Source organism: Kosakonia sp. CFBP8986, assembly GCF_034044935.1.
GTDB classification, from domain to species: Bacteria; Pseudomonadota; Gammaproteobacteria; order Enterobacterales; family Enterobacteriaceae; genus Kosakonia; species Kosakonia cowanii.
In genome coordinates, this window is the sequence record NZ_JAXCXB010000010.1 from 1 (window position 1) to 115,343 (window position 115,343).

The following is a 115,343-nucleotide window of genomic DNA, read 5'->3' on the forward strand; positions in this document are numbered from 1 at the left end:
TGTAGTAACCCCGTGGTGGGGTTCCCGAGCGGCCAAAGGGAGCAGACTGTAAATCTGCCGTCATCGACTTCGAAGGTTCGAATCCTTCCCCCACCACCATCTTCTAAATAACTCCCCAATCAAATCACCTGTTCCATTACCTCATATTCTCCATTCGGGGAAGGCTGAGAAGCTTCGACTAAGGTTCGACTCGAGCATCGCGAGAGAGCGTTGCCGCAGGCAACGACCCGAAGGGCGAGGAGCGCAGCGACGAGTAATTCTTCCCCCCAGCTTATTCCGCAACCCTTCTTTTATATTTACCAGTTCTGCAACCTCACCATTGCCTGATGGCGCTTCGCTTATCAGGCCTACGAAATCAGCGCCCAATGTTGAATCGTGCAAAATGCCCGGTTCTGCATCGTGCCACCCCGTAGGCCGGATAAGGCGCAGCCGCCATCCGGCACGCAAACCGCACCGCGCCGAAAACAAAAAACCCTGCCGAAGCAGGGTTTATCATCGTCAACCATCGTTATCAGCGGCGGGCGCGGACAATCTGGTATTTACGCGTTAAATACTCTACCGGCGCGCTCCAGATATGCACCAGACGTGAGAACGGGAAGAGCACAAACAGCGTCATGCCGAGCACCAGATGCACGCGGTAAATAAAGGCAACGCCATCAAGATGCGCGGAGGCACCGGTATTGAAGGTCACCACAGACTGCGCCCAGGCCACCAGCTTCATCATTTCGCTGCCGTCCATATGCTGCGCGGAGAACGGAATGGTCAGCAGGCCGAGCGTACACTGCACCATCAGCAGGGTCATGATCAGAATATCTGCCGCCGTCGACGTGGCACGAATACGCGGGTTAAAGAGACGGCGTTTGAGCAGCATCAGGCCGCCGACCAGGCACAGCACGCCGCTGGCACCGCCACCGATCATCGCCATCTTCTGCTTCACTTCAATCGGCAGGAAGGATTCGTACATCCAGTGCGGCGTCAGCATGCCAAGGAAGTGACCGGCAAAAATCCCGAGGATGCCTAAATGAAACAGGTTCGACGCGATGTTCATCCCTTTACGGTCGAGCATCTGGCTCGAGCCCGCGCGCCAGCTGTACTGTCCATAGTCATACCGCAGCCAGCTGCCAATCAGGAAGATTGCGCCCGCCATATAGGGATAGATGTCAAAGAAGAACATATTAAGGAAGTGCATTAGCGCTCTCCTCCTGTTGAGATATTCAGATATTGCGGCGCAACGGCACCGGCAAAACGACGCTGGTGCGCAGTAATGTCAGAATCGCCACAGCCCTGTTCAGCAAAGAACTTCACCTGCTCCTCTTCCCACACTGCGTCCAGCGCCTGCGGCGTATCGTCACGCGCTTCGCCGGCAATTTTTTCAGCCACCTGCGCGTTATCCACCTCGGTTTTCGTCAGCGTCAACAGCGCGTCAAACAGCGAGGCATAGTGACTTTCACGCTGCTGTAAGCGCGCCTGTAACAGTGCCAGAATCGGCGCGATATCCTGTAAACCGCCAATCGCTTCAGCGGCTGGTAACTGCGCCAGATACTCCAGGTAGAGCGGCAGATGGTCTGGCAGCTCGCGGCTGTCGAGCTGCAGCCCGTGGCGCTCATACTGCGCCAGCAGGTCCACCATCGCCTGGCCACGATCGCGCGATTCACCGTGCACATGTTCAAACAGCAGCAGCGAGGTGGCGCGACCGCGATCGAACAGCTCGCTGTAGGTGGCCTGGGCATCGAGCAGATCCTGCGACGTCAGGTCACGTAAAAAGATACCAACCTGCTGGGCATCCGCTTTCGACAGATTGTCGCCAGAGGCCAGCGCGTCAAACAGCTCCTGCTGATGCTGCCACAGGGCAGCATCCGGGTACTCAAGCAGGCGGGAGATAACCACCAGTTCAATCATGCGTGCGGCTCCGTTTTCACTGTCACATTCACCGCATCGATGCGGCGGCTGTTGAACAGGTTGAATTTGTTATCTGAACCATGACACCCATCGCCGAAGCTAAAGCCACACCCGCTCTTCTCCGGGAAGGCTTCACGCGCCAGTTCACGATGGCTGGACGGCACCACAAAACGATCTTCGTAGTTGGCGATGGCGAGATAGCGGTACATCTCCTGCGCCTGCGCTTCCGTCAGACCCACCTCTTCCAGCGCACGGGTATCAATCACGCCGTCGACGGTTTCAGCCCGTTTAAAGTGACGCATCGCCAGCATACGTTTCAGCGCCAGCAGCACCGGCTGGGTATCCCCGGCAGTCAGCAGGTTCGCCAGGTACTGCACCGGAATGCGCAGGCTCTCGACGTCCGGCAGAATGCCGTTGCTGCCCATCTCGCCCGCATCGGCAGCGGACTGAATCGGTGACAGAGGCGGCACATACCAGACCATCGGCAGCGTGCGGTATTCCGGGTGCAGCGGTAGCGCCAGCTTCCAGTCCATCGCCATTTTGTAGACCGGCGATTTCTGTGCCGCATCGATTACGCTCTGCGGTACGCCATCTTCCAGTGCCTGAGCGATCACCGCCGGATCGTGCGGATCGAGGAAGACATCCAGCTGACGCTGATAGAGGTCTTTCTCATTTTCGGTGCTGGCCGCGTTCTCAATCGCATCCGCGTCATACAGCAGTACGCCGAGGTAACGAATACGCCCTACGCAGGTTTCAGAGCAGACCGTCGGCATGCCCGCTTCGATACGCGGATAGCAGAAGATGCACTTCTCAGACTTGCCGCTCTTCCAGTTGAAGTAGATTTTTTTGTACGGGCAGCCGGTAACGCACATGCGCCAGCCGCGGCATTTATCCTGATCGATCAGCACAATGCCATCTTCTTCACGTTTATAGATGGCACCGCTCGGGCAGGTGGCGACACAGGCCGGGTTCAGACAGTGTTCGCACAGGCGCGGCAGATACATCATGAAGGTGTTTTCGAACTGGCCGTACATCGCCTTCTGCATGTTTTCGAAGTTCTGATCGCGGCTCAGCTTCTCGAATTCGCCGCCGAGATCGTCTTCCCAGTTCGGGCCGGCACTGATTTTGTTCATGCGCTGGCCGGTGATCAGCGAGCGCGGACGCGCAATCGGCTGATGCTTGCTTTCCGGCGCGTTATGCAGGTTCTGATAGTCAAAATCAAACGGCTCGTAGTAGTCATCGATGCCCGGCAGATGCGGGTTAGCGAAGATTTTACCCAGCAGCATCGCGCGGCCCCCCATACGCGGCTGCAGCTTTCCGTTGATTTTACGGATCCAGCCGCCCTTCCACTTCTCCTGGTTTTCCCAGTCGGTCGGGAAGCCGGTGCCCGGTTTGGTTTCGACGTTGTTAAACCACGCGTACTCCATCCCTTCGCGGCTGGTCCAGACGTTTTTACAGGTGACTGAACAGGTATGACAGCCGATGCACTTATCGAGATTCAGCACCATGCCGACTTGTGAACGAATTTTCATTTTGCGCTCTCCTGTACCTGGTCATTGCCTTCGCCATCCAACCAGTTAATGTTTTTCATCTTACGTACCACCACAAACTCATCGCGGTTGGACCCGACCGTGCCGTAATAGTTAAAGCCGTAGGCCAGCTGCGCGTAGCCGCCAATCATGTGCGTCGGTTTCGGCGTAATACGCGTGACCGAGTTGTGAATGCCGCCGCGCTGACCGGTGATCTCCGAACCTGGCAGGTTCACAATGCGCTCCTGGGCGTGGTACATCATCGTCATACCGGACGGTACGCGCTGGCTGACCACCGCACGGGCGGTGAGTGCGCCATTGCTGTTAAAGACTTCGATCCAGTCGTTATCAGCAATGCCCATCTCTTTGGCGTCGGTTTCACTCAGCCAGACAATCGGGCCGCCGCGACCAAGCGTCAGCATCAGCAAGTTGTCGCTATAAGTGGAGTGGATCCCCCACTTCTGATGCGGCGTCAGGAAGTTAAGCGCTTTTTCCGGGTAGCCGTTGCCTTTCACGCCCAGCATCTCTTTTACCGAACGGGTATTGATTGGCGGGCGGTAGACCAGCAGGCTTTCGCCAAAGTCACGCATCCACTGGTGATCCTGATAGAGCTGCTGACGGCCAGAGAGCGTACGCCATGGAATCAGCTCATGAACGTTGGTATAACCGGCGTTGTAAGAGACATGCTCATCTTCCAGGCCAGACCATGTTGGGCTGGAGATAATTTTGCGCGGCTGCGCCTGAATATCGCGGAAGCGGATCTTCTCATCTTCTTTATTCAGCGCCAGATGCGTATGGTCGCGACCGGTAAATTCACTCAGCGCCGCCCAGGCTTTCACCGCTACGTTGCCGTTGGTTTCCGGGGCAAGGGTGAGTATCATCTCTGCCGCGTCGATGGCGCTGTTAAGCATCGGCTGGCCTTTCGCCGGGCCATCCGCTTTCACGTAGTTGAGCTTGCGCAGCAGATCCATTTCGCTCTGGGTATTCCACGCGATGCCTTTCCCACCGTTACCGATTTTCTCCATCAGCGGGCCGATAGAGGTAAAGCGCTCGTAGGTTGCCGGGTAATCGCGTTCAACCGGAATAATGTGCGGTGCAGTTTTACCCGGGATAAGATCGCACTCGCCTTTTTTCCAGTCCTTCACGCCCAGCGGCTGCGCCAGCTCGGCGGCGGAGTCATGCTGAATCGGCAGCGTCACGACGTCGGTCTCTTTGCCTAAATGTCCGACGCAGAGCGCAGAGAAGGATTTGGCGATGCCTTTATAAATTTCCCAGTCGCTTTTTGATTCCCACGCCGGGTCGACGGCGGCAGAGAGCGGATGAATAAACGGATGCATATCCGAGGTATTCATATCGTCTTTCTCATACCAGGTCGCGGTCGGTAGCACAATGTCAGAGTAGAGACAGGTGCTGGAGAGACGGAAGTCGAGGGTCACCACCAGGTCGAGTTTGCCGTCGAGGCCGTTATCCTGCCACTCCACCTCTTCCGGCTTCACGCCGCCCTGTTTGCCCAGATCCTGGCCCTGGATACCGTGCTCGGTGCCGAGCAGATATTTCAGCATGTACTCATGCCCTTTCCCGGAGGAGCCAAGCAGGTTGGAGCGCCAGATAAAGAGGTTGCGCGGATGGTTTTTGCCGTTTTCCGGCTGCTCAGCGGCGAAACGCAGCGAACCCTCTTTCAGGGATTTGACGGTGTAGTCCACCGCTGACATGCCAGCTTTTTCCGCTTCGGCGGCAATGCGCAGTGGGTTAGTACCCAACTGCGGTGCAGAAGGCAGCCAGCCCATACGCTCGGCGCGGACGTTAAAGTCAATCAGATGGCCGCTGTAGCGGGATTTATCCGCCATCGGCGAGAGGAACTCTTGCGCCGTCACCGTTTCATAGCGCCACTGGCTGGAGTGGTTATAGAAGTAGGAGGTGCTGTTCATATGGCGCGCCGGGCGCTGCCAGTCGAGGGCAAAGGCCAGCGGCTGCCAGCCGGTCTGCGGACGCAGTTTTTCCTGGCCAACATAGTGCGCCCAACCGCCGCCGCTCTGACCGACGCAGCCACAGAAGACCAGCATGTTAATCAGCCCGCGATAGTTCATATCGAGGTGATACCAGTGGTTCATCCCGGCACCGACGATGATCATCGAGCGACCGTGGGTTTTATCGGCGTTCTCGGCAAACTCGCGGGCAACGCGGATAATCTGCGCCTGCGGCACACCGGTCACTTTTTCCGCCCAGGCCGGTGTATAAGCTTTGATTTCGTCATAACGGCTGGCGCAGTTTTCATCACCCAGGCCGCGATCCAGACCGTAGTTGGCCATATTCAGGTCATAAACGGTGGTCACCAGCGCGCTGCTGCCATCCGCCAGTTGCAGGCGTTTGACCGGCAGTTTGTGCAGCAGGATGTTATCCAGCGTGACGCCCTGGAAGTGCTCGGTGTTGTCACCACCAAAGTAGGGGAAGCCAACCTGTGCAACGTCATCGTGTTTGCCCAGCAGGCTGAGGGTCAGCTCAACGTCCGCGCCGTTGCCGCCATCGCGCTGCTCGAGGTTCCACTTCCCTTTTTCGCCCCAGCGGAAACCAATCGAGCCGTTCGGCGCGATCATATTGCCTTCGCTATCCAGCGCGACGGTTTTCCACTCCGGATTGTTCTGCTGGCCCAGTGCATCCACCAGATCGGCGGCGCGCAGCATGCGGCCCGCGGCGTAGTAGCCATCACGCTCTTCCAGCATCACCAGCATCGGCATGTCGGTGTAGCGACGGACATAATCGGTGAAGTACTGGCTCGGCTTATCAAGGTGGAATTCACGCAGCATCACGTGCCCCATCGCCAGCGCCATTGCCGCATCGGTGCCCTGCTTCGGCGCCAGCCACAAATCGCACAGCTTGGCGATTTCCGCGTAGTCCGGAGTAATCGCGACGGTTTTAGTTCCTTTGTAGCGAACTTCGGTAAAGAAGTGCGCATCCGGGGTACGGGTCTGCGGCACGTTAGAGCCCCAGGCGAGAATATAGCTGGAGTTGTACCAGTCAGCGGATTCCGGCACGTCGGTCTGCTCGCCCCAGGTCTGCGGTGAGGCAGGCGGCAAGTCGCAGTACCAGTCGTAGAAGCTCAGGCAGGTGCCGCCAATCAGCGACAGATAGCGTGCGCCGGAGGCGTAAGAGACCATCGACATTGCCGGGATCGGTGAGAAGCCAGCCACGCGGTCCGGGCCGTAGGTTTTCACGGTGTAGACGTTAGAGGCGGCAATCAGTTCATTTACCTCCTGCCAGGAGGAGCGCACAAAGCCACCGCGTCCGCGCGCCTGTTTAAAGCTCTTCGCTTTATCCGCATCTTCAATGATAGAAGCCCAGGCATTCACCGGATCGCTGTGCTGCGTTTTCGCTTCACGCCAGAGTTTGATCAGGCGTTTACGCATCAGGGGGTATTTCAGGCGGTTGGCGCTGTAAAGATACCAGGAGTAGCTCGCCCCGCGCGGACAGCCGCGTGGTTCGTGGTTCGGCATATCAGGACGGGTACGCGGGTAGTCGGTTTGCTGGGTTTCCCAGGTGACCAGGCCGTTCTTGACGAAAATCTGCCAGCTGCACGAGCCGGTGCAGTTTACGCCATGGGTAGAGCGCACGATTTTGTCGTGCTGCCAGCGGCTGCGGTATCCATCCTCCCAGTCCCGGTTGGTGTTTACGAGCTGGCCGTGCCCATCGGCAAAGGTTTCGCCTTTCTGTTTAAAGTAGCGAAACCGGTCCAGGAATTTACTCATCGGGGGTTCTCCTGTTGGAGCCTGTGCGGCTCTCTGGCTAAATCGACATTGCTGCATTTGCCGCGAAGGTAACCCCCGCAAAGACAACGAGAATTGATGATGATCAAGCCGCCATAGCGCGCCATTTATGCGCTGACAACGGAGTACTCCCAAAGAGTTATCGATGATTTTCACGTAACTAACTGATTCACATAAATATATTATATTTAGTTACTGAATTATTCAGATTTATCCCGGTATCCAGGTATTAAGGGGTAGACGCCGCTGCGATGCGATAGCGGTCACAGTGCCGGCCGAAGCAGGCACTGTAAAATCATCAGTATGTTGTAACTATGGAGAGGGCAAAAAAATGCGCGACCGAAGCCGCGCAATGATAATCAACACACTACATTTATTATTGTTTTTTACGCCCGTATATCGCCCAGGTGATCACCACACAGGCGATATAGAACACAAGGAACACTTTCATCGCACCCGCCGGTGAGCCGGTCAGCGCCAGCGAGGTACCAAACGCTTTCGGGATAAAGAAGCCACCAATCGCGCCAATCGCCGAGATAAAGCCCAGCGCGGCCGCCGTTTCCGTCGCAGCTTCACGCATCGCGTCGCTCTCGCTACCGCCCGCGTTCTTCACCCGCTCCATGGTCATCTTACGGAAGATAACGGAGATCATCTGGAAGGTGGAGCCGCTGCCCAGCCCGGCGGTGAGGAACAGCACCAGGAAGACGCAGAAGAAGGCAGTGAAGTTGCCGCCCTCGCCGTTCGACGGCAGCGTCAGGAACAGCAAGGCGCTGAAGATCGCCATCACCACAAAGTTCACCAGCGTCACGCGCGTTCCGCCAAGACGGTCGGAAATCGCGCCGCCTGCGGAACGTGCCAGCGCGCCAACCAGCGGCCCGAAGAAGGCAAAGTGCAGGATCTGCACCTCCGGGAACTGGGTTTTTGACAGCATCGCAAAGCCAGCGGAGAAGCCGATAAACGAGCCGAAAGTCGCCAGGTAGAGGAAGCTCATGATCCACAAATGCGAGCGCTTCAGCACCGGCAATTGCGCGCTGAGGGAGGCTTTCGAGGTCGCCAGTTCGTTCATGCCGAACCATGCCGCCAGGGTAAACACCGCCAGGAACGGCACCCAAATCCACGCTGCGTTTTGCAGGTAGAGCATGGTGCCATCAGGCTGGGTTACGCCACCGCCGCCAAAGGCAGCAAAGATGGAGAACGAGACCGCCAGCGGCGCAATCAACTGCATCACGCTGACACCAAGGTTGCCGAAGCCGCCATTGATGCCAAGCGCCCCGCCCTGCTTCTCTTTCGGGAAGAAGAAGCTGATGTTCGCCATGCTGGAGGCAAAGTTCGCCCCGGCAAAACCGCACAGCAGGGAGATAATGATAAATGTGGTGAATGGCGTGGAGATATCCTGCACCGCAAAACCGAGCCAGACGCAGGGGATAATCAGAATGCCGGTGCTGAATGCCGTCCAGCGACGACCGCCAAACACCGGTACCATAAAGGAGTACGGTACACGCAGCAGCGCGCCGGAGACCGACGGCAGCGCCGTCAGCATAAACAGCTGGTCTGTGGTGAACTGAAAGCCCACTTTGGGGAGATTTACCGCCACTGCGCTAAACAGCATCCAGACGCAGAACGCTAAAAGCAGGCAGGGCACGGAGATCCACAGATTGCGGCTGGCAATCTGCTGCCCCTGCTGCTGCCAAAAAGCCGGATCTTCGGGACGCCACTCGGAAATAACCCGTGATGACGAACGCGAATCCGGAACGGATGTTTGATGCATAGACACCTCTGATGTGCAGTTTGATGCCTGCCACATTAATTTCTGTGGCGCGCGTTAAGTTGATATAAATCAAAGGAAAAGCTGGCGTTATAAAGCGCAAAAAAACATCATGCTCATTTATGAGTAGCGTTTAACGCTAAAAAAGGTGTGGTTTTTCACAGCGCTGACCGCTGCCGGGTCGTTTGCCCCTCCAAATGTAACCACGCTGGCAATAAAGGAGTAACTCTTTGTGGGTATGGGTATACTCCAGGCGATAGCTGACAATAACGCCACCCGCACCTTTCGCGGCCAAGGAGTCTCATTTCCCCATGCTTAAACGCCTCTTTTCACCGATGTCGCTGGTCAGCCAACTGGCCGTACTGATGCTGTTATCCACGCTGATTGGCGTGACCGGTATGGCGGTCTCAGGCTGGCTGGTGCAGGGCGTTCAGGGCAGCGCGCACGCCATCAACAAAGCGGGTTCGCTGCGTATGCAGAGCTACCGGCTGATGTCGGCCATCCCGCTGCAGGAAAGCGAGCAATATCTGTTAGATGAGATGGAGCACACCGCTTTCAGCCCCGAACTGGCGCTGGCGGCAAAACGCGATGGCCAGCAGGCACAGCTTGCTGATTTGCAAACCTACTGGCACAACGTGGTGATCCCGGCGATTAAAGATGCCCGGCAGCCGGCGCAGGTCGCGGAGATTATCGCCGTCTTCGTTGGGCGCATCGATAAACTGGTCTCCGCTTTCGACAGCAATACCGAGCACCGCATCGCCGAAGTGGTGGTGCTGCACCGGGTGATGGCGATTCTGATGGGCTTGCTGATCCTGATTGCGCTGGTGTGGCTGCGGGCGCGTCTGCTCCGTCCGTGGCAGCAGCTGCTGCATATGGCGCGCGCCGTCAGCCAGCGAGATTTTACCCAGCGCGCCCATATCAGCGGTGGCAACGAGATGGCAACGCTTGGCGAGGCGCTTAACAATATGTCTGCGGAGCTGGGCGAGAGCTACGCGGTGCTTGAGCGGCGCGTACAGGAGAAGACCGCCGGGCTTGAGCAGAAAAACGAAATCCTCTCCTTCTTATGGCAGGCCAACCACCGCCTGCATTCACGCATTCCGATGTGTGAGCGCCTCTCGCCGGTGCTCAACGGCTTACAGAATCTGACCCTGCTGCACGATATTGAACTGCGGGTTTATGACCTGGAAGATGAAGAGAATCACCAGGAGTTTACCTGCCAGTCGACGGCCAGTTGCGACGTGAAAGGCTGCCACCTCTGCCCGCGCGACGGTAAGCTGATTGAATCGACCGGTATTGGCTCAACGCTCAAATGGCGGCTGGCGGATGCCCATATGCAGTACGGTTTGCTGCTGGCAAAGCTGCCGCCGGGCCGCCATTTAAGCCATGACCAGCAGCAGCTGGTTGATACTCTGGTTGAACAGCTTACCGCCACGCTGGCGCTGGATCGCCATCAGGATCGCCAGCAGCAATTAATGGTGATGGAGGAGCGCGCGACCATTGCCCGCGAGCTGCATGACTCCATCGCTCAGTCCCTCTCCTGTATGAAGATGCAGGTCAGCTGTTTGCAGATGCAGGGCGACGAAATCCCCGAGAGCAGCCGCCAGTTGCTGAGCCAGATCCGCAACGAACTCAATACCTCATGGGCGCAGCTGCGTGAGCTGCTGACCACTTTCCGCTTACAGCTCACCGAGCCGGGTCTGCGCCCGGCGCTGGAGTCCAGCTGTCAGGAGTACAGCGCCCATTTTGGCTTCGACGTGCGGCTTGATTACCAGCTTCCGCCGCGCGTTGTCCCGGCGCATCAGGCCATTCATCTGTTGCAGATCGCCCGCGAGGCGCTGAGCAATGCGTTAAAACACTCCGGCGCTACCGCGGTCAGCGTCGCCGTGCAACAACAGGAAAACCGGGTGGTATTACGCATCAGCGATAACGGGTGCGGGATCCCGGACAATGCGGAACGGACCAACCACTACGGATTAATTATTATGCGTGACCGCGCGCAAAGCCTGCGCGGCGACTGCCAGGTGCGTCCCGGAGCCTCCGGGGGGACTGACGTTGTCGTGACGTTTATACCCGAAACGTTTCTCTCATCCATGCAAGGAGATAACCATGAGTAATCAGGATCCGGCAACTATCCTGCTGATCGACGACCATCCGATGCTGCGTACCGGTGTGAAGCAGTTAATTAGCATGGCCCATGACATCAGCGTCGTTGGCGAGGCGAGCAACGGGGAGCAAGGCATTGAACTGGCGGAGTCGCTGGACCCGGACCTGATCCTGCTCGATCTCAATATGCCGGGCATGAACGGGCTGGAAACCCTCGACAAGCTGCGGGAAAAAACCCTTTCCGGGCGCATCGTGGTGTTCAGCGTCTCCAATCATGAAGAGGATGTGGTCACCGCCCTCAAGCGCGGCGCCGATGGCTACCTGCTGAAAGATATGGAGCCGGAAGATTTGCTGAAGGCGTTACAGCAGGCGGCGGCAGGCGAAATGGTGCTGAGCGAGGCGCTGACCCCGGTGCTGGCGGCCAGCTTGCGCGCTAACCGCGCGACCACCGATCGTGATATCTCCCAGTTAACGCCGCGCGAGCGCGACATCCTGAAACTGATCGCCCAGGGGCTGCCGAACAAGATGATTGCCCGCCGCCTGGATATCACCGAGAGCACGGTGAAAGTGCACGTCAAACATATGCTGAAAAAGATGAAGCTTAAATCCCGCGTCGAAGCGGCGGTCTGGGTACACCAGGAGCGGGTTTTCTGATCACGGCGCGGCTGGTAGCGACCAGTCCGTACCGCCTTCCGTTGCCGGTGGGATCACCGGCTCGGTCAGTTTCAGCACAATGGTGTTGGACTCCACTTTTTGCCCCTTCTCATCCTCCACCAGCACCGACAGCGTCCAGCTGTTGCTCGCCCCTTCGCTGCTGTCCCAGCGCGGCATAATCAACGTCCAGCCATCGCCGCTGCGCGCATTCACCGGCGGCGTCAGGCTCAGCGCCTGGGTATCGCCCTGCCAGGTCAGGCTGCGAATACCATGCGTGCTGTGAATTTGCAGCTTAAGCGCCACCGTCTCACCCGGCTGTAGATCCCAGGGCGGCGTCGCCAGGAAGACGGAGAGGGTCTTGCGCTGGCGGTATTCAAACACCGGCAGATTGTTGCGCGTCGGGCTATCGTAGCGGCTGCCGCGCAGCGAGCGGCTGACGGCGACTTCAGATGGCGAGAGTTGTTTATGCAGCGGCACGCCAAAGCGGTAGTTGAGTTTTAACCCCAGATCGTTCTGGCTTACCCCGCTCTCCCCCTGGCGATGCTCGGCGGTGATGGTCACCAGCGGCACCGGAGTGTAATTGACCCCCAGTTTAACGGCGACCGGATTGTGATTACCGGTGCCGCTATCAAACAGATCGACACTGTCGCCAAAGTACTGCTCCACGCTGACGCTGGTGTTGACGTACTGGTAGAACGGTAGCCGTGCCTGTGCCGTCACATCATAGCCGCGCGCCATGCGCTGCTGCTGCGTCGCCGTGTCATAACGCCAGTGGCTCACCGGCTGGTAGTAGTTGGCCGACAGACGCAGGTATTCGCCCCACGCTTCCGCGCCAAACCCGGCGCGGCCGGTATTCTCTTCCAGTTGGGTGTCGTAAAAGGTGTTGTAGCCGAGCAGCCAGTCGCCGGCGACCCAGCGCTGCCCGAGACCCACGTTACCTATTAGCCCGCTATCCTGCTGCGTGAGGCCCAGCTGGCTCCAGCTCAGATAGCGGTTATTGTCCTGCAACGGCACAAACCAGTTGCCGTGACTGCCGTTAAACTGCCCTTCGTTATCCACTTTCATATCGACGGTGGCGTTGCCCCACGGCGAAAGCCAGGACTCCACCTGCTGATTGACCTCGCCGCTCACCACATCGCGCAGTTGGCCAAAGGCAAACTGGCGCGCCTGTTGGCCGGCGCTGAGATCGCTATCGGTCATGCTCGCTTCGCCAAACGCTTTCGCCACCTCGGCAAAGTGTTTCTCTTGCGCATCCGTTTCGGGTGCCATGCTGAGATCCGGCAGGCCGTCGCCATTGTTATCGAACGGGTTTTCCGCCTGCTGCACATATTTGCTCTGCAGCGCATGGGCATCGCCTCCCGCCACTAAACAGGCAAGAAGGGAGAGAAGTGGAGAGGTAAAGGAGCGGCGCATCACGACGTTTACGGGGTTCCTGGGCTAAATTTGTGAAGTAAGTCACTTAGTCTAGCGGTTTTAGCGGGCGATTACAGCCGCTGGCGATATATCAGGAAAATCCCTAATCGACGCGCCTCGCTGCGGCTACAGTTAATGCATCCTTGTCACGAGAGACGCGTCATGAAAACAAAAATAACTCTGCTGTGCGGCTGGATGCTGCTCTGCGGCGCGCAGGCTAGCGCCACTCCCCTCTTCGCACTGCAATCCCCGGCCTTTGCCGATAACGCGATGATGGAGAAAAAATTCGCCGGTAACGCCAGCAACAACCCCAACTGCACCGGCGAAAACCTCTCGCCAGCGCTGGTGTGGAGTAACGCGCCGACTAACACGCAGAGTTTTGCGCTGATCGTGCACGATCCGGAGGGCGCACGCGGGCTGGGTGTAACGCATCTTGTGGCCTATAACATCTCGCCCTCCACTGCGGGCTTTGCGCAAAACGCGCTGCGCGATGGCAAAGGCTTTACCGGCGGGAAAAACACGCCCGGCAATTTCCGCTGGCATGGCCCCTGCCCGCCGCCTGGCAGCGGCGCGCATCACTACACCTTCACCCTTATTGCCACCTCACTGCCACCGACCTTAGAGGAGGGGCTGACCCGCGAGGAGCTTTTCAGCAAGCTTAAAGGCAACGCCCTTGCCGCCGCCGGGCTGATTGGCCGCTTCGGGCAGTGATTTTACCTTTGCGCCGCCCGCGCGACGCAGTAGCATAGCCCTTTTCGCTACGGTTAATCGAAGGAGTGACAATGCAAAACGTTGTGATCATCGCCAATGGTGCGGCCTATGGAAGTGAATCGCTGTTTAACAGCCTGCGGCTGGCAATTGCGCTGCGCGAACAGGAGGAGCCTGTCGAGCTGAAGCTGTTTTTAATGTCCGATGCGGTGACCGCCGGGCTGCGCGGCCAGAAGCCCGCTGAGGGCTATAACATTCAGCAGATGCTGGAGATCCTTACCGCCCAGGGCGTGCCGGTGAAACTGTGCAAGACCTGCGCCGACGGACGTGGCGTCAGCGCCCTGCCGCTGGTCGAAGGCGTGGAGATCGGTACCCTTGTCGAGCTGGCGCAGTGGACGCTGGCGGCAGACAAAGTATTAACTTTCTAATGGAACGGCGAGTTTAATACAATTTACTTATGGATGGCGTCGAGTCATCAAGTTTGCCTGCTGTGTTGCCGATAGCCACTTAAGACAAACACAGCAGGTACAATAAAAATGTTCACATCGATCAAGGCCCGTATTATGGCGGCGACGGCAGGTTGTCTTACTGTCGCCTTACTGCTTAACACCATCATCAACTACCAGGTTACACGCCAGCACAACCAGCAAACCCAGCAGGATATTCTCTCCAGTACCCGTGACAGCCATGGCATTGCCATTGCCGACTGGGTCGCCAGCAAAACCGCGATGATCGCCTCTCTGCAAAGCGTCGCCTTAACGGACGATCCAGTACCGGTATTTGCCCAAATTGCCCGCGCCGGCGGGTTTATCAACGTCTACGTTGGCTACGCCAGCAAAATCGCCAAGTTCTCCGATCCCGGCGGCGTCCCGGCGGATTACGATCCGACCATTCGCCCGTGGTATCAGCAGGCTGTGAAAGCCGATGCGCCGGTCGTCACCGCCCCCTATGTTGATGCCAGCACCGGTCAACTGGTGGTGACGTTTGCCGTGCCGGTAAAAGAGAACGGCACGCTGAAGGGCGTGGTCGCCGGGGATGTCTCGATGACCAGCGTGGTGGCTAACGTGCGCGGCATCAGCCCGACGCCGCACAGCAACGGTATGCTGCTTGCCAGCAATGGCTCAGTGATTGCCGCCGCTGACGAAAAGCTGACGATGAAGCCCTTCTCTGACGCCATTCATGGCGTCTCCTTTGCTGAGCTGAGCAGCGGGAAAACCGTCTCTGGCGAGTATGCCGGGAATGAGAAGTCGCTGTTAGCCAGCCGGGTAAAAGGAACCGACTGGCTGCTGGTGGTCGCCCTCGATGGGGATGACGCCACCGCCGGTCTGCGCGCCCAGTTAAAAGCCTCCGCCGTGTCGCTTATTGTGCTGGTAATTATTGCCGGGGCATTGATGCAGTGGATGGTCGCAGCGCTGCTTAAACGCCTGGTGGTGATCCGCGATGCGATGAACGCCATCAGCAGCGGCACCAACGACCTCTCCCAGCGCCTGCCGGAGAGCGGTAACGATGAAGTGGCGCAAATCGCCCACGCCTTTAACGCCTTCAGCGATAAGCTGGCGGTGGTGATGGTGAAACTGCGCGACTCCACCCACTCGGTGCAGCTGGCGGCGCAGGAGATTGCCGCCGGGAACCAGGATCTCTCGGGGCGCACGGAGCAGGCGGCCTCCAGCCTGCGTGAAACCGCCAGCGCCGTAGAGCAGATCACCGCGTCGGTCGCGCAATCCACCGATGCCGCAGCGCAGGCGAATACCCAGGCGCATGTCGCATCAGAAGCCGCTTCGCGCGGCGGTCAGGTGGTGACGCAGGCCATTAACACCATGCAGTCGATTGAAGTCGCCTCGGCGAAGATTGGCGATATTACCAGCGTTATTGATGCCATCGCCTTCCAGACCAATATCCTCGCGCTTAACGCCTCGGTGGAAGCGGCGCGCGCCGGTGAACAGGGTCGTGGCTTTGCGGTAGTGGCCGGCGAAGTGCGTAATCTCGCCAGCCGCAGCGCGCAGGCAGCGAAGGAGATTAAAACGCTGATTGACTCCACCACCGACAGCGTTGCCACCGGCTCGCGCTATGTGCGGCTGGCGGGCGACAGCATGACGGATATCGTCACCAGCATCGACAGCGTATCGGTGATCATGCGCGAAATCACCGTCGCCACCAGCGAGCAGATGAAAGGTATTCAGGAGATTAATCATGCGGTGATAAATCTTGACCGTATGGTGCAGCAGAACGCCGAGCTGGTCGTCGAGTCAACCGCCGCTGCCGGGGCGCTGCGCGCGCAAGCGGGTGAACTTGCCGACACCGCCGGACATTTCCGCATTTAATCTTTTACCGGCGCGTGAAGACTACGATTTCGCGCGCCGGATCTCCCCCCTCGCCGCAGATTGTTATTTTTGTTTAATCCTTACGTCATTTGTTGATCAAAATCAGCATCTGGCTAACGGTCGTTTGGTGTGATGCACGGAGTGTTTTGTGAACAACATCACGCAGGGATGGCGTTATTCAAATGACGGGGTTAAAAAAATGGCGGTAGTAAAAGCAAGTTTAAAACTGTTTGGCGGGGATACGGTGGTGGTTCGCTGTTCTGAAAATTGCCATATCCATCTGATGTGTGAGAAGAGCCGCAGGCCGAATGCGCAGGCGGATATTCTGAGTGTCCAGAACCGCGCCAGCGCCTATCTTTCGGTGCCTTACAGCGGCATCTGGAGCGTGCTGATCGACAGCCACAGCCAGTCGCTGGAGCACTCGATCAGCTATGTTGCGGCGTAAACGTCATCCTTAGCAGGCAAAACCAGGCACCATTTCCGGGCCTGGTTTGTCCCCCTCCAGCAGCATACGCACTCGTCCCACCAGTTCATTCAGGCAGTCATCGTGCATGCCGAGCTTAATCAGCTCCTGCTCAAGGGAGAAGAGGTACTGGGCATTGGTGCCAAGCGGGCCGCTGGCGGCCGCGATCAGTGGCGCGATGGTTTGCGCGCGGGTATCTGACTCATAGAGCGGGTGGCGCGGATCCATAATAAACACCAGCGCGTTGACTACGCGGCCATCGTCGAGCGAAAGTTTGCACCAGCTCGGCAGATAGCAGCCGGTGATCATCTCCCGTTTCCACAGCAGCGTCAGATCGTCGTGCAGGCTCTCTTCCGACAGCCGGTAAGCCACGCCAGTGGTGCGCCCGCCCTCTTTCAGTGCAAGCATGCGCCCTGGCTGACACGCGGTACCTCGCCCGGCAGTGAGGCGCAAACAGAAAGCGCGATGCCAGCCGACCAGCGTTCCCGGGCAGGATTCATCGAACTCCATTGCCGGGTTCCACATCAGCGAACCGTAGCCAAAAAGCCACACCGGGCCATCATCCGGCCGACAGGCCAGCGTCGCCGCCAGCGAGGACGCCCGCTGCTCAGCCGACCACAACAACGACTCTTCTATGTCGCCAAACGCCGTTTTGCAATCGGCCGTTCGCAAGAAATCACGCGTTAACATCTTTTACCTCCGCCACTGCCTGCGTCCTTGCGACTGCTTTACTGCTGCCCTCCCGACATACGCCGTCGTTTCAACGCAGCGCCATATGACGATATGCAATTCACGCGCCGCATGCAACAGCATCAATCCATCGAATAAAGCTATAAATGGCGAAGGTGGCGCTGCTACGCGCTATTTCTTCTTATGCCACTTGTCGTCATCTCCCTTCTCATACTCATTTTTGACCGCCGCCCAGGCGACGCGGTGCGCCGTCTCCTCCCGGCTGGCATCGCCGCGGCGGTCATCTTTATCTTTGTATTGATCCCAGGCGCTGTTAAAGGCCTCTTTATAGATCTCCTGCGCGTGGGCAGGAAGCACATGTTGCACGCTGTCGGGCAGCTCGGATTTTGCTTTATATGGCACTTTTCTGCTCCTTCTTGGGCTAAAAGGTTAAGTCTGGTCGACAACCTGCCTGAGCGCCAGGCATGGACCATAAATGACTTTTTAATTTAACTATCATTATGTTTATATTTCATTATTTCCACAAAACAGCAATTTTCGAGGCTTTAAAACAGAAAAAATTTTACTGCCGTAAAAATAGGTAAAAATGACCACGTAAATGCGACTTTTTTGCTATTTTAATCACCTTGCATTCTTTATCTATACTTCAACAACACTGCCCTCTGAGGAGAATCATAATGACAACAACCCACGAGGCGGTTAAAACCCGCCACAAGGAGACCACGCTCATTTTCCCGGTGCTGGCGCTGGCCGTGCTGCTCTTCTGGGGAAGCTCGCAGTCACTGCCGGCGATAGTCGGAATCAATGTGCTGGCGCTGGTCGGGATTTTAGCCAGCGCCTTTAGCGTGGTGCGCCACGCTGACGTTCTTGCCCACCGTCTGGGCGAACCTTTCGGCTCGTTAATTCTGAGCCTCTCCGTCGTTATCCTCGAAGTGAGCCTCATCTCGGCGCTGATGGCGACCGGCGATGCCGCGCCAACACTGATGCGCGATACGCTCTACTCTATCATTATGATTGTCACCGGCGGGCTGGTGGGTTTCTCGCTGCTGCTGGGCGGGCGTAAGTTTGCCACGCAGTACGTCAATCTGTTTGGCATCAAGCAGTATCTGATCGCCCTCTTTCCGCTGGCGATTATCGTGCTGGTCTTTCCGATGGCGCTGCCGGAAGCGAACTTCACCACCGGCCAGGCACTGCTGGTGGCGCTCATCTCGGCGGCGATGTATGGCGTGTTTTTGCTGATCCAGACCAAAACCCATCAGAGCCTGTTTGTCTATGAGCATGAAGATGACGGCGACGATCCGCACCACGGTAAGCCGTCGGCGCACGGTAATTTCTGGCACACCGCATGGCTGATTGTGCATCTGATTGCGGTAATTGCGGTGACCAAGATGAACGCGCAGCCGCTGGAAGCGCTGCTGACGGAAGTGAATGCCCCGGTGGCCTTTACCGGCTTCCTCGTCGCGCTGCTGATCCTCTCGCCGGAAGGGCTGGGCGCGTTAAAAGCGGTGCTGAACAACCAGGTGCAGCGCGCGATGAATCTCTTCTTCGGTTCGGTGCTGGCAACCATCTCGCTGACCGTACCGGTGGTGACGCTGATTGCCTGGTTCACCGGCAATGATCTGGTGTTCGGCCTCGATGCGCCGGAGATGATTGTGATGGTGGCATCACTGATGCTGTGCCAGATCTCCTTCTCGACCGGGCGCACCAATGTGCTTAACGGCGCGGCGCATCTGGCACTGTTTGCCGCCTACCTGATGACCATCTTCGCCTGAGTTATTCGGATACAAAAAACCCCGCTTTCGCGGGGTTTTTCTTTTACGCTTCGGTGTTGAGCTCGTCGAAGTTCTTCACCAGATCGTCAATCGCTTTGATCTGCTGCAGGAACGGCTCCAGCTTCGCCAGCGGCAGTGCCGACGGGCCATCGCACTTGGCGTTATCCGGATCCGGGTGCGCTTCAATAAACAGACCGGCAAGACCGGTTGCCATGCCCGCGCGCGCCAGCTCGGCGACCTGACCACGACGGCCGCCGGAAGCGGCGCCAAACGGGTCGCGGCACTGCAGCGCGTGGGTCACATCAAAGATCACCGGCGAGTTGTTGGAGACTTTTTTCATCACGCTGAAGCCGAGCATGTCGACCACCAGGTTGTCATAACCGAAGTTCGCGCCGCGATCGCAGAGGATAACTTTGTCGTTACCGCCCTCGATAAATTTGTCGACGATATTGCCCATCTGGCCCGGGCTTACGAACTGCGGTTTTTTGACGTTAATCACCGCGCCGGTTTTCGCCATCGCTTCCACCAGATCGGTCTGGCGGGCAAGGAAGGCCGGAAGCTGGATCACATCCACCACTTCGGAGACCGGCTGGGCCTGGCTTGCTTCGTGCACGTCGGTGATCAGCTTGACGCCGAAGGTCTGCTTCAGCTCCTGGAAAATCTTCATCCCCTCTTCCAGACCCGGTCCACGATAGGACTTGATGGAAGAGCGGTTGGCTTTATCGAAAGAGGCTTTGAACACGTACGGAATGCCCAGCTTCTGGGTCACGGTGACGTAGTGCTCACAAATGCGCATGGCTAAATCGCGGGATTCCAGCACGTTCATGCCGCCGAACAGCACGAACGGCAGATCGTTCGCCACGTTGATGTCGCCAATGCTGACCACTTTTTGTTTCATAAAATCGCCTTATCGAGTGTGAATGCTTAATGCAGGGTAATCTGTTTATGGGAAATCGTGTTGATCTGCGCGCGGATCATTTCGCTGATTGGATCTTCCGGGCACTGCTCGACAAAATAGCTTAAGTCATGCAGCGCCACGTGGTCGCAGTCCAGCTGCGCATAAATCAGCCCGCGATCGCGGATCTCATACGGATCTTCCGGATTGAACTGCAGTAACGCTTCGCTGGCGCGCAGGGCCAGCTCCATCTGCTGCTCTTCCATCAACGCCGACTTCAGGGTATCCAGCAGTTTGCGGATCACTTCAGCGTTGTCTGCCTCATCAAGGTCTTCGTTAAACAGCTCGGCCACCGGGCTGATATTGCCCTTCAGCCAAACTTCGAGCGTATGTTCGTCCAGCGTGTCGCCATTAAACGGGTTAATCAGCCACATTTCGCCATCCAGCCACTCTCCGCGCAGAATCAGCTGCGTCGGGAAAATAACCGGAGTCAGCGGAATATTGAGCCGCCCGGCGACCCACAGCAGAATCGCCCCCAGCGACACGGCGCTGCCCTGGCGGTTCTGCAACACTTTATCCAGCCACAGCGCATCGGAGAGACGGTAGACGCCGCGGGTATCTTTGAAGCCCCATTCGCCGTAAAACAGCGCGAGGAGCTCCTCCAGTTGATGCTCCTGAGGCTTTGCCTGACTGATCTCTTCACGGGCAAGCGCGAGCAGATGCTCCAGTTCGTCTTGTACGTATTGTGAAGGAAAATCATCGCGTATCAGCTCGGAAACAAGGATCATCCCGTCGCATAATGGCGCTTTGTTAAATTCGAAATCAGCTAACGACCTCATGTCTTACCCCAGTATCGGTACTTTTGTGGCGGCGAGTTTAATGATGATGTACAGCACCACCAGCCCCAGCATAAAGGCGATAAAACCTGCCTGCTGGCCGCGCGGACGATGTCGCCCGAGCGCAATAAAACCCAAAACGATATAGATGATAACGCCAAACAGCTTTTCAGTCAGCCATGCGCCTTTAACAGTAAAAGGCAAATAGCCGGTCAGAGCTATCAACCCCACGCCGCTGAGCAGCAAAACGCTGTCGACAATATGCGGTAATACCCGCACCCAACGCGCCTGAAAGCGGGGATTGTTGCTCCAGCGCCACCAGTAACGCAGGGTGAACAGGCTAATGGTCAGCGCCACCGACGTCAAATGTAACGTAATCAGGATGTTAAAGAGGCACATTCCCTGTTGCTCCCGTTACGGCCGCCGTCCCAGCGTCAGGCGTTCGTTATCACCATAATCCCGGCAGGTTTCTACCTGCTGCCAGCCGTAGCGGGCAAAAATCTCGCGCACCGCCGCACCCTGCTGCCAGCCATGCTCAAGCAACAGCCAGCCCTGCGGCAGTAAGTAGCGCGGTGCATCTTTAATCAATGTATGCAGATCAGCAAGGCCATTATCCGCCGCCACCAATGCGCTGAGCGGTTCAAAGCGCACATCGCCCTGCGCCAGATGGGGATCCTGCGCATCAATATAGGGGGGGTTGCTGACGATAAGCGAAAATTGCTGCCCCTCAAGGGCGCTAAACCAGCGGCTCTGCACAATCTCGATATTGCGGATACCGAGATGATCGGCGTTACGCTGCGCCAGCGCGACCGCGTCAGGGATGAGATCGACAGCGGTGACCTGGCAATCTGGCCGCTCGCTGGCCAGCGCCAGCGCAATCGCACCGGTGCCGGTACCCAAATCAAGGATGCGGCACGGCGCGGCGGGAAGCCGGGCGAGCGCCTGCTCGACCAGACACTCGGTATCGGGACGCGGGATCAGCGTCGCGGGCGAGACAAACAGCGGCAGCGACCAGAACTCGCGCTCGCCAATCAGATGCGCCACCGGCTCGCCGCGCACGCGCCGGGCCAGTAACCCAGCAAGCTGCTCCTGCTGCTCGTCCGTAAGAGGCGTTTCACCGAAGGCGAGAATAAAGGTGCGCGCTTTGCCGGTGACAAAGCCGAGCAGGATCTCGGCATCGCGCCGCGGGCTTTCACTGGCCTGCAGCTGGCTGACTGCCTCGCGCAACCACTGTTGATACTCCATCAATCCTGCTCGGAGAGCGCCGCCAGCTGGTCGGCCTGGTACTCCTGCACGATCGGCTCGATCAGTGCATCAAGCTTGCCTTCCATTACCTCATCCAGACGGTAGAGCGTCAGGTTGATGCGGTGATCGGTCACACGCCCCTGCGGGAAGTTATAGGTGCGGTTGCGGTCGCTGCGATCGCCGCTGCCGAGCAGGTTACGGCGCGTGGAAGCCTCCGTCTGCTGGCGTTTTGCCACTTCAGCCGCGCGAATGCGCGCGCCCAGCACCGAGAGCGCTTTGGCTTTGTTTTTGTGCTGCGAACGCTCATCCTGGCACTCGACAACAATGCCGGTCGGCAAGTGGGTAATACGGATCGCCGAGTCGGTGGTGTTAACGTGCTGGCCGCCCGCGCCGGAGGAGCGGAAGGTATCGATACGCAGATCCGCCGGGTTGATATCCGGCAGCTCCGCTTCCGGCAGCTCCGGCATCACCGCAACGGTACAGGCGGAGGTGTGAATACGCCCCTGCGATTCGGTGGCCGGGACGCGCTGCACGCGGTGCCCGCCCGATTCAAACTTCAGTCGACCATAGACGCCGTCGCCGCTGATTTTGGCAATCACCTCTTTATAGCCGCCATGCTCGCCTTCGTTGGCGCTCATGATCTCAACGCGCCAGCGGCGAGCCTCGGCATAACGGCTGTACATGCGGAACAGATCGCCGGCAAACAGCGCGGCTTCATCCCCGCCGGTACCGGCGCGGACTTCGACAAACGCGTTGCGCTCATCATCGGGATCTTGCGGCAGCAGCAGCACCTGTAAATGCTGCTCAAGCTGCTCGCTTTTCTCTTTCGCGTCGCGTAACTCCTCCTGCGCCATTTCGCGCATTTCGGGGTCCTCGAGCATCATCTGCGCGGTCTCGATATCGTCCTGCGTCTGTCGCCAGTCGGTAAAACAGCGGGAAACGTCGCTCAGCTGCGCATATTCGCGCGACAGGGCGCGGAAGCGATCCTGATCGGCAATGGTTTGCGCGTCGCCCAGCAGCGCCTGAACTTCTTCATGGCGTTCATGCAGGGCTTCCAGTTTGGCAACGATAGAAGGCTTCATAGGCGTAAAGGCACCTTTTAGTAATTATCAGGAGTGTGGTGTGCTAATCCAGCCCGAGGCTGTTGCGCAGAATATGCAGGCGATCGTCATCCCCGTCACGGGCGGCCTGCTGAAGAGATTTGGTTGGGGCGTGGATCAAACGGTTGGTCAGCTTCCACGCCAGGTCCTGCATAATGGTCTGCGGATCGCCGCCCTGCTCCAGCGCAGCGAGCGCTTTTGCCGTCAGCTCATCGCGAACCTGTTCTGACTGGCTGCGATAGTCGCGAATCGTCTCGCTGGCGCTTTGCGCGCGCAGCCAGGCCATAAACTCGCTGGTCTCCTGGGCGACGATAGTTTCCGCCTGCACCGCCGCGGCTTTGCGCTGCGCCAGGTTGTGCTGAATGATGCTTTGCAGATCGTCGACGCTGTAGAGATAGGCGTTGGCAATTTCACCCACTTCCGGCTCAACGTCGCGCGGAACGGCGATATCCACCAGCAGCATCGGCTTATTGCGACGCGCCTTCATCGCCCGCTCGACCATCCCTTTGCCAATAATCGGCAGCGGGCTGGCGGTCGAACTGATGACGATATCAGCATCTTTCAGGCGCTCATCGATTTCGCTCAGGTCGATCACTTCCGCCCCGACCTCATTCGCCAGCAGCTCCGCGCGCTCGCGGGTGCGGTTGGCGATGATCATATTTTGTACTTTGTGCTCGCGCAGATGGCGAGCTACCAGTTCAATGGTCTCGCCCGCGCCGACCAGCAGCACGGTAACCGTCGACAGGGATTCAAAGATCTGCCGCGCCAGGGTACAGGCAGCAAAAGCGACCGACACGGCGCTGGCGCCGATATCGGTTTCCGTGCGCACGCGCTTGGCGACAGAGAAGGATTTCTGGAACATGCGCTCCAGCTCGCTGGCATTCCCGTGTCCGCGATGGGAGTCGGCATAGGCTTTTTTCACCTGACCGAGGATCTGCGGCTCACCGAGCACCAGCGAATCAAGCCCGCTCGCCACGCGCATTAAATGGCTGACGGCGTCGTTATCTTCGTGCCAGTAGAGGCTCTGACGAACCTCATCTTCACGTAAATGGTGATAATCGCAGAGCCAGCGCACCAGCGCTTCCTGTAAGTTCTCCCGCTCTTCGACGCTCAGATAGAGCTCGGTGCGGTTACAGGTTGAGAGCACCACGCCCCCCTGCACCATCGGTTGCGCCAACAGGCTTTCCAGCGCCTGGTCAAGCGTTTCCGGCGAAAACGCAATACGTTCTCGCAACGCAACAGGTGCTGTTTTGTGGTTGATGCCGAGTGCTAAAAGGGTCATGGGCGCGGGAATAGTACCAACGTTGATAAGGTTAGACTGCACGCATCATACAGGATGAGCCCAGTCAATAAAAGGGAGACTATCCTTTCGGAGTAATTGGTCTTTTTATGATTTAAGACAACGTGAACGTAGACGCTCTTTCTGTGCGGCGCTAGCATTAAGCTTCTGTCTGTAAACTGTTACAAGGATTTGTCATCGTTATGATTCTGTCGGATTTCCGCCTCATTCGCCTGCTACCGCTGGCAAGCCTCGTGCTCACCGCCTGTACCCTGACCGCGCCGAAAGGGCCGGGAAAAAGCCCCGATGCGCCGCAGTGGCGTCAGCATCAGCAGCAGGTGCGCGATTTACACCAGTACCAGACGCGCGGCGCGTTTGCTTATCTCTCGGATGAGCAAAAAGTCTATGCCCGCTTCTTCTGGCAGCAAACCGGCCAGGATCGCTACCGCTTACTGCTCACCAACCCGCTGGGCAGCACCGAGCTTGAACTGAAGGCGCAGCCGGGCAATGTTGAGCTGGTGGATAATAAAGGTAAGCACTACACCGCTGACGATGCGGAAGAGATGATTGGCAAGCTGACCGGCATGCCGATTCCGCTTAATAGCCTGCGCCAGTGGATCCTCGGCCTGCCGGGCGACGCCACCGATTACAAACTCGACGACCAGTATCGCCTGAGCCAGGTCAACTACAGCCAGGACGGTAAGAGCTGGAAAGTGGTGTATGGCGGCTATGACAGCAAAACCCAGCCGGCCCTGCCTTCCAATATGGAGCTGAGCGACGGCAAGCAGCGCATCAAGTTAAAGATGGATAACTGGATCGTTAAATGATGACCTGGCCTGCTCCGGCAAAACTTAACCTCTTTTTATACATCACCGGCCAGCGTGAGGATGGTTACCACACCCTGCAAACGCTGTTTCAGTTTCTCGATTATGGCGATACGTTGACCATCGAGCCGCGCAAGGATGGCAAAATCTGCCTGCTGACGCCGGTCGAGGGCGTGCCCGACGAGGAGAACCTGATCGTGCGCGCGGCGCGCTTGTTGATGAAACGCGCCGCCGAGACCGAGCGCCTGACCCCAGGCTGTGGTGCGGACATCGCCATTGAAAAACGTCTGCCGATGGGCGGCGGGCTTGGCGGCGGCTCGTCGAATGCGGCGACGGTGCTGGTGGCGCTTAACCATCTTTGGCAGTGCGGGCTGAGTGTTGATGAGCTGGCGCAGCTGGGCTTAACGCTTGGTGCCGATGTGCCGGTGTTTGTGCGTGGCCATGCGGCGTTTGCTGAAGGGGTCGGCGAGCTGCTTACGCCGGTCGATCCGCCGGAAAAATGGTACCTGGTCGCCCACCCTGGCGTCAGCATTCCGACGCCGCTTATCTTTGGCGATCCGGCGCTCCCGCGCAATACACCCGTCAGGTCAATCAATACGTTACTGAATTGTGAATTCGGCAACGATTGCGAGGTTATCGCAAGAAAACGTTTTCGTGAGGTTGATGCGGCGCTTTCCTGGCTGTTAGAATACGCGCCGTCGCGCCTGACTGGCACAGGAGCCTGTGTCTTTGCCGAATTTGACACCGAATCCTCCGCTCGTCAGGTGCTTGAGCAAGCCCCGGAATGGCTGAACGGTTTTGTCGCGCGAGGCGTTAACCTCTCGCCGCTAGCACAAACCATCGCCGGGCAAGCTGAGTCACGGTGACAACGTCACTTGTTCCAGACGTTGCATCGCGCTCTTTAATACACCGCATGGATAGTTTTTCGCCCTGACCGCACATTTTGGCGTATCCTATCCACCACTGGACGCATGCCTGAGGTTCTTCTCGTGCCTGATATGAAGCTTTTTGCTGGTAACGCCACCCCGGAACTAGCACAACGTATTGCCAACCGCCTGTACACTTCTCTCGGCGACGCCGCCGTAGGTCGCTTTAGCGACGGCGAAGTCAGCGTACAAATCAATGAAAACGTACGCGGTGGTGATATTTTCATCATCCAGTCCACTTGTGCTCCTACTAACGACAACCTGATGGAATTGGTTGTGATGGTCGATGCCCTGCGCCGTGCTTCCGCAGGCCGTATCACCGCCGTTATCCCCTACTTTGGTTACGCCCGTCAGGATCGCCGCGTCCGCTCCGCTCGCGTACCGATTACCGCAAAAGTCGTTGCCGATTTCCTCTCAAGCGTTGGCGTTGACCGCGTCCTCACCGTAGACCTGCATGCTGAACAGATTCAGGGCTTCTTTGATGTACCGGTTGATAACGTGTTCGGCAGCCCGATTCTGCTCGAAGATATGCTGCAGCTGAACCTCGACAACCCGATTGTGGTTTCACCGGATATCGGCGGCGTGGTTCGCGCACGCGCCATCGCCAAACTGCTGAACGATACCGACATGGCGATCATCGATAAGCGCCGCCCGCGCGCCAACGTCTCACAGGTGATGCACATCATCGGTGACGTGGCGAACCGCGACTGCGTGCTGGTTGACGATATGATCGACACCGGCGGTACGCTGTGCAAAGCAGCAGAAGCCCTGAAAGAGCGCGGCGCCAAACGCGTCTTCGCTTACGCCACGCACCCGATTTTCTCCGGTAATGCGGTGAATAACCTGCGCAACTCTGTGATTGACGAAGTGGTGGTCTGCGACACCATTCCGCTAAGCGAAGAGATCAAAGCGCTGCCGAACGTACGTACGCTGACGCTCTCTGGCATGCTGGCCGAAGCTATCCGTCGTATCAGCAATGAAGAATCGATCTCTGCGATGTTCGAACATTAATCGATGCTTCATATCAAACCCGCTCCGGCGGGTTTTTTTAACCCTCTTTTTTATTTGTATGATTTATTAATTAGTTAGACTACGCTTCGCAAAAGAGTGACTCCTGTGAAAACGTTACTTTCTCCCCACATCATGCCTTTCCGCGCGCTGATTGATGCCTGCTGGAAAGAAAAATATACCGCTGCCCGCTTTACCCGCGATCTGATCGCCGGGGTCACGGTGGGCATTATCGCCATTCCGCTGGCGATGGCGCTGGCGATTGGCAGCGGCGTTGCGCCGCAATACGGTTTATACACCGCTGCCGTCGCGGGCATCGTGATTGCGCTCAGTGGCGGGTCGCGCTACAGCGTCTCCGGCCCGACCGCGGCGTTTGTAGTCATCCTCTACCCAGTTTCGCAACAGTTTGGCCTTGGTGGCCTGCTGGTGGCGACGCTGATGTCCGGGGTATTCCTGATCCTTTTTGGTCTGGCGCGTTTTGGCCGCCTGATTGAGTACATCCCGCTCTCCGTGACCCTCGGGTTTACCTCCGGGATCGGCATTACCATCGGCACCATGCAGATCAAAGATTTTCTCGGCCTGCAAATGGCCCATGTGCCGGAACATTACCTGCAAAAAGTGGGCGCGCTGGTAATGGCGCTGCCGACCATTAACCCGGGCGATGCCGCCATCGGCGTGGTGACGCTCGGCACGCTGATCCTCTGGCCGCGCCTGCGTTTACGCGTGCCGGGGCATCTGCCGGCGCTGCTGGCCGGTTGTGCGGTGATGGGAGTGGTCAACCTGCTTGGCGGCCATGTCGCCACCATTGGTTCGCAGTTTCACTATCTGCTGGCTGACGGCAGCCAGGGCAACGGCATTCCGCAGCTGCTGCCGCAACTGGTGCTGCCGTGGGATCTGCCTGGCTCAACCTTTACCTTAAGCTGGGACTCCCTGCGCGCCCTGTTGCCCGCGGCGTTTTCCATGGCGATGCTTGGCGCGATTGAATCCCTGCTCTGCGCGGTAGTGCTCGACGGCATGACCGGCACCAAGCATAAAGCCAACAGTGAACTGATTGGTCAGGGGCTGGGCAATATTGTCGCGCCCTTCTTTGGCGGCATTACGGCTACCGCAGCGATTGCCCGCTCGGCGGCAAACGTGCGCGCCGGTGCCACGTCGCCCATTTCGGCGGTGATCCACTCCCTGCTGGTGATTATGGCGCTGCTGGTGCTGGCTCCCCTGCTCTCCTGGCTGCCGCTCTCGGCGATGGCCGCGCTGCTGCTGATGGTGGCGTGGAATATGAGCGAAGCGCATAAGGTGGTCGATCTGCTGCGCCGCGCGCCAGCCGATGACATTGTGGTGATGCTGATCTGTATGTCGCTGACGGTGCTGTTCGATATGGTGATTGCCATCAGCGTCGGCATTGTCCTCGCCTCGCTGCTGTTTATGCGCCGCATCGCGCGCATGACGCGTCTTGCGGCGGTGAATGTCAGCGTACCGGATGATGTGCTGGTGCTGAGAGTGATCGGCCCGCTCTTTTTCGCGGCGGCAGAGGGGCTGTTCAGCGATCTGGAGACGCGTATCGCCGGAAAACGCATCGTGGTGCTGAAGTGGGACGCGGTTCCGGTGCTCGACGCCGGTGGGCTTGATGCCTTCCGCCGTTTCGTCAGCCGCCTGCCGGAGGGCGTGGAGCTTCGTGTCAGCAACCTGGAGTTCCAGCCGCTGCGCACCTTTGCCCGCGCCGGTATTCAACCCATCCCCGGCAGGCTGGCCTTCTTCCCGAACCGCGACGCGGCGTTAGCCGATCTCTGATCCCGGCGCGCCGTAACGGGCGCGCATCATCACTTCAATTGCCCGCTGGAGCCACTGCAGCACCGCGGGCGTCATCCACGTCCCCTTCATCAGGTGCGGCTCCTGCTCCATCGCCGTGCGAAACTTCTGCTGCGTCTGCGGATCGCGCCCGGCATAAGACTGAAATAGCTCCAGCCAGTTTTCCGCCAGCGCCTGCGCCTCATCGCTGTGTGGATCAAGCTCGCGGCGGCTGGCATCGTGCAGTTTTGCCACCAGCGCAGGCCACTCCATCATGCGGTCGAAGTAGTGCGCGCGGGTAAAGGCCATCTCCTGCGGCGTTAAGTAGCGCTGCCAGATAGCCAGCTTACTCTCGGCGAAACTGCGGGTGATGTACTCGGTCATCGCCGGCGTAATGCCAGTCTGCTCGCGCATCTGCGGTTCAGCGCTGTGCATCTCATTAAGCCGCGTTAAAAACTCCGGCTTGTTGGCGGTATCCTGCTCAAGGCGCGTCATCCAGCGGGTTGCCAGATCCATCGCCTGCGCATCATCCGGCGCCACGCTGTTTGCCATCAGCGTTTCTGCTTCAGCCACCAGCATCGCCCAGACGCGGTCACGCGCTTCATCCCGGGCGGCAAACGGTAACTCGTCTAACTCTTGCGGCGTAAACCAACGATCGTACATTTTCATCAACTCCAGTGTCTGTAGCCAGGACTCAAGGTCGGGCTCCGCGCCGCGGGCAAGACCATCCCGGAGATCGACAAGGCGATCGCGCAGGGTCACGATATCGCGCACCTGCCTGTCGAGCCGGGTAATCTGGTCATTTAACAATTCAGCCAGCGGGCGCGTTTCCCGCGCCAGGTAGTCACCAATTGCCGCCAGTTCCATCCCCGATTTTGCCAGCGCCTGGATCATCTGCAGGCGCTTCACATCCGCGAGGTTATAGAGCCGGTAACCGGCGGCGCTTCGGGCAGAAGGCAGCAGCAGGCCAATGTGCTCATAATGATGAAGGGTGCGAACGCTAATGCCCGCGCGCCGCGCCAGCTCACCTACCTGAATTAACATAACTGCTCCTTTCGTGCTCCACAGACGCCACTTTCGTGCCTCACGTTACGTGAGGGTCAAGTAAAAGACCAAAAAAAACGGCTCCCGCAGGAGCCGTTATCGAAATCAGTGCTGGTTAGCCGTGGTTTTGCCGGTCGCGACGGCAGCGTTTGTCATAGTGACGCACCCACCAGTATTTGTCGCACACCTCTTCATGGCCGCTGACGCGCGCGCCTGCCAGCCAAAGCACCGCGCCAAGGAAGATGCTGAGCACCGCGCCATGGGCGAAAAACTGTGGCAGGTTAATCTGCGGAAGCTGGTTGAGAACCGAATAACCGACGCCGACAACCATCACGATTAACCCCAACCCCATGAGCGCATTGCCGAGTAACGACGCGTTTCTACGTTTCATGTGTCACCTCCGAACAGTGGGTTGGATGGGATATCCCCAATCCTTGTGTGCAAAGTATAGACAGCGCACTTTTTAGCGGTTGCGGGCAGGATCACAATTACACATATCCGCCTAACATAAATTTACACATAACCCCATGAACTAGTTGAAATTCGAATGATTGAGGTGAGCAATTATTTCCCCTTAACGGCTCATTAGTTGTGAGAATTTTGTCATCGCGCGCCGCTCGACGTAAACTACGCGCCGGACATTGACCTGGTCAGGAAGAGAAAGTGACGATTAAACTGATTGTCGGGCTGGCAAACCCCGGCGCGGAGTATGCCGCGACACGCCATAACGCTGGCGCATGGTATGTGGATTTACTGGCGGAGCGCGCCCGCGCGCCGTTACGCGACGAGCCGAAGTTCTTTGGTTTCACCTCGCGCATTCAGCTGGCGGGCGAAGATGTGCGCCTGCTGGTGCCCACGACATTTATGAACCTGAGCGGTAAAGCCGTGGCGGCGATGGCGACCTTTTACCGTATCAATCCCGACGAGATCCTCGTGGCGCACGATGAACTCGATTTGCCGCCAGGGGTGGCAAAATTTAAGCTTGGCGGCGGTCACGGCGGCCATAACGGCCTGAAAGATATCATCAGCAAACTGGGCAATAACCCCAATTTTCACCGCTTACGCATCGGAATGGGCCATCCGGGCGATAAAAACAAAGTTGTCGGTTTTGTGCTGGGTAAACCGCCGGTGTCAGAACAGACGCTGATCGACGATGCGGTAGACGAAGCGGCGCGTTGTACCGAAGTGTGGCTGAAAGAGGGGCTGACCAAAGCCACTAATCGCCTGCACGCTTTTAAAGCGCAGTAAGCGCGCCCAGCGCCTTTTTTGCCGCGCATAACATTGGTTATGTGTATACTAGGCGCAGTTTTTCACTTTTCAACAATCCGTTTTTAATAACGGGTTGATTATCAAGAGATTAAGGTAATTACATCATGGGATTCAAATGCGGTATCGTTGGTCTGCCTAACGTAGGTAAATCCACCCTGTTCAACGCGCTCACCAAAGCGGGTATCGAAGCGGCGAACTTCCCCTTCTGTACCATTGAGCCGAACACCGGTGTCGTACCGATGCCCGATCCGCGTCTCGATAAGCTGGCGGAAATTGTTAAACCGCAGCGCGTCCTGCCGACCACCATGGAGTTTGTTGATATCGCCGGTCTGGTAAAAGGCGCGTCCAAAGGTGAAGGCCTGGGTAACCAGTTCCTGACCAACATCCGTGAAACCGAAGCCATCGGCCACGTGGTGCGCTGCTTCGAGAATGACAACATCATTCACGTTAACAACAAGGTCGATCCGGCTGACGATATTGACGTTATCAATACCGAGCTGGCGCTGGCTGACCTGGATACCTGCGAACGCGCAATCCACCGCGTGCAGAAGAAAGCCAAAGGCGGCGACAAAGATGCAAAAGCTGAGCTGTCTGCGCTGGAAAAATGCCTGCCGCAGCTGGAAAACGCCGGTATGCTGCGCTCGCTGGACCTCTCTGCTGAAGAGAAAGCGGCTATTCGCTACCTGAGCTTCCTGACCCTGAAACCGACCATGTACATTGCCAACGTCAATGAAGATGGCTTCGAGAACAACCCGTACCTCGACACCGTGCGCGACATCGCCGCGAAAGAGGGTTCCGTGGTGGTTGCCGTTTGCGCCGCCGTTGAGTCCGACATCGCCGAGCTGGACGATGCCGACCGCGACGAATTTATGGCTGAGCTGGGTCTGGAAGAGCCGGGCCTGAACCGCGTCATCCGTGCCGGTTATGAACTGCTGAACCTGCAAACCTACTTCACCGCTGGCGTGAAAGAGGTACGCGCATGGACCATTCCTGTCGGCGCAACCGCTCCGCAGGCGGCCGGTAAAATCCACACCGACTTTGAGAAAGGCTTTATCCGCGCCCAGACCATCGCCTATGAAGATTTCATCGCTTATAAAGGCGAGCAAGGCGCGAAAGAAGCCGGCAAGATGCGTTCGGAAGGGAAAGAGTACATCGTTAAAGATGGCGACGTGATGAACTTCCTGTTCAACGTCTAATTAAAATGTGTTGTCTTATGGGGTTTCGCTAAATCTCATATCAACGGAGAAACCATATAAAATCCACGCAATTGCGTGGATTTTTCATTTCACAATGTCTCAATTCATCTCATAACAACGCTGTCAAAAATGAGTACATGGATAAGTACAATATTCTTTCATCTTCATTTTAAGTGAGTACAATAACGGTATAATAAATAAACAAGGCCCCGTTATGCTCACCGATACGCAATGCCGCACTGCTAAGCCGAAAGAAAAACTCTATCGACTCAATGACTTCAATGGCCTCTACCTCGAAGTAAAACCCAACGGCAAAAAGGCCTGGCGCTATCGGTTTAAACTCAACGGCAAATCCAGCATGTTCGCGTTGGGTGAGTACCCGACGGTCAAACTTGCCGAAGCTCGCGAGAAATGTGAGCAAGCGCGTAAACAAGTCGCAGATGGAGTTAGCCCGACACAGGCTCGCCAGTTAGATAAGATCCGCAAGGTCAACGACGCATCCAACACCTTTGAGCTGATTGCCAAAGAGTGGTTGCAGCTGAAAGACTGGGCCGAAATCACCAAAACGCGGCGACTGGATATGCTTGAGCGTGTAGTTTTCCCCGCCATCGGCAAACTTCCTATCAGAGAAATCACTCCGCACCACATTCTTAAAATTCTTCAGGAAACGGCTAAGCGCGGCGCTCCGACCGTTGCCGCTGAAGCCCGTCGCACCATTTCATCAGTTTTTGAGTTGGCAGTCGCGACGCTTAGAGCTGATAGCGATCCTGTATGGCCTGTGCGCAAGGCCCTTCCGGCTAATAAGACACAGCACAAACAGGCACTAAATCCTCAGCAAATCGGAAAGTTACTAAGCTGTTTTGACAATAGTCGTGGCTCGTATCAGGTTAACTATTGCATGTGGCTTATGTGGTGGACATTGGCGCGTCCTGCGGAAGCCACCGAAGCAGAATGGACAGAATTCGATCTTGATAACGCCCTATGGACCATTCCGGCAGCGCGAATGAAAGCCCGCAGAGAACACGTTATTCCCCTACCCTTCCAAGCTGTCAAAATGCTCAGAACACTACAGGGGTTAACCGGGCATCGGCAGCACCTTTTCCCGGGCAGAGATAATCCGCTAGGGCCAATGACATCGCACTCGCTGCGCCAGCTACTTAAAAGCCTCGGATGGAGTGGCATTTATAGTCCCCATGCTACCCGAACTACAGGAAGTACGCGTTTAAACGAAATGGGCTATCGACCTGATGCTATTGAGGCCCAACTTGCACACGCTGATACCAACAATGTTCGTCGCACATACAACCATGCAACTTATCTTGATGAGCGAAAGGTTATGATGCAGGAATGGGCAGATATGTTGGACAAATGGGTAGCAGAATTCGAGTAGAACTTACTGCACTTAGTGAACCACGAGGATAGAACTCATTCTTCAGGGTCCACTTTGTGCCAGAAGCGGATATTGCTAAGATAAGTTTAAGCCCATCAACGAAGTGCAGATCAGTGAATAACATTAAACTTGGCTGTCTGTGATTGGAAGATCGATTGACAGCCAGTTTTTCCACATTTAGGTGTTTAGATTAATCATCCTTTCCAACATTTAGATCACTGATGACCCGTTCAGCTTCGTGGTCATAGCTATCCGCTAAAACTCTTAAGGTAACGGCGAATCGCTGAAAACCAGCGTTTTCTACTTCCTCTGCTTTTGCTCGGAACTGGTCCGCCAGCTCTCTCTCAGGTTTTCCAGTTGGGTCAACCCAATGAGCACCACGTGAGTTGTAGGTTCCTATTCTGTAGCCTTCACGCATACTCTCAGCATTGCGATCGTTCAGAGCAACTGCGACCTCTCTGTTTATCCACAAGCCATTCGAGTCGGAGGGGGTAGAAATTAAGACTTCACCAACTTTGCTGAGTGCAACGTCCAAGTGACCTGACGCCGTAGAAATTTCCTTAACTTTCTGAAGCCATTCAGTAAAGCGTTCTCCGTTGAACGTTCCGTCTGATTGGCTTCCTGGCGGTGTCTCCCAATTGCGCAAAAGAGTCCATGCATTTGTTGCGATGGATTTCAATTCATCTGTTGGTTCACTCGCCGTTTGGTCTTCTTTGTCAGAACGGTAAATGAGTCGGATTACCTCGCAGAAAAATTCTGGGTCATTAGCTATCCTATTTTCAAGGAGCTTGGGCTCAGCACCTTGGCGACCATCGAGCAATGGAAGGTAAGCCCACTCGATCTGAAATAGATCATCCGGATTCACTTTGGGTTCAGTCTGAAGAAATTGGATAAGAGTAGTTATGTTGTAACCATCCATGTTGGAGCTAGATTCGTCAGTTGAAAGGGCAGCAATCAAAGCGCGGATACACTGTTCAGTATCGATTGGTTGCTCCGCCTGTTGCATCCTGTACAGACAGTTGATTGCCGCATGTGGTCTGCCATGTTCAATCAGTTTATCGATGGCATGAGTAAGATCACCTTCACCCTGGTAAGGATTTGCATCGGTGCGGGCCCAGTATTCGTTCTCGGAAGCTTGAAGATAATGAGAGACTCGGGTCCAGGTTTCCTTGTTAAAAGGAAGATAAGCCAAGAATTGGCCTAACTGTTCAGGAGTCCAGTCAGTTTTATCCAGATTGTCGTACCACTCCCAACCTTTGAGAGAGAAACGTTTCCAAATAAAAGCGCCTACCAATGCCTTATACTTATTTTCTGTTGTATTCAGGAAATGGGGCAAAAGGATTTTTTCGAACACATCATCGTTAATAGTGCCGAGTACACTTCCTATTTGATGGGTTGCAGAAACGTGTTCAGCAAACCGCATAACGCCTTCTGCACCATCTTGCTTAAGGATTTCTGAAATTGCTGATTCGCGCCTTGCTTCGAGTTTTTTTCTCTGTTCTTCCCAATCGCCATTTTCTTCGTAAAGATCAAAATCTCGATTTGAAAAAAGGTGTTGATATAAGTTGAATGGATTGGCAGGAGCTAGTTGCTCTGTAACATTTTCGATTTGGGTTAGCAGATCATCAGATAAAGCCCAATTAGCATCAGAGAATCGCCGATGTTTATTTGAGAATCGATTAAGATGATCCCAAATTAAAACTCGCTGCTCTTCATTAAGCCCAGTAGTTCTTTTCGAAGAGAGGATCTCAAGAAGGTTTTCGAAGGCAGGAGATGGCAGACTATCAAAATGATCAATCAACAAAGTAAGGCGTTCAGTATCTTCTCCGGCGCTTTCGACGGCAAGCTCAGCATAAAAAGATGTCTGCGACCAGTAATCCTGATTAGTCACGCCGTTTTCCCAGCCATCTGGGATTATTCGGCGCCAGGAGGGTTTGTGTGATCCAGAAGAGGTTTGATGGTGACCGGGTAGAAGCTGTACGAGTAAATTCCAAGCTATATTAGGCCATTCTTTAGAAATGACTTTGACTGCAACTTTTCGTTTTTCTATGGATGCTAGCGTTTGCGGCAACCACGGTAATAATATAGTGGCAAGCGAATTAGATGGCCGATTAGCCCACTTGCCCCCAGGGTCGTGGCTGGCAAGTTCAGCCAGTACAACACAGACGCGTACAAGATATTGCTCATCCCAGGCTAGTCCCTCTAGGGCCCATAGCAGTCCAGTCAGATAATTACCACCAGTGATACCATTTCCTTCCTGAGAAAATAGCTCATCAAATGCACAAGGCGTTTGACGCATTGCATTCTCAACTGCATCAAGAAATTTTGCGGGAGCGGCTTCAGCCAAAGTTGGTAGCAAACCGTTCAGGCTACCCCATAAAACCCAGTTCGCATCAGTCAAAATTGTGTGTATTGCGATGTTAACGGAAGTTTCGGCATTCCCTTGAGAGCAGTTAACGCAAACCTCTGGTCGGCTCCCGATTATGGCTAAACCCTCGGCTATGCCTTGTCGCAGCATGGGGGAAAAATTCAGCACCTTACCATGAATACTAGCAGCGTAACGCTGCTCAGCAGGTAATTCGAAAGCAGGGTCTGGCTCTTTGAGTAAGGAAATCGCGAAAGACTTAAACAATTCGAGATTCTGATCAAAAATTCGGGATCCCAGAAGCCTCCAGAGCTCCATTCGATTAGTTACTTTCCAAATGCCGTTTTTAAGAGACAAAGGACTGTCTGGGCTATGTAAAATCTCTCGTGCCTTCCTTAGCCATTCGTCATAACTGATACCAAGCAATTGGGTTAGTATATTTAGATCACACTCATTTTTCTCATTCCATCTCCCAATCAACACTGTTAGGGCTAGATAGGAGGCATCGGGATGGTGAGTCCAGTCGGTTTTGACTATCTGTTGTACTAACCTTAACTTTTCAGGAATCTCAGCAACAACCCTTTGTTTGAAAACATCTAAAAGATCTTCTGGTATCTTACTTGAAATGATAGTGCCAGCATCTTTATTCCAAGTTTGTACGATATCAACTATCCGCGACCAAACCCACTGAGGATACTGTTGGTGGAATTGCGCTATGTGGGAGTGCAGCAAAGAAAGGACGACGCCTGATTCATTACCCAGGTCGTACCCTAGTAAATGAAAATGGTTCAAAAAGTCATAAAGCTCATCGTTTGTTAAATCGTTCCCACTATTTGCTACCTTCAGATGATACTGGATGACCTCCAGCTTCTCGGTACTTTTAGCTGGGCTGAACTTGCCCTGCTGTACATTTCTCAAAAATTCATCAACTGTTTTTGTATGCCTAGCTTGGTTCAATAACCATTGCACATTGTGTGTATCGGTAGAACTGAGCGGACCGGTGATCAGTCCAATAACATCCTTTTTCTTGGTAAACACGTCAGGATTGTTGAAATCGTTCCAAGCAGCCTGTATCACTTCCCCAAATGTCGCATTACCTTGCGTAAATGAAATAGAATGCTTGATTTGCCCTAAGAGCTTCCGTTTTTCATTGCTATTGACATTTTCAACAACAACTATCAAGTCGTCGGTATCAAAACCATCAATTTTGCCCTGGAGTTTGATGTCCACTATTGGCCAGCAAGGAAGACAAGGTGCATTACCGCCTGTTAGCATCAGGGCAACAAAAGACGCTTGGACATGCGCTTCAAAATGAACACCACCACCGCCTGTAGAAAAAGGATTGCTCAGTTTTTTTTTATTTGCCATTAACAATCACATCCACATTTTGATTCCGAATAGATTAAAAAGAAGAGCACTCATACTCCAGAACTTGTTCCACCAGTATCTTTTAATGACACGGTTATGCCCTGCATCTGCTTAGATTAGCTAGCCATGGTACGCAATGGCTATTGCTAAAATGAATAGTAAGGTTATATCCAGTATTTTGTGTTGAGGCAAGATGGTTCCCGGGCATGTCAAATTTTTGTAGGTCTGAGTCACCTCTTTCCATACGAGTGTGAATAGCCACGAGTTTATCAGACACCTGAGAGTCATTTTAGATGACTTAAAAGAGAGGTGGTCATGAGCGGTAAACGTTATCCCGAAGAGTTCAAAATTGAAGCGGTTAAACAGGTCGTTGATCGTGGTCATTCCATCGCAAGCGTCGCCACCCGGCTTGATATCACCACACACAGTCTTTATGCCTGGGTAAAAAAGTACGGTCCTGATTCATCAGCTACTAAAACGCAGTCTGATGCCCAGTCTGAGATCCGGCGGCTTCAGAAAGAGCTGAAGCGGGTTACCGACGAGAGAGACATACTAAAAAAAACCGCGGCGTACTTCGCAAAACTGTCCGACTGAGGTACGCCTTTATCCGCGACAACAGCTGTTGCTGGCCTGTTCGTTTGCTCTGTCGGGTTCTGGATGTCCATCCGGGTGGATTTTATTTTTGGATTCAGCAGCCATATTCACAGCGTCACCAGGCAGACCAGATGCTGACCGGGCAGATCAAACAGTTCTGGCTTGAGTCTGGCTGCGTCTATGGTTATCGCAAGATCCATCTCGATCTGCGTGATACCGGACAGCAGTGCGGAGTGAATCGGGTCTGGCGGCTGATGAAGCGTGCCGGAATAAAAGCTCATGTTGGGTACCGTAGCCCACGGGCACGTAAAGGCGAAGCCAGCATCGTGACACCCAACAGGCTCCAGCGGCAGTTCAATCCGGACTCACCGGATGAGCGTTGGGTGACGGACATAACCTACATCCAAACCCACGAAGGCTGGCTGTATCTGGCCGTGGTGGTTGACCTGTTCTCACGAAAAGTTATCGGCTGGTCAATGCAACCCCGCATGACAAAAGAGATTGTCCTGAACGCATTACTTATCGCGGTGTGGAGGCGTAATCCTCAAAAGCAGGTACTGGTTCACTCTGATCAGGGCAGTCAGTACACGAGCCATGAGTGGCAGTCGTTCCTGAAGTCACATGTTCTGGAAGGCAGCATGAGTCGTCGCGGTAACTGCCGCGACAACGCGGTTGCGGAAAGCTTTTTCCAGCTACTGAAACGCGAATGGATTAAGAAAAAGATCTACGGAACACGGGAAGAAGCCCGCAGCGATATTTTTGATTACATCGAAATGTTTTATAACTGTAGGCGTCGGCATGGTTCGAGCAATCAGATGCCACCGGCAGAATACGAAAACCAATATTATCAACGGCTCGGAAGTGTCTAGATTATCCGTGGCGATTCACATTTTGCGCAAAAATATCGGGATAGCTTCGGCTTTTGATCATATCTCTCTGGCAATCTCTGCATGCCTCCCTTACCCAAGAACAATTTCTAAGCCAAGTCATTATACTCATCATAAGAATATAGCATGTGAAATTCATTATCGGGCGTTCGAGAAAAATGAAGTAGAACTTTTTCTTTTTCAGGAAGAGAATTGTTCTCACTAAAAATATGCGAAAGCACGTTAGCAATGCGTAGTACAATATCAATTAGACGAGCATCATCGCTAGTATCACTACCATAGTAAGTAAATTTCACTTCAAAAATAGAAAAATCATCCGGTACTTCAATTTTATTCCCACCCACAGCTAATTCATTCAAAAGCATGAAACTCTCTACCTGAGCACCATACTTTTCAAGCAAATAATTTAGATCATGTAAAAAAGGCCTTGGAGAAGACAGAGCAACGTCAATGAAATCTTGATTTCTTGCTGCCACAATGTTCAAAGCCAGTCCTACAATAAGTTTAATTCCAATCCTTAACTTATAGATTTCCATGCATGCGCGCTCTAGCTCATCCTCAGAAAGCGTAGCAATTTTTATTATGTTTCTACCATAGCTTGCATTAATTTTCCCGCCAAAACACTTGTAACTCTTGTGCGCCGCGATATTTCGCCACTGATTAAGTGGAATATCGAATAAATTCTCATTAACAATAGCAAGATTACCTTCTTCACCCAAAAAAGATTTGCAACTACTCAACAAATCATTCAAAGAGATCACCTTCCTCACATCAGCTTTTTTGATTTGGTAAGCAGCAATCAGCCAACCCTCTCTTGCCACCATGAACTCCAAAATACTGTTGATTGTCTCAAATCGCTTATCAATATTTTCTTTAAAAGAATATTCATTGTTAGTTCTTGGGTCAGAATTAATCATTGACCAGAAGGAATCATTTGCCTCTCTGCAACCTTCATCCGCCTTAACAAAAACAGCTTTTGCAACCGACTTATCTAGCGAAGCAAACCATTCCAACAACATGTTGATTTTTTCCTCTAGAGGAGATAAATCCCCATCCCATGTCCTTGTCATTAAAAACAATTCAAAAGTACCTAAATAAGTAGCAAATACCTCAGGTTGGACCTCAAATCTTTCTGCTAATAACTCGGAAAAATATTCGAAATAATTTTTTATCAGCTTCGAATCTTTTCCAAACAAACTAGTATTCACAGGCGTGATCTTCATAGCTATCCTTGTACAATTTCAACCCAGTAACGAGAAATTTTCATTAAACCCTCACCATCATGAGTACTCCATCCGATGAGTTGATAACATCTAATTTTGCTAATTATGACAATATTATGACATCAAAAAACATCTACATCAAAGTGGAAAAGTAGACCCGAATAAAGGCCCGGAATGTTGGATGGCCACAGAATTAGCGTGTTAGTAACGCCCATTAATTGTACAAACAGCTTTGTACTTCCGCTTCTCGCTCAGAGCAGACGTTCCTTGTATCTGGCTATGTTGATCCTTGGGCAAAAGGTCATCACGCTGAGTTTATCCACCGGTGATGAGCCTCAGCTAACTGAATGGCCCTTTAATGTTTTTTCTCAATTAAAAGATATGGATGAGACCAGTCAGTAACCTCTTCATATGACACAAACCCATCGTGCTCCAGTGCGCAAACCCCCTTATGACTGGCAACGTAATCGTACACCGCCTGACTTTCCAGCCCCTGTAACATGTGCGACAACAGCTTGCGGCGCATAACATCCGACTTCCAACGTTTACGCGATGCCACATCTTTATAGGTAATGTTGAATGGTTGCCCTACCGCGTTAGTAACGCATTTGCCATAACGGTTGGTTTTAGCAGTGCCTTCGTAATGATCCAGCAGTAAAGCCAGATCTCGCCTCAGGGGTTTCAGAAGGTGCTTCCAGCGTTTCAGTACTCGCTCAGCCTCGACCTTGCCTAACTCACGGTTCAGCAAGCGTCGGGTACTGGATTTAAGCGATAGCGTAACGAACCCAGCGTTGAATACGCCGGAAAACCTGAATTGTTTCACCAGTTCTTCAGCAACACGTAATACCCGACAAATATATTGAGTTTCCAGCACTTCCAGCACTTCCAGCGACTTGGCCGAAATGCCAATACTCAACAACTCATGTCGTAGTATCTCAAGCTGGCATCCCTTGATGTCATAGTTCACACCACGTGCCAGACACGCCCACTTCATTTTAGACGGCAGACTTTGGAAGCCCGTACCAGCCTCAAAGGATCTTCCGCCAATGTACGCGGTTTTATATGATTGCCTGTAAGAAACCGTTAACGGCGATTCCTTCACCAGCTTCACGCCTGTTTCAGCCAGTCGCGACAGGAAGTTGAAAATGAAAATTTTGTTCTTCTTCGTGGGATACTCGTTATAGTAATCCAGCAGTGCATCCAGATTGATTTCAAGCGGCTCAAGGTTGTTCCAGACACTCACTACCAGCTCCCTGAAGGCAGCGTTAGGGATATCGCGTTTAGACTGCTGATGTTTAGCGTTCTGCCCACGGTCGATCGCAACTCCAATCAGATCATCAAATGAGTAGCTTTTACGCTTGGTGAAAATGTCAGTCAGATAATGGTAACGATCCTGGCGGCTAAGGTATGCCTCGCGGTCATTGCCAAACAACTTACGCAGAACACGTTGAGAAACAGCATATTCCCGGCATAAATGGTTAGTATTTGAATACCCGGTTAGTTTAATGATTCCCGCGCTTGCCAGTGCCTCCATTGCACGTTCATGCGTCGGTCCACTTTTCTTAAATACTCCGGGAAGTTTCTCCCTACCCAGCTCAAATGGTACTGGCACAGAATAAGACCATTTTTTATTCGCCTTAATCTTTGCTTTTCTCCTGTTCTTACGGCTACAGGTAGCAACACATATAACATGCTGGAGAAATACTGCAATATTACGATAAAATGGACGCTTTAAGCTTGGCGTACCATTATAAGGAACACTGAAAACAACTTCTTTGAAATAATCCAACGTTGAATCTGTCACAAGGATATTGTTATGCGTAATGTATGGTTTCATAATTCACCTGTATATATAGGCAGAGCACCATGCCCTGACCCCGTTTATTTACAACTGAATTACGCAAATCATATGTGAACCCAACAAGGTTCAGATGCTAGATAATGACCATATATATTGGAGGCTGGAGCCTCATGATAGCTGATACTTGATAATGGCTATAGTATGTAATGACATATATACAGTAATATAGAGATAGAGTGTATACAGAGTATAATAGATACTGCTATATACCTTGTAGAAGCAAATAGCGAATAAATATCAGCTTAGCCAGAATCGGATTAGCAGATATACAAAACGTTACCGGTTATTAAGCTGTGCAAATCCCTCCCGGTGATATTCAATAGCGGTTGTAGACACATGTTATTCTCTGGTTTTATTCTTTTGAAACCTCGAATTTGCTCAAAACCGCCGCTCCTTGCAACCATCAGAATAAGGGGAAACTATCGGCGGTTTCCCCCTACCATTGTACGAGATGCGAATCGGACACTAAACAGCAGCGGTAGTTCGCCGGTCTACTAGGTCAAAATCCGGCAACGTTGGGCGGTCTGGAGGGGTGTTTTTTTGCAGATCACGCATTTCAGTTCTGCCTGTTAGCCAATCAATCAGTGAAGTATTTGGCCTGTGAATCTACCTGACTGGTCGCCATACAACAGACTGATGACGACGCGGAATACAACCCCCTTGCTTATGGCCGAATTACTGGTGAAGAACCGCAACCCAGCCAGAGCTGAATGCAGAATTGCACTGCCTGAGACCAGGCTCGCCTACTAAGCCGCAATCACTAAATCACTTTTTTCAAAGCGCCAAATGTTTTCACCATGATTAGCCTGGCGGCGCAGAGTAGTGTTGATCATCCATTTACAGCAACTAGGCAAGTTAACGCATCTACATACCCTCCCGATATCCTCTTTTGCGAGATTTCAGCGAAAATCTCATCAACAAATCTATGTTGCGTGACAACTCTGTTATGGCAAGATGGTAAATAAAAATTACCTAAGGGAAGGAACAAAGTGGCAGCTAAAGAGCGTTACTGTTACCAAATCTTAAAGATCCACTCGGTGATTGTTGATTTTGATGGAAAACCGCATCTTTCCAAAGTTCCTGGGGTTGTTCAGGGAGAAACATTCAATCAGTGGAGGAGGAGAGTTCTCGGCCCAGAAGTGGATAACGTAGTTGTCTATTGCCCACAAGAGCCCAGCCCTCAAACTCGGATGCATAATCTGAGAGTAGCAAATTCTGCTAGACATGTTGAACGCATGTTCAGAGAATTTGGAAAAACTAAAGATAACAAAAAGCAGAAAGCCGTTGATGATGCTATTGCCGACACAACGGCCAAATTTTCCAATGTCCCTTGGGAAACGCTAGAAGATTTGCTGGCTGAAAAACAGCATAGTCTGGAACCTTCCATTCAAGATTTTTTTCAGAGAATTATCGAATCCAGCAGGAAAAGCGAAGAAGATATTAGCATCGAAAAACTATTAAATGAACTTATTGACAACTATAACAGTGCGGCCAGAATGTTCAGAGAAAAAGTTAATAAGAGCTGCGATTGCAAGCTTGAAGCTTAGCCAGCATAAACAACTCCCGGACATGTTGATGCAGCCGACGTATTGCCTTGTGTGAATAATGCAGCCCCCGCCCACTAAAGATGTTCTTATTCCACTCCCCAATTAGCAGATGGCGGTCATAGACCGCCATCACGCCAGTTCAATCCCGATGTTTACGCTTCGGGTGCGCCTGTTCGCGCCTTGTTAATCGCCGGGGATTACGCTTTTTACTCGGCTTCGACTCGATGAACTGGCTTACAGCCATCTCTTTCTTCGTTGCATTCACTGGCTTCAACTCTGCGATTATTGTACCCAGCGCAGCAACACAAGAATGCCAGTAAGCCCAAACTTCACTCTTGTTGAATAGCTCCGTTTCATGCGTTACCAGCGCCCTTTTTAACCTTCGCGACATACGGCTGTTTACATCACCCATGGCGTGCTTGGCCCAGGCTTTGGCGCTGTTACTCTTTGGCCGCGATGACTCAATGAAGTCATTAACAAGAACGGATTTAAGCTTTCCTTCATAAACCACAATGTGCCCGAACGGGTTTTTGAGCTCAGTGAGTTCCGCCAGGGTGACAGACCATGAACCAGAACGACGACCAGGCATAATACGAGCTTCTATGCGTAGAAATTTTTCAAACTCCTCCTGATTGATCTCAATGAACTGTTCCTGCCTAGCCTTGCCATCTTTTAATACAACCTCACTACATTGGTTAAAACCCAGCGAGTTCAGCACACCTGCATATACCTTCTCATAAAGGTTAAACCGTAGCTCGCTCTTCCCGCCTAAGTTCAGCCCAGGCAGCCCCTTAAAATTCACGTGGTCCTTGAAGACAGATATTCCCTTTAGATCCCAGACATAGTCATTGAGCTTGCAACCATACACATCCAGAGCGACATCAATACGAGTTACCCAGGATCTCGCTAACAGACGGTAGAAAATGGCACCGAGCCGATCGCTCAGCCATCCCAGCATGTGATCCATCGCTTTTGCATCCATGTGTTGCGGCCGGAACTCGAAGCGTATCCCACCTGTCTTGACGTGACGAGGTCCCCAGTTGATGTGCAGAAGCATGGGTGAGTCATCCCCCTTCCGGTACACTGACAGTCCATATTTATAGGGATGAGGCTTACCCGCTTTATTCTGCGTCGATTTACGTTCAATACGATACTGTTTCCAGCGCCTCCCAAGCACATACTCAAGCTTCTGCAAGAACTCCTCTTTCTCTTCTTCACTATGGAAGCGAGAAACTGATGTAATACCATCAGCTCGCATTGTCATTCGGTGTCCATAGCTACTACAGCAGATTTCATTTGATATGTTGAGCTCAATATTCTTCCTGTTAAGCCAGTTACTATTCTTAGTCATTGTTGTTCCTCTCAGGTATTAACCCAGTGGGGAACAGAGAGCAATAGCTTCCCGTACAGTTATTATTAGTAACTGCTCTTCACTGTAGGCTTTATTAACCCAGCGTCAGCCTTGACTGATATGTTCTCTGCTCATGCTTTTTAGTGCGCTAATAACGTGCTGTTAGACGTTCATGCACTTACTGAACACGCTGGCGGTCAGCCAGCCACTGGTTAACTTCATGCTCGTAGAAACCTACCGAACGAATACCTATACGGACCTGCCGCGGGAATTCATTACGCTGGAGCATTCTGTAGAGCGAAGCCCTGCTCATGGCACAACGCTCAAGAACTTCCGGGACTTTGATGATACGAATTGTGGTCATAACGCACCTGTTTAAGTTACGCATCGGCTGATGCGAACAGGCTTTTACAACCATCATTTCCACCCCTATTTGTGTCAAAAATGCCAAAAGTAACAGTTGCATAGTCGAGGAATCAAAATTGCAACAGTTGCTTTCATGAGTCAGTTCAGGCTTAATCGTTTCATGAAGCAACTGTTGCTCTTTCGAATCAGTTCAGGTTTTATACTTCCACGAAGCAACAGTTGCTTTTTCATGTGATGTTTGACTCCAACATTGGGGGCTTAATGAAAAAGCAGAAAACAAGTGATGCCGTGATCCGGGTTATAGCCAGCCGGGAAAAACTCGAAGAGGAGATTGGAAGTGCTTTCTCAATCAATATGAATGCACAGGTTAAGGCGAGGTTGCGGGAGTTATGCGTGTTCTATGGTCATGAGGGCATGCTTACAAGGAAATCAGGGACAGGTCGGCGTTTTAGCGAGGTACTGGCCACACTGATTGATGCTCATTACATTGTTTATGTATTCAATCCCCGAACTGCTCCAGCTAAGGAGCTGATTCGAGTTTTCAAACATGTTCATCGTTTGAAAATGAGAGGCAAGGATAACGAAACCATCAGGGAGACCATGATCAACAGAGGGTTTGACAGGCCTGGCGCTATTGCTGATGTCCTGACAGACAAAAAAATGGACCCTAAAGCATGGACAGAGAAGGACGTAGAAAAGATGCTAAACCCGGAGAAAGTACTAAAGCTTTTGATGAAAATCGAAAATAAACAAAATGGGTGAAATTGCTCGTAGCGACATACTCTCACCATACAAGTAAATGATACCGTCACCAGCATTTGAGCCGTCTGCTGGCACTGACTTTCATCCCCTCACCACGACAGTCATAGCGCGTCGTAGTGGATATGTCGCTGTGGCCTGCCAGCTGGCGGACGGTGTTGATATCCACGCTCTGCTCCAGCAACCGGGTGATGAAAGTACGGCGCATGTCATGTGGGGTAAAACGTGCTATGCCTGACGTTTGCTGTAATTCAGCCAGGATACCCGTTAACCCGGTTGTTGTCAGAGGCTGGCTGGCGACCTTACCATTGCGCTGGATACAGCTGAACAGTGCGCTTTCAGCCTCCTCTGCGCCAACTTTCAGCCACGCGCGGATAGCCTTATCCACTGCATCCGCCACGTGAATTTCGCGGTATTTACGCCCCTTCCCTTGCCTCACCGTCAGGATGCCGTTGTCATAGTCCCGGCGCTCAAGTTTAACCAGTTCCCCGGCCCGCAGGCCCGTTCCACAAAGCGTCAGCACAATAGCGGCATCACGGTAGCGCCTTACCGGTTGCGGATGCTGTTTTGCAGCCTGAATCAGTGCCCGGATTTCCGACTTTTCTAACGCCCTTCCCTTACGCTGGATATCGCCACTTACGCGCTTAACTGATCGGATACGTGCCAGCGTTTCGGCATCCATGCAATTGAGGTTAAAGACCGTCTGCGCTACGCCCCGGAGTGCTGACAGCGCCATGTTGACCGATGACACGGCGTAACCGTCATCCAGCAATGCCGCGCGCACTTTGGCTACGGCGGCGTAGTTAAGTTGTTCCCACGGATAGTCTGCTGCATCCGCACCGCGTTTAAGTATGCTGGCGCTGCGGTTTAACAAGCTGGTGATGCCCCGCCGTCCCGATGGTGCCAGACCGCTAATATACGCATCGAACACGGTTGTTTGTACCATAGGCACGACCTGACGTAACGCTGTCCTGCTCATGCGCCTAACCCGCAATAACGTACATTAAACCAGGTAACTTTCAGCATCACATCAGCCCCCGTTCAGCCATCGACACCGTTTCAGCCCCTGCCACGATAAAGTGATCAAGCAACCGCACATCCAGCATTTCGAGCAGTTCCTGAAGCTTTTTAGTCAACCTGATATCGCAACGGCTGGGCTCAGGCTCGCCGCTGGGGTGATTATGGACAAGGATGACGGCGGCGGAGTTATGTTTCAGCACACGTTTGATAACTTCGCGGGGGTGAACGCTGACCGAGTTTAACGTCCCCCTGAAGAGGATTTCGCGGTGCAGCAGCTGATTCTGATTATCGAGCAGGATGATGCCAAACTCTTCATGTTCAAGCGGTGCCAGCTCAACCATCACGCACCGTCGAACATCATCAGGGGAGCAGAGTTGAACCCCACGCTGATAGTACCGGCTTATGATGTCACGCGCCTGATCGAGGATACGGGTTTCACGCTGGGTAAACATGGTCATATCAGAACTCCCGTTCAATGAAGTAAATGGCTCCGGGAAACAGCTGGCGGCGGGTTACACCAGTACGCAGGGAGAAGGCTTTACGGGGCATGGTGGTTCGCCCGTTGCTGTCGAAGAAACAGAGCGTTTCCTCATCTATTTTGACCAGAAGGGACCAGTGAAACTGGTCGCTGAGCATAATCAAGCGGGAGTAGTCAGTGACGTCCAGAAACCGCTGCATTTCCCTGAAAAGCCGCCCATCTGTTAATCCCCGTTTCCCGGCAAAGGGTCTTGTGATTTGAACCGGGAACTGGCGGCTGTAATGTCCTTTCTGCAGCACCTGAGCTATCAGCCAGTCTAAACGGTCTTCTTCAATCCCTTCGGTCAGCCACTCATGCAAAGGCCAGCGCTGCTGATAAGGCTGAAAAAGTCGGTTCATTAACGGGCGTCGTTTCACTCTGCCGTCATACAGCCAGCTCAGCATGTTAACCATGCAATAAGCACCGCATAGACAGTCCAGTTCGCCCTGTTGAGACGCACGTATCCCTCTGTCAGTCGTCACAGATAATTCCCCATAAAGTAGTGATAATTAGTGTGGCGGGATTAACTTTCCCAGAGAACGGTAATGGTGTAGACGTTCATAGCGTGATACTGAATAAAGTTGGATTGCCAGAGTTCAAATAGCTCCCTTCCTGCGTTAACAGGCAGGTCACCAACATGAGCAAGAAAGACATATTTCTGACTCCAGCTGATATCGATTTCCTTTTCCAGTTCGGGGTATACCACTCCCATATAACTGAAGTCGGTAATGTAATCAAAATACCATTCGTCATTCCGTGAAATAAGCCGTATTTCTACGGGATGGTAACCGCCTGCTTCCGCGCTGTAATTCAGGTCTTTGAATAACAATGTCACAACATTTATTCGAGTTTTATGAGGCGGGGGATTTCCCGCTTCATTTAATATGATGTCAATTAACTCCTGACCAACGGGCATAGTCAGTCCTTCCTGATGTATTTTATTCATTTTAATTCCATGTATTGGTTGACGGATAGTTCATTAACTTCATTCAATGGAGTGTCAACTGAATCAAGTCTGTGCAGATCATACTTATATGCCCACTCATTGACTGCCTGATAAAGACGCACACAATCAGTCCAGTATCTTTTCATATAACTTGCCTCACAAAAGGCAGTGTCGTTAATGTCTATGCCATAATACTTAATAAAGAGTTTATTAACTAATCCCTGCCATTGTAATAATGAATACACAATATCCCCTGTCAGATACATTCAGACCTGTGTTCTTTAAATACAGTTACCCCTCCAGTGAAGGATTAACAAAAATGGACATTTTAAATAATGTGATGATTTAAATAGCTGGCTGCAATTAATAATACTATCCAGCAATGAAATTATACCAGAAATATAATTTCACCGCAAATAATAACAACGAGAAACTAATTTGGGACTTCAGGAATGAAATATAACTGACAACCGGTGTTTATTCATTAATAAGTAATGGCATACTTTTCATTCTGCCATGTCAGACTGGTCAGGGTTCCGGGGTGGTTCCTTCTGTCTGGCATGGCGGAAAACATACGCTATCACACCTTCCCGTTCAGCTTCTCAAAAAGGCGCTTACGCTCATCTTCGGGAAGCTTCATAATTTGCGCCGTCAGTTCAGAAACGTCAGGCCCCTGAGAGGTCAGATCTTCCTTAACCCGCTTCAAAGCCAGCTCCATCAGCAGTGACCGCGAAGCGGGTGACATATTGCGATACAGCTGCACCCAGAGGCTTAGCTGGCGATCACTGTCGTTGAGTGTAAATGCTTCGCCCTTAGCCCTGATTCTCTCATCATCAAGAGACATTGTGGCTGCGCTGATATGGTAAACAATGCCTTTCCCGGCAGTCCTTTTACGACGTATTTCCGGGTGCAGGGATGCCAGCTTTTCCAGGCGCATCCTAGCGCCCCGCGCAGTGCCCGGCATCCCCTCTATATGAGTGAATTCCTCTGCTGTCAGCCAGTCTTTAGCCTCTTCAACAGAAGCTTCAGGATGAGTAGGTATAGCCGAAACTGTTCTCTTACTGCTCATATAAATTTCACCAGATATCAATGCGTTAATATGAAAACCAATAAATAGATACCAAAAGAACTTGAAAGGTATCTTTTATTCGCATTTAATATCCATGTACTGATTCCATGGAGTTAATACTGTGCGTAACTCAATAGCATCGCAGAAAAAACAGAGCAAAGGAAGTTCAGGGAACTGGCATCGTGCCGATATTGTGGCAGCCCTTCACAAGCGAGGGTTAACGCTGGCGTCACTGTCACGCAGTCACGGCCTTGCGCCACGTACATTAAATAACGCCTTAGAGCGTCATTACCCCAGAGCTGAGCGCATTATTGCCGGGGCTCTGGATACGACACCGGAAACATTATGGCCGGAAAGGTATGCCCTTAAAAATGGACCTAATAGCAGGTAAAGGATGCAACCATGGCAACCACCATCACTGAAATAACGGAATGCTTTGAGTATTTTTTCAGTTCTCTTTATCGCAGGGAGTTCGTCAAAACCCTGCGTCTGAACGAATGTAGCGAGCGGGAATTACTGCCTCTGGTACGTTGCTATTTGCTGGGTTGGTTTGCAGTACGTAAACCAACTGCGGCACGTTCCAATGTCTCCGCGACCGTCAACAGTACAGAAGTAAAGAAATTGATGAAGCATGACAGCAAAGCCTTGCTTGTGCTGTTTGATTTCTCTGACACACCCTATTCAGAAGAACAGATTGAATCCTTCCGTAACTGGCCTTCACTTGGCCGGGGAAATCACCGCAAGTCAGCATTCAATGTCGTTTATTTCTTTGTGGAAAAACTTAGACCGCTGGCACTGGGGAAAATCACCAAAAACATCCGTATCACTTAGCAGGGAATTAAATAATGAACAGAAAACTGTTGGCCTTATTGATGGCAGCCATAACACTTCCAGCTGCGGCAGCGCAGTACGTAAAACCCGGAGCGGTTCTAACCCTGAATCCGGGAAAACACAACGCTGAATTCAACATTAATGCCTCAACGGGGGATGGTTCGGGCGTATGTAATATGGAGGGGACAGCACAGCAAATAGCTGCCGGAGAAAGCCAGAAGCGTCGCTGGGTCTGGAATGACAATACCAGCCAGTGTGTTGCAGTAATTGGTGAACTGAATAACGGTAAGGCCAGCGTTATGACTCGTGGTTGCGAGGGATACTGCGGGGCTTCTGCGGCAGGCGCAATGGATGGTCTATTTAAAAAGAAGTAAAAAGTATCGTTAATTAATGAAGGAACCCTAGATGAAAAGAAAAATGCTTCTGGTATTAATAGCCGCTGGTTTGCTGGCTGGTTGTGGCGAGAAAACACCAAAATGCAGTAGTGATGACGCTAAAAATCTGGTCGTGGATATTGCCAGAAAGACAATCGAGAAAGGGATGTCATTGGATAAGGATGTGCGGATTTCAGTTGAAAATGTCAGAACAATAAGCTATGAATCAGGCCTTGACGTTTATCAGTGCGCGGCTGATTTAACGTTCACAAAACCTGAACTGCAAAATTCTCTGCCAATCACCTACCGGATACAAAAAACAGATGAAGGCAAAGGGCAATTTTATATAAATGTATCTGGTTTATAACATAACACCTTAAAAACTCTAACCTCTTAGATTAAACTTCGTTTAAAAAATAATAATAACGCTCACATTCAATGAGCGTTATTATTATAATTTAAAGAGCAACTCCATTTAGAGGGTTAATATTTTTCTTTATCGCATAAATAACTGTTGATATACTTTTATTTTTGCATTCGGAAGGCTCAATATCAGATATAAATGTATCATTTCTTGATTGCAATATACTCGCAACAATACCACCTAATGCCTCATCAACAACAGACCTGATCATCTCTTTACACGTATCCATTGCTGCGAACCTATTCATATAAGTCGCAGAATCAATTGCAATATCTAAAGCCTTACCTTTATGCATATTACTTACAATGGTAGAGTCAAATAAAATTTTCATATTTGATGAAATAACCTCTGCGAATTCAAATGAATAATTATAACCATCCACCATACTTTGATATACTCGCAGGAAATCATGCATATAAAAATTAAAGTCATGAATAGAAAGTACTTTCATAAAATTAGATCTAATCGAGCTGCAAATTTTCTTTTGATCAGCGCCATCTATTGAAGATAAAATAGCTAAAAAATCAGATATCTGTTTTGGGTCAAATTTATTTTCAGATGTTAGCCTGCCGACAATAGCATCATACATTTGAAATGCTTCTGCCGTTTTTCCACCTCTGTTTAGAACAACGTCATAAGCCAAGGTCAATGCTTGTTTAAGTTCAGCTAAACTTTGAAAGCGCCTCTGAGGGTCCATTTCACAGCAACGATTAATAACATAAAACAATGACGGATGAACTACATTTTCTATTAGATAGCCAGGATCGCGACCGGTTAACAAATTATAAAAACTTTTCCCTAACATAAATATATCCGCAGGAACCGTTGCATGTTTGAATCCTTCATCGGAGAATTCAGGCGGAAGATAACCCCTAGTACCCCAAAACATACCTGAACTCGTAAACCTTGATATCGACTCAGGCTCCATTCCAAGCCCAAAGTCGGACACTATAACTTGCCCTTGATGATCAACCAAAAAATTTTGAGGTTTAATATCCCGATGAAGAATACTCTTATTATGTAATTCGGAGATAGCATCTATCATTGAGTAAAACACAAACTCCTGTATTCCATAATTTGATTTAATACTTTCCGAAAACTTCGTTAAATCTCCTCGCTCATAATAAGGCATAATAAAATAAGGTGGAACCGAATCCATATTCCCATATAATACCTGAATGACACGCCCATTATTTGGAAAAGAAGATAATAATCGTACCTCCCTCTTAAATCTTTTTATATACTCATCATCATCAACCTTACAATATTTTAATACAATAGGAGAATTAATAATATTCATGGTATCATTAACATGCAGAATACCTCCCATACCGCCACTATCACTACAAATCCCCGTAACAAAAAATCGGTTATCAATCAAGTCGCCACTGTTATATTGCATTTTATCCCCTTAGCCTAAAACGTCTTTGAAGTTTGATATCACATGTATTAACAATAGAAAATTCCATTTGTGCCTAAAATAATAACCAAGATCGTATTACAAAAAATGTAAGCACTAAATAGAAAAATAAAACAAAGATATCAATAAGTTATAAAATCACAATTCAATATCTAACAAGTAGTCTAAAGCAATCTATCTAAGTAATCCGCCCACACCTGCAACCACTTCCGGCACTCAGCATCATACTTATACAAGTTGTAGATCCCTTCAACACCGCCACGTGTATGCCCCAACACAGCCTCTGCAACCTCATTTGGACACTGTAAACGAGATAAGCCCGTTCGTACTGTACGACGCAGATCGTGCGGCGTCCAATGAGGTATATCAAGCATTTGACCACTTTCACGTAGACGCCATGAATTTTCAGTTAGATACTTCTGCTGGATTGGCTTCTTTGTGGCTTGCGAAGGGAATAGATATTTGTCAGAGGTAAGGCGTAGAACCTTGAGAAAGTCGATTGCCTGATCAGATAACTATACGTAGCGCTCTATCCCTGTTTTGGCTTCTCGCAGATGGTAAATGAATGATGCCTTTTTCAAAATCGAAGGCCTCCGGACTGACGCCGCCGAGATGACTGTGGCGCCGGGCCCGATTGTAGAGCACTTCAATGTAATCGAAGATAAGCATCTCACCGGGATCTGGATCTACGTCATGAGCGCAAGTTAATAGTTTTAGAAATCAAGCTAATTAGCATAATATCTCTTAACTGAAGGGATATGGAGCCGCATAAATAAATGAAGACACGGCAGTATGCGCAAAAATCAATCTTCGATCTGGAAGCAATCTTCGAACAGTCCCGCAACAATGTTAGTGAACTTGAACAGCTGTTGAGCGAGCTGACTTTTCGCAACACTGCCAGGGCGCGGACTCTGACGTCTAAAATCGAGCAATCTCTAACTGCAATTAGCGACCGCAGCGAGGTCTCCATGTCGGCTTCCAGCCCATCAACATGTAATCTCGATTCGGCGTCCATACAATTTTCTCAAGCAGTGCCCCACAATGCACCTGCAACTGTAGAGCAACTGCAACCGAAGGCTATCCCAGACACTGCCATGCGACAGCAATTCGACAAAGGCCAAATTGATCTAGGTCCACTCCCATCCTTCTCACCGTCAGATAAGGCGAATGATGCGCGAGCAATACTGGCAGCATGGACAGCCCTCGAAGCACTGTCGCCTCAAGGTTATAAACGCCCAGAGGATATGGCAACCGGCGACCGCTCCAGGGTTGCTCTATTGGAGCGAGGTGTTCCTTGGGGACCAAATGCCCGCAGCAAGCCTAGTTATAAGCTTTATTTCGAGGTCGTCCTCGGTTCCATCGCTCTCGACAAGGCGACGGACGAGCTGGTCAAGGTTTTTGGCGAGGATGAGGAGAGTTCACGCCCGGACGGTAAGAAAGCGGCCATCGGCTCGATCCTGATCGACAAGGAAGGTTATGTGCTTGAGGAAAAAGGAGTTGCCGTTTCCAGTTTTGCCTGGGCACTCAAGCCGGCTCTCGATCTGAAGCTTGGGAGCTTAGGGAATTGGCCAAATGTTGAGCCGCGCATTATCGAGCATCTGGATCGAATAGTTCGCCGCCACAACGAGGATGGAGAACCCATACCGATCGATTTGGATGTCGTTCTTAATGCTTATAAATGGCTTGTGTCTCAGTTCGGTGTACCCGAACATTTGGTTGAGCCACCCACATTCGCGATTAAGGTGTTTCATCATTTCAAGGCCAAGTCGCCGCCTGAACCTTCGTTACTGAATTCCTTCTATCTTGAAGATCTCGGTGAAGCAACCAAATTGCTCGAGACGGGCAAAGCCGGAACCGGTTTGCGCCGCTATATGGGAATTGGCAGGCCTGACCAAAAAATCGACGTGCTATCGCCCATTTCCGCAGTTGAGCCTTTCGTCGCGCCGTCGCTCATGCCGCAGGCTCGTTGGCCTTCGAGAGGCGGCCATCCATTGGTACTGCTTCAACAGGCTGCCGTGAATGCTGCGCGTGCAGAGCTGAATGATGCTCCAGGTATCATCGGTGTCAATGGGCCACCGGGTACTGGAAAGACCACTCTTCTGCGAGATATTGTCGTTGGGTGCATTCTTGATCGGGCCACAGCGATGTGCGACTTCAATAGACCGCAGGATGCCTTTTCCACAACAGGCGAGAAGCTGGCATTCGGTTCCAATGCATTCCTGCACTTCTACAAGTTACATGCGTCCTTGAGGGGCCATGAGATCGTCGTAGCCTCCTCCAATAACAAAGCAGTCGAAAACGTCAGTAAAGAGCTTCCTCTCAAGGAAGCCAATGGTCGCCATGAACAGATCGCCTACTTCCGGTCCATCAGCGACCTGATTGCGAATCCCAAACGCGCCGGCTATTTCGAAGCCGAGGCTGAGGGGGACATCCCCTCCGACCCTGTCGAAACCTGGGGATTGATCGCCGCGGCTCTCGGCAAGAGCAGCAACCGAGGCGCGTTCCAGCAAAGTTTCTGGTGGAATGAAGACGGTGGTTTCCTTACCTACCTGAAAGCAGCTCGCGGCTTAAACGTCTTGCGTGAGATCAAAGATGAACAAACTGGCGAAATCATCGATCGCGTGATGCCCAGCGTGGTCGTCAATGAGCGGCCCAGCACCAACGAAGCGGACGCTTTAGCGGCCTGGCGGAAAGCACGAACCGTTTTCCTTCAACTCAAGGAGACGGTAGACGCCGAAATCGCCAGCATCGAAGAGATGCGACGGGATATCCAGGCACTCAAGGGAGCGACTACTGAACAACAAAGGGTGGAACAGCGTCGTCCGAGTCTGATTGAAGCTGTCGAAGAGGCACATCAGACTGCTGAATCCTACCAATGGGAGCATGAGAAGGCAAAATCGCAGATCGAGCAGGACAAGATCATGCTCAACAGCCATCTTGCTTGCCGTCCAGGTTTCTTCTCCCGTTTGTTCGCAACTGCGGCCTGGAAGTCGTGGAGATCGACACTGCAGAAGCTCTCGGCGACCTTGCAGCAATCAGTCTTACGGGCGCAGGAGACAGACGGTGCCCTTGAGCTTGCAAGGACTAAGTGGAGCAATATTAAGTCCCAGTTACAGCAACTCGACCAGGAAATTTCCAGCAAATGTCAGGCTGTCTCGAAATTGAAGGCAACCGAGGCAGAGGCACGAAACCGCATGGGAGACAGGGTCGTTGATGAAAGATTCTTCGAGCGCGAGCACGAGGCTATCCACCTGACTGCGCCATGGCTTCCCGATGAGGTTCATCACCTGCGAGAGGATCTTTTCGCCGCTGCCCTGAATGTGCATAAAACGTTCATTGATGCTTCGGCCAGCCGCTTGCAACACAATCTTGGGCTGTTGATGTCGGGCATGGTTGCTGGCGCCTTCCAGTCTTCCGCTCACCGTGAACTTCTCCCCGACCTTTGGTCGAGCCTTTTCATGGTTGTGCCTACCGTGTCCACGACATTCGCCTCGGTTCGGACGATGTTCGGGGATCTGCCACCAGAGAGCATTGGCTGGCTTCTGGTAGATGAAGCGGGCCAGGCCGTTCCTCAGGCAGCAGTTGGAGCTATCATGCGGGCAAAGCGCTCCATCGTGGTAGGTGACCCGTTGCAAATCCCACCTGTAGTTTCACTTCCTGAAAAGCTGAACGCCGAAATCTGCAAGTTCTTTGACATTGACCAAGTCGAATGGTCTGCCCCCGCAGCATCTACGCAGACCCTTGCAGATCAGGCATCACGCTTCAAATCCACCTTCGTCATGGACGTAGGTGATCGAGAAGTCGGGCTGCCACTCCTCGTTCACAGGCGTTGTCAGAACCCAATGTTCGATGTTTCTAACTCCATCGCCTATGCTGGGCAGATGGTCCATGCTGTCGGGCCTAAAAGACCTGGATCTATCGGCTCGGCATTGGGGAGATCTCGCTGGGTGGATATCAATGGCGATGCTGAGACGAAGTGGTGTCCCGAGGAGGGCGAAGCGGTTGTACGAATGCTAAAAGAGCTGGCAGCTTCGGGCATTACAAATCCAGACGTATTTATCATTACACCATTCAAGATCGTAGAGCAGAACATGCGTCGGCGTCTCGACAGAGAAACCGACCTGCTGCGCACGTTCGGCGTAAAGTTGGATGAGTGGTGCCGTGATCGTGTAGGCACGATCCACACGTTCCAGGGCCGAGAGGCGGACACGGTCATCCTGTTGCTGGGTGCGCCGAAAGCGAGTCAGCAAAGGGCGCGTCAGTGGGCGGCAAGCCCGCCAAACATAATCAATGTAGCCGTCTCACGCGCCAAGCAAAACCTGTATGTGGTCGGCTCGGCTGCTGCATGGGCAGGGGCGGGAACTAGTCTGCAGGTCCTGCATCGGCAATTAGCGCAATCAGGCTGACAATCTCCGAGGTGGCCCTCATTGTTGAGGGCCCATCGCGAACAATCTGCAACCTACGTCAGTATCGGACTGGTCGCTAAATGTCAAACACTGACATTGCTCACATAATAGTCTAGTAGTCATTACCCACCGCCCATCCGAGCTTGATAATTCTTATAGCTCCACTTATACCCACACTGAGGAATAACCTCTGACAACGCTAAGGAGCACGATTATGGGGCTTAAACCTGGTCCAAAACCAATTGCAAAATCAACAGGAAAACCCGATCAACGCAGACGTGATAATAAGGATACACCCGGCAATACCCCAGGACTGAAACCAAGCAAATCAACTGGGAAGTAATCGTTCAAGGGTATGGAGAATTCATCTATACCCTTATCTCGTCAAATCTGTCAGATTTAGCTCGCTTAGTGCCATCAACTGACGTTGCTAACATAATATTGAATTAATACGAGGAATAGGTCAATAATTGTCGTTAACCTCCTTATTCATAAATTATTGGAGCTACAGTAGTGTATAATTCTGGTATGTTGCAAAGCAAAATGGTTGTCTTCTTATGAGATCTAAATTTTTATCACTTGGTAATACTAAGGCTTCACTAGAAACTTCGTTTAATGCAGATTTAATTTCAGAAACAGACATTTCAAATGCTTTGGCTAAAGACATTCCATAAGATTTACTCGGGCTATGAACCTTTATGTAATTCGAAAAATTATGCATCATTAATGCATTGTATCTATCAACTATAGTCCATGATGCAGCGATAACAGTGCTTTTCCTGTTTAGCAAAAATGCTTGTGGATACCCTAATAATTCGTGTGTTCTGAATAACTTAAAATAATTCCTGTTGACTAATGCACCACCGTAACAAGCGTTCAAAAGCACTAGTTTATAATTCATTTTATAAGAGTATGATTGTAAGTTCTCATAGCTAAGTGCACTCCTTTCTGCATGAGGACCAGCTAAATCAGCAAAAACAGGATCAGTGAACAGTGAGGCCGAAAAGCCATGTTGTGAAATAACGATCGAGTCATAAGCAGCAGCACGTTCAAAGAAATCCTTTTGTTCTGCTGGAGATATAATTTCACCATTGAGACCTGCGGTATTCATAAAGTGTTGTATTTCTGTTTTGTCGTACTCTAAGTTCGTGACAGACTCAACCATGCCAAGGCAAGAATGTATTTCATAACTCTCATCCTTTGGATGTAGGCATAAGCAAGACCTGATTTCAAAATCTCCTAAAAGAATTTTATTCCTTATTTTTTCATTGCCAATCAACAGCGTGTTCAATGGTAGGAAATCCATTTTAGATGGAAAGAATATTACGCCGCGGCTAGAGTTCTCGAGAATTGCTATGGAATTTGTCAGGTTGTAAATAAGAGTGGTTTGGTAGTTTATTAACGCCTGATTAAAATCCGCGCGATTATTGTTCCCTCCCCTGAATTTATTCAGTTCGAAGAAGAAATCCCGACCCTCTTTTTCTGGAATATTCTCCATAATGTAACAACCATCAGATATAGTAATCAATTTTGATTGTGATGCAGAGAAGTCAAATATAAGAGCATACCCTTCTTTAATTCTATCAAAAAGTAGCGTAGAAACGCACTCCATGGAGGTATAATGGTATGGAGAATTAATATTATATTTAAATCTTAACTCTTCAGCTTGAGAAATAAATGAATCCCATGGGTCATCATTATTCCCATAGAGAGCATTGTCATATTTTTCTGCAAATCCGTAAAGATGAGGAGCACCATAACTAGCTAATCTTTCGATAGTTTCTGACAACTTCATTAGTTCATCATGTGATACAATTGATGATATATCCTCTTTCCATTTTAATATACTTAGCCAGTCGCTTGACTGATTAACACGTGAAAGAGCCAATAATGGAATTATATCTTCAGCAGTTCCAGTTTCCGCAATACTAGCTATCAAATGTTCAAAGCGACCAACATACCTACTCCTAACTCCTCTTCTATAATGGATTTTAAATATATTCCTCAGAGTTTTATTCATTCTACAAGCAAAAGATGACAGACATTTCAGTAATGCAACCTGATCACCGTAAAATACGTTGTTTTTTGCATCTATTAGTTCAATCTCTAGCAAGAAATCATCATCAAATGAATCATCCCCTAACTCTTCAAGGATTTTTCTCGTATCACGCATATATTTCGAGGCAGTATTACGATCTCCCTTTTCTCTATAGCAGGCTGATATATTACTTGAGATTATCGCTTTTCTTTTAACTTCGAAATCCTCTCGAGATAAGATTTCTAAATATAATTTTATAGCATCATCAAATTCATCCAATTGCATTAGTAATGTGGCGTGATTTAATATCAAGGTGTCAGCTGGACTAATCCCAATCTCTTCACAACTCTCTAATAACTTGTTCCAGATTTCAATTGCTGATGCATAATCTTCGCTAACAATACATATACCATGCTTAACTGTAAGAATCTCAAGCTCAGCTTCGTTATCTAAGCTTTTATTTTCCTCGAGATATTCTAAAGCATCATTAAGAACATCAATTGCTGACTGATAAGAATCGTTATCAGAGAAGAAATATGCAGCCGAAATATAGCATTCGACAACCTCTCTTTCGAATTTATTTTCTTTTAAAAAATCAATTATAACATTCATTAAATATGGGTACTTATCTACCGCTATTTCACCAAGCAACCCCTGTTTAATATTTCTTATAACACTAACACAAGGGGTTATTGAGCCTGTATCGACACAATGTGAAATGAGATTTTTAAGGATGGTTATTACATCATCCACTTTCCCAAGAATACACTTGCACGCCAGTAAAGAATGTAGCGCCCATGAAAAAGAATAGCCATATATTTGAGGGTTAATTAGTGTAACTGCGATCTGGGCGCAGCATTCCACCTCTCTAACCTTATCCATATCAGGTGAATCACTAATTAAGTTAATAAGGTAGTCATCAATTTCTTCAAGACGATACTCTACATCATCTCCCAGTAAAACCCCATTGAGAAATTCATAAAAATCGTGTGGTTTTAAGCTAATCTCGTTCATTGCTTTTCCTTAAGGTTCTTAATCATTGCCTCTTGCTCCAAGAGGAATTTAAGATACAACCTAACAAAAATTTAAATAAAACCCAGCCATAGATGCCAATTCAAAACTAAGCATATTACAGTTTAACCAACTGATGTTCCATAAGCATCCCTGATGCTTACTCATTTTTCGTAAACTGCTTTAAATATTTAGAAAATTTTATTTACCACTATCCATGTGTCATTATATTACAACCTACAGGTCCATAATGAAGCCCTACTTGGTCAGCGGACCTGAATTGAATCCTTGTGTATTTGAGAAGGCGAAAAAATAATTAGTATCTGATTTATTTTTACGATGATTTTATGAATCCCAAGACTTTGGTTGGAAAATATGAGCGCTTATTGTGATCTGTACTCTGATAATTAACAAACGGCAATACCGATAATACCATAACTAGCAGAGAGAATATTTTTGAAAGTTACGTTTTCGCTCAAAGCAGACCTTATGACCTCGACTTCTGGCAGATCCGAGCCAAGAGCGAACATTGAAATCATAAATCGGCCTAAATCTTAGGGGGAGCCCCCATCATTATGTAACCAGTTTACTGAAGGTGTTGTTTTAACCAAATACGAGTACCTTCAATGTCATATGCTTTTTGCCCAAATCCCTTAGCAAGCAGGGATTCAGGTAAATACTCGTCATATTTATCCAAGTACTTTTCTGGAACATCTGTAGCAAGATCAAATGCAGATGGCAAGCCTGACAACAGTATTTCTTTAAGCGCGTGCTGAACGGAAGCTACACTTGAATTATCGATTTCTATAACACCAGCAAACGAATTTGCTTTAAAACCACAGCGTAGGAGCAAGGCTGTAATCGTATTCACAACTTTATCCCCCATCCAAGGAATTACGTAACAGTGTTGCCCGCTCGTAATAAAATATTCATTTTGCAGGTCATAACGCCGAAAGTTACTACAGCCTTCAGCAAATAGATTTCTGGCGGCAGAATCGGCATAATCTACTCTCTTGCTACCTATCGCTATGCGGTAATCACTTTCCCTATAGATAGCGAGCATTTCCTGACGTACGGCATCATGAACAGACATTCCTCCCCCACTAAATTGTGGTGGCTGACCGCCTTTGGTTGCCTCTACATAGATAACTTTTTTCTCTGTATCGATCTCTGTCACTTTCCAGCGCCGCCCACCGAAGATGATATGTTGGTCTGGTAGCAGTGGGGAGTCCACAGGCACTGTTCCAAGGGTTCTGTTTCCGGTGACAATGCGGAACTCTTCCGGTGTATTGAACACGGCATAAAACGTGTAATGGTTAGTCAGTTTCTCACCCTCTGCCCCAACAACCATTTCGCCGCTAGCAAGTTGAGTGAGCAGACCACATGCCCCCATATGTTTAAGCAGGCTTTTGAAATCGCCTAAATCCACATTACGGAACGGGCCTGTTTGACATAGCTGTGACCAGAGCTGATCGGCACGAACTCCGCCCCATTGCGCGGTAATAGCAAGAATCTGGTGTAGCAGCGTGGAGTAATGCATCTGCCGGGAATCGGCAGGCTCAAACCATTGTTTAGAGATCATCAACCTGATCATTGCCATCGACTGCACCAACTGAAGTCGTAGGTGATCAACGATACTGCTATTCACAGTAAGCTCATTTTCTGTAATTAGCATTCTGAGTACTGATGGGGAATCGCGTCGCCCAGAACGCCCCATACGCTGGCGCAAACTGGAAACAGAATGCGGAGGAATAACTTGGATAACCGACTTAACCTTACCGATATCAATTCCCAACTCGAGCGTCATTGTACAAACAGCTGTTGTGGGCAAATTTCCTTTCTGAAGACGAGATTCAAGCGCCTCACGTAATTCCTTGGCAAGGGAACCATGGTGGGGGAAAAATTCATTCGGAACAATTTGCTCCTCACACATGTCGCTCAGCGTTGCCGCAATGCTTTCAGTGCGCTTTCGGCTGTTTGCAAAGACCAAATGAGAATCGCCACGACAAAGTCTAAAAATGTCAGCGCAAACGTCATGTTCAGCTGAACTCTGAAGTTCTTCCTCTTTTTGGATCACTCGCTCCAGGTACCCTTTGACCTGTACCTGAAGAGTAGCAGTGCTATTACTATCTGTAACAATTACGCAGGGGAGTCGTTTGTCCGGGCGCAACAGTTCGGGCACTTTCTCCAGTTCCCCCAGCGTGGCACTCAACGCAACGCGGGGAATTGGATTTACCTGGCGTCCTAGCACATGGTCAATTCTATTGAGCAGAGAAAGTAGCTGTACACCACGCTCTGAGCCAATAAAAGCATGAAACTCATCAATGACGATGTATGCGACTGAAGAAAATGCCTGTTTGAGCCAGCCCATTGAGTTTATGAGCAAAGACTCAAGCGACTCAGGTGTAATCAGTAAAATGCCAGCAGGGTTCGTCCGAGCCTTCTTCTTTTTGCTTTGTGGTACATCCCCGTGCCAGGGAGTCACTGGCATTTCCAATGCATCTCCAAGGCTCTCAAGACGACGGTGCTGATCGTTAATCAACGCCTTCAACGGACTGATATAGACGATGCCAAATCCATTAGTGAGATCTGCAACTGCCGAACAGGCAGGAAGAAAGAAAGCCTCTGTTTTACCCGCTGCTGTACCTGCACTGATTAGCACGTCTCGATCACGGGCTAAAATTGCCGGGATAGAACTCTCCTGCAAGGGCCTTAATGTAGACCAACCCTGCTTGTAAACCCACTTACGGACGCGGGGATCGAGGCTATCGTAGGCACTGCTCATAGTTTGAAGTTCACCAGTCCGTCGTCGTCATCGCTTTCCTCCGTAGTGGCGTCATCCATATCGCTGGGCCTGTCCTCTTCAATCACCACACCCTCGATTAGAGTTTGCCAGTTCATCGTTCTGTTTTGTTCCAGCACGGCCAGCATGTCCAGGAAACCTTTTATGGTATTACGGGGGGTACGGAAGTAAGCGTCTCCAATGGTTTTACTACAGTGATGCAGAAATCCAGTCAGTGCATCATCTGGTACCAGATAATTCTCTGGATCTCCGCCTGCATAAACATGGCGAAGATTTCTCAGCAAAATATACAGTTCCTCAGGGGTCAGGCTGGCAAGATGCAAAGTAGGGGATGAGTAGTCAATCACTCCTGCTTTTTGCGCGAACCGGTTTTCCGCAAGACGCGACTGGAGAGCCTCATAGCTGTAAAGACCTTTACGCGGATCGAAAAGAAACTCTGGCGTCCCCCCGAGGATAAAACCAATGTTCTCGGCTGAGCCTTGCAGGCAGTCATTCAGAATCCGCAAAATCTGTTCGTAGTTCGCTGTTCTTGCTTGCGTATTATTCAGCTTAAAGAGGTTCACCATTTCGTCGAGGCTGACCAAAAGACCGGCATAGCCTGCCTGGCGGACAAAAAGGCTCATCAACTTTAAAGAATCATAGAATGAAGCGTCTGAGATAATAGTCCGAACGTCGAGATCGTTACGGGCATCAGTTTTGGTGGTGTACTCTCCCCGCAACCAGCGAATGGCATTGGATTTTAGCGTTTCATTATCCTGTTCGTGCCCCCGCCAGAATGCATCAATGACCTTCGCAAAGTCATATCCGCCCACCATATCTGACAGGGCAGCCAGGCGCTTATGAATAACTGATGAAACCTCGGAGCCGTCCGTGTCAGCTTCCTTCCTTGCCTCCGTAACGAATCTTTCAACAACGCTAAGTAACGCATTACCATCCGGCTTGTTTCTGGTGGACATGTTTTTCATAAGCTCAGAATAGAGATTACGAGCCTGACCTCCCGATGAGTGAATGCGTCTGTCAGGAGAAAGGTCTGCACTGACTGACACCAGCTTCTTCTCTAGCGCAATAGAGCGCACAACACTCAGAAAGAACGTTTTACCAGAACCATATTCACCGATGATAAGTCTGAAGCTTGCACCACCGTCAGCAATCCTCTCAATATCTTGGTGGAGAGCGGTGATCTCGTTCACGCGGCCAACCTGGATATGCTGAATGCCTATCCTTGGCGTTACACCTGACTTAAGTGACTGAATAATAGCGTCACGTTCTTTCACTCTTATACGTGTTACAGACATTCACTATCCCTCTAATTCTTTGGCAATTTCCAAGTCAACCCAGATATCATCATCGGCATCGTCCAGTACTGGAGCATCAACCACCGCATAGGACCAGTCATTGATCACCTCAAGCGCACCGCCGAGCATCAAATTCAAATTTCCGCACAATTCTGTCGCCTCTTTTCGGGACCACTGTTCTTTCTCCAGCAAACTGCGATAAAGCTGGCTATGTGCGGAGTCAAGCCCCCCCGCCTCCGTTGATGAGGCTGGAGCGCTTTCTGGCTCTTCCGGTTCTTCTTCGGTGAAAATTGTGTTCAGCAATTTACGAACATCATCCGTGGCAGATTCGTGGCGGGCAAGTACATTAGCATCCAGTGTGAACCCTGCTGCTGTCTGATCAGTTGCTACAGACGAGACGAGATCATGTTCAGTTGCGGAATGCTGATGGATATTGCTCGAGACAGATGAGGGATCCAGCCCCAAACTTGAATAAATCTTCTCAAGCTGTTTGATTTCAGCAGGCGCTATCGTCCCATCCGAACAGGCAACACTAACGATAACCTTACCCACAGCAGCTTTTTCCGCGGCCCCCATCAACTCAATCCTGCTTTTCATTCCTGTCATATTGGCTGGGGTATGAAGTTGCCACGTTAAATACGCATGTAGAGAGCGTTTTTCATAATCGGTGAAGCCAGGATTGTTGTTGATGGCATTCTCAAGCACTTTCTGTTCAGCTTGATCAAGAGAATCGTCAATCAAGGCGACCATCGCCCCTAATCTGAGCGTCATTACGGCTGAGATAAATTCAGGAGAAGGTGAGAAGCGTCCATCTTCGGCGGCATGGAATAGAACAAGTGTCCCATCAACATCCGCCTTCACATGGTGATAATACGGGTCAGGTGCCACACCGTAACTCATCTTCAGAGCAAAGGCCTGCATCAAATCGGCCTCTTTTTTATTGATCTTATTGGGGCAACTGGCATTCATATGTGCCCAAAAGTCAGCAACTGAGACTAACCCCTCCTTGACGAGGATCGCCTCATCAGCCCAGCGTTTGAATGAGCTTAATATTTTTTCTGCACTTTCATTAACGATCTCTGAAGGGAGCAACATAATTGCAGCCGTATCATTGACTGACGTACCTTTCCTACCAAGGTAGCGACTATAAGCATCAAGTTCATCCGTACATATGTCGGCAAGAGCCATAATTTTCTGGACAGGGCTCTTCAACGCACTTGGATCAGGCAGGTCGGGAACAGGAAGTCGAACACCTCGCAAACTAGGACTTGCTGGTGTGTAATCTAACCTTAGGCGCGTTTTATTCGCCTTAACGACCATCCCTTCACCATATTTGAGGGTGTAACGCCGTTTGAAAAGCGCAGCAAACTCTTTAGCACAGCGGCGAGCCGGGGTACGCAGCGAATAATCGGTGTGGTTTATTACCCAGTTCAACGCCAGTTCAGCTGATACAGGAACTCCTTCATGTACAGTTTTTGCCAGAGCCAGCTTAAATTGCATGCTGTTGCTGAAACCTGAATTGCTATCGAGCTCAGTGGCTAAGCCCATGTTCGGGCACAGAATAGACATGGCTTCGAGTAATTGGGTCGAATATCCACGGAAGGAGCGGTTCTCAATGAATACCGATCTTAACCGAGCGACTTCATTGAACAGATTACGGAACTCAGCATCAGGGAATTTTGGGTCAGTGGAATCTACGAGCGCTTTTCTTTCCAGGCCGTAGAGGTAGATAAAAACATAGCCGATAGGACACGATGGATCAGACCTATCGCTGGCAAGCCAACTGACATACGCACCGCGTGCTTCTGGGGAAAGAGAGGAAAAACTGGGCCAGTATCCTAATGAACTGTCCTCGTAAAGATAAGCAGTAGGTTTTATCTTACATGTGTCATCAATTAATGATGCCTCACTTCCATCGTCATAATAGCCGCCTGATTCCTGACCGGAGGGCTTCATGCGTTGCCCCACGTAAATGTGGCCACCGCTAATTGCTACACCAGCCACAGTTATCATCTCACCCGGAAGTACCCATCGAGCTAGTGCACCTGCTGACTTTGAGGTGTTCCGGTAATGATTGGTTGTCAGCCGAAGTTCAACACCCCGGCCACCGCTCAATGTAAAAGTTGCAAGATTATCGTCTTCACTATCATCGTTTCGCACAACCGCCTCTTTTTTCTTGATGTCAGCGAGCCATTCTTTTGGCGGTGCTTTCACGGGGCTTGAAGCATAAGACTTTGGAGATTTACGTTTTTTCTTTCTAAAAAACAACAAGTAAATGACTAAAATCGCCGCCAGAATCTTCAATAACTCCATGATATATAACCTTAAAATCATTCCTCACGCACACTCATAAGCAGCAATGAAGGTTGAGCAAGTGGATTAATCTCAAAATAATACGTCTAAATCGCAAGGGTTCAAACCAAAATGCAATCAAAATTAATTTATTGATTTAAAGGAAAATAATTATTGATTAAGCATGCTTTTCAAGCAGAAATTTTGAAGGTATGCGAATGCTTGTGAGTCATTCGCATCAGAATGAAGTTGAATTGGTTCTGCATAAACATACGAGTAGCTGTTACATGGATGCAGAGCTGGCGGCAATTATCCTTATCTATTTGCTCTCAGAACTGACTCTGCTAACGGGAAATGAGTTCACCGACGGCGAACCGTGCAGAATGCATTTCATACTCTAGTGACACGAACAAACCACACAGCAAGTTTCTGTATAAAATTCCTACGCTGGTGACGTTCAACTTCTTGAGCACGGATTTCCTCCTGTTCCTTTTGTTTCTGATTGGTTAGCAGCGTCGGATCTCTCTGCAAAAATCCTCGGTAGGCTGATTCGGCAATGAGGGCATCGGGCTAGTTTCTCTTCTCTCTTCGCTACATTGGGGCAATCCCAACAGCAATGCCCCTTTTAGCCTCTTCACGTTTACTACGAGCATCAGCCAAAGTCACGTCGGGATAAACCCCAAGAGCAAGCAACTTCTCCTTGCCTACAACACGGTACTTAAGCCGCCAATAATCAAAAGGTAAAGTCCCCCACCATCAGAGAGTTTGTAAGGTTCATCTTTTGGCTTTGCGGTATCAACCTGACGGGCGTTAAGTTTCATTGGGGGTATATCCATAAGACCGAACAGCACATACCCCAAATGTACCCCCATATGCATGTATATTTTGGGGGGTGTCAGTAGACGTCAGAATGCAAGCGAGAGCTGGAAGATGCTGATTATAATGGTTTTCAGTGAACTGGAGTAGACTTTGAGAGATACTTGATTGGTGCGATAATAGGAGTAGAACCTATGAGCTTCGCCTTACGAAAGCAAGCCAACTCCAAAATGAGTACAAGAATGAGTATTCTAAAGACTAATTTTTAAATAAAACATAAATATCAATAAAATATAATTAAAATCACGGTTTAACGTCTAATTAAAATGTGTTGTCTTATGGGGTTTCGCTAAATCTCATACGCATCGCAAAAACGATAAAATCCACGCAACTGCGTGGATTTTTGTTTTAATCGGTAAGCTCCCTATCAGAAAGATCATCCCCCGACATCGTCGTAGCCGTATTACCAGCTGCTGCCGTCAGCAAAACATTTAAGAGTCTGGTTTACTGTTGATTTTTACCAGAATACAGCCCGAAGTATCAATGTGGGACATGGTATTATCCCTGGATATTGCTTATCATAAATAATGATATCTACAATCTATAATTGAAAAACAATGGATAAAATAACCACCTCTTTAACTTCAACAAATGAAATTAGAGCATATTATACGGATGATTTTATTCGACTTTATCAGGCGTTTTCCGATGAAATAGCAGAAAGCGCTCTTGAGAACAAAACCTTCGTATCTCCACCGTTCAGTATGAGCAGAATGACATGGATTAAGCCTTCTTTTTTATGGATGATGTACCGTTCAGGATGGGCAAAAAAAGACTCAAGACAAAAAAGAATTCTAGCAATAGATATAAGCTACACAGGATTCCGTGAAATACTAAAAAGCGGAGTACTTAGCAGTCATGGCGAGTCTCTTCATAATAGCTTAGACAGCTGGCGCACCGATATAAAAAAATCAGATGTAATAATACAATGGGATCCAGAAAGGGACTTATATCTAAATAGACTAAACTATCGCACCATACAAATAGGATTACGTAATCAAGCCGTTGAAGATTATTGCAAAAAATGGATTACCAACATTTCAGATGTAACCAGCCTTGTCGAAAAGATAAAAGGGTACATAGATGCTGGGGACATACATTTAGCAATTTCGCTTCTCCCTCAAGAACGGCCTTATAAAATTCAAGCCGGAAACCGGCTTAAATGAAAATTTATTTTTTAATCTAAAACACCGTAAGATTTTCCAACCTGCACTGCTTTGTTCTTTATTTCAGAGATGGAATTTCTTGACAATACTTTTAATTTCTCAACAGCGTATTTTGAACCTATTCTTACTAAAGCGTATATACAGTTCCATGCCAACATGTAATTATCATCCTCTCTGTCATCAGCCAAGTAATCATATTCAGACAAAGCACAGTTATACAGGGCATTTACTGCATCATCGCTTTTAGCCTTTATTTTAACTAAAGCCCGCACAACATCATCATGTTTATAATGAAAATCATCACCCAAAAGATGTATCAAGATATCTTCATGCTTGCTTTTAAATCCAAAATGAAAGCCAATATATAAAGCGTATTCAACTTCTTTCAGGTCTTTAGAAAAATGCGCATTTTTTAAAATGTCATCTATAAAATCCTCAACATTTCCCTGATTACATGGAAAAAGTTTTAGAAATTCTTCATCTGTTATTTTTCCAGCTCTAAGTGGCTTATTATTAACCACGGAAAGCACTAAGTTCTTTTGCTCTGAATTCATTATTGCCTCAATACATTAAAAGAATCGATACCATCGTTAAAGATTTTTTAAAGCAGCGCCCCCTTCCCTTCCAGGACCAATATTTATCTGGTCATCATCGCCTTTAAATCAAGCATTTTCAATCCCCAATCTTTTGATTTTACTGGGCTTGGTATATCAGGATGGGTTACAGCAGTCAGATCAGACTTATCTCTAATGCCAATACCTTCTAACTGTGCTCGCGTACCTGGTTTTAGATTGAATTGTACCAATAAGACCATATCGCCGCGCGCGTTGTACTCATACTGCCAGGTGGCACCGTCCGGCAGCACTTCCTTCAGCGGGAACGTGAAAACCGGGTGCCAGGTGGTGAACGTGCTATTGCCGAGCGGGTCGCGCACTTCCGTCAGGTTGCCGTGCTCGTCGTAACCGTATTCCCAGCGACTGCCTAAGAAATTAAATTATTTAATATAAACTTTTTGTTTATCAAGAAATAATAAACTCACGCAATTGGCGCATAGATTAATAATGAAAAAATCTCTCTCAAATAAATTAAAGAAAGAGCCCATCAACTCTAAAAATAAAGAATTTAATGGCAAGTAATCACGAGCAAATGTGATAATACACTGCGCTTCCTTAAACTCGATATCTCATAATATTTTGTCTTTATAAAACCTCATTTAATCATACGCATCTCCATAGTTTTTCTTTTTCCAGTAAATATCTTTACCACCTGTGTTATACAACTCCGACAATAACTCAGAGAAACTAAGTGCTATAACTGTACTGCTTCCGACTACCCCATGAACCTCGTAATTACTATCATAACAACGGCCATTTCTCTCAAGAGATAAATCTATAGATAAATAATCATTGTTATCCGTTTTTGCTATGAGATACCATGTGGAAGATATATCATATTCACATAATTCACCTACAATCTTCATGTTTGAATTTAAAACTTCATCATTAGGCAGAATGGTAAATGTGATTAGAGAGTTATCGTTGCAAAAAAGTTTAACTCCATTGCATTTTTGATAAAAGTAAATTACATCTTCGGGGCATTTCAATTTATTATTAGGGAGTGATGGCAAATCCCCTTTGGGTGGATTCACCTCACACCTTTTATCTTTCTTAATCAAATCAAGTAATTTATCTATTTTATCCATACTCTTCACCTTGAAATATCACAGACTCAAAAGACCCATCATGTAAATATTGCTTTACTGCTCGATAATATGCATCTCTATTTGCCACAGGAACATGTGCGGCATCAAACATTTTTTCTGAAAGATCTTTCATTTCTCTATTGTTAACTCTTGTCCAGTCAACCTTCCCACCGACTGGTTTATCTGTTCTTTGTTTTAACCAATCACGAAAGACTACTTTTGTCGCAGCATTATTCTCTACAGATAAAGCAATCGTTGGAGAATTACCAGGTCGATAAGGAACAATATCAAACTCTTTTATCTTTCCACAACTCAACCCCAACGGATCCACCCACACCAGCGGGTCACCCACATAGCTGTAGGTATTAATCCCGCCCGCTAACCCTATCGGGTCCATCTGGGTGTAACGCCCGGCGACCGGGTCGTAGCGGTATTCCACCTTTCTGAATTCGGCATGACCGATGAAGGTGATTTCCTTCACCTGCTGCTCATCGTCATACGCAAAATGCTGCACCACGCTATTTTATCCTGACGGCGCGTGAGCCTCCAGAACCCGTCGTAATCGAGCTTCAGCCCGCCCAGGCGCAGCAGCAGGTTGTGCCACACCGGGTTACGGTGTTCTTCGGTGCGGTTGCCTGCAGGTTCCCAGAAGAAGCGCTCTTTTTTCTGCGGTTCGAGGGCCTTTGTCACCTGCCCCGCCGCGTCGTAGACCACAGGTACTGGCTGTACTTCTCGCCCGGCACGGCGGGCGTCGCGTCGGTGTGTATCTGCTGGACTCTCTGATCGGGGCGGTCCCAGCGGTAGCGGCGCTCGAAAACCAGTTCGCGGCGCATTCCGCCAGTAGGGCTAGTAAATTATTAGCTCGCCCTGGGGCCACTGACCGGCCCAGCCACAGGGCATATGACCTTGCTCATAAATAGAAATAAGATTCATAAAAAAAAGTGAATTATTTAAAAAGGGACTATAAGCATCCTCTAATAGATAATTTAATAAATCCCACTTTATATTACTAAGCAAAGCCTTTTGATTCCCTCCTATAGGAGGGATTTGTGGAACAATTTTACTTTCAATGATAATAGCAGCAGCATCTGCGAGCTTGTTCCATTCAAGAAAAGCATTCACATGTTTTTTCGCCAACCAACCTGTGATATTATTTCGGGCTTCTAAAGTAACATTTTCCCACTCTTCACTTTCCAGATTAATTTGAAAAGCATTTATATTTTTAACGCGTATAGTGTCAGGAATAGAGCTATCTTTTCCTGCGTTTGAAAGCCAGTTGATTCTTAATAACTTTTCGATCGATGCCTGGTTTATATTCATAAGTTCATCTAATTTATTATGTCTGGAATTCCTGGGACACTCATGCCACCGAGAGCGTCATACTGAATCCTGCTCTGGATACTATACCTTACAGCCTGGTTAACACGGTGCGCATGTAAGCTCTTCAAAGATATTATAAATCTTACAAAGACTTTTTAATTTCACAAACCAAAAAATCTGCAAAAGTCTTAGCCACGATTTTTTTACTGCCATCTCTCTTGAATGATAAGTCTGTTTCCACTACTGCTGCCTCGCCACCACTTTGAACAGATACGTCAATAGAAAATAGTGGGCCATAACCAGAGGATTTTATCAAAATCATATTGTTATCAATATCGCCAAGTTCCCTGGCCTTAAGGGTTGTATACCTGACATCAGGTGCAGATTGTGCGGCCAAGCCTAACTTTGAGATGCCATAAAATGACTCTCCATTAAATGAAAGCGTCCCATATTTCTCTAAAAAAATCTTATATGTAGAAGGGAATTTAACCTTAAGCTCTTTCTCATAAAGCTCAATTACATCCTCAGGGGCGGGACCACTTCCTTGCGCCTCCTCACCACTTGCACTAATTAAATCATCAAGTTCTTTATAAATATCAATCATTTAGTCTCCTAAAAGTCCAGCACTCAGCTTTCCAATATTCTTTCTTCCAGCGATTAAATGGCCGTCTATTCATAGAAAGCGGTGCACTACTATAGGTTTCTCTTTGCCGCAAAGTCAAAAGCCAGGAATTATTAACGCTTGAGAAATTATCTCAGGACAAAAAGGGAAATTTAAAAAACGATAACTCTTGACGATTATGTTGACTTATGAGGTTTCGCTGAATCTCATACGCATCACAAAAACGATAAAATCCACGCATCTGCGTGGATTTGTTTTTTCATACCCTCTCTTCAATCTCACTATAGCGCCGCTAAAAATGAGGTCGGGCATGTAGCAATATAATTGCCCCCGTCAGGCAGTGGCGAAAGTTCTTATTGCACCAGGTTATGCCGCAGGGAATATTTGACGATATGGGCATTATTGGTGAATTTCATCCGCTTCATCATGCGTGATTTATAGGTGCTAACGGTTTTATTACTGATGGAGAGCGCATCGGCTATCGCATTAATCGACTCGCCGTGGGCCAGCATGATCATTATTTGCCGTTCGCGCATTGTCAGGCTCTCATGCGGCGCACGATTATTACTCTGGTAGTCGGAAAAGATAATCTCCTGCGCCAGATCGTGATCGATATAGCGTGATCCCTGCGCCACGGTGCGGATCGCTTTGAGTAAAATCTCCGGCGACTTGTCTTTAGTGATATAGCCCAGCGCGCCATTATTTAACACCCGCCGGGCAATTTGCGGTTCGTTAAACATACTCAATACCAGAATGCGTAGTTGGGGGTAGAGCGGTATCAGGCGGGTAATAAGATCTTCCCCGCTCATGCCCGGCATCGAAATATCCAGCAGCAGCAGATCGACGTCGTGCTGGCGCAAACGCTCCAGCACCTGGCCGCTATCCGGCGCTTCACACACCACCTCGATAGTGTCATCGAGTGCAAAAATTTGCTTCAGGCCCTCGCGCATGATGGCATGATCGTCGGCAATCATCAGACGTATGCGTTCACTCATCGATCTATCCTCCTGGTTTTCGAACAGGATGGTGCTGATTTAACGCTCACAGAGAGGGGGAACTTCAGTTTAACCCGTGTTCCTTTACCGGGTGTGCTATTGATGGTCGCCTCGCCGTTTAGCATGCGTCCACGCTCCTCGATCCCGTGCAGCCCGCAGGTTCCTTTCTTCACACGTTGCAGATGAAAGCCTTTGCCGTTATCGACCACTTCGATAAGCAGCGCGTCCGGCTGGAGTTTGACAAAGATATAGACATTGCTGGCGCTGGCATGGCGGGCGACATTGGTAAGGGACTCCTGAACCACGCGAAATGCCGCCGTCAGCGTCGCATCATCCAGCACCACGGTATGCTCGTCGGGTGCCAGCAAAATGCAGCGGATGCCGTTGTTTTTTATAAACTGATCGCGCAACCACTCCAGCGCCGGAATCAACCCGAGATTGAGCACATTGGGCCGCAGACGGGTTGAGACATCGCGAACCACCTGAATAGTGCTGTCCAGACGCCCCATCAACTGCCCGATCTCCATCTGCTGCTCGTCGGCAGACTGATCTTTACGCATCGCCAGCAGCGACAACCCGGTACGCAACGCGGTTAAATGCTGGCCCAGCTCATCATGAATATCACGCGCCAGCTGTTTTTTTTCCGCTTCCCGCGCCCGCTCCAGATTATGCGTCAGCTGCCGCAACTCCTCTTCGGTCTTACGGATAGCGGTAATATCTCGCCCCACCGCCAGCACGCTCATTATCTCGCCACGCAGATCATATTCCGGGACGCAGCGCACATGGAGGATGCGTTTCTCGCCGTTACGCTTTACCACCAGTTCATCTTCGGCACTGTTTTCATCCACCATAGTGCGCGAAACCAGCTTAAACAGGCTCAGCCCGACGCCCCCGCGCGGCACGCTTTCGGTCAGCGGCACGCGGCTGACATCGTTTTCGCTCAGGTTGAACCAGTTACGAACCGCCAGGTTGGCGTAAACACATCGGGTCTGCAAATCAAACCGTAAAATGAGGTCAGGAGAATTTTCCACCACCCGGTGCAGCTGTTTTTCCCGCAGCTGCTGCTGCTCTTTTTGCCGGCGAATTTCATGCATATCGCGAACAATACATAATATATGTAGCTCACCCTCCTGGTTATATCCGCTACAGCTCGCCTCGACGGGAAAAACATTATTACGCCCGGTATGCTGCGACGTAAATGTTATCCCTTCAGGACGGGTACTGAGTTTCCACCACAGGGCAAACACATCACTGTCGCGCAGTTCTTTATCAATAATATCAAAGCTGAGTTGCGAAAATGCCTCTCGGGAATATCCCGTCAACTGGCAGGCTTTTTCGTTGACATATTTGATACGCAGCTGGCTGTCTATCAAATAAATCGCATCATGGATTTTGTCTAAGGCAATGTTGGATAAGCCGCTGATATTAACCTCATGATGATCAACCTGCCCGGTTACACCCTGTAAAAGCATCATTCCCTCCACGGATATATCATGCCGCAGAGAATAGCGTCCCGACGACATGACAGTCATAACCCGCTAAATATTAATGAGCTAATAATCTTAGCAGCTAATTTGCCGTTTTCAGCAAACCGGGATTCAGGCGTAAATTCTCCCTTTTAGCGTCTCCCGCGCCCGTGAAAGCCGCGAGCGCACGGTCCCGACCGGTATAGCTAACTGCTGCGCAATATCCTGATAGCTGCCCTCCTCCTCCACGAGGATTGAGAGCATCAACTTAACGTCTTTCGATAATATTTCGATGGATGCCAGCGTATGGCTAAGGAGTTGCCTGTTTTCCGTTAAATCGCTGGGATCGTCATCCAGCAGCAGATCGGCGGTAATCTCATCATCCAGCCTGTCGAACAGATAGTGGCTCTGTTTCGATTTGTAGTAGTTGCGGATCAAGTTAACGGCAATACCAAACACCCAGGTCTCCGGGCGGGACGCGCCACGAAACTTATGCCGGTTACACAACACTTCCAGACAGGTCATTTGCAAGATGTCATCAGCATCCTCCTGGCTGGCGATACGTTTACGAATGAAGTTTAAGAGCTTCTTATTATGCGTAACGAAGATCTCATCCCAGTTCACGTTCATCGCGAACGGTGACTCTACGACAGTGGACACGAGCGTTGAATTAATCATTTTCTTGTCTCTCTGATAGGTAGCAAATGAGTGCGCTGCTACTTAGCAAGAGATATGCCACCTGCCGATCGCAAATTAACCCTCTGTTTATAAAAGCAATTCATTGTGAATACAGACTTTTCCGAGCCAGTTTTTACCTCGTCCGACCGCTGCGTTATGCAAAAAATTGCATTGGTTACCCGATGAAATTATTCACATTTTTTTTTGCTGTTTTTCAGGGAACCGACAGGCGCGCTTTGACACAGAAAGAGGGTAATGACCACTGAGGATGGCTGGCGATGTTCAAGATACAACATGCGATACCGGCGCTGGCGCACTCGCTGAAAGCCCTGCATAAAAACACGCCACAAGCGGCAGGCAAAACCAACGTGCCGGATAATGTCCGCGTGCGGGCAGAGGCTTTAAATGACGCGATGGAAGAGATTGGCGCGGCGTTCAGTGAAAAGATGGAGCGCAAGCAAAAGGCGCAGGAGCGCCGTAATGCGTTACGCAACCAGCTACGCGGCAAGCATGGGATCGGCAAAGTCGCTGAGCTGAACGAGCTGTTTTCCCTGCTCGACGGCGGCGATGAACAACAAGCCCTTGAGCAGATGGAGTGGCTGCGTAACGCCCTGCGCCAGAACCCGCCGCCGGAGAGCGACACGCTGCTGGAAAAGACCGGCGGCGATCCGGCACGCACCGCCCTGCTGCTGCGTATGCTTGGCAACCAGGCACACGATGAAGGCGACGGGGAACTGGCCACGCTGGCCGGAGCGCAGCTGGATAAGCTAGAGCAGACCTACGGCCAGACCATCCGCGCAGGCAACAACACGGCCCCCGCCATCGCCGGGTATACCAGCGACCCGCAGCGTAAACAGTCCCTGCGCAACCTCTATTACGACGGCATCGTCCACCAGCAATCCGCCATCATGATGCTGGATATGGTGCTGGAGGCTATCGGCTCACGCAATCTGATACCGACGCTGCGTACCTTGCAGCGCGCGCTGGCGGATGATATGGCCGCGCTTGCCCCTTCGATTAGCGCTCTTACCCTCGGGCGTATTCACCACGGGCTGCGCGATGCCGCCGGGATAAGCCAGACGCTGAGCGACAGCACTACATTTTTGCAGCGTATGCGCAGCAAACTGTCCAATGTTGACATGAACAGCCTGACGCTGGCGCGCCGGATGTTACAGATCAGCCACAACGGCGCCTACCAGAGTGATTTCACCGGCCTTGCGCAGGAGATTGTCGGCGAGAGCAAACACCATGAGCCGCTCTTTTACAGCTCGCTTTTTCCGCTGCTGCGCGGCGTGCCTCGCTCGCTGTGGCCGGACCTGGAAAAACGAAGTAACGCGTTGAAATTGCTGCGCGGCATGATTACGAACGTCACCAAAGCGGAGCAGCAGCAGCAGCGCCGCAACCGGAACGCCGCGTCGTGAGGCAACCAAGATGAATACCCTGTTTCAGATATTAAATCGAATCGCCATCAGCGCCATGCAGCGCTCCGAAGTGGTCGGCGCGGCTTTTGCCATGGCGCTGGTGTTTATGTTGATCATTCCCTTACCGCTGCCATTAATTGATGCGCTGATTGCGGTGAATATCTGCCTCTCCTCCCTGCTGGTGGTGCTGGCGATGTATCTGCCGAAGCCGCTGGCGTTCTCCACCTTTCCTGCCGTGCTGCTGCTGACCACTATGTTTCGCCTGGCGCTCTCCATCTCCACCACCCGGCAGATCTTAATTCAGCAGGACGCGGGCCATGTGGTGGCGGCCTTCGGTAACTTCGTGGTGGGCGGCAACCTTGCGGTCGGGATGGTGATGTTCCTGATCCTCACCGTGGTGAATTTCCTGGTGATTACCAAGGGTTCCGAAAGGGTGGCCGAAGTGGCGGCGCGTTTTACCCTTGATGCGATGCCCGGTAAACAGATGTCCATCGACAGCGATCTGCGCGCCGGATTGATTGATGTGGTACAGGCCAAAAACCGCCGTAATGAACTGGCAAAAGAGAGCCAGTTATTCGGGGCGATGGATGGCGCAATGAAGTTTGTCAAAGGCGACGCCATCGCCGGGCTGGTGATTGTGGTGATCAACCTGATTGGCGGCATCAGTATTGGCGTGCTGCAACTGGGTATGCCTGCCGGTGAAGCGATGCACATCTACTCGATTTTGACCATCGGTGATGGGCTGATCGCGCAGATCCCGGCGCTGCTTATCTCGCTGACCGCCGGGATGCTGATTACCCGCGTCTCGTCCGACAATGAACAGACGGCGGATAATAATATCGGCCGCGAGATTGCCGAGCAGTTAACCAGCCAACCGAAAGCCTGGTTGCTCTCCTCAATGGGCATGGTGGGCTTTGCCCTGCTGCCCGGTATGCCAACGGCGACTTTTCTGCTGCTGGCGGCGCTGACGATGATTAGCGGCGGTTTCCAGATCTGGCGCATCAGAAAGACCCTGAGCCTGGCGCAGCCACAAATGGAGAATGAGGTCATTCCGCCGGAGCTAAACGGCAAGGAAGATTTGCGTCAGTTCAACCCAACGCGACCCTATCTGATCAACTTCCCCTCCGCATGGCGCGGCCATCCCGAGATGCTGGAGCTGGTGCAGGATATTCGCCGCCTGCGTAACCGTATCGTTTACCACTTCGGCTTTACCCTGCCCGCCTTCGATATCGAGTTTCTCGACCAGCAAACGGAAGATGAGTTTCGCTTCTCGGTTTATGAAATCCCGAAGGTGATCGGCACATTTACTGTGACGCACCGGGCGGTGAAACGCCGCTGGCTGGATGAGATTGCGCCAGCCGACCGGGAGGGCGTGATCGAGGGGGATGAGCGGCGTCAGGAGGGCGATTTTATCTGGCTGGCGGCGGAGCATCCGCTGCTGCAAAACGAAGAGGTTGAGCGCTGGACGGCGCGCGAAATGCTGGTCAAGCGCATGGAGAACGCGATCCACGCCAGCAGCCCGCACTTTATCGGGCTACAGGAGACCCGCGCGCTGGTGAGCTGGCTGGAAGCGGAGCAGCCGGAGCTGTCGCAGGAGTTACAACGCGTGATGCCTATCTCACGTTTCTCCAGCGTCCTGCAAAAATTGGTTTCCGAACGTATTCCGCTGCGATCGGTTCGCGCTATTGCCGAAGCGCTGATCGAACATGGGCAGCATGAGCGCGACGTCTGGCTGCTGACCGACCAGGTGCGCATCTCGCTAAAAAACCATCTCTGTTACCAGTATGCCCGCCCGGATGGCCTGCATGTCTGGCTGCTGACGCCGGAGCTGGAAGAGCAGTTGCGCGACTCGCTGCGTCAGACGCAAAACGACCTCTTCTTCGCGCTCACCCATGAGCAGATCACCGCCATTCTCTCGGTCATCGCCAACGCCTTCCCGGTCGACACGCCGGAAAGCGCCGTGCTGCTGGTGGCACAGGATCTGCGCAGCCCGATGCGCGGGCTTATCCAGGAAGAGTTTCACTATGTGCCGGTGCTCTCGTTTGCAGAGCTACAACCTAATCTCGCAGTAAATGTGCTGGGACGTATAGAGCTTGATCCGGCCGCTTACTCGCTTACCACGTGGGAGAGTTGATCATGTTCGAATTGCGCGTGCTGTCTGGCCTGCATTTGGGCGCCGCGTTACCCCTCTTCGGCGATAAATGGCTGATTGGCCAGGCCGATGAGGCCGATCTGATGCTTAGCGATGCGCGCGTTGCTGCCCGCGCCTGCGAGCTGCGCCGGGAAGAGACCCAGTGGCTGGCACAGCCGGAGAGCGGCGATGCTTTTAGCATCAATATTGAATCGCCTTTTCAGGTCGCTGACGTCTGGCTGTGCGTGGCGCGTATCGACACGCCCTGGGCCGCCTGCCTGCCCCCTGCCACACCGCCTGCGCCAGAAGGATCCACAGAAGCACCGCCACAGGCCGCTCCCCCCGTCGCCGCCAGTAAAGGTTTTTTCACCCGCGGCATCCGCACGCTGGCATGGAGCCTGATGTTGCTGCTCACCCTGACGGTAACCAGTTGGGTTTTGCAGCCCACCGTTGCCCAGACCCAGGTTGCCTCCTCTACACCGCAGAGCACGCCCGCAGAGTTGCAGGCACCGTTACAGAAAATGTTGCGCGAACGCGATCTGGCAAAGGTGGTGAAGCTGGATATGCACAATCAGCGGCTGCGTCTGACGGGCCGACTCAGTAAGTCGCAGATGCAGATCTTTAACCGAATGCTGGAGCGCTTTAACGCCACCTACACCAGCGCTACCCCGCTGGATAATCAGGTCAAACTGCTGAAGGTCAGCCTGCCCTTCCGGATTGTACAAATCACCACCGGTAGCCGCGCCAATATCGTCACCGACGACGGGCAGCGCCTGTTTGTCGGCGATGAAGTGGACCATCTGCGGCTGGTATCGATCACCAGCGATCAGATTGAGTTTAACGGTCGCGACAACATCAAGGTGAGCTGGTAATGACGGTAGCGCTGGAGGAGTGGTATCAACAGCAGCGGCGGCGGCTGGCAAGCTTTTCACCGGTCGAGAGTTTTGGCCGCATCACCGGGATTAACGGCATATTGCTTGAAAGCAGCCTGCCCCAGGCGCGGATCGGCGATCTCTGCCAGATCGCCCGGGATGACGGGCAGAGCGTACTGGCAGAGGTGGTCGGTTTTAACCCGCAGCACACGCTGCTCTCCGCCCTTGGTCAGCTCGACGGTATCGCCCGGGGCGCGCGCGTGGTTCCGCTGCGCCTGCCGCACTCTATTGTGGTCTCTGACGCCCTGCTCGGCTGTGTGCTGGATGGCTTTGGCCGCCCGCTCGATGCAGGCCAGCCCGGGGCCTTCGCCCTGCCCGGTACGGTGGAGAATGCGGTCGGCGTGCTGGGCGATGCCCCGGCACCCACCGATCGTCCGCGCATAGAGACGCCGCTGCCAACCGGTATTCGCGCGATTGACGGCCCGCTGACCCTCGGCGTCGGCCAGCGGGTCGGGATCTTTGCCGGTGCGGGCTGCGGGAAAACCACCCTGCTGGCGGAGATCGCCCGTAACACCCCCTGCGATGTCATCGTCTTTGGTTTGATTGGCGAGCGCGGGCGCGAATTGCGGGAGTTTCTCGACCACGAACTGGACGAGGCGCTGCGCAGCCGTACGGTGCTTATCTGCGCCACCTCCGATCGCAGCAGTATGGAGCGCGCCAGAGCCGCATTTACCGCCACCGCCATCGCCGAAGCCTGGCGCGATAAGGGCAAAAGCGTGCTGTTGATCCTCGACTCCCTGACGCGCTTTGCCCGCGCCCAGCGTGAAATCGGCCTTGCCCTTGGCGAGCCGCCGGGGCGAGGCGGTCTCCCCCCTTCGGTTTATACCCTGTTACCGACCCTGCTGGAGCGCGCCGGGCAAACCTCGCGCGGGGCCATCACCGCCCTCTACTCGGTGCTGATTGAAGCAGACTCCATGAACGACCCGGTCGCCGATGAAGTGCGATCCCTGATCGATGGCCACATTGTGCTGACCCGCCGTCTGGCGGAGCGCGGGCATTACCCGGCTATCGATGTGCTGGCAAGCCTCAGCCGCACCATGAGCAACGTTGCCACGCGCGAGCATATCCGCCACGCCACGCAGCTGCGGCGCATGATGTCCGCCTGGCAGCAGGTTGAGATGTTAATTCGCCTTGGGGAGTACCAGCCGGGCCACGATGCGATGACCGATGCGGCGGTAGCGGCTCAGGAGGCGATTAATGGCTATCTGCAACAGGCAATGCACGCCCCTACAGAGTATGACGACACCCTGCAGCACTTATCGGAGGTAAGCCAGCATGCGCCGTCATCCGCTACCTGATAACGACATCATTACTGACGATGGCAGCGCCGAATTGCAGCAGGCCTTCTCTCTGCTGCTGCCGATTCGCCGCCAGCGCTTACGCCGCTGCGAACGCCTGCAACGGCAAGCGGAGCAGGCTTTGCACGAAACGCAGCGTCAGTCAGCTGAAGCGGAACAACAGCTCGCAGCCGCACAACAGCACTATCAACAGCTGCGCGAGAGCTTTGCCGAACACCACCAGTCGGGGCTGCAAAAGCAGGAGCGTCTGGTCGAAGGATTGACGGAGGAGCGTCAGGCCAGCGACGCGGTGAGCGGGCAGCGTAATCAGCTGCAACAGTGCCGCACACAGCAGGCCACGCAACAGCAGCAGGTGCAGCACGCGCAGCAGCAAACCCAGGCGCGGCTGCGTGATGTGGAAAAACTGGAATACCTGATGGAGCATAGCGAGGCATTACGATGACAGCTTTACCCCACACCCAGCAAAATAACCCCGCGCCGCCTGCCCGTCCGGAGGTGCAGCGCCGTTCGCCGCAAACCGCATCGTCAGACGCCGCTAACCCCGAGCGTAAATCCCGCGCCGAGCCGTTTCGCGAAGAGAGCTCGCTGTTTGACGCGCTGTTGCTCCCCACCAGCGACGTGCCGCAACCGCTTATCACACCATGGGAAGGCAGCGCCTCTTTTGGGCCACAGCTAGGCCATGAGCATGAGCCTCCTGCTTCACCGGCCAGGGCCTGGCAACAGCTGGAACCCCCGCTGTGCGCCATGGTGGAGAAGCAGCCTGCCGACCCGGTCTCCATGACGCTGCTGCTCCCCCTGTTAGGCGAAGTGGATGCCCGCGTGAGCCCTTTTGCTGCGGGCTGGGATATCAGCCTGCGTTTTGCGCCAGCGGCGATGAATATGATGGCTGCCCATCAGGAGCGTTGCCGGGAGTCGCTGCGCCGCCGGATGGCCTGCGCCGTGCGCCTGCGCTTTGAGCAGCGCGGAGGCCGGGAATGAAACCCTTAACCCTGCGCACTCTGCCGCGCGAGGAGGCCAGCCTGCGTCGGCGTATCGGCCACGGTGTTGGCTATCCCTTCACCCTTGAGGGGGAAGCGGGTGAGCTTCAGCTCCGGCTGACTCTCCCCGGCGATCGGCCACCGACGCAGCGCTTCTCCTGCAAGGCCGGGCTGTTATCTCTGGCAGGTAGCGAAGCGCTGCTGAGCCTCTTTTCCACCTGCCCGCTGCTGCCGGAGCCTGGCGCGTGCGCTGAGTGGTACTGGCCGCTCTTTAACCAGCATCTCAGCCCGGCGCTGCGCGCGCTGTTTGGCGACCTGACGCCGCAAGAGGCCTCCTGCGCGCCCCTTGACGGTATCTGGCTTGCGATGAGCGTCACGCTCGGCGAGTCGCAGGCGCAAAGTGAGTTATACCTTGCGCACGCCACCCTTGCGGCGTTGTTAAACCAGCCTGGCTGGGTTTCGCTGCCTGCGCCGCTTTGCAGCGACCTGCCGTTATCACTGCCGATAGATCTGGGCGTGGTGTCGTTTGCCCCCGCGCAGTTACGCACACTTCGCCCCGATGATGTGGTTTTCCCTGCTACCTCGTATTTTTCCCCGACCGGTCGCGGCGAGCTTCGCCTTGCGCAATTACACCTTGAGGGCGAATTGCTGTTCGAGGAGGGGCATCCTGCCCGTTTTCTTATTACCCGTCTGGAGAATACTTACGTGAATGTGACCCCCGAAGATAATCTGCCTGCCGACACCCCACACCCGGATGAAAACCTGACTGAAACCACGACGCCTGCGGCCTCGCCTTTTGATGCGCTGCCGCTGGCTTTAACCGTGCGCTGCGGCCATCTCAGACTGACGCTCGGTGAGTTAAATCGCCTCGATGTCGGCTCGACGGTCACCGTCGATAACGTCGTGCCGGGTGAAGCATTGCTCTGCCACGGCGAGTTTCCGCTGGCGAAAGGCGAACTGGTCGATGTCGAAGGGCGTCTGGGGCTGCAAATTACCCATATGCTGCCGGGCGTGGCGAGCGTCGTGGATGTGAACAGGTGATTCCGATGGAGATGGGGCCGCTAAACCCAATTATGCTGGCGCTGTTTCTCGGTGCGCTGGCGCTGCTGCCGATGATGCTCATTATCTGCACCAGCTTTTTGAAAATCACCATGGTGCTGCAATTGACGCGCAACGCGATGGGCGTGCAGCAGGTACCGCCAACCATGGCGCTTAACGGCATCGCGCTGGCGGCAACGCTCTTTATTATGGCACCGGTGTTTAGCGATATGACCGACCGGCTGAAAGCGATCCCGGTCGATTTCAGCAGTATGGAGCGGCTGGAATACACCACCGCTAACGGTATCGAACCGCTGAAAACGTTTATGCGCAAAAATACCGACCCGGACATCGTTATCCATCTGCAGGAAAACGCCCAGCGTATGTGGCCAAAGAGAATGGCTGATTCGGTCACACCGGAGAATATGCTGCTTATTATCCCGGCGTTCGTACTGTCGGAACTGCAAAACGGCTTCAAAATCGGCTTTCTGATCTTTATCCCTTTTATCGTCGTGGACCTGATCGTCTCCAATATCCTGCTGGCGCTCGGGATGCAGATGGTGTCGCCGATGACCGTGTCGCTGCCGCTGAAAATCCTGCTGTTTGTGCTCATCAGCGGCTGGACGCGGCTGCTCGACGGTCTGTTCTACAGCTATTTATGAGGCCCGCATGGATATTCTGACGCTGTTTCGCCAGGGGTTACTGCTGGTGGTTATTCTCTCCGCGCCGCCGCTGCTGGTGGCAGTGATCTCCGGGGTGATCATTTCGCTGGTGCAGGCCGCGATGCAGTTGCAGGATCAAACCCTGCCGTTTTGCATCAAGCTGATGGCGGTCGGCCTGACGCTGGCGCTCACCGGGCGCTGGGTCGGTGTTGAGCTGATGGAGCTGGCGCAGGCGGCGTTTGCCATGATGTCAACGGTCGGCTCCTGATGCTGATAGGTTACCCGCTTACCGACACCTTCAATGGGATCCTCGCGCTATCCCTTGGCATGGCGCGCATCTTCCCCTGCCTGCTACTGACGCCAATTTTCTCGTTTAGCGTCATCAAAGGGATACTGCGCACCGCGATTGCCGTAGCGCTGGCGCTGTTTATCGCGCCGGGTATTAAAGAGCAGATTGATCTGCTTGAGCCGACGATGATGACGCTGGCAGGTCTGGTGCTGAAAGAGTTGTTGATAGGCACCATGCTCGGGTTGCTGCTGGCGCTGCCTTTCTGGCTCTATGAGTCTGTCGGTGCGTTATTCGATAACCAGCGCGGCGCGTTGATGGGTGGTCAGATCAACCCCCAACTGGGGCCGGATGTGACGCCGCTCGGCAAGTTAATGCAGCAGGTGCTGATATTACTGCTGGTGACCGGGCTGGGATTATCAACCATCACCCAGGTGATCTGGGACAGTTACCATCTGTGGTCCGCCACCCAGTGGATGCCGTTTCCCAAAGAGGCAGGTTTTCACGTCTGGCTGACGCTGGTGGGGAAAGTCTTCAGCGATATGGTGCTCTACGCCGGGCCGCCGGTGGCGCTGATGCTGCTGCTCGATTTTGCCATCGGGATTATGAGCCTCTATAGCCCGCAGCTCCAGGCGACGGCGCTAACGATCCCGCTGAAATGCCTGCTCGGCATGCTCTTTTTTATCCTCTATCTGCCGCTGCTGGACCATCTGGGAAATGCGCGGCTGTATGAACTGCGCGATCTTATCCATATCCTGCCGCAGATCTTCACCCCTTCCGCCGGGAGCGCGCCATGAGCGAAAAAACCGAAGACGCTACACCGCAAAAACTAAAGGAGTCGCGCAAAAAAGGCCAGGTCAGCCAGAGCCAGGATATCCCTAAGCTGCTTATCTCTATCGGCATCCTTGAGACCATTTTTGCCATGGTCGACTCGAGTATGCAGCGGTTGCAGGCAATGATGCTGCTGCCGTTATCCCGCCTACGCGACCCGTTTGATCATGCGCTGGAAGAGGTAATAAGTGACAGCGTCACCGTTATGCTGGTGCTGGTCGGTCTCGCCTGCGCCATTGCTATGCTGCTGCGCGTGGTGGGCGGCTGGGTGCAGTTCGGCCCGCTCTTCTCCAGCGAAGCGCTGGCACCGAAACTGGATGCGCTTAACCCGGTTAATCACCTGAAGAATATGTTTTCCGCCCGTCAGTTTACCCAGCTTCTGACCAGCATCGTTAAAGCGGTGGTGATAGGCCTGGTGGTATGGCAAGCGATCCTGCCGGACCTCGGCGGCCTTGCTCAGCTGGCGCTTGGCGATCTCAATGGTTTCTGGCAAGGGGTAATGGCGCTGTTTATGAAGGTGTCGCGCCGGGTGCTGATGGTAATGCTGGTGATAAGCCTCTTCGATTTTGGTATTCAGCGCTACTTCTTCCTGAAACAGCAGCGTATGAGCCATGAAGATCTGAAAAACGAGTTCAAGCAGAGCGAAGGCGATCCGCATATGAAAGGCCACCGCCGCCAGGTGGCGCAGGAGATCCTGAATGAAGAGCCGGTTCCCGCGCGCGAGATCAACGTCGAAGAAGCGGATGTGCTGCTGGTTAACCCGACCCATTTCGCCGTCGGCCTCTACTACCGCCCGGATGAAACGCCGCTGCCGCGTCTGCTGTTTAAGGCGTGTGATGAAGAGGCGCGGGCGTTGATTGAAGAAGCGCAGCGTAAAAAGAGACCGGTGATCCGCTTTATCTGGCTGACCCGCACGCTGTGGCGCACTACCCGCGAAGGTGCCTATATCCCACGCGAAACGCTAAATGCCGTGGCCCACGTCTATCGCCTGCTGCGGGAGCTGGAAGATCACTACCTGGATGAGGTGATTGAGATCCGCGAAGAGTAGTGCGCGGATCTGCGCTTATCAGGCAGCCACAATCTCTGGCAGTAACGCCCGCGCTTCCCGGGCTTGTTGCATAAAGGCGAGCATTAACGTGCTAAAGGTAGCCGGGGTTAAAGCGGCCAGCGGTTGTTGGTAGCAGAGCCGCACCTGCTCCTCTTCATCCAGCGCCAGCCAGCAGCCGCGCATCGCATGCATCTCGAAGTTGAGCTTCATTAACAACCGCCAGGTGGTGAGTTGCTCTGCAAGCTGGGGGGCGGCAAAGAGCTGGCAATGGAGCAGTAGCGTATCGCTTCCCGGCGGCAGCTCCAGCACTACCGCCTCCTGGCCCTGCTCATCCTGCAATGCGCAAACGCCATTGACCAGCGTCAGAGAGATGCCCTGGCGGCGGCCAAAATCATCCAGCAGCCCTTGTAGCTGTCGTTGCTGCGTCATCATAACCTCCTGTAAAAGTAAGATTTAACGCGGGTTACAGCCGCCCGCGCTTCTCCTGAATTTCGGCATTCGTCAACGCATCCACCAGCGCCTGGCTGGCGTGGGCGATTTCGCCCTCAAGGGTAAAGGCGAGAGGTGACAGTTGGTTTGCACCATAGTTAAAGTTAATTTTTCCGAGGTTACGGCTGACGCTGACGCTGGCGGCGCTACTGCTTCCGGCGACAAACAGCGGGATGGAGATGCCCTCTTGTTTGCTGTCGGTTTCGCTAAAAGCAATCGATTTGACCCGCAGGTAGTGCCGATCGCGCAGCAGCGCTGCGATCTCCTCCGGCTGGGTTTCATGACGCAGCCACATTTGCTGAAGCGCATAGCGCCGGTCATCGTGTAGCTCAAGGGTCACTACCGCCTGGGTGTTGCGGTTTTTTTGCAGCTCGCGGATCGCCTCTTTAAGCAGCGGCTTCTCCTCCATAAAACGGCTGATTGCCTCGGCGGCGCTCTCCGGCAGTTCGCTGGCAAACAGGCTATGCACCACATGCATCAGGTTATTGCTGTCGACTTTGCGCAGATTGTTATAAGTGCTCTGATACTCGGCACTGTTAAGCTGATGGCAGTGCAGCCCATGCGCCTGGCGTTGTAGATCCAACGCCCGGGCGCTGTTAATCACGCCGTACTGGCCATTGTTGGCAGGCGTTAGCGCCAGCAGATGGGTCAGCAGTTTATCGAGCTTATTCGCCGTGGCCTGCGGTTCATCCTGCAAAAAGGTGCTGAACGTGTCGCTCTTCTCTTTTGTCTTTGCCGCACCGTCCTCTTTGTTCAACGTCTCAAGCGTGTTGCGTTCGGTTTTAGAAAGCGGACGTAAGGTGCCGGCGTGCGCCTTGCGCGCGCTCAGGCTCGCTTTTTGCAGCGCGTTTAGCCCGGCCGAAAGCTCGCTTTTCGCTTTCTCCGGCGGTTTGTCGGCATCCTTTATCTCCTGCAACAGCTTATTGGTTTGCGGATCGTCAAAGTTGCTGCCTGCCTGCTCTATCAGCTTCTCCAGCTGGCGCGGGTGAACCGGCTCAGCCCGGGCAATATCGATGCTCATGCTGTGTTTGGTGCGGTTATCAATACTGGCCTGAATGGTGGTGCTGTTGACGCCAAATAGCGGGATGCGCAGGTTCGACGCCGGCCTGGCGGTGATGCCCACCCCGCCATTAAGGCCGACCCCGGCGCTGGCGGTGTTAAACATCCGCAGGCGATTATCGCTGCGGCCGAGCGTGCTGCCCGTCGCGCTGTGGGTGGTGGCGCGCTCACGTTGCGCATTGAGGATATTCGCCCCCAACTGCGCCATACCGCCAGCGCGCACCGTGGCGCGGTTTTTCTTGCCGTCACCGCCACCGACGGGAAAGCGCAGAGCGCCGCCAGCCATCGCCATCGCCGTGGCGTCAACATTAAAATTAAGCGTGGTGCCCTGCTTCACTTTATGGCTGACGCCCTTCTCCAGCAGCTCGCCGGGGTTGAGTTCTCCGCCGGTAAGCTGCGCGATAAAGGGCTGCAGCTCCGCTTCGCTCAGCGTAAAGCTGACGCTGTTTTGCAACTGGCGCTGCATGGCGATGGCCACCAGCCCCCCCAACCGCACCGAAGGGGCGATGCTGCGGTTGCCGCCAGGCTCCTTGCTGCTGCTCTCGGCAAGCTGGCTTAACGGGTTCCAGCCTACGGCACCAAATACCGTGCCGGTGCCGCCGCCGTTACGGCTAAAGGTGACATTAATCCCCCCATCATTCCGGGAGAAGCTGGCGCTGTAGGCGCGATCGAGGTTGCCGCGCACGCCCGGAATGCCGATCACCTCCCCGCCGGGGATCACCGACAGGGTCACCATGCCGCCATAGTTACGCCCAAAGGCAAAGTTCTCCCCCGGCTCCAGCGCTTTGAGCGTATTAAGAAGTTGCGCTGCCATCTGCTGCTGGTCGGGGGTTTTCATTACCGTGCGGGTGGTCATATTCAGGCCGTGGTGCGGCTTACTCAGCGCATTAATAAAGGATTTGATGGCGTCATAGCAGGCTTCCAGCTGGCTATTATTTAGAAAACCCTGACTGGTGGCTTTCTGCACCAGGTTTTCGCCATACTCCTCGTCACGCAAAAAACGCACCCGCTCTTTAATCGCCGCAACCTGCGCCGGGCTGGCCTGCGGGTTAGCGTTACAGTCAGCCATCTGATCCACTACCTCGTGCAGCGCGGACATCATCAGCCCATCAAGGACCAGGCGGGATTTCACCAGCCCCATCTCATCATGGGGATCGCGCATGCGCCCCATCGGCGGTTGCGCTTTCTGATGCCGGGCCACCACGCCGTGCGCCTGCAAGTGGCTGACCGGTGTGCTGCTGCCCTCGCGCAGCGGATAGCGCCGGTAGACCGCATCCAGCCGTTTCAGCAGGTTCTCATCATCACTGTAGGGGTTGAGCGCCTGGGTGGCCGCCTTGATCCGCGAGGGGCTGAAGTCCTCTTTTTCACGCCCGTCCCCGCGTAACGCGCCCATATGCTGCCCGAGCAGCGTGCCGTGGTGCTGCACGCTGTCGGCAACCGTGTCGATAAGGTTTTGCAGATGGCCGATAAACTGCCGATCAAAATGGCGGGTATCGAGCGCGGCGAGCCGCGCCGCTAAACTCTCCTGCGCCGTCGCGCCAGGGGCTGCCTGTAAGGTTTTAAGCCGCTGATAGAGCTGCGCCTGTTGCGCATAGAGCGGACGCAGCCCGTCACGCCCCTGCCAGTTATGCCGCGTGGCGTACCAGGCGGTTTTCAGGGGTCTTGGCGTCGTCAGCCGGGTATTGATCAAGTGCGCGCCAAGCCGGTCGCGCAGGCGGCTGTTGACATGGTTACCATCACGTCCGGTCATTCCGGCGATGCTGGTCTCATACTTCAGGGTCATGCCGCGAATGTTGACACTTTTCGAGGCTTCATCCAGCCGCTCCATCGCTTTTAGCGGCTCCTGCCGGGGCATGCTGACGGGCAGTGCGGTCGGGTCAAACTCACCCTGTACTTGCCAGCTCGCCTCCAGAGCGTTTGGCGGCTGATTTGCGCCCTCTTGCTGCTCGCTCGTACTTTCCTGCGGCATACCGGGCAACTGCAAAATCGCGCTGCGCCCGCCTCTGTCCGCCACCATCAGCGCGCCGCTGGAACTGTTATGCAACCGCTCTACTGGCCCGAGGTCGGGGGGCAGCGTCACCGGTTGCCAGCGCGCATCCGGGCGGCTCCCGGGGGATGCGCGCCACTCCGCTTCCGGCATCGTCCATAGCCTGCCCTGTGAGTCGAGAACATAGAGGTTACGCTTCTGATCGGTGGTGATATCGGTAAGGGTGTTGCCCTCGCCGTTCGCAGGCAACGTGGCGCGGGTGTGCGGCAGCCAGTTGGCGATCCCCGCTTTCGTCAGGGTCTGCATCATCTTATGCGCCTGCCGGGTTCCGGCCTGCGTGCGGTGATATTGCAGGATGTTGGTTTCGCTGATCGCCGCACAGTGCTCGCCATCCAGCGGCGCAATGGCACGCGCTTTATTATGCTCATCGAATCCCGGCAGCGGCAGCTCGACGCTCAGGCTGGCCTTTAACTGCCGCAGGGCGAAACGGTGGTGCGCACCGTCAATCTTGTCGCTCTTCTGGCTTATCTTAACGCGCGAAGGCAGCCCGTCACGGATCACCCAGCCGCTGCCATCCTGCGCCCGCTTGATGCTATCCGCCTTCTCCTGGCTTGCCTCCCAGCGCCCGGCGTTTTTATCCCACGCATAGAGTTTGCCTTCATGCACCAGCAGTTGCCCGGCGCGCCCAAGGTCGATGCTCTCATAGGCTAAGGGGCGCGGCTGGAGTAGACCGTCGTGATGATCCAGCACCAGGCTCTCGCTAAGATTCCAGCGCGCCGCAAACTGGCCCTGCGCATTGCGCGCGCAGAGATGTTTCTGGTCAGCACCGCTTTTCACCACCGCCATCAGCTCTCCATCCTGATGGGAGAGCAGGCTGCTGAACATCACCCCTGCGCCCAGTTGCTCCAACAGCGCAGCCTGCTTTATATCAGGCTGCATAACAATCTCGCTGTGCTCCTGCCCTTGCGGTAATGCCGCGCGCCAGAGCCCCCCTTCGCTGTCCAGCGCATAGAGATTATCGTTATGCAGCGCAACGCCGGTAGCGTGAAAAGCCTGCTTGTCGCCTTCCGCGTTCCCGGTTTTGAGGGTGATTTTCTGCTGTTGCTCCTTTTTAGCAGTGAGGGTGTTGAGCAACATTACCGACTGTTCAGCGGTTTTCTCATCGCTGAGGAGCAGTAGTGCAGAACCCTGCGCGCTGACGCAGTAGGCAGTGATTTTGCCAATTTTTGCCGACTTTTCGCCGCTGGAGAGATTATGCAGGGTCTTCTTATCGTAAATGGCATACAGCATGCCGTCAGGCTGCTTGCTTAACTTGCTATAGCTTTTCTCTTCATCTTTATCGATCTGCTCCCAGCGCATGGCGGCTTCGTTTAGCCGGTAAAGCCGCCCGTTGTGCTCGCGCAGTTGCTCTGAAACAGCCTCACCTGCCGGGCTACCGCCTGCTTCATCACCGCCGGTGATTTTGCGGTCGTGGCGAAAGATGCCGGTCATCAGCGCCTGGGTCGCCTCATCCGGTAACGCTGCAAGCCGCTGCTGAGGGGTTTGATGCTGCCAGCCGGGCACCGGACGGCTGCTGGTCAGGCCGATAAACGCCACCGGCGACCCTTGCAGCGTAAAGAGCCTGCCGCCGGGATCCTGCAGGAGATGCTGGCAATTATCGTCACTGGCCTGGTGCGCCAGCCAGCGATGCTGTGGTCGGGCGAGGGTTTCGTTGAGCAGCGCGGTAAGAGGCTCCGATGCGCTGTCGAGGACGCTTAAGCTGCCGTTATCCGTAAGCGCAAGCCGGGCAAACTGTGGTTGCAGGCCGCCTCGCCGCGTGGCCGCGCTTTCTTCCCCCGCGCGGTATGCCCGCTGTTGCTGAGTATTGCGCTGGCTCTCTTGCAGCGCGGCGTAGCGCTCCTCTTCAATGGGGGAAAGCAGATGGCGGCGGCGGGACGGCCAGGATTGCGGCTCGCGCATCGGGCGTAACGGCGGTTCGTCGGGCGCGGCTTCACTGTGGCGCCTGCTCGCTGCCACCGGTGCGCTGTTGTTAACATCCGGCGGGCAGGTGCTGTTCGACGCGCCGGGTATGGGTTGGGGGTGGCGCGTTTCCCGCAGGCGGTGGAGGCTCTGGCGCAGGTTTCCCATACGCTGGCGGGCTTCGGCTGCCTGCTGGCGCAGGGTCGGCGCGGCCTGGCTGGCCACCTCCTGATCCAGCGAGCCGCCCGCGGTCTGCTGCGGGCGGCGGGAAAACTGACGTAACGGAATAGCGTTACCGGTGCTGGCGTGCGACACAGATTGCGCCGCACGCAGGCTTCCCAGAAAAGGGAGGTGAATAGCCATGATGATCCTCGCTCAAATACGGCCCCGGCGATCGCCCGGGGTCTGAGACTGCCGAAACGCGGTTAGTTATCGACCGCTATCTGCGTGTAGTCGTTCGGGCCATTACGCAGTTGCGGTTGCCACCAGATGGTGAGCTTATGCAGATCGGACGACGGGCGGCAGCTTACGTCGTTACACCCGGCCTGTGGCCGCGCGCAGGCGCTCAGCATAAGCGCGGCGGCGGCAAGTAAGATCATTCGCAGTAACATGCTTTTTCCTTATCACTCATCAGAAGTTTTTTGCCGGTGCGCCGCCAGATGCCGAGAGCAGCGAAGCGCGCGACGGGCGTGCCGGAGCATTGCTGTCAAAGGCGACAAACACCTCCGCCGATCCTCCCGGCGGCAGTTCCCCGCGCGGCCAGACCGCCACCGCCAGCGTGCGATCGCTGCGGCAGACACTCTCATCAAACCGCTGCGTCTGACGGGTGTTATTGGTGATCACCCCAACGGTTATCTGCACGCTGCTGTTGCCATACCACTGATGGCGGCGGAAATCGCTCTGGAACGCGCCCGGAATACGGCATAAGGCCGATAGCGTCTGGCCGGTGCCGCCGCTGGTCATCCCCGTCGGCACACGGTTCAGCGCCAGGTCGCGCATCGCGCCTTCCACCATCCCGCGAATGTCGGTGTATTTATGCCGGTTGCTCACCTCATCCATCGCGTTATTAAGCTGTTCGCGCGACTCGGCAGCGATATAGCGCGAGGGATCGACCTGGTCGCCAATCAAATGCGGCGTAATAATAAACAGCCGCTCACGCTGGGAGGTTTCGTAGCGCGTGGAGGTAAAGAGCTTGCCAATCAGCGGAATGCTGCCGAGGATCGGGATGCGTCGCTCGCGATCGCCCGTCTCTTTGGAGTGGAACCCGCCCAATACCAGTGAGCGGCGCGCTTCCACCAGCGCCTGGGTGCTGACCGCAGCGTTATGGGTGCCTTGTGCGTCGCCATCGTCATCTTTATTGAGCTTGCCATCCTCCACATCAACAATGAGCTGGATAGCCGATTTTTGTGAGGTGCTGATGGCGCGTGGCGTCACCCGCAGGCTAGTCCCGGCGGTAACAGACTGAATATCTGCCACCCGCTCGCCAATGGCGCGAATAAAGGCGGTGTCGCTGAAATCAATCACCGCAGGCTGATTCTCCAGCGTCAGAATGGTTGGGTTGGCGATAATCGTTGCCGTCCCTTCCCCCTCCATCGCTTCGATACTGGCAAAAAAGCGCTGGAAATCGGTGACAAACAGCGTGCTGGCACCAGAGAGCATATTGGCGCCGCTGGCGACACTGCCGAACTGACCGCCCAGGCTGCTGGAGAAGCGCTTCAGCGCGCTGCGGTCGATATCAACAATCACCGCATCGATCTCAATCAGCTTTTGCGGGACATCAATGGAGTTAATTAACGCCTGGTAAGAGCCGCGGGTTTTCGGATCGTCTCGCACCAGCAGCAGGTTGTTACGCACATCCGCCGACACTTTCCCCGCCAGCTTGCTGACCGGCGCTTTTTTACGCCCGGAGACCGGCATGTTGCGATTAATCAGCTCATTTAAAATCGTTTGCGACTGTTCACGGGATACCTGCTCATCATCCCCCTGGCCTGATGAGGTGCCACCGGCAGAGGCGTTGCTGGCCTGGCCCAGCAGTTCATTGAGAATGGTGGCTACCCCCGGCACCAGCAGCTCCTGATCGCGATAGCGAATAGTGCGATCCGCCACGGCCGCATAGCGCAGCGGGAATGCCATCATATCTTTACTCTCCTCGGCTTGCGGTTTGCTCTCCGATTTACGGGCAAATTCAGTTATCTGGCGTACATACTCCGGCGGCCCGGTCACCAGCACCACGCCCTCATCCGGCAGTTCGCCCCAGCCGAAGCGTGGCTCCAGCAGGCCAACGCCGCGCAGCGCCTCTTTCAGATCCGGCGCCGCTTCCGGCGAAATCTCAATACGCTGGGAGGTTTGCGCGGCCTGCGGGCTGACGTAGAGCGTGTTGTTGTAGACAAACCACTGAAAGCGATACTCAAGCGCCAGGCGATTAAGAAACGCTTCCGGGCTCTCTGCGCGCAGTTTACCGGTGACATTGCTGTCGCCCAGCGTGCCAAGATTGATCTCGACACCAAAGCTGGTGGCAAAATCTTCAAGAATAATGCTAAGCGGGGTGTTATCTGCCGAATAGGCATACGCACCGTTTTTCCACTCATCCGGCACACGGGCATTGGTGATGCCCATACTCAGCACCAGCAGGGTAATGGCCGCCAGCAGGCGGCCCGGAAAAGAAAACGTAAACACGCCTGACTCCTTGCTGACAGGGGCTTAGTTAATAGCGTCGATAATCGCTTTACGGATACCAAACTTAAACTGGGTATATTGCGAACTTGCCCAGCTGGCGTTGGACATATCCTGCAGCCGGTTCTGGAAAGCATACATATCCGCAAGACTGAAGGATTCGCCCGAGATATCGCGGGCAAACTGATAGGCTTCATGATGTTTGCGAGCGGAGTTGGAAGATAACTGACGCTGGAACAGATCGTTTGAACTCATGATGTTCACTCCTCTTGTTAGGCACCACTTTTAAGTGGTGCGGCAAGCGAAGCAGTTCCACACATTTTGCTTTTTTTTATGCCTCCTCTTCTGCAGGCGCGGGCGCGAGCTGCTGGCGCAGCGTTTGCCAGTCAACCATTAGCTCGCCCGCGTCGGTGATAAGCCGCAAATGGTCTGGCGCAAGCATCGGGTCGGCGCACAACGTCCAGCTCAGCTGCGGCTGCGCGGCGAGCCAGCCGTGGATCTCCTGCTCCTGCAGGCTTGCGCAATAGAGCATCGCCTGCTGCTGACGTGGATGGTGACGCAACAGCTGTTTGAGCAGCGCATGAAAACGGCGCTCATCATCCACCTCATCAAGCAGGTGTTGCAGCGCCTCGTTGACAATCTTCCCGGCAAGTACCACCAGCTGCGCCTCTTCGGCTGCGCGCTGTTGCTGCCAGTCAGTAAGAAGTGTCTGCGCCTGCTGCCAGAACGCGGCTTCCCATTCGCGCTGGCAGGCCTCCCTTTCAGCTTGCGCCTCGGCGCGTGCCTGCTCGCGGATCGTCTGCGCCTCTTTATGAGCCAACTCAATAATGGCAGCCGCTTCAAGCCCGAGCGCAATCTCCTCGCGGCGTAGCAAATTACCTGCTGGCGCGCTACCGTCCGGCAGGCGCAGGCTTTTAAGTTTCCACATCGCGCGTCGCTTCCGAATGTTGTTGCACCTGCCAGAGCGCCGCTTCCCATAAAGGACGCAGCCGATGGAGAGGCAGTGAGAGCGCCGGTTCCACAGGCGCATCGCTTGCAGGAAAGAGCAGCCGCAGGCGCGGCCAGATGGCCGGGAATAACGCTTGCAGCAGGCAGAGGCTGTCGGCGCTGCCGCCGGCGGTGAACAACCCGGCGGGCAGCCAGCACTCGGTGCGCATCCCTTTCGCCACACGCCGTAACCAGATCTTTAACTCAGCGGGTAGCGGCATGCCCCCGGCACAAATTTCTGCCACCAAAACCAGCAGTTGCGCGCGCTGCTCGCAGCTTAAGTCGCCGATCGTCAGCACCATCGGCTCTGGTTCCACCAGTTCGCCCTGTACCCCCAGCGTGCGCTGCCAGCACGCGGCATGCTGGCGTAGATAGTGCCTCTGCAAAGGGGCAGATAAGCGGGCCAGCGGCTGGGTACGCCAGCTTTCATCGGCCTGCAACCAAAAGTCAGCGTGCCACCAGCGTAGCCAGCGCAGGGCGAGTTGCTCGTCGGGCGCAGCGCTCTGCATATCCGTCACTTCGCCTCTGCCGCCTGGCGCTTACGATTCAGTGCCTGACGAATAAATGCGTTCGCCACCAGCAACAGCAGTAGCACCCCAAAGCAGGTTGCCACTATTTTGACCATGCCGTAACGCTCCGGGGTCAGCTGAAACGGCCCCAGTTGCACCATTTCAACTCTGTCTTGCCAGGCTTTCGCCGGGACAAAGACAATCGCCAGGTCGCGGTCATCACGCCCGCCGAGCCCCGGAATACTGGTTGCCACCAGCCGGCGAATGCGCGGCTCGATACTGTCCGGGTCGAGATTTTCGTGATACTTGATAAATACCGAGGCGGAAGCGGGCTGTACCGGCTCGCCGGGAGCGATACGCTCCGGCAGTACCACATGCACCCGCGCCACCACCACGCCATCGATTTGTGACAGTGTCGCTTCTACCTCCTGCGACAGGGCATAGATATAGCGGGCGCGCTCCTCCAGCGGGCTGGAGATAACGCCGCTTTTCTGAAACACCGCGCCGAGATTGGTTCGCGCCTGATGCGGTAGCCCGGCGGCATTGAGGATATTCACCGCCCGCTCGATATCACCGCGCGCGACGCTAACGCTCACGCCCTCTTTGGAGACCTGTTTTTCCGCTTCGATTTTAAAGCGGCTCAGTTCTGCCACCACATCGTTGGCATCGTTTTCCGAAAGCCCGCTGTGCAACTGGGTCTGGTCACCGCAGCCGGTAAGCAGCAGCGTCAGCCACAGGGCGCAGAGGCATTTAATGACAGAGCCATTCATAAGCTTCACTGCAGGTTGCTGAGTTTGTCGACTGACTGAACGGTTTTGGCGATCACTTTGGCGTTCATCAGACTCTCAATGTAGTAATTGGACAGCTGCGCATTGGCGCGGGAGAAGTCTTCCGCACTGGAGGATCGCGACGCGACCCTGAGATCGTGAAAGGCATCTTTTTGCGCACGCTGGTTGCCGCTAAGGGATTGCAGAATATTGCCAACCACGCCCGGCTCCGAAGCGGCCGCCTTGCTGCTTTCAGTCGCGGCGCCATTAAGCTTTGCATTAAACCACTGAATATCTTCCGCCGACGGTGCTTCATCGTAGATGTCAACTGACGGTACCGGTTCGGAGGTAAGCGAGGGAGATTGAGAGACTTTCATCAGCAAAACTCCTGTAGGTGAGTGAGCAGGGAGTCGTCAATAACGCCTCCCTGCCGGAGTCGATTAGTACTGAATTTTGACTTGGGCTGCGGCGGATGCGGCCTGCGCATTACTTTCGGCGATGCCGTTAATGCGCTGGAACTCTACATCGCGATCCATTTTATCGGCCTGGTTTTCCTGCATTCTGTCCATCGCCTGCTGCGAACGGACCATATATTTCGCACCACTATAGGCACCGGCAACCTGAGTGTAAGCAGAGGCTGCGTTGGTGATCCCGTTGGCAAGTAAGCTAGCACCTGACATAGTAATTCCTCGCGTTAATGATGGGTTGTATTTGGGTGTTGCGTTCATTAAGTGATAAACGAAGCCACCTGGTTCCATCGCAAAGAAAAAATTTATGCAGAAGAGGCCTTCTGGCCCACCGCGAGAGGGGCGGGCGACGTGTCAGGCGGTAAGTTTTAACAGCTTCAGGCGGTGATAGAGGGTGCGCCTGGGAATACCTAACTCAAGAATAACGTCATCAATACGATTACCGTGCCGTTTCAGGCAGTCGTGGATCAGGCTGCGCTCAATGCGCCGCAGTCGCTCTTTTAATAGCCCGCGCCCCTCCTGCTTTATCTCACAGCACAGCGGTGGCAAGCCCAGCACAAAGCGTTCCGCCGCCGCTTTCAGTTCGCGGATATTCCCCGGCCAGCTATGCAGCAGCAGGGTTTCATCCAGCACGGGCGACCCCGGCGGCAGCGGCTGGTTCAGGCGCATCGCCGCTTCCTGGGTGAAGCGGCGAAACATCGGCAGGATCAGCTCCGGCCGGGACCGCACGGTTGGCGTGGCAAGTTTGATCGTGTCGAGGCGAAAGAAGAGATCGCGGCGAAAACGCCCCTGCGCCACCAGCTGCGAGAGCGGAATTTGCGAGGCGGCGACCACGCGCAGATCGAGTTCAATACTTTTGGTGCTGCCGAGTCGCTCCACCGCGCGGTTTTCCAGTACCCGCAGCAGCTTGGCCTGCACCGTGAGCGGCATACTGTCTATTTCATCCAGAAACAGCACGCCATGATTGGCGCTCTCAATATAGCCCGCGCGGGAAGTGCTGGCGCCGGTAAACGCCCCGGCCATCACCCCGAACAGCTCGCTTTCGGCCAGTGTCTCCGGGATGGCCGCACAGTTAACCGGCACCATCGGGCCGCGACAGCCGGAAAGTTGATACAACCGCCGGGCCAGTGCATCTTTCCCGGTGCCCGTTTCCCCCTCGATTAGGACATCAATTTTTAACGGTGCAATCGTATTTAAAATCTTATACAGATGGGTATGGATATCGGTCACAGGTTCCGGATAACCCGCCGCCGCGCGTGGGCGGGAGTCAACCTGGCGTAAAACGTTATCCTCACTCCCCTCATCTGCAGTCCCCTGGATTAACTCTGTCCTGGTAAGACGAACCATACATTCTCCATTAGCTTCACGTAAGCGCGCCTTGCACGGGACGCGCGGGTAATTCAGCGCTTGTGGATTTTTTGGAAGTTGAGCCTGATGTAAAGAATTACAAATTTACAGCGGCCTCACTCTCACTCAATCAGGTAATCCTCGCTATCAGTCCAGGATTATTATTTCGTAGGGATAGCCGCTCAGCAGGTAGGGATTTCCTTACCTGATTTAAAAAAAGAGATTTAAAAACAATAAATTGAGTACCAAACGGCTGCGGCGATAAGTTTTAAAACTCGGAATACGCATCACAAACAGAGATTTTTAAGCGGAACTACCCTGGAACAATCGCCACTCACAGTGCGAGGCAGCATCAGCCCGAAAGGTAAAATTGTGCAAACAGCATGAATTAGGTTTGCAAAATGTTACCGCTTCGGCTGCTGCCCAACCAATCGCTGACTTATTAACTCTGAGGAACACATTTATGAAGATTCCAGGATTTGGTGGTGGAGCAACAAACGCAAACAGAGCCGATTTCCCGCCGGCGAATATGCCAGGCAAACCGGGGGGCACGCCGTCAGGCAAACCAGACCTCCCCGATCAGCCAGGCAAATCCTCGCCTTTGTCTTTCCTCAATAATTCGAAAATGGGCCCGCTCTCTTTTGCCAGTAACGCCTTTGGCGGCCTGAGCACGCTCGCGTCGCTGACCGGGCTTGGCGGCCTCGGCGGAAGCCAAAGCAACGGTCAGTCAAACGGTGCAAACGCGCCTGCGAGCGGCAGCAACTCCCTGCCGGGCGGCGGCTTAATGCAGCAGCTTATGATGCTGCTAGGCCTGCAACAGCTGTTGGGCGGCGGTAATAAGGCGCAGCAGCCGGAACAGCCAACTACCCCGGCCCCGTCTCAGGGTGCGAATAAGAGCAGTAACCCGCTTGAGCAGCTGATGCAGATGCTCCAGCAACTGCTGCAGCAGATGATGGGTCTCGATAAGGGCAAGGGGGCAGACAGCGGCGAACAGAGCGGCAACGCACCGCAGGCTCCTGCTCAGGGAGCGGCTGACGGTGGCGGTCAACAGGGTGGGATGATGCAAAATCTGCTGTCGCTGTTGGGGCTGACGTCACTGTTGCAGGGGCTTTTGGGCGGCGGTCAGGAGCAATCTTCCCAGAAAAATACGCAGCTCTAATTCAGGGGGGCTTATATGGTTATGCAAGTACCTGGCGCGGGGGGGATCACCCCCGCTTTTTCACCCGGCGGGCAACTGCCGGGTAACCTGCCATTAACCACTCCCCTGCCCGGGTCTTCTTTGCCGGGTCTGGGTAACGATCTCCCGATCTGCTACTCCGGCACTAGCGGAACGCCGCTGGCGGGCCTGGGCGATCCGACCCAACAGTTCGATCAGCTGTTAAAGCAGGTTGGACTGGGCGCGCTTGTTGATCCCGCCGCCGAAGGGGAAACGATGCCCGTGGCGTTATTTACCAGCGAAACCGCAGGTGAAGAGACGCCGCAGGCAGCGGGCGATGGCGTGCGGACCAGCGAGAAGGACCTCAGCGTCAGGCCGACGGAAGATAACCTGAAAGGCCGTCCGCCGGGTGATAACCGCAGCGCCGAGCAGATCATTGATGAAAACCCGGTGCTGAAAAATCTCGGCAATCAGAAAGATATCAAGCGCGAGCAGCTAAAAGAGCGCTTTGGTGACTGGACGGACGCCAATAAAGATCCGAAGAGTCGTGCTGATGCGGCGTATAACATGGCCTGCGTGTTAAACAGCATAAAAGGCCTCAATGCCCGCGATGGCAGCGAGCGAACGGAGATCTCAGCTAACGACAAAATAGAGGGTATCACCAAGGATGGCGACGCCCGCCACGGTACCGAGGCGGGTGTACTGAAGGATATCGCCGAACAGGGGCTGAAAATGCTGCCGGAGAATAAACAGCTGCCGCAAACCAATGATACGCACGTAAGAAAGGATGGGACCAATAAAGACAACTTCCAGTGGGGGATGGGCGAGTTCGGCAAGATATTGTCGAACATCCCGATTCTCAAATCTGTTGCTGCGCCTTTCTTCAACAACATTGGCGAGGCCCGTAATCTGGGCGAAGTCTTCACCGGTGGCCTGAAAGGTCTGGCTGAGGGTGGAATGAGCGTGGCGCGTGGGCCGATTGGCTGGGGCATTACGGCCGCTACCGACACCGTGCAGATTGCGGTGGAGAATGCCGGAGGGAAAGGGAAGAACGAACCGCCGCCGTTTGCCTGATTTATTACCTTGCTGATGTTTGTCCCTGTACCCGATACAGGGACTTTTTTTTGCCTGCTATGCAGGTAACGTACCTTTGCCGCTGGAGATAACATCGGCAAAATTGAGCACTTTCCCGACATAGGTTGCATCGCCGGTACCGGTTTTCGAGATATCTGTCAGATCGTTGACATTCACATTCCCCGGCCCTGAGTTATAGGCCCGCAGCCCGGCACCGAGATCGCCGCCAAACGCCTGCCGCTGCTCTTTCAAATAGAGCGCACCGGCCATAATGCTGTCTTTAGGGTTAGCGGGGCTGGCATCGGATCCCAGCAGATGCGGGTATCTGCTTTGCAGATCGGCGAAGGTGTTCGAATTAACCTGCATCAGGCCGCTGTCGGAAAGCCCATTGCCGCCGTTAACGGTGGTCGCATCGATTTTCCCGCGTGACTCCTGCCAGATTTGCCCCGCCAGCACTTCAGGCGGCTGGTCGGTCTCTCTGGCGGCATGCATTATCGCCTTCTCATGATCGAGTAGCGGCGCAGGTAAATGCAGTCCCGACTCGCCTTTTATCAGCGGAACGCCGCCGGATGCCGGTGTCTGCTGGGCAGGTGTGTTCAGGGCAGCACTGGAGGCAGAGCCCGGTTGTGCCGCACTGCCCGGTTGTTGTGCAGAAGCGGCGGCAGGCTGATCAACAGGCTGCTGCACAGCGGCGTTCACCGGTGCGGCGGGCGCAGCCCCCTCCTCTGCTGAGGCGCCCGGCATCCCGGCTCCGGCTCCGCCGCCGCTACCCGCTCCAGCACCAGCGCCTGCTCCTGCGCTGTTATTTTGCTGCTGACCGGAGAAGAGCTGCTGCAACATCATCAGCAGTTGCAGTAGTGCTTGTATTTGCGGGCCCAGTTGCTGCATTAGCCCCTGCATCTGCATCGGATCCATACTGCTCTCACTGTCGGGCGTGGCGCTGAGGCTACTGAAATCCGTGCCGCTCATGGCATCATTGCCAAAATTAATTGCCTGGCTGCCGCCAGCAAAATCTGTCGGGCTGAACGAGGCAACGTTTTTTTCATCGAGCGCGCTGAAATCAGGCATTTGCGGCTGTAGCGGCGCGAAAACCGAACCTGACGAGATATTCATCCTTCTGTCCTCTCAACAAAGGGTCATCATTAGCGCCAGTCACGCTGACGCATCCCTCCCGGTTTTACCGGGGTATGATTGAGTGGACAGCGCGCGGCGCGGGTTCCGCGCAGAGCGTGCTACAGCGAAAATTCAGACGAAAAAAAGCCGCATCGCTGCGGCTTTTAAGAGGGGGCATCAGGAGGCTTTTTTCGGCTCTTCAGGCTCTGGCGATCCTGCTGGCCCTGCGGCTTCTGATGAGGCAGAAGACCCGGACGCCACTGATGATGCTGATGATGTCGGTAAGGAGTCCGGCAGCGGGATCATCTCGGCGATACGCTCGCTCATCTTCTCTGCTTCAGATTCAAGCAGGGCGATAATGGCTTCGTAGTCAGCCTGCGTTAACTTCTCAGGCTGGGGGCTTTTGATACTCGCCAGCCCCGGGAAGGTTTGCCACCATGCATAGGTATCACCCCGGCGCATCTCGGGTGAACGCCCGGGCGGAGTGTTACGCAACGGGCCGGAGGTATGCGAATGGACGCTGGCGCTGTCCGATTCGCCCGCTGCGGGTGAGTCGCTCCTGCGGGCGTCAACGGCAGGCGCTTGCGGCGAGCTTTCACGAGGAATTTCAACAACCTCCGCTTCGGGCGAACTTTCCCGGCGGGCCTCAACCTCCGGCGCTTGTGGCGAGCTTTCACGAGGAATCTCAACAACCGGCGCTTCCGGCGATTCACGACGGGCCTCTACCTCCGGCGCTTCGGGCGATTCCCGGCGGGTCTCTTCAGCTGGCACTTCGGCGTCCGTTGACGGCCCCGCTACCGGCGGTTCGCCTGCGGGCGGTCTTGCGCCAGAACTTACCGGGGCTTCCTCTTCGATCGTGGCGGCGGCCTTCGGGCGAAGCTTGTTTGCCACTGCACTCTCAGCTTCCTTATACAGAAGACCAAACAAACCCTGCTGGAAGTAAGAATAGGCGTTCGGTATCAGGGCCGCCGCATTGCCTACACTTTCGCGGGAAGCGCGGAAGCTGCCTTTTTTCGCCAGCTCCAAAGCGGTCTCAGCCGCCCCCTTCTGACCGTCGGTGAAAATTTTCTCGAAGCCACCTTTGGCCACGCGCGCTGCGCCCGAGCCGGTGCCCAAACCGAGAGCTTCCATCCCTTCCGAGGCTACCACGCTTAATGCACTCAGCGTGGTAACGCCCTCAACCCAACGTTTTGGCGATTTTGCGTGCGCCAGCACTGCATCGAAGTGGCTACCCTCGCCACTATTCTTCTTGCCGTTGGACAGCGCCATATAACGATCTTTCCAGTCGTTACGGCCAAATAAAAACTCCGCGCCGTGCAGGTTGTCGTAGTAGTTTTCAACGACGCCACTCAATGAACCGGCACCCGAGGTCAGGCCAAAACCAGCAATCTGATTAATGGCATAACCCGGCTTAAGCGCGGCTTGTATAATCCCCATCGGCTCTGGCCGCGGCTTATTTTCAGGTAATAGCTGAGTTGCACTGGAAACCCCACCGGTAATCGGGTTGCGGACGTTAAAGCCCGTCCCGCCCAGCGCCGCCATTTTTAATTTATGCAGAAAGGTATCGCGTTTTTTTGCCTCTTCCTGCATAAGAGGGTGCAGCGAATCCATATCCGCCTGCATCCATCTCGAATCCTGAATGCTGCTACCGATAACCCGTGTGAGCACGGCTTTGAACGCTACGGCGGTCATCCCCCCCGCCACGCCAGCGACAAAGTTGTGCATGGGCGTGCCCGGCTCCAGCTTCATCGCGCTCGCTATCCCCTTACCGACCAGATCGCCGGGGACACCGGAAAGGGCATAGATCATGCCAATAGCCCCCTTTGCCTTAGCCATGATCATCGTGTCGCAGCTGCGAGCAAATTTGAGCACATCTTTTACCTGATCGTCCGTCTGGTGCAAATCATCGTGCAGGGCAACAGCTATATCATCCAGGTATTCATGTACATCCGCCCCGCCTCTACAGGCGTTATGCAGCGTATTCGCAATACGCCCAATCTCCGCTAAGCGCGCCCTCGCAGCAGGGGTTGTCGTAGCGACTGCGCTGGTTGATGGCCCACCGCGCGAGGCCAGTTCAATCGCATCGTGCTGTACAGGGGAAGCTGGGCGTCTAATTCCTTCCATCATTCTCACTCCGCCAGGTTGTGCCGGTTATCAGTAACCGGTCAGTTGATGACTTGCGAAATGAATAGCTCACCCCGCAACGATAGCGTTGAGTGGGATGCGAGCGGGCCCGGTTTCAATTTTGCGGAGATTTTTTAAGGTTTTGTGATGCAGCTAATAAAAAGCAGCCAGATGCGCTGCGCTTCAGCGGAGAGAAGCATTTTTTAACCGTTTATGTGGACCTGGTTAGATCAAATGACGATGGGGAGCCACGCGGGAAAGTTATTCATAATGCTTCATTTAACAACCGCTTGATAACGGGATTTTTCCCACCCTGCCTCATTGCAGGATCTGGCATCAGGTAAAGCTTAAACTCCACACATTGGCGTGGAGTTTTTTCATCTTCTCTCAGGCAATCGCCAGCTCAATGACTTCGAAGAGTTTTTTCGCGCCAGCGTTCGATTGCGTCAGCGAGATTTTTTGTTTTTTCCCCTCTTTCAGCCAGAGCGTAATCTGCTTATTCAACGCACCGGAAAAAGTCACCTTCTGAATATCGCTGAACCGCGTGAAGAATTTTTTTTCATCCTCAAACATGCCTGGTAAACAGTAGATAGCCTCATCGGTTAACACCACGCCACGATCGCCCTTTCCTGCCAGTGTTTCATCAAAGTAAAAAAGAAGATCATCTTTTTTAAGCGGCGGTAATGTTCCCGCTGCGGCAACGGCCTGGATAAAATGAGCGATTTTTTTATCGTTCAGTTGGTCATAGCGATAAAAGTGATGATCTTTGTTCGTCGCGTAGCGCTGCTCTGTTTCATGGTTCAGTTGGTAGACAGGCTGTTCATCCGCAGGCGTGCTCACTTCAGCCAGTGAGCGGGTTAGCGATGCGCCCACCGCTCCGGCACCAGGAACGATCGTCGAGGTGACCACCGTTTGGGTAACGTTACGCGTATAGTCAGCAACGACAGTTCCTCGTGCCGTGGTGTACCCGCTAACGGATTGTGGCAGTGTTGCAGAGGTTTTTACCAGGCTCATCCTGAAAGCCGCGCGCAGCGAGGCGAAAATCGAGGCAATCAGTAGCATAATCATCGGTACAGATAGCAACATCACGCAAAAGAGGAAAAAAGTGTGTTTTGGCGTAGCCGAACGTTCGCTGATACGCCCGACAGATGCTGCTGCCGCGATAAAGTAGACGACGCCGCATCCTGCCGTCAGCCACACATTGCTGTCGCTATTATTAAGATGATAAATAACAGGAATTAAGAGGCTGGCATAAAGCGTTACGCTCAGCAGAGCATCCGGCAGCAAATTCTTAATACCTTCAAATGCTTTGCCGATGTTGTACAAAATCCAGCAGATAAGAACTATCCAACCAATAATCGGAATGGCTGCGGCGATAGCCATCAAAATGAAGCTGATGACCATTCCACTCAGCATACCGGCAAGATGCCCTTCCGATGCCAGGTAATAAATAAAAAACAGCAGTGCAAAAGCCATCATCCCGGGAAGAATAAAAATAATAGCTTCAGGCAGGAAAAATACGCCAGCCCAAACCGCTACCAGCAGTAAAAAGCACAATCCGGGCCCGATATTCTGCTCTTTCACCGCCACATCCGTATAATTTGTCATTTTATTTTTTAACCTGTTGTTTACTCACGTCTTGCTGTATGTTCGAAATAGCTTAATAAGTGAAATATTTCTGCAAAAAAACCGCTGATTAATTGAAACAGCGGTTTCTGATACTGTTATTTCTTCCGAAGAATATGTTTTCCGGCAGGCGCCATGCGTCAATATTTTTCTCTGCGCATACTTTCCCGATAATTTGCTCATACGTACAGCCCCCTGATTTGGGGGCGGTAACAGGACAATCCGGTCGGTACTCTACGCCGCCGGTCGTATTGCGTCTAATGATATATATCAATCACTTGAGCACTCTCACCTTAGCGTCAAACAATTTGCGTTAGGGCGGTGTGCGAAGCGCTTTAAACCCATCATTAAAAAGCTCCACGCGCCGGCGTGGAGTGTTCGCTCTGTTACGCCAGCGGCCAGGCCCCGGCTTCAATTACGCACGCCGAACCGCTCCACGCAAACAGCGCGAGCGCGCGCTTATCAGTATCAGGGTAGATGCGGCTGCTGAGACACGCCTCACCGTCGTTAACAAACACCTCAACTGACGAGCTGTCGAAGAAGAGACGCAGTTCCAGCGACGCGTTGATATCAACCGGCACGCTACGCATCCCGCACAGCCCATACTGCGGATAGTGACGCGCCAGCACCAGGCGCTGCATCTGCGCATCAACGTAGATGCGCAGCCCCTCACCGAGGCTGACGCCATACTGCTCTGCGCTGCTGTTACCGCACTCCCAGCGCAGAAGCACCTCCAGCGCCTCACCGTTCTCCGGCAGCGTGATTTGCTGATTCTCAAGCCGCGTAACCGGCCATGGCATCCACGCGCCGCGCAGGGTTTCCACCTCTCTTGTCGGACGCATCTGCACGCGGTTGTCGGCGCTCAGGCTCACTTCTCGCGGCAGCGATAGCATCCCGGCCCAGCCATCCTGCTGCTCCGGCAGCGGCGATTCCCACATATCCAGCCAGCCGATAACAATCCGCCGACCATCAGGCGTCAGCAGGCTCTGCGGGGCATAAAAGTCATGGCCGTGATCCAACTCGATAAACTCGCTTTCGCGCACAAAAGGCTGGCCCGGCTGCCACTGGCCGAGGATATAGCCGCTCTGGAAGAGATTACGGTTGCTGTAGCCCTGCGCCGCGATGCCTTGCGGCGAGAACATCAGTACCCGTTTGTCGCCGAGGGTGAAAAAGTCCGGGCACTCCCACATAAAGCCGAGCGCTTTTTCCGCCTCATCCAGCACACCGGCGTCCTGCCACTCGCGCAGATCGTCGGAGCGGTAAAGACGAACATGGCCCGTTTCGCCGTCGCGTGCGCCGACGACCATGTACCACGCATCCCCTTCCCGCCACACTTTCGGATCGCGAAAGTGGTGCAGCCCGGGCGGCGTATCCAGCACCATCCCATAACGTTCAAAATGGATGCCGTCGCGGCTGGTGGCCAGGCACTGCACCTGATAGAGATTGGCCTCATCCGTGGCATCGCCGTGAAATTTATGCCCGGTGTAGATCAGCGCCAGCGTGTCGCCATCGACCACCGCCGAGCCGGAAAAGCAGCCATCTCTGTCTGCCGGGCCTTCAGGCGCCAGCGCCACCGGCAGATGCTCCCAGTGCAGCAGATCTTTACTGCGCGCATGCCCCCAGTGCATCGGTCCCCACTGCGTGGAGTAAGGGTGATGCTGATAAAAGGCGTGGTACCAGCCATCAAACCACACCAGCCCGTTCGGGTCGTTCATCCAGCCTGCGCGCGCCGCGAGGTGGTAGCGCGGATACCAGCGCAGGTTTAACGTGTCTCGTTTGGCCACAAGCGTCTCTTCAGCGCCGGCAAGTGAATATGTCATAGTCGCTACTCTTTTCGGTTAAATGGTGGAGGGTTGCGGCATCAGCGGGTCAGAAGATGACTTACCGGAACGCAACAGGAAGATGGAGATAAAGGTGGTGGCGAAGACCAGCAGCCCCATGATCAGGTAGGACTGGGCAAAGCCATATTTCTCATAGCTGTAGCCCGCCAGCGGCGACAGCACCGAGGCGATCACCGAGCTGGTACAGGCGAAGCCCACCAGGTAGAGCGTTGAGGAGAGGCGTTTATCGAAGTGCAGGCTGTTGTACTTAAAGATCGCCACCAGCAGGATCGGCAACTCGACCGCGTGCAGCAGTTTGGTGATGGAGATAAGCAGCGGCCCCTCCACCAGCCCGGAGGCGACCATGCGCATTGCCATCACCATGCCGGCGAAAATCAGGCCGTTCTTCGCGCCAATCCTGTTCACCAGCCACGGCGCGCAGAACATCCCCGCCGCTTCAAGAAACACCTGGAACGAATTGAGATAGCCATACATGGCGTTGCCCTCCTGCAAGGTCGGGAACTGCGACGAGAAATAGACCGGGAACTGCTGGTCGTAGACGCCATAAATACAGGTGCCAATCACAAACAGCACCAGCGCCCAGAAACGCGGCAGCGTCAGTAAACCCAGCGCATCGGCGAGTGTTACCTTCCCGCCGCTCACCGCCTCCTGCATCGCGTGCGGCGCAGAGGAGACTTTTAAGCGCGCCAGCAGCACAAAGAAGATCAGCCCGGAGGCGCTTGCCACCGCGAAGTTGAGTTTCGGGTTGATGTTAAACAGCAGACCGGCAAAAAAGGTCGCCACCGCCCAGCCAAGGGAACCCCACATCCTTGCTTTACCAAACTCAAACTGGCTCTGGCGCGCGACGCGCTCGGTGTAGGACTCCAGCACCCCGATGCCGCCGTTAAAGGTTAAGCCGATATAGATGCCACCAAACACGCTGCCGAGCAGGATGTTGATCTGTAACAGATAGCCAAACAGTAAGAACGCCGGGCCGGAGAGCGCCAGCATGGCGGTCAGATACCAGAGCAGGTTTTTGCGCAGGCCCAGCTTGTCCTGAATAAAGCCATAACAGATCTGCGCAAATAGCGCGGAGACGGAGAGCACGGCGTAGATGATCCCGGTATCCCCCGCTTTCAGCCCCACCTCCTGATGAAGCCAGATGGAGAGCAGCGAGCCGGAAGCGGACCAGGTGACGAAAAAGAAGAACAGTAAGGCACTGAGCAGTGGGTAGCTGTGAGCGTGATGGGCTTTCATCATGACAGTCTCATATTGGAGTTGTGCAGCGATGATAACGTTAACATTATGCGTTACTCATTGGGTTCTGCCGAGATTCATGATGTTAATCACAAGAGTTAACGTTAACATAACAGGAGTGAGAGGGAGATCAAACTCCGCGCCTGTGACGACACCATAAATACGTTACGATAGCGCCCTCTCTGGCCGCAGTGATTGCGCGAGTAAGCCCGCATGGAGTAACAGATATGGCGTCTCTGAAGGATGTAGCAAAGCTGGCGAATGTTTCGCTGATGACGGTCTCGCGTGCGCTCAACAGCCCGCAACGCCTCAAGCCCGAGACGCTGGCGCGGGTGCAGGCGGCGATTGAGCAGATGAATTACGTTCCGGATCTTTCCGCGAAAAAGATCCGCGGTGCGCACGCCTCGCCGAAAACCATCGGCGTGCTGGCGCTGGATACGGTGACAACACCCTTCTCGGTGGAAATTACCTTATCGATTGAAGAGACCGCACGCGCGCACGGCTGGAACAGCTTCGTGATGAATATGTTCACCGACGACAATCCGGATGCGATTGTTGATCTGCTGCTCTCCCACCGGCCCGACGGCATTATCTACACCACCATGGGGCTACGCCAGGTGCCGCTGCCCGCCAAGCTGCTTACCCTGCCCTGCGTGCTCGCCAACTGCGAAAGCCTGCACCATCCGGTCGCCAGCTATATTCCCGACGATGAACAGGGCCAGTACAGCGCGGTAAAAGCCCTGCTGGAGGCGGGTTATCGCCAGCCCCTTTGTCTGCATCTGCCCGAACCGCTGCTCGCCACCGCGCGTCGTCGCAAGGGTCTTGAGCGCGCCTGCCGTGAAGCCGGGGTTAACCCGGACGGCCTGACTCACCGCTATATGGCGCCGGGTGACGAGCATTACCGTGACATTCCGGCGCAGGTGCTGGCGCATATCCACGCGCAAAAGCCGCAGTTCGATTCGGTGATATGCGGTAACGACCGCATTGCGTTTATGGTGTATCAAACGTTACTCGCGCAGGGGCTGCGCATTCCGCAGGATGTGGCAGTGGTTGGCTACGACAATATGGTAGGCATCGGCGAGCTGTTCCTGCCCTCCCTTGCAACGGTGCAGCTCCCGCATTATGAGATCGGGCGCCTGAGCGCCCTGCATATTATTAACGGTAGTGAACACAAGCAGACCACGCGGGTTGCCAGCCCGTTTTTGCTGCGTGATTCCATGCTGGCGGCTGATTAATGTGCTGCTTTGCCCAAGCTTTACGCCTCGTTAGCCACAAACCAAAAATCCACGCATAAGCGTGGATTTTTTATCATTCAACGAACGGTTAACGCAGCAACGACAGCATGGTCTGCGGCACCTGGTTGGCCTGCGCCAGCACGGACGAGCCGGCCTGTTGTAATATCTGCGCCCTGCTCATATTCGACACTTCCGTGCCATAGTCGGCGTCATTGATTCGGCTGCGCGCGGCGGAAAGATTCGTCGCCGCCTGATTAAGGTTATTGATCGTCGATTCAAAGCGGTTCTGAAATGCCCCGAGCGAACTGCGTTGGGTATCGACGGCTTTTATCGCATCGTCAATGGCGGCAAGGGGATTATTGAGTATCGCACCGCTAAAGGGGGTGACGGTGCCATGGAGCACATCAAAGCCGACTGCTTTTACGCTGCGTGCATTGCCGTGAATGAATTCGCCAGAGACCTGGCCAATCGAACCGGAATTTGCCCCCAGGTTGTAGTCATCGCTGCTGCTCATCGTGATAACAATCTCTTCGCCATCATCTGTCCCTACATGGAAGCCGTAACTGGCCGTACCGGAGCTGGTATTGAGAATTTTGATACCGTTGAAATCAGTCTGCAGGGTCACGCGGTTAATCTCGGCCATACGCTCATTCACTTCCGACTGAATAGAGTCGACATCGGAGGCAGAGTTAGTGCTGTTTTGCGCCTGCACGGCCAGATCGCGGATACGCTGCAAGTTGTTATTGATTTCGCTTAATGCACCTTCAGCCGTTTGTGCCAGCGAAATAGCATCGTTGGCATTTCTTGCGGCCACGCCCATACCGCTAATGCTGGAAGAGAAACGGTTGGCAATTGCCTGGCCCGCAGCATCATCTTTCGCACTATTAATACGCAGGCCGGAGGATAAACGCTGAATTGCAGAGCTTTGCGCCGCCTGGGATTTATTAAGGTTATTTTGGTTGATGAGTGACAGCGTATTGGTATTGATGACGGCCATGCTACAACTCCTTGTAAAAATAGATTGAAACCGGCGGTGCGGTTATCTATTAGCATCGGCACGAGCGTTGAAAACTTTATGCTCTTTAAGGGAATTGCGGTAACAAGCGCTATGAAGGCCCGCTACCGCATAACAACAACTACCCCAGCTGGCCGTGATTCAGCCGTGTCAGGGGGGCATTGACGTCAAACAGTTTGACGGTGATGTTGGTGGCGCCAAACTGTTTTAACCGCTCCATATGTTTATCCATATAGCGCTGCGCGTTCGCTTCGCTGTCGAAGAGATAGATCCCTCCCGCTTCCTGAGCGAGCGCATTCTCGGTCCACACTTTCCATAAAAAGCCCGGCTCCCGATTGATTGATTCGGCCAGCTCCACCAGCTGCCGCGACATCTCATCGCCAAATGGGCCGTTAAAATCGAAGTGAATCTGCACTACTTTACTGGCCATACTATCCTCCGTGATGGCATGTGAATAAGCCTGTCGACACTATTTCATCGCTCGCGAAATAGCAAAAAAAAATCCACGCCGGAGCGTGGATTTGGTGTCAGAGCAGGTGATGCCAGTACGGTTAAATATCGTCCGTTGTATGGTGTACAACGATTTCCAGGGTGTGGCGTACAATATCGCTTTTCACCACATCCTCTGTGGTCTCGATCATCTTGATCAACTCCAGGATCAAGGCTTTGTGGGTAATACGTTCACCGGCTGCCATAACACCACGAATCGCCGCGCCCAGTACCACAGACTCCTCTGCGAGCGTCTCGCCGCCGCTGCGAAAATACTCAGCAAGCGAGAGATCAGGCAAATTTTCATATTCGTGTGAATCCAGCAAAACCTGGCTCATCGTTTACCCCGTTTTATAATGATAATAACCGTGTCTGTTAATGTTTTTTCGAACTGCTGGCGGTGTTGTCGCCAAACAGCTGGAAAACGTTATCCCTGCTCTGCTCATCCCACTCATCGCGCTCGCTTCCCTTGTCGCGCCTTAAGGAGGCAAAATTATTGTTGCTGATTTCAGCAATAATCCGCCCCAGCATCTGCCGCCGCTGATTGTCCTGCTCGCTGGCCTCCATCGACCGCAGCCTGTTAATCAGCGCACGTGTGCTAATGGGTGAGTTATCTTTCAGAAGTGACAATACTGCCACTCCGATAAGTTCATCTGTCAGTTGCTCTATTTCACTACTATTCATAACTGCATCTCGGGTTGCCGCTACTTGCCGAACTGCAATTGCGGCATGAAGCCAATTCTCCCTTGGGGACGATTAACTTTTCTGCACGCGCATGAAGCGCTTCATCACCCCGCGAGAATTGACTCAAAAGCCAAAAGTATTGCCGTTGGTCAAACTCTGTTAGCGATCGAAAAGCAGGCCAATCAGCGTGTGATAGTGGCTCTCCTCTTCCGGACCAGAAGCCTGCTCCAGACGGCTCAGCAATTTAGTACAAATTGCCTTGCGGTTCAGGTTGCGTCCTTCGCTCAGGATCTCAACGGCGATCTGTCCCAGCGTCTGCTGCTGAGTCGGGAGTGATGCCTTGTTGAAATAGCGGGTAATGGCATTAGCTGTATTCGGAAAATAACCGTTCTGCTGCATATGTCACTCCTCAAATAGTCCATTAACTTGTTAAAGTAACGTTAAAGTTATACAAAAAACGCCGTTTTGTACATATTAATTGTACAAGTTTGTTAGCCATCTAATGAATATTTCACAATCTTTATATTTATCAGGTGATTATAACCAGGAAAATTTTTACGCGGTTGAACAAGGTTGTACAAGCTGAAAAGCCGCGTGTACAAGGGGCACAAACAGCATAATTCTCTGCTAAATCAAGGGAGACGAGGTACTTTGCATCTGGTAGTGTGAGCGCTCATTCACCCGTTTCGGAACGCTTATGCTCACCACCCTCATTTACCGCAGCCATTTTCGCGACAACGTATCGTTTTCGATGCTTGAAGGGATGGTTGAAGCGGCCAATCAAAAAAACAGCCAGGCCAACGTAACCGGCATTCTGCTGTTTAATGGCACCCACTTTTTCCAGCTGCTTGAAGGGCCGGAAGAGACGCTGGATCCGATTTACAACGCCATCTGCAATGATGAGCGCCACTTTAACGTTGTGGAGCTGCTGCGCGACTACGCGCCGTCACGACGCTTTGGTAAAGCCGGGATGGAGCTGTTTGATCTGCGCGCCTACGACCGGGAAGAGGTGCTGCAAACGGTGCTGGATAAAGGCACCTCAAAATACCAGCTTATTTATGACGACCGCGCGCTGCAGTTCTTCCAGACCTTTGTCGAAGAGGGCCAGAAAGAGAACTACTTTGAGATCCCGGTCGACGACGAGTGGGAGTTCGTTCCCGACGGCAGCGCCGTTACCCTGCCCGCGTCTGTTGCCGCCACCAGCACCGACTGCCGCTTTGCCTTTCAGCCGTTGATCGATCCCTTTGCCCGCAAAGTGGTAGCGATTGAAGCCCTGCTGCGTACCCCTTCGGGCGATGCACCGCAGGCCTACTTTGACGGCCTGACGGGTGATGCCCTCTATAACGCCGATCTTGAGAGTAAGAAAGTGGCGTTCGCGATGGCCACCGCGCTGGATATTGGCGCGCAGACCCTCTCGGTCAACCTACTGCCGATGACGCTGGTAGAAGTGCCCGGTGCGGTGGAGTTTATCCTGCGCGAAATTGAGGCTAACGGCCTGGTGCCGGAGCAGATCATTGTTGAATTCACCGAGAGCGAAATCATTTCACGCCTCGAAGAGTTCACCGAAGCGGTGAAGTTGCTGAAAGGCGCCGGGATCCGCGTGGCAATTGACCACTTTGGTGCCGGCTTTGCGGGCCTGCTGCTGCTGGCGCAGTTCCAGCCGGACCGCATCAAAATCAACCGCGATCTGATCCAGGATGTACATAAGAGCGGCTCACGCCAGGCGATTGTGCAGGCGATCATCAAATGTTGTACATCCCTTGAAATTCAGATCTCCGCCGTCGGTGTCGAGAAAGCTGAAGAGTGGATGTGGCTGGAGTCGGCGGGTATCTCCCAGTTCCAGGGCTACCTCTTCGCGCGCCCGGATATCAACGGTATTCCAGCGGTCTGCTGGCCAGAAAAACAGGACGATGCTTAATCGCTCCTTAAGTAAAGCTGTACAAAGTGCTTGTACAGCCTGCAAGGCTTAACTAGGCTTTGCGGGTGTATATCGGGGTTACGAGGAAGTCATGGCGTTTTACAGTATTGGCGAAGTTGCTGAACGGTGCGGAATTAACCCCGTCACACTTCGCGCATGGCAACGTCGTTACGGTTTGCTAAAGCCCCAGCGCAGCGAGGGCGGCCATCGTCAGTTTGACGAGGCGGATATTCTGCGCATTGAGGCCATTAAACGCTTTATCGAAAGCGGCGTCTCGGTCAGTAAAGTAAAAGCGTTGCTGGATGAGACGCCCGTCGGCGTCGAGCAGGGCTGGGCGAAGGTGCAGGAAGATCTGCTGGCAACCCTGCGCCAGGTTAACCCGGCCAGGCTGCGCGCCATGGTGCTGGATATGGGGCGTAAATACAGTGTCGATCAATTTATCGATGAAGTGATTATGCCGGTGCGCCTGCTGCTGGCGCGGGATCAGAACACCGCACGGGTGATCTTAAGCCTGCTGGACGGCGTATTGATCGACTTTGCCGTCACCCGCCTGGCCCTCAATCGCCAGCAGGGAAGTAAAGAGGCGCTGTTTATCGCCTGGAACAATGACGATCGTACGCGCCTGTGGCTGGAAGCATGGCGCTTCTCGCAGCAGGGCTGGTCACTGGATGTGCTCGCCGATCCGCTCGACTCCCCGCACCCGGAGTTTTTCCCGGGAAAGCAGTTGGTGGTCTGGACGGGTAAAGCGCTGACCCAGCGCCAGTCACAGCAGTTTACCCACTGGCAGGAGCAGGGCTTCGCCCTCACCTTTCACGGCCCGCAGTAAACCGCAGCCTTACGGCTGCCAGGTTTGCTGATTCCCGGACATCTTTTTATCTAAGTAGAACGCGGCACTGATCAGCGCCAGATGCGTCAACGCCTGCGGGAAGTTACCAAGCGGGAAGCCGCGCTCATCAAACTCCTCGGCGTACAGCCCAAGATGGTTGGCATAGTGCAGCAGCTTCTCAAACTCAATGCGCGCTTCATCGACAAAATCCGCCCGCGCCAGGCATTCGACATACCAGAAGGAGCATGGCGCAAAATAGCCCTCCTCCCCCTGGAGCGAATCCGCCGGGGTCTCCTCCTGCAAATAACGCCGCACCATGCCGTCGCGCATTAACTTTGTACGAATGGCGTCGAGCGTTGCCAGCCAGTCAGGATCTTTGGCACCGATAAAGCGAAACAGCGGCATCAGCAGCATTGAACCATCGACATCGCTGCCGTTGCGCGTTGAGGTAAAGTGGCCGAGCTTCTCATTCCAGAAGTTATGCCAGATATCGTCGCGGATCTTCTGCCGCGTCGCCTCCCAACGGGCAAACGGCATTGAGAGCGACCGCTTGGCACCCAGCCGCAGCGCGCGGTCGAGCGCCACCCAGCACATCAGGCGCGAGTAGAGAAAGTTCTCCGGCTCGCCGCGCATCTCCCAGATGCCGGCATCGGGTGAATCCCAGATCTCGC

At 53.0% G+C, this 115,343-nt stretch carries 101 protein-coding genes, 1 tRNA gene, 1 other RNA gene and 4 pseudogenes (1 of these 107 running past the window's edge); 41 read left to right on the top strand and 66 right to left on the bottom strand.

The features are described 5' to 3' along the window. The first annotated feature begins 14 nt into the window (after positions 1-14). Positions 15-99 (top strand) — tRNA-Tyr (locus tag SOM48_RS19195). A 44-nt stretch (positions 100-143) separates the two neighbouring features. Next, a non-coding RNA gene (locus SOM48_RS19200) (RtT sRNA) lies at positions 144-274 on the top strand. A gap of 237 nt (positions 275-511) precedes the next feature. Here SOM48_RS19200 and narI read toward each other — a convergent pair. The 5 genes from narI to SOM48_RS19225 form a co-directional block, all read right to left on the bottom strand. Then, positions 512-1,189: a respiratory nitrate reductase subunit gamma gene (narI, locus tag SOM48_RS19205; protein ID WP_320512802.1), complete on the bottom strand. Its 678-nt coding sequence runs from the start codon at positions 1,187-1,189 to the stop codon at positions 512-514. Further along, a complete protein-coding gene (gene narJ, locus SOM48_RS19210; protein ID WP_076769938.1) occupies positions 1,189-1,899 on the bottom strand; it encodes a nitrate reductase molybdenum cofactor assembly chaperone in 711 nt (236 codons plus the stop codon). The genes narI and narJ overlap by 1 nt, the downstream gene beginning before the upstream one ends. Continuing rightward, positions 1,896-3,431: a nitrate reductase subunit beta gene (gene narH / locus SOM48_RS19215; protein WP_320512803.1), complete on the bottom strand. Its 1,536-nt coding sequence runs from the start codon at positions 3,429-3,431 to the stop codon at positions 1,896-1,898. Before narH ends, narJ begins: the two co-directional genes overlap by 4 nt. Continuing rightward, on the bottom strand, positions 3,428-7,171 hold the full coding sequence (locus SOM48_RS19220; protein WP_320512804.1) for a nitrate reductase subunit alpha: 3,744 nt from the start codon (positions 7,169-7,171) through the stop codon (positions 3,428-3,430). Before SOM48_RS19220 ends, narH begins: the two co-directional genes overlap by 4 nt. 394 nt (positions 7,172-7,565) lie before the next feature. Then, positions 7,566-8,957 carry a NarK family nitrate/nitrite MFS transporter gene (locus SOM48_RS19225; protein ID WP_320512805.1) on the bottom strand — a complete coding sequence of 464 codons (1,392 nt, stop codon included), beginning with the start codon at positions 8,955-8,957 and terminating at the stop codon, positions 7,566-7,568. 308 nt (positions 8,958-9,265) lie between these two features. Here SOM48_RS19225 and narX point away from each other — a divergent pair, with 308 nt between their 5' ends. Further along, positions 9,266-11,068 carry a nitrate/nitrite two-component system sensor histidine kinase NarX gene (narX, locus tag SOM48_RS19230; protein WP_288879802.1) on the top strand — a complete coding sequence of 601 codons (1,803 nt, stop codon included), beginning with the start codon at positions 9,266-9,268 and terminating at the stop codon, positions 11,066-11,068. Further along, the gene (gene narL / locus SOM48_RS19235; protein ID WP_200135307.1) at positions 11,061-11,711 is read left to right on the top strand and encodes a two-component system response regulator NarL; all 651 of its coding nucleotides are present in this window, start codon (positions 11,061-11,063) and stop codon (positions 11,709-11,711) included. Before narX ends, narL begins: the two co-directional genes overlap by 8 nt. Here narL and SOM48_RS19240 read toward each other — a convergent pair whose 3' ends face one another. Then, entirely contained in the window at positions 11,712-13,124 is a 1,413-nt protein-coding gene (locus SOM48_RS19240) for a YchO/YchP family invasin (protein ID WP_320512850.1), read from the bottom strand. It lies immediately after the preceding gene. A gap of 195 nt (positions 13,125-13,319) precedes the next feature. On the opposite strand from SOM48_RS19240, the gene SOM48_RS19245 reads away from it, so the two are divergent. From SOM48_RS19245 to SOM48_RS19260, 4 genes are all read left to right on the top strand, one after another. Continuing rightward, complete coding sequence (locus SOM48_RS19245) at positions 13,320-13,835, top strand: YbhB/YbcL family Raf kinase inhibitor-like protein (protein ID WP_241658834.1); 516 nt, start codon at positions 13,320-13,322, stop codon at positions 13,833-13,835. A 71-nt stretch (positions 13,836-13,906) separates the two neighbouring features. Next, complete coding sequence (locus SOM48_RS19250) at positions 13,907-14,260, top strand: DsrE/DsrF/TusD sulfur relay family protein (RefSeq protein WP_124968185.1); 354 nt, start codon at positions 13,907-13,909, stop codon at positions 14,258-14,260. Positions 14,261-14,368: 108 nt separating this feature from the next. Next, on the top strand, positions 14,369-16,153 hold the full coding sequence (locus SOM48_RS19255; protein ID WP_320512806.1) for a methyl-accepting chemotaxis protein: 1,785 nt from the start codon (positions 14,369-14,371) through the stop codon (positions 16,151-16,153). Positions 16,154-16,352: 199 nt separating this feature from the next. After that, complete coding sequence (locus SOM48_RS19260; protein WP_023478761.1) at positions 16,353-16,598, top strand: DUF1883 domain-containing protein; 246 nt, start codon at positions 16,353-16,355, stop codon at positions 16,596-16,598. Between the two features lie 9 nt (positions 16,599-16,607). On the opposite strand, the gene SOM48_RS19265 is transcribed toward SOM48_RS19260, so the two are convergent. Continuing rightward, positions 16,608-17,306 (bottom strand): gamma-glutamylcyclotransferase, encoded by a 699-nt coding sequence (locus SOM48_RS19265; protein WP_128482853.1) that lies wholly within the window; start codon positions 17,304-17,306, stop codon positions 16,608-16,610. A gap of 171 nt (positions 17,307-17,477) precedes the next feature. Beyond that, a complete protein-coding gene (gene chaB, locus SOM48_RS19270; RefSeq protein ID WP_023478915.1) occupies positions 17,478-17,708 on the bottom strand; it encodes a putative cation transport regulator ChaB in 231 nt (76 codons plus the stop codon). A 275-nt stretch (positions 17,709-17,983) separates the two neighbouring features. Here chaB and chaA point away from each other — a divergent pair, with 275 nt between their 5' ends. Continuing rightward, positions 17,984-19,078: a sodium-potassium/proton antiporter ChaA gene (gene chaA / locus SOM48_RS19275; RefSeq protein ID WP_054803465.1), complete on the top strand. Its 1,095-nt coding sequence runs from the start codon at positions 17,984-17,986 to the stop codon at positions 19,076-19,078. A 43-nt stretch (positions 19,079-19,121) separates the two neighbouring features. On the opposite strand, the gene kdsA is transcribed toward chaA, so the two are convergent. Genes kdsA through hemA form a run of 6 tightly spaced genes read right to left on the bottom strand, consistent with a single transcriptional unit; the run spans position 19,122 to position 24,436 of the window. Then, positions 19,122-19,976, bottom strand: coding sequence for a 3-deoxy-8-phosphooctulonate synthase (kdsA, locus tag SOM48_RS19280; protein WP_076769943.1), 855 nt, complete (start codon positions 19,974-19,976; stop codon positions 19,122-19,124). A 26-nt stretch (positions 19,977-20,002) separates the two neighbouring features. Then, a complete protein-coding gene (sirB1, locus tag SOM48_RS19285) occupies positions 20,003-20,812 on the bottom strand; it encodes an invasion regulator SirB1 (protein WP_023478892.1) in 810 nt (269 codons plus the stop codon). Between the two features lie 3 nt (positions 20,813-20,815). Beyond that, a complete protein-coding gene (gene sirB2, locus SOM48_RS19290) occupies positions 20,816-21,208 on the bottom strand; it encodes an invasion regulator SirB2 (protein WP_023478628.1) in 393 nt (130 codons plus the stop codon). Positions 21,209-21,223: 15 nt separating this feature from the next. Further along, complete coding sequence (gene prmC / locus SOM48_RS19295; RefSeq protein ID WP_320512807.1) at positions 21,224-22,054, bottom strand: peptide chain release factor N(5)-glutamine methyltransferase; 831 nt, start codon at positions 22,052-22,054, stop codon at positions 21,224-21,226. Then, entirely contained in the window at positions 22,054-23,136 is a 1,083-nt protein-coding gene (prfA, locus tag SOM48_RS19300) for a peptide chain release factor 1 (RefSeq protein ID WP_076769944.1), read from the bottom strand. The genes prmC and prfA overlap by 1 nt, the downstream gene beginning before the upstream one ends. 43 nt (positions 23,137-23,179) lie before the next feature. After that, entirely contained in the window at positions 23,180-24,436 is a 1,257-nt protein-coding gene (hemA, locus tag SOM48_RS19305) for a glutamyl-tRNA reductase (RefSeq protein WP_076770332.1), read from the bottom strand. A 200-nt stretch (positions 24,437-24,636) separates the two neighbouring features. Here hemA and lolB point away from each other — a divergent pair, with 200 nt between their 5' ends. The 4 genes from lolB to dauA all read left to right on the top strand — a co-directional run bounded on the left by lolB (position 24,637) and on the right by dauA (position 28,979). After that, positions 24,637-25,260, top strand: a complete 624-nt coding sequence (gene lolB, locus SOM48_RS19310) for a lipoprotein insertase outer membrane protein LolB (RefSeq protein WP_023478783.1) — start codon at positions 24,637-24,639, stop codon at positions 25,258-25,260. After that, positions 25,257-26,123 carry a 4-(cytidine 5'-diphospho)-2-C-methyl-D-erythritol kinase gene (gene ispE, locus SOM48_RS19315; protein WP_139569804.1) on the top strand — a complete coding sequence of 289 codons (867 nt, stop codon included), beginning with the start codon at positions 25,257-25,259 and terminating at the stop codon, positions 26,121-26,123. The genes lolB and ispE overlap by 4 nt, the downstream gene beginning before the upstream one ends. 123 nt (positions 26,124-26,246) lie before the next feature. Beyond that, positions 26,247-27,194, top strand: coding sequence for a ribose-phosphate diphosphokinase (gene prs, locus SOM48_RS19320; protein WP_007371855.1), 948 nt, complete (start codon positions 26,247-26,249; stop codon positions 27,192-27,194). A gap of 132 nt (positions 27,195-27,326) precedes the next feature. Next, on the top strand, positions 27,327-28,979 hold the full coding sequence (gene dauA / locus SOM48_RS19325; RefSeq protein ID WP_034812198.1) for a C4-dicarboxylic acid transporter DauA: 1,653 nt from the start codon (positions 27,327-27,329) through the stop codon (positions 28,977-28,979). Here dauA and SOM48_RS19330 read toward each other — a convergent pair. Together SOM48_RS19330 and ychH are read right to left on the bottom strand one after the other, a co-directional pair. Beyond that, entirely contained in the window at positions 28,965-30,020 is a 1,056-nt protein-coding gene (locus SOM48_RS19330) for a MerR family transcriptional regulator (RefSeq protein ID WP_139966237.1), read from the bottom strand. The genes dauA and SOM48_RS19330 overlap by 15 nt on opposite strands. A gap of 115 nt (positions 30,021-30,135) precedes the next feature. Further along, positions 30,136-30,411, bottom strand: coding sequence for a stress-induced protein YchH (ychH, locus tag SOM48_RS19335; protein ID WP_042711688.1), 276 nt, complete (start codon positions 30,409-30,411; stop codon positions 30,136-30,138). Between the two features lie 272 nt (positions 30,412-30,683). On the opposite strand from ychH, the gene pth reads away from it, so the two are divergent. From pth to SOM48_RS19350, 3 genes are all read left to right on the top strand, one after another. Then, a complete protein-coding gene (gene pth, locus SOM48_RS19340; protein WP_320512808.1) occupies positions 30,684-31,268 on the top strand; it encodes an aminoacyl-tRNA hydrolase in 585 nt (194 codons plus the stop codon). 125 nt (positions 31,269-31,393) lie between these two features. Continuing rightward, positions 31,394-32,485, top strand: a complete 1,092-nt coding sequence (gene ychF / locus SOM48_RS19345; protein WP_042711685.1) for a redox-regulated ATPase YchF — start codon at positions 31,394-31,396, stop codon at positions 32,483-32,485. Between the two features lie 214 nt (positions 32,486-32,699). Next, positions 32,700-33,875 carry a tyrosine-type recombinase/integrase gene (locus SOM48_RS19350; RefSeq protein ID WP_320512809.1) on the top strand — a complete coding sequence of 392 codons (1,176 nt, stop codon included), beginning with the start codon at positions 32,700-32,702 and terminating at the stop codon, positions 33,873-33,875. 190 nt (positions 33,876-34,065) lie between these two features. Here SOM48_RS19350 and SOM48_RS19355 read toward each other — a convergent pair whose 3' ends face one another. Continuing rightward, positions 34,066-37,608 carry a hypothetical protein gene (locus SOM48_RS19355; protein WP_320512810.1) on the bottom strand — a complete coding sequence of 1,181 codons (3,543 nt, stop codon included), beginning with the start codon at positions 37,606-37,608 and terminating at the stop codon, positions 34,066-34,068. Between the two features lie 315 nt (positions 37,609-37,923). On the opposite strand from SOM48_RS19355, the gene SOM48_RS19360 reads away from it, so the two are divergent. Next, a protein-coding gene (locus SOM48_RS19360; RefSeq protein ID WP_320512811.1) for an IS3 family transposase occupies positions 37,924-39,071 on the top strand; the annotation gives its coding sequence in 2 pieces (ribosomal slippage) (positions 37,924-38,170 and positions 38,170-39,071; 1,149 coding nt in all). 107 nt (positions 39,072-39,178) lie between these two features. On the opposite strand, the gene SOM48_RS19365 is transcribed toward SOM48_RS19360, so the two are convergent. Next, positions 39,179-40,312: a hypothetical protein gene (locus tag SOM48_RS19365; RefSeq protein ID WP_320512812.1), complete on the bottom strand. Its 1,134-nt coding sequence runs from the start codon at positions 40,310-40,312 to the stop codon at positions 39,179-39,181. Positions 40,313-40,667: 355 nt separating this feature from the next. Further along, the gene (locus SOM48_RS19370) at positions 40,668-42,149 is read right to left on the bottom strand and encodes a hypothetical protein (RefSeq protein WP_320512813.1); all 1,482 of its coding nucleotides are present in this window, start codon (positions 42,147-42,149) and stop codon (positions 40,668-40,670) included. Positions 42,150-43,162: 1,013 nt separating this feature from the next. Here SOM48_RS19370 and SOM48_RS19375 point away from each other — a divergent pair. Next, positions 43,163-43,720, top strand: coding sequence for a hypothetical protein (locus SOM48_RS19375; RefSeq protein ID WP_163762942.1), 558 nt, complete (start codon positions 43,163-43,165; stop codon positions 43,718-43,720). A 139-nt stretch (positions 43,721-43,859) separates the two neighbouring features. Here the strand turns inward: SOM48_RS19375 and SOM48_RS19380 are convergent, their stop codons facing one another. Both SOM48_RS19380 and SOM48_RS19385 read right to left on the bottom strand, forming a co-directional pair. Further along, complete coding sequence (locus SOM48_RS19380; protein ID WP_046885169.1) at positions 43,860-45,071, bottom strand: hypothetical protein; 1,212 nt, start codon at positions 45,069-45,071, stop codon at positions 43,860-43,862. Between the two features lie 178 nt (positions 45,072-45,249). Continuing rightward, positions 45,250-45,435: a helix-turn-helix transcriptional regulator gene (locus SOM48_RS19385; RefSeq protein ID WP_032160635.1), complete on the bottom strand. Its 186-nt coding sequence runs from the start codon at positions 45,433-45,435 to the stop codon at positions 45,250-45,252. A 263-nt stretch (positions 45,436-45,698) separates the two neighbouring features. On the opposite strand from SOM48_RS19385, the gene SOM48_RS19390 reads away from it, so the two are divergent. Further along, a complete protein-coding gene (locus tag SOM48_RS19390) occupies positions 45,699-46,199 on the top strand; it encodes a hypothetical protein (protein ID WP_143369720.1) in 501 nt (166 codons plus the stop codon). 46 nt (positions 46,200-46,245) lie between these two features. Here the strand turns inward: SOM48_RS19390 and SOM48_RS19395 are convergent, their stop codons facing one another. The 6 genes from SOM48_RS19395 to SOM48_RS19415 all read right to left on the bottom strand — a co-directional run bounded on the left by SOM48_RS19395 (position 46,246) and on the right by SOM48_RS19415 (position 49,748). Beyond that, on the bottom strand, positions 46,246-47,175 hold the full coding sequence (locus tag SOM48_RS19395; RefSeq protein ID WP_320512814.1) for a tyrosine-type recombinase/integrase: 930 nt from the start codon (positions 47,173-47,175) through the stop codon (positions 46,246-46,248). 46 nt (positions 47,176-47,221) lie between these two features. Continuing rightward, positions 47,222-47,674 carry a RadC family protein gene (gene radC, locus SOM48_RS19400; RefSeq protein ID WP_320512815.1) on the bottom strand — a complete coding sequence of 151 codons (453 nt, stop codon included), beginning with the start codon at positions 47,672-47,674 and terminating at the stop codon, positions 47,222-47,224. Position 47,675: 1 nt separating this feature from the next. Next, positions 47,676-48,137 carry a hypothetical protein gene (locus SOM48_RS19405; protein WP_320512816.1) on the bottom strand — a complete coding sequence of 154 codons (462 nt, stop codon included), beginning with the start codon at positions 48,135-48,137 and terminating at the stop codon, positions 47,676-47,678. 119 nt (positions 48,138-48,256) lie between these two features. Continuing rightward, positions 48,257-48,649 carry a DUF2787 family protein gene (locus SOM48_RS19410; protein WP_320512852.1) on the bottom strand — a complete coding sequence of 131 codons (393 nt, stop codon included), beginning with the start codon at positions 48,647-48,649 and terminating at the stop codon, positions 48,257-48,259. 26 nt (positions 48,650-48,675) lie between these two features. Further along, the gene (locus SOM48_RS22720; RefSeq protein ID WP_414672799.1) at positions 48,676-48,945 is read right to left on the bottom strand and encodes a TA system toxin CbtA family protein; all 270 of its coding nucleotides are present in this window, start codon (positions 48,943-48,945) and stop codon (positions 48,676-48,678) included. 314 nt (positions 48,946-49,259) lie between these two features. After that, positions 49,260-49,748, bottom strand: a complete 489-nt coding sequence (locus SOM48_RS19415; protein WP_320512817.1) for a hypothetical protein — start codon at positions 49,746-49,748, stop codon at positions 49,260-49,262. A gap of 121 nt (positions 49,749-49,869) precedes the next feature. Here SOM48_RS19415 and SOM48_RS19420 point away from each other — a divergent pair, with 121 nt between their 5' ends. The 4 genes from SOM48_RS19420 to SOM48_RS19435 are packed head-to-tail and all read left to right on the top strand — an operon-like array spanning position 49,870 to position 51,320. Then, positions 49,870-50,139, top strand: coding sequence for a helix-turn-helix domain-containing protein (locus SOM48_RS19420; protein ID WP_320512818.1), 270 nt, complete (start codon positions 49,870-49,872; stop codon positions 50,137-50,139). Positions 50,140-50,150: 11 nt separating this feature from the next. Next, positions 50,151-50,579, top strand: a complete 429-nt coding sequence (locus SOM48_RS19425) for a hypothetical protein (protein ID WP_320512819.1) — start codon at positions 50,151-50,153, stop codon at positions 50,577-50,579. Between the two features lie 14 nt (positions 50,580-50,593). After that, entirely contained in the window at positions 50,594-50,953 is a 360-nt protein-coding gene (locus SOM48_RS19430; RefSeq protein ID WP_320512820.1) for an acyl-CoA dehydrogenase, read from the top strand. 31 nt (positions 50,954-50,984) lie between these two features. After that, positions 50,985-51,320: a hypothetical protein gene (locus SOM48_RS19435; RefSeq protein WP_320512821.1), complete on the top strand. Its 336-nt coding sequence runs from the start codon at positions 50,985-50,987 to the stop codon at positions 51,318-51,320. Between the two features lie 91 nt (positions 51,321-51,411). Here the strand turns inward: SOM48_RS19435 and SOM48_RS19440 are convergent, their stop codons facing one another. Both SOM48_RS19440 and SOM48_RS19445 read right to left on the bottom strand, forming a co-directional pair. Further along, on the bottom strand, positions 51,412-52,779 hold the full coding sequence (locus SOM48_RS19440) for a protein kinase domain-containing protein (protein ID WP_320512822.1): 1,368 nt from the start codon (positions 52,777-52,779) through the stop codon (positions 51,412-51,414). A 182-nt stretch (positions 52,780-52,961) separates the two neighbouring features. Beyond that, a pseudogene (locus SOM48_RS19445) lies at positions 52,962-53,460 on the bottom strand (tyrosine-type recombinase/integrase); the annotation flags it as partial. A 113-nt stretch (positions 53,461-53,573) separates the two neighbouring features. Here SOM48_RS19445 and SOM48_RS19450 point away from each other — a divergent pair. Next, the gene (locus SOM48_RS19450; RefSeq protein WP_320512823.1) at positions 53,574-57,203 is read left to right on the top strand and encodes a DEAD/DEAH box helicase; all 3,630 of its coding nucleotides are present in this window, start codon (positions 53,574-53,576) and stop codon (positions 57,201-57,203) included. Between the two features lie 505 nt (positions 57,204-57,708). On the opposite strand, the gene SOM48_RS19455 is transcribed toward SOM48_RS19450, so the two are convergent. The 5 genes and pseudogenes from SOM48_RS19455 to SOM48_RS19475 all read right to left on the bottom strand — a co-directional run. Beyond that, positions 57,709-60,255: a tetratricopeptide repeat protein gene (locus tag SOM48_RS19455; protein ID WP_320512824.1), complete on the bottom strand. Its 2,547-nt coding sequence runs from the start codon at positions 60,253-60,255 to the stop codon at positions 57,709-57,711. 583 nt (positions 60,256-60,838) lie between these two features. Then, the gene (locus SOM48_RS19460) at positions 60,839-63,037 is read right to left on the bottom strand and encodes a DEAD/DEAH box helicase (protein WP_320512825.1); all 2,199 of its coding nucleotides are present in this window, start codon (positions 63,035-63,037) and stop codon (positions 60,839-60,841) included. Next, positions 63,034-64,350 carry an ATP-binding protein gene (locus SOM48_RS19465; RefSeq protein ID WP_320512826.1) on the bottom strand — a complete coding sequence of 439 codons (1,317 nt, stop codon included), beginning with the start codon at positions 64,348-64,350 and terminating at the stop codon, positions 63,034-63,036. The genes SOM48_RS19460 and SOM48_RS19465 overlap by 4 nt, the downstream gene beginning before the upstream one ends. A 3-nt stretch (positions 64,351-64,353) precedes the next feature. Beyond that, positions 64,354-66,663 (bottom strand): TerB N-terminal domain-containing protein, encoded by a 2,310-nt coding sequence (locus tag SOM48_RS19470; protein ID WP_320512827.1) that lies wholly within the window; start codon positions 66,661-66,663, stop codon positions 64,354-64,356. Between the two features lie 544 nt (positions 66,664-67,207). Next, positions 67,208-67,463, bottom strand: a pseudogene (locus SOM48_RS19475) (Arm DNA-binding domain-containing protein); the annotation flags it as partial. 612 nt (positions 67,464-68,075) lie between these two features. Between SOM48_RS19475 and SOM48_RS19480 the strand changes: the two are divergent. After that, positions 68,076-68,684, top strand: coding sequence for a DUF4291 domain-containing protein (locus SOM48_RS19480; RefSeq protein WP_320512828.1), 609 nt, complete (start codon positions 68,076-68,078; stop codon positions 68,682-68,684). Between the two features lie 11 nt (positions 68,685-68,695). Here the strand turns inward: SOM48_RS19480 and SOM48_RS19485 are convergent, their stop codons facing one another. The 10 genes and pseudogenes from SOM48_RS19485 to SOM48_RS19530 all read right to left on the bottom strand — a co-directional run bounded on the left by SOM48_RS19485 (position 68,696) and on the right by SOM48_RS19530 (position 75,467). After that, a complete protein-coding gene (locus SOM48_RS19485) occupies positions 68,696-69,238 on the bottom strand; it encodes a HEAT repeat domain-containing protein (protein ID WP_312198648.1) in 543 nt (180 codons plus the stop codon). A 248-nt stretch (positions 69,239-69,486) separates the two neighbouring features. After that, positions 69,487-69,666, bottom strand: a pseudogene (locus SOM48_RS22725) (RHS repeat domain-containing protein); the annotation flags it as partial. Positions 69,667-69,897: 231 nt separating this feature from the next. Beyond that, positions 69,898-70,386: an SMI1/KNR4 family protein gene (locus SOM48_RS19495; protein WP_320512830.1), complete on the bottom strand. Its 489-nt coding sequence runs from the start codon at positions 70,384-70,386 to the stop codon at positions 69,898-69,900. Beyond that, complete coding sequence (locus tag SOM48_RS19500; RefSeq protein ID WP_320512853.1) at positions 70,379-70,723, bottom strand: hypothetical protein; 345 nt, start codon at positions 70,721-70,723, stop codon at positions 70,379-70,381. Before SOM48_RS19500 ends, SOM48_RS19495 begins: the two co-directional genes overlap by 8 nt. Continuing rightward, a pseudogene (locus tag SOM48_RS19505) lies at positions 70,706-71,216 on the bottom strand (RHS repeat protein); the annotation flags it as partial. The gene SOM48_RS19500 and the pseudogene SOM48_RS19505, both read right to left, overlap by 18 nt. Before the next feature lie 16 nt (positions 71,217-71,232). Further along, a complete protein-coding gene (locus SOM48_RS19510) occupies positions 71,233-71,706 on the bottom strand; it encodes a hypothetical protein (RefSeq protein WP_139966227.1) in 474 nt (157 codons plus the stop codon). Positions 71,707-71,848: 142 nt separating this feature from the next. Continuing rightward, positions 71,849-72,310, bottom strand: coding sequence for an SMI1/KNR4 family protein (locus SOM48_RS19515; protein WP_320512831.1), 462 nt, complete (start codon positions 72,308-72,310; stop codon positions 71,849-71,851). Between the two features lie 371 nt (positions 72,311-72,681). Further along, complete coding sequence (locus SOM48_RS19520; protein WP_076769950.1) at positions 72,682-73,323, bottom strand: response regulator; 642 nt, start codon at positions 73,321-73,323, stop codon at positions 72,682-72,684. Continuing rightward, the gene (locus tag SOM48_RS19525; RefSeq protein ID WP_320512832.1) at positions 73,320-74,798 is read right to left on the bottom strand and encodes a PAS domain S-box protein; all 1,479 of its coding nucleotides are present in this window, start codon (positions 74,796-74,798) and stop codon (positions 73,320-73,322) included. The genes SOM48_RS19520 and SOM48_RS19525 overlap by 4 nt, the downstream gene beginning before the upstream one ends. 123 nt (positions 74,799-74,921) lie before the next feature. Then, positions 74,922-75,467 carry an RNA polymerase sigma factor gene (locus tag SOM48_RS19530; protein ID WP_242389095.1) on the bottom strand — a complete coding sequence of 182 codons (546 nt, stop codon included), beginning with the start codon at positions 75,465-75,467 and terminating at the stop codon, positions 74,922-74,924. Between the two features lie 278 nt (positions 75,468-75,745). On the opposite strand from SOM48_RS19530, the gene sctW reads away from it, so the two are divergent. Genes sctW through sctU form a run of 11 tightly spaced genes read left to right on the top strand, consistent with a single transcriptional unit; the run spans position 75,746 to position 86,091 of the window. Further along, complete coding sequence (gene sctW, locus SOM48_RS19535) at positions 75,746-76,888, top strand: type III secretion system gatekeeper subunit SctW (protein WP_320512833.1); 1,143 nt, start codon at positions 75,746-75,748, stop codon at positions 76,886-76,888. 10 nt (positions 76,889-76,898) lie between these two features. Continuing rightward, complete coding sequence (gene sctV / locus SOM48_RS19540; protein WP_320512834.1) at positions 76,899-79,022, top strand: type III secretion system export apparatus subunit SctV; 2,124 nt, start codon at positions 76,899-76,901, stop codon at positions 79,020-79,022. 2 nt (positions 79,023-79,024) lie between these two features. After that, the gene (locus SOM48_RS19545; protein WP_320512835.1) at positions 79,025-79,891 is read left to right on the top strand and encodes an FHA domain-containing protein; all 867 of its coding nucleotides are present in this window, start codon (positions 79,025-79,027) and stop codon (positions 79,889-79,891) included. Then, a complete protein-coding gene (gene sctN / locus SOM48_RS19550; RefSeq protein ID WP_320512836.1) occupies positions 79,891-81,249 on the top strand; it encodes a type III secretion system ATPase SctN in 1,359 nt (452 codons plus the stop codon). The genes SOM48_RS19545 and sctN overlap by 1 nt, the downstream gene beginning before the upstream one ends. Beyond that, positions 81,227-81,691, top strand: coding sequence for a type III secretion protein (locus SOM48_RS19555; protein WP_320512837.1), 465 nt, complete (start codon positions 81,227-81,229; stop codon positions 81,689-81,691). The genes sctN and SOM48_RS19555 overlap by 23 nt, the downstream gene beginning before the upstream one ends. Then, positions 81,688-82,227, top strand: coding sequence for a type III secretion system HrpP C-terminal domain-containing protein (locus tag SOM48_RS19560; protein WP_128482835.1), 540 nt, complete (start codon positions 81,688-81,690; stop codon positions 82,225-82,227). The genes SOM48_RS19555 and SOM48_RS19560 overlap by 4 nt, the downstream gene beginning before the upstream one ends. Next, positions 82,224-83,267: a FliM/FliN family flagellar motor switch protein gene (locus SOM48_RS19565; protein ID WP_320512838.1), complete on the top strand. Its 1,044-nt coding sequence runs from the start codon at positions 82,224-82,226 to the stop codon at positions 83,265-83,267. Before SOM48_RS19560 ends, SOM48_RS19565 begins: the two co-directional genes overlap by 4 nt. Positions 83,268-83,272: 5 nt before the next feature. After that, the gene (gene sctR / locus SOM48_RS19570; RefSeq protein WP_076769954.1) at positions 83,273-83,926 is read left to right on the top strand and encodes a type III secretion system export apparatus subunit SctR; all 654 of its coding nucleotides are present in this window, start codon (positions 83,273-83,275) and stop codon (positions 83,924-83,926) included. Between the two features lie 7 nt (positions 83,927-83,933). Next, positions 83,934-84,194: a type III secretion system export apparatus subunit SctS gene (gene sctS, locus SOM48_RS19575; RefSeq protein WP_023478855.1), complete on the top strand. Its 261-nt coding sequence runs from the start codon at positions 83,934-83,936 to the stop codon at positions 84,192-84,194. Next, the gene (sctT, locus tag SOM48_RS19580) at positions 84,194-85,009 is read left to right on the top strand and encodes a type III secretion system export apparatus subunit SctT (protein ID WP_139966211.1); all 816 of its coding nucleotides are present in this window, start codon (positions 84,194-84,196) and stop codon (positions 85,007-85,009) included. Before sctS ends, sctT begins: the two co-directional genes overlap by 1 nt. Further along, positions 85,006-86,091, top strand: coding sequence for a type III secretion system export apparatus subunit SctU (sctU, locus tag SOM48_RS19585; RefSeq protein WP_124968167.1), 1,086 nt, complete (start codon positions 85,006-85,008; stop codon positions 86,089-86,091). The genes sctT and sctU overlap by 4 nt, the downstream gene beginning before the upstream one ends. An 18-nt stretch (positions 86,092-86,109) precedes the next feature. Here the strand turns inward: sctU and SOM48_RS19590 are convergent, their stop codons facing one another. From SOM48_RS19590 to SOM48_RS19640, 11 genes are all read right to left on the bottom strand, one after another. Further along, complete coding sequence (locus SOM48_RS19590; protein ID WP_320512839.1) at positions 86,110-86,523, bottom strand: type III secretion system chaperone; 414 nt, start codon at positions 86,521-86,523, stop codon at positions 86,110-86,112. Between the two features lie 31 nt (positions 86,524-86,554). Beyond that, positions 86,555-91,948 carry an AvrE-family type 3 secretion system effector gene (locus tag SOM48_RS19595; RefSeq protein ID WP_320512840.1) on the bottom strand — a complete coding sequence of 1,798 codons (5,394 nt, stop codon included), beginning with the start codon at positions 91,946-91,948 and terminating at the stop codon, positions 86,555-86,557. A gap of 62 nt (positions 91,949-92,010) precedes the next feature. Further along, on the bottom strand, positions 92,011-92,196 hold the full coding sequence (hrpT, locus tag SOM48_RS19600; protein WP_023478744.1) for an HrpT family type III secretion system protein: 186 nt from the start codon (positions 92,194-92,196) through the stop codon (positions 92,011-92,013). 19 nt (positions 92,197-92,215) lie between these two features. Continuing rightward, the gene (gene sctC, locus SOM48_RS19605; RefSeq protein ID WP_128482828.1) at positions 92,216-94,261 is read right to left on the bottom strand and encodes a type III secretion system outer membrane ring subunit SctC; all 2,046 of its coding nucleotides are present in this window, start codon (positions 94,259-94,261) and stop codon (positions 92,216-92,218) included. A 24-nt stretch (positions 94,262-94,285) separates the two neighbouring features. Further along, a complete protein-coding gene (locus tag SOM48_RS19610) occupies positions 94,286-94,513 on the bottom strand; it encodes a hrpF family protein (protein ID WP_023478821.1) in 228 nt (75 codons plus the stop codon). 76 nt (positions 94,514-94,589) lie between these two features. Then, complete coding sequence (gene sctL / locus SOM48_RS19615; protein ID WP_139567554.1) at positions 94,590-95,186, bottom strand: type III secretion system stator protein SctL; 597 nt, start codon at positions 95,184-95,186, stop codon at positions 94,590-94,592. Continuing rightward, positions 95,173-95,754, bottom strand: coding sequence for a serine kinase (locus SOM48_RS19620; RefSeq protein ID WP_320512841.1), 582 nt, complete (start codon positions 95,752-95,754; stop codon positions 95,173-95,175). Before SOM48_RS19620 ends, sctL begins: the two co-directional genes overlap by 14 nt. A 5-nt stretch (positions 95,755-95,759) precedes the next feature. Further along, positions 95,760-96,524: a type III secretion system inner membrane ring lipoprotein SctJ gene (gene sctJ / locus SOM48_RS19625; RefSeq protein ID WP_139966199.1), complete on the bottom strand. Its 765-nt coding sequence runs from the start codon at positions 96,522-96,524 to the stop codon at positions 95,760-95,762. A 5-nt stretch (positions 96,525-96,529) separates the two neighbouring features. Beyond that, positions 96,530-96,898: an EscI/YscI/HrpB family type III secretion system inner rod protein gene (locus tag SOM48_RS19630; RefSeq protein ID WP_320512842.1), complete on the bottom strand. Its 369-nt coding sequence runs from the start codon at positions 96,896-96,898 to the stop codon at positions 96,530-96,532. A gap of 63 nt (positions 96,899-96,961) precedes the next feature. After that, on the bottom strand, positions 96,962-97,201 hold the full coding sequence (locus SOM48_RS19635; RefSeq protein ID WP_023478588.1) for a hypothetical protein: 240 nt from the start codon (positions 97,199-97,201) through the stop codon (positions 96,962-96,964). Between the two features lie 141 nt (positions 97,202-97,342). Then, positions 97,343-98,335: a sigma 54-interacting transcriptional regulator gene (locus tag SOM48_RS19640; RefSeq protein ID WP_042711762.1), complete on the bottom strand. Its 993-nt coding sequence runs from the start codon at positions 98,333-98,335 to the stop codon at positions 97,343-97,345. Positions 98,336-98,798: 463 nt separating this feature from the next. Here SOM48_RS19640 and SOM48_RS19645 point away from each other — a divergent pair, with 463 nt between their 5' ends. Further along, positions 98,799-99,494: a hypothetical protein gene (locus SOM48_RS19645; RefSeq protein ID WP_076769959.1), complete on the top strand. Its 696-nt coding sequence runs from the start codon at positions 98,799-98,801 to the stop codon at positions 99,492-99,494. A 15-nt stretch (positions 99,495-99,509) separates the two neighbouring features. Then, entirely contained in the window at positions 99,510-100,565 is a 1,056-nt protein-coding gene (locus SOM48_RS19650; RefSeq protein ID WP_320512843.1) for a hypothetical protein, read from the top strand. A 57-nt stretch (positions 100,566-100,622) separates the two neighbouring features. Here SOM48_RS19650 and SOM48_RS19655 read toward each other — a convergent pair whose 3' ends face one another. From SOM48_RS19655 to SOM48_RS19675, 5 genes are all read right to left on the bottom strand, one after another. Continuing rightward, on the bottom strand, positions 100,623-101,678 hold the full coding sequence (locus SOM48_RS19655) for a transglycosylase SLT domain-containing protein (protein WP_320512844.1): 1,056 nt from the start codon (positions 101,676-101,678) through the stop codon (positions 100,623-100,625). 177 nt (positions 101,679-101,855) lie between these two features. Continuing rightward, a complete protein-coding gene (locus tag SOM48_RS19660) occupies positions 101,856-103,805 on the bottom strand; it encodes a hypothetical protein (RefSeq protein ID WP_288879750.1) in 1,950 nt (649 codons plus the stop codon). 384 nt (positions 103,806-104,189) lie between these two features. Then, positions 104,190-105,410 carry a hypothetical protein gene (locus SOM48_RS19665; RefSeq protein ID WP_320512845.1) on the bottom strand — a complete coding sequence of 407 codons (1,221 nt, stop codon included), beginning with the start codon at positions 105,408-105,410 and terminating at the stop codon, positions 104,190-104,192. A gap of 404 nt (positions 105,411-105,814) precedes the next feature. Next, a complete protein-coding gene (locus SOM48_RS19670; protein WP_320512846.1) occupies positions 105,815-107,248 on the bottom strand; it encodes a glycoside hydrolase family 32 protein in 1,434 nt (477 codons plus the stop codon). Positions 107,249-107,266: 18 nt separating this feature from the next. Beyond that, the gene (locus tag SOM48_RS19675; RefSeq protein WP_128482820.1) at positions 107,267-108,508 is read right to left on the bottom strand and encodes an MFS transporter; all 1,242 of its coding nucleotides are present in this window, start codon (positions 108,506-108,508) and stop codon (positions 107,267-107,269) included. Between the two features lie 224 nt (positions 108,509-108,732). On the opposite strand from SOM48_RS19675, the gene SOM48_RS19680 reads away from it, so the two are divergent. After that, entirely contained in the window at positions 108,733-109,740 is a 1,008-nt protein-coding gene (locus SOM48_RS19680) for a LacI family DNA-binding transcriptional regulator (protein ID WP_320512847.1), read from the top strand. Positions 109,741-109,828: 88 nt separating this feature from the next. Here the strand turns inward: SOM48_RS19680 and SOM48_RS19685 are convergent, their stop codons facing one another. The 5 genes from SOM48_RS19685 to ycgZ all read right to left on the bottom strand — a co-directional run bounded on the left by SOM48_RS19685 (position 109,829) and on the right by ycgZ (position 112,327). Further along, positions 109,829-110,737 carry a flagellin N-terminal helical domain-containing protein gene (locus tag SOM48_RS19685; protein WP_054804473.1) on the bottom strand — a complete coding sequence of 303 codons (909 nt, stop codon included), beginning with the start codon at positions 110,735-110,737 and terminating at the stop codon, positions 109,829-109,831. A 139-nt stretch (positions 110,738-110,876) separates the two neighbouring features. Further along, complete coding sequence (locus SOM48_RS19690) at positions 110,877-111,185, bottom strand: monooxygenase (protein WP_054804472.1); 309 nt, start codon at positions 111,183-111,185, stop codon at positions 110,877-110,879. 121 nt (positions 111,186-111,306) lie between these two features. Next, positions 111,307-111,582 carry a biofilm development regulator YmgB/AriR family protein gene (locus SOM48_RS19695; protein ID WP_023478767.1) on the bottom strand — a complete coding sequence of 92 codons (276 nt, stop codon included), beginning with the start codon at positions 111,580-111,582 and terminating at the stop codon, positions 111,307-111,309. Positions 111,583-111,619: 37 nt separating this feature from the next. Further along, positions 111,620-111,928: a hypothetical protein gene (locus SOM48_RS19700; RefSeq protein WP_076769965.1), complete on the bottom strand. Its 309-nt coding sequence runs from the start codon at positions 111,926-111,928 to the stop codon at positions 111,620-111,622. A 159-nt stretch (positions 111,929-112,087) separates the two neighbouring features. Then, complete coding sequence (gene ycgZ / locus SOM48_RS19705) at positions 112,088-112,327, bottom strand: regulatory protein YcgZ (RefSeq protein WP_023478790.1); 240 nt, start codon at positions 112,325-112,327, stop codon at positions 112,088-112,090. A gap of 298 nt (positions 112,328-112,625) precedes the next feature. On the opposite strand from ycgZ, the gene SOM48_RS19710 reads away from it, so the two are divergent. Together SOM48_RS19710 and SOM48_RS19715 are read left to right on the top strand one after the other, a co-directional pair. Beyond that, on the top strand, positions 112,626-113,846 hold the full coding sequence (locus SOM48_RS19710) for a diguanylate phosphodiesterase (protein WP_076769966.1): 1,221 nt from the start codon (positions 112,626-112,628) through the stop codon (positions 113,844-113,846). A 91-nt stretch (positions 113,847-113,937) separates the two neighbouring features. Beyond that, positions 113,938-114,672, top strand: coding sequence for a MerR family transcriptional regulator (locus SOM48_RS19715; protein ID WP_054804471.1), 735 nt, complete (start codon positions 113,938-113,940; stop codon positions 114,670-114,672). 9 nt (positions 114,673-114,681) lie between these two features. Here the strand turns inward: SOM48_RS19715 and SOM48_RS19720 are convergent, their stop codons facing one another. After that, positions 114,682-115,343, bottom strand: the final stretch of a protein-coding gene (locus SOM48_RS19720) for a glycoside hydrolase family 15 protein (protein WP_320512848.1). 1,162 nt of this gene lie beyond the right edge of the window; 662 of the gene's 1,824 nt are visible here — the last part of the coding sequence; the start codon falls outside the window, past its right edge; the stop codon is at positions 114,682-114,684.

What these genes read in the sequence shown, in the direction of transcription:
- SOM48_RS19655 (WP_320512844.1), bottom strand. Translation starts at nt 101,678, where the DNA reads ATGAATATCTCGTCAGGTTCGGTTTTCGCGCCGCTACAGCCGCAAATG.
- SOM48_RS19460 (WP_320512825.1), bottom strand. Translation starts at nt 63,037, where the DNA reads ATGAGCAGTGCCTACGATAGCCTCGATCCCCGCGTCCGTAAGTGGGTT.
- SOM48_RS19455 (WP_320512824.1), bottom strand. Translation starts at nt 60,255, where the DNA reads ATGAACGAGATTAGCTTAAAACCACACGATTTTTATGAATTTCTCAAT.
- SOM48_RS19675 (WP_128482820.1), bottom strand. Translation starts at nt 108,508, where the DNA reads ATGATGAAAGCCCATCACGCTCACAGCTACCCACTGCTCAGTGCCTTA.
- sctW (WP_320512833.1), top strand. Translation starts at nt 75,746, where the DNA reads ATGTTCAAGATACAACATGCGATACCGGCGCTGGCGCACTCGCTGAAA.
- lolB (WP_023478783.1), top strand. Translation starts at nt 24,637, where the DNA reads ATGATTCTGTCGGATTTCCGCCTCATTCGCCTGCTACCGCTGGCAAGC.
- narI (WP_320512802.1), bottom strand. Translation starts at nt 1,189, where the DNA reads ATGCACTTCCTTAATATGTTCTTCTTTGACATCTATCCCTATATGGCG.
- SOM48_RS19415 (WP_320512817.1), bottom strand. Translation starts at nt 49,748, where the DNA reads ATGAGCAGTAAGAGAACAGTTTCGGCTATACCTACTCATCCTGAAGCT.
- SOM48_RS19260 (WP_023478761.1), top strand. Translation starts at nt 16,353, where the DNA reads ATGGCGGTAGTAAAAGCAAGTTTAAAACTGTTTGGCGGGGATACGGTG.
- SOM48_RS19565 (WP_320512838.1), top strand. Translation starts at nt 82,224, where the DNA reads ATGAAACCCTTAACCCTGCGCACTCTGCCGCGCGAGGAGGCCAGCCTG.
- SOM48_RS19690 (WP_054804472.1), bottom strand. Translation starts at nt 111,185, where the DNA reads ATGGCCAGTAAAGTAGTGCAGATTCACTTCGATTTTAACGGCCCATTT.
- SOM48_RS19595 (WP_320512840.1), bottom strand. Translation starts at nt 91,948, where the DNA reads ATGGCTATTCACCTCCCTTTTCTGGGAAGCCTGCGTGCGGCGCAATCT.
- SOM48_RS19610 (WP_023478821.1), bottom strand. Translation starts at nt 94,513, where the DNA reads ATGAGTTCAAACGATCTGTTCCAGCGTCAGTTATCTTCCAACTCCGCT.
- hemA (WP_076770332.1), bottom strand. Translation starts at nt 24,436, where the DNA reads ATGACCCTTTTAGCACTCGGCATCAACCACAAAACAGCACCTGTTGCG.
- SOM48_RS19660 (WP_288879750.1), bottom strand. Translation starts at nt 103,805, where the DNA reads ATGATGGAAGGAATTAGACGCCCAGCTTCCCCTGTACAGCACGATGCG.
- narH (WP_320512803.1), bottom strand. Translation starts at nt 3,431, where the DNA reads ATGAAAATTCGTTCACAAGTCGGCATGGTGCTGAATCTCGATAAGTGC.
- SOM48_RS19560 (WP_128482835.1), top strand. Translation starts at nt 81,688, where the DNA reads ATGACAGCTTTACCCCACACCCAGCAAAATAACCCCGCGCCGCCTGCC.
- ispE (WP_139569804.1), top strand. Translation starts at nt 25,257, where the DNA reads ATGATGACCTGGCCTGCTCCGGCAAAACTTAACCTCTTTTTATACATC.
- sctT (WP_139966211.1), top strand. Translation starts at nt 84,194, where the DNA reads ATGCTGATAGGTTACCCGCTTACCGACACCTTCAATGGGATCCTCGCG.
- sctR (WP_076769954.1), top strand. Translation starts at nt 83,273, where the DNA reads ATGGAGATGGGGCCGCTAAACCCAATTATGCTGGCGCTGTTTCTCGGT.
- SOM48_RS19515 (WP_320512831.1), bottom strand. Translation starts at nt 72,310, where the DNA reads ATGATTGATATTTATAAAGAACTTGATGATTTAATTAGTGCAAGTGGT.
- hrpT (WP_023478744.1), bottom strand. Translation starts at nt 92,196, where the DNA reads ATGTTACTGCGAATGATCTTACTTGCCGCCGCCGCGCTTATGCTGAGC.
- SOM48_RS22720 (WP_414672799.1), bottom strand. Translation starts at nt 48,945, where the DNA reads ATGTATCTGACAGGGGATATTGTGTATTCATTATTACAATGGCAGGGA.
- SOM48_RS19365 (WP_320512812.1), bottom strand. Translation starts at nt 40,312, where the DNA reads ATGAAGATCACGCCTGTGAATACTAGTTTGTTTGGAAAAGATTCGAAG.
- sctU (WP_124968167.1), top strand. Translation starts at nt 85,006, where the DNA reads ATGAGCGAAAAAACCGAAGACGCTACACCGCAAAAACTAAAGGAGTCG.
- chaA (WP_054803465.1), top strand. Translation starts at nt 17,984, where the DNA reads ATGACAACAACCCACGAGGCGGTTAAAACCCGCCACAAGGAGACCACG.
- dauA (WP_034812198.1), top strand. Translation starts at nt 27,327, where the DNA reads ATGCCTTTCCGCGCGCTGATTGATGCCTGCTGGAAAGAAAAATATACC.
- SOM48_RS19630 (WP_320512842.1), bottom strand. Translation starts at nt 96,898, where the DNA reads ATGAAAGTCTCTCAATCTCCCTCGCTTACCTCCGAACCGGTACCGTCA.
- prmC (WP_320512807.1), bottom strand. Translation starts at nt 22,054, where the DNA reads ATGGAGTATCAACAGTGGTTGCGCGAGGCAGTCAGCCAGCTGCAGGCC.
- SOM48_RS19425 (WP_320512819.1), top strand. Translation starts at nt 50,151, where the DNA reads ATGGCAACCACCATCACTGAAATAACGGAATGCTTTGAGTATTTTTTC.
- SOM48_RS19485 (WP_312198648.1), bottom strand. Translation starts at nt 69,238, where the DNA reads ATGAATTCAGAGCAAAAGAACTTAGTGCTTTCCGTGGTTAATAATAAG.
- SOM48_RS19265 (WP_128482853.1), bottom strand. Translation starts at nt 17,306, where the DNA reads ATGTTAACGCGTGATTTCTTGCGAACGGCCGATTGCAAAACGGCGTTT.
- SOM48_RS19245 (WP_241658834.1), top strand. Translation starts at nt 13,320, where the DNA reads ATGCTGCTCTGCGGCGCGCAGGCTAGCGCCACTCCCCTCTTCGCACTG.
- SOM48_RS19240 (WP_320512850.1), bottom strand. Translation starts at nt 13,124, where the DNA reads ATGCGCCGCTCCTTTACCTCTCCACTTCTCTCCCTTCTTGCCTGTTTA.
- SOM48_RS19685 (WP_054804473.1), bottom strand. Translation starts at nt 110,737, where the DNA reads ATGGCCGTCATCAATACCAATACGCTGTCACTCATCAACCAAAATAAC.
- SOM48_RS19255 (WP_320512806.1), top strand. Translation starts at nt 14,369, where the DNA reads ATGTTCACATCGATCAAGGCCCGTATTATGGCGGCGACGGCAGGTTGT.
- SOM48_RS19520 (WP_076769950.1), bottom strand. Translation starts at nt 73,323, where the DNA reads ATGAGTGAACGCATACGTCTGATGATTGCCGACGATCATGCCATCATG.
- SOM48_RS19370 (WP_320512813.1), bottom strand. Translation starts at nt 42,149, where the DNA reads ATGAAACCATACATTACGCATAACAATATCCTTGTGACAGATTCAACG.
- SOM48_RS19510 (WP_139966227.1), bottom strand. Translation starts at nt 71,706, where the DNA reads ATGAATATAAACCAGGCATCGATCGAAAAGTTATTAAGAATCAACTGG.
- narJ (WP_076769938.1), bottom strand. Translation starts at nt 1,899, where the DNA reads ATGATTGAACTGGTGGTTATCTCCCGCCTGCTTGAGTACCCGGATGCT.
- SOM48_RS19545 (WP_320512835.1), top strand. Translation starts at nt 79,025, where the DNA reads ATGTTCGAATTGCGCGTGCTGTCTGGCCTGCATTTGGGCGCCGCGTTA.
- SOM48_RS19670 (WP_320512846.1), bottom strand. Translation starts at nt 107,248, where the DNA reads ATGACATATTCACTTGCCGGCGCTGAAGAGACGCTTGTGGCCAAACGA.
- narL (WP_200135307.1), top strand. Translation starts at nt 11,061, where the DNA reads ATGAGTAATCAGGATCCGGCAACTATCCTGCTGATCGACGACCATCCG.
- SOM48_RS19410 (WP_320512852.1), bottom strand. Translation starts at nt 48,649, where the DNA reads ATGCCCGTTGGTCAGGAGTTAATTGACATCATATTAAATGAAGCGGGA.
- SOM48_RS19620 (WP_320512841.1), bottom strand. Translation starts at nt 95,754, where the DNA reads ATGCAGAGCGCTGCGCCCGACGAGCAACTCGCCCTGCGCTGGCTACGC.
- SOM48_RS19350 (WP_320512809.1), top strand. Translation starts at nt 32,700, where the DNA reads ATGCTCACCGATACGCAATGCCGCACTGCTAAGCCGAAAGAAAAACTC.
- SOM48_RS19695 (WP_023478767.1), bottom strand. Translation starts at nt 111,582, where the DNA reads ATGAGCCAGGTTTTGCTGGATTCACACGAATATGAAAATTTGCCTGAT.
- SOM48_RS19530 (WP_242389095.1), bottom strand. Translation starts at nt 75,467, where the DNA reads ATGATTAATTCAACGCTCGTGTCCACTGTCGTAGAGTCACCGTTCGCG.
- SOM48_RS19385 (WP_032160635.1), bottom strand. Translation starts at nt 45,435, where the DNA reads ATGACCACAATTCGTATCATCAAAGTCCCGGAAGTTCTTGAGCGTTGT.
- sirB2 (WP_023478628.1), bottom strand. Translation starts at nt 21,208, where the DNA reads ATGTGCCTCTTTAACATCCTGATTACGTTACATTTGACGTCGGTGGCG.
- SOM48_RS19465 (WP_320512826.1), bottom strand. Translation starts at nt 64,350, where the DNA reads ATGTCTGTAACACGTATAAGAGTGAAAGAACGTGACGCTATTATTCAG.
- SOM48_RS19250 (WP_124968185.1), top strand. Translation starts at nt 13,907, where the DNA reads ATGCAAAACGTTGTGATCATCGCCAATGGTGCGGCCTATGGAAGTGAA.
- SOM48_RS19470 (WP_320512827.1), bottom strand. Translation starts at nt 66,663, where the DNA reads ATGGAGTTATTGAAGATTCTGGCGGCGATTTTAGTCATTTACTTGTTG.
- SOM48_RS19330 (WP_139966237.1), bottom strand. Translation starts at nt 30,020, where the DNA reads ATGTTAATTCAGGTAGGTGAGCTGGCGCGGCGCGCGGGCATTAGCGTT.
- prfA (WP_076769944.1), bottom strand. Translation starts at nt 23,136, where the DNA reads ATGAAGCCTTCTATCGTTGCCAAACTGGAAGCCCTGCATGAACGCCAT.
- SOM48_RS19495 (WP_320512830.1), bottom strand. Translation starts at nt 70,386, where the DNA reads ATGGATAAAATAGATAAATTACTTGATTTGATTAAGAAAGATAAAAGG.
- sctJ (WP_139966199.1), bottom strand. Translation starts at nt 96,524, where the DNA reads ATGAATGGCTCTGTCATTAAATGCCTCTGCGCCCTGTGGCTGACGCTG.
- SOM48_RS19710 (WP_076769966.1), top strand. Translation starts at nt 112,626, where the DNA reads ATGCTCACCACCCTCATTTACCGCAGCCATTTTCGCGACAACGTATCG.
- SOM48_RS19650 (WP_320512843.1), top strand. Translation starts at nt 99,510, where the DNA reads ATGGTTATGCAAGTACCTGGCGCGGGGGGGATCACCCCCGCTTTTTCA.
- SOM48_RS19525 (WP_320512832.1), bottom strand. Translation starts at nt 74,798, where the DNA reads ATGATGCTTTTACAGGGTGTAACCGGGCAGGTTGATCATCATGAGGTT.
- SOM48_RS19590 (WP_320512839.1), bottom strand. Translation starts at nt 86,523, where the DNA reads ATGATGACGCAGCAACGACAGCTACAAGGGCTGCTGGATGATTTTGGC.
- sctV (WP_320512834.1), top strand. Translation starts at nt 76,899, where the DNA reads ATGAATACCCTGTTTCAGATATTAAATCGAATCGCCATCAGCGCCATG.
- SOM48_RS19225 (WP_320512805.1), bottom strand. Translation starts at nt 8,957, where the DNA reads ATGCATCAAACATCCGTTCCGGATTCGCGTTCGTCATCACGGGTTATT.
- sctN (WP_320512836.1), top strand. Translation starts at nt 79,891, where the DNA reads ATGACGGTAGCGCTGGAGGAGTGGTATCAACAGCAGCGGCGGCGGCTG.
- SOM48_RS19405 (WP_320512816.1), bottom strand. Translation starts at nt 48,137, where the DNA reads ATGCTGAGCTGGCTGTATGACGGCAGAGTGAAACGACGCCCGTTAATG.
- kdsA (WP_076769943.1), bottom strand. Translation starts at nt 19,976, where the DNA reads ATGAAACAAAAAGTGGTCAGCATTGGCGACATCAACGTGGCGAACGAT.
- SOM48_RS19440 (WP_320512822.1), bottom strand. Translation starts at nt 52,779, where the DNA reads ATGCAATATAACAGTGGCGACTTGATTGATAACCGATTTTTTGTTACG.
- sctS (WP_023478855.1), top strand. Translation starts at nt 83,934, where the DNA reads ATGGATATTCTGACGCTGTTTCGCCAGGGGTTACTGCTGGTGGTTATT.
- sirB1 (WP_023478892.1), bottom strand. Translation starts at nt 20,812, where the DNA reads ATGAGGTCGTTAGCTGATTTCGAATTTAACAAAGCGCCATTATGCGAC.
- SOM48_RS19645 (WP_076769959.1), top strand. Translation starts at nt 98,799, where the DNA reads ATGAAGATTCCAGGATTTGGTGGTGGAGCAACAAACGCAAACAGAGCC.
- SOM48_RS19395 (WP_320512814.1), bottom strand. Translation starts at nt 47,175, where the DNA reads ATGAGCAGGACAGCGTTACGTCAGGTCGTGCCTATGGTACAAACAACC.
- radC (WP_320512815.1), bottom strand. Translation starts at nt 47,674, where the DNA reads ATGACCATGTTTACCCAGCGTGAAACCCGTATCCTCGATCAGGCGCGT.
- SOM48_RS19450 (WP_320512823.1), top strand. Translation starts at nt 53,574, where the DNA reads ATGAAGACACGGCAGTATGCGCAAAAATCAATCTTCGATCTGGAAGCA.
- sctL (WP_139567554.1), bottom strand. Translation starts at nt 95,186, where the DNA reads ATGTGGAAACTTAAAAGCCTGCGCCTGCCGGACGGTAGCGCGCCAGCA.
- SOM48_RS19430 (WP_320512820.1), top strand. Translation starts at nt 50,594, where the DNA reads ATGAACAGAAAACTGTTGGCCTTATTGATGGCAGCCATAACACTTCCA.
- SOM48_RS19555 (WP_320512837.1), top strand. Translation starts at nt 81,227, where the DNA reads ATGCGCCGTCATCCGCTACCTGATAACGACATCATTACTGACGATGGC.
- SOM48_RS19435 (WP_320512821.1), top strand. Translation starts at nt 50,985, where the DNA reads ATGAAAAGAAAAATGCTTCTGGTATTAATAGCCGCTGGTTTGCTGGCT.
- SOM48_RS19355 (WP_320512810.1), bottom strand. Translation starts at nt 37,608, where the DNA reads ATGGCAAATAAAAAAAAACTGAGCAATCCTTTTTCTACAGGCGGTGGT.
- SOM48_RS19390 (WP_143369720.1), top strand. Translation starts at nt 45,699, where the DNA reads ATGAAAAAGCAGAAAACAAGTGATGCCGTGATCCGGGTTATAGCCAGC.
- SOM48_RS19635 (WP_023478588.1), bottom strand. Translation starts at nt 97,201, where the DNA reads ATGTCAGGTGCTAGCTTACTTGCCAACGGGATCACCAACGCAGCCTCT.
- SOM48_RS19715 (WP_054804471.1), top strand. Translation starts at nt 113,938, where the DNA reads ATGGCGTTTTACAGTATTGGCGAAGTTGCTGAACGGTGCGGAATTAAC.
- SOM48_RS19700 (WP_076769965.1), bottom strand. Translation starts at nt 111,928, where the DNA reads ATGAATAGTAGTGAAATAGAGCAACTGACAGATGAACTTATCGGAGTG.
- SOM48_RS19380 (WP_046885169.1), bottom strand. Translation starts at nt 45,071, where the DNA reads ATGACTAAGAATAGTAACTGGCTTAACAGGAAGAATATTGAGCTCAAC.
- SOM48_RS19680 (WP_320512847.1), top strand. Translation starts at nt 108,733, where the DNA reads ATGGCGTCTCTGAAGGATGTAGCAAAGCTGGCGAATGTTTCGCTGATG.
- ychH (WP_042711688.1), bottom strand. Translation starts at nt 30,411, where the DNA reads ATGAAACGTAGAAACGCGTCGTTACTCGGCAATGCGCTCATGGGGTTG.
- SOM48_RS19640 (WP_042711762.1), bottom strand. Translation starts at nt 98,335, where the DNA reads ATGGTTCGTCTTACCAGGACAGAGTTAATCCAGGGGACTGCAGATGAG.
- SOM48_RS19480 (WP_320512828.1), top strand. Translation starts at nt 68,076, where the DNA reads ATGGATAAAATAACCACCTCTTTAACTTCAACAAATGAAATTAGAGCA.
- narX (WP_288879802.1), top strand. Translation starts at nt 9,266, where the DNA reads ATGCTTAAACGCCTCTTTTCACCGATGTCGCTGGTCAGCCAACTGGCC.
- ychF (WP_042711685.1), top strand. Translation starts at nt 31,394, where the DNA reads ATGGGATTCAAATGCGGTATCGTTGGTCTGCCTAACGTAGGTAAATCC.
- SOM48_RS19665 (WP_320512845.1), bottom strand. Translation starts at nt 105,410, where the DNA reads ATGACAAATTATACGGATGTGGCGGTGAAAGAGCAGAATATCGGGCCC.
- SOM48_RS19220 (WP_320512804.1), bottom strand. Translation starts at nt 7,171, where the DNA reads ATGAGTAAATTCCTGGACCGGTTTCGCTACTTTAAACAGAAAGGCGAA.
- ycgZ (WP_023478790.1), bottom strand. Translation starts at nt 112,327, where the DNA reads ATGCAGCAGAACGGTTATTTTCCGAATACAGCTAATGCCATTACCCGC.